102 protein-coding genes and 3 tRNA genes (2 of these 105 running past the window's edge) are annotated in these 112,968 nt (G+C 72.6%); 45 read left to right on the top strand and 60 right to left on the bottom strand.

Going from position 1 to position 112,968, the window contains the following annotated elements:
• Positions 1 to 855, bottom strand: partial view of an STM4015 family protein gene (locus AB0G16_RS10340; RefSeq protein WP_362801744.1) — the 5' portion only. The gene continues 102 nt to the left of window position 1, outside the view; only the first 855 of its 957 coding nucleotides appear in the window; the start codon lies at positions 853 to 855; its stop codon lies beyond the left edge, outside the window.
• 114 nt (positions 856 to 969) lie between these two features.
• Here AB0G16_RS10340 and AB0G16_RS10335 point away from each other — a divergent pair, with 114 nt between their 5' ends.
• Positions 970 to 2,397, top strand: coding sequence for an MFS transporter (locus AB0G16_RS10335; RefSeq protein ID WP_362801741.1), 1,428 nt, complete (start codon positions 970 to 972; stop codon positions 2,395 to 2,397).
• A 16-nt stretch (positions 2,398 to 2,413) separates the two neighbouring features.
• Here AB0G16_RS10335 and AB0G16_RS10330 read toward each other — a convergent pair whose 3' ends face one another.
• Positions 2,414 to 3,643: a cytochrome P450 gene (locus AB0G16_RS10330; protein WP_362801738.1), complete on the bottom strand. Its 1,230-nt coding sequence runs from the start codon at positions 3,641 to 3,643 to the stop codon at positions 2,414 to 2,416.
• Between the two features lie 94 nt (positions 3,644 to 3,737).
• On the opposite strand from AB0G16_RS10330, the gene AB0G16_RS10325 reads away from it, so the two are divergent.
• On the top strand, positions 3,738 to 5,300 hold the full coding sequence (locus AB0G16_RS10325) for an FG-GAP and VCBS repeat-containing protein (RefSeq protein ID WP_362801735.1): 1,563 nt from the start codon (positions 3,738 to 3,740) through the stop codon (positions 5,298 to 5,300).
• A gap of 185 nt (positions 5,301 to 5,485) precedes the next feature.
• Positions 5,486 to 6,706 (top strand): ROK family transcriptional regulator, encoded by a 1,221-nt coding sequence (locus AB0G16_RS10320; protein ID WP_362801732.1) that lies wholly within the window; start codon positions 5,486 to 5,488, stop codon positions 6,704 to 6,706.
• A gap of 15 nt (positions 6,707 to 6,721) precedes the next feature.
• On the opposite strand, the gene AB0G16_RS10315 is transcribed toward AB0G16_RS10320, so the two are convergent.
• The 4 genes from AB0G16_RS10315 to AB0G16_RS10300 all read right to left on the bottom strand — a co-directional run bounded on the left by AB0G16_RS10315 (position 6,722) and on the right by AB0G16_RS10300 (position 10,681).
• Positions 6,722 to 7,324: a hypothetical protein gene (locus AB0G16_RS10315; RefSeq protein ID WP_362801729.1), complete on the bottom strand. Its 603-nt coding sequence runs from the start codon at positions 7,322 to 7,324 to the stop codon at positions 6,722 to 6,724.
• Between the two features lie 42 nt (positions 7,325 to 7,366).
• Positions 7,367 to 9,019 carry an alkaline phosphatase D family protein gene (locus AB0G16_RS10310; protein WP_362801726.1) on the bottom strand — a complete coding sequence of 551 codons (1,653 nt, stop codon included), beginning with the start codon at positions 9,017 to 9,019 and terminating at the stop codon, positions 7,367 to 7,369.
• A gap of 100 nt (positions 9,020 to 9,119) precedes the next feature.
• Complete coding sequence (locus AB0G16_RS10305; protein WP_362801724.1) at positions 9,120 to 9,953, bottom strand: hypothetical protein; 834 nt, start codon at positions 9,951 to 9,953, stop codon at positions 9,120 to 9,122.
• A gap of 212 nt (positions 9,954 to 10,165) precedes the next feature.
• Positions 10,166 to 10,681, bottom strand: a complete 516-nt coding sequence (locus AB0G16_RS10300) for a MarR family transcriptional regulator (protein WP_362801722.1) — start codon at positions 10,679 to 10,681, stop codon at positions 10,166 to 10,168.
• 292 nt (positions 10,682 to 10,973) lie between these two features.
• Here AB0G16_RS10300 and AB0G16_RS10295 point away from each other — a divergent pair, with 292 nt between their 5' ends.
• Together AB0G16_RS10295 and AB0G16_RS10290 are read left to right on the top strand one after the other, a co-directional pair.
• Positions 10,974 to 11,729, top strand: coding sequence for an ABC transporter ATP-binding protein (locus AB0G16_RS10295; RefSeq protein WP_362801720.1), 756 nt, complete (start codon positions 10,974 to 10,976; stop codon positions 11,727 to 11,729).
• Between the two features lie 4 nt (positions 11,730 to 11,733).
• Positions 11,734 to 14,322 carry an FtsX-like permease family protein gene (locus AB0G16_RS10290; protein ID WP_362801717.1) on the top strand — a complete coding sequence of 863 codons (2,589 nt, stop codon included), beginning with the start codon at positions 11,734 to 11,736 and terminating at the stop codon, positions 14,320 to 14,322.
• 33 nt (positions 14,323 to 14,355) lie between these two features.
• Here AB0G16_RS10290 and AB0G16_RS10285 read toward each other — a convergent pair whose 3' ends face one another.
• From AB0G16_RS10285 to AB0G16_RS10250, 8 genes are all read right to left on the bottom strand, one after another.
• Positions 14,356 to 14,817, bottom strand: coding sequence for a DUF1772 domain-containing protein (locus tag AB0G16_RS10285; RefSeq protein ID WP_362801714.1), 462 nt, complete (start codon positions 14,815 to 14,817; stop codon positions 14,356 to 14,358).
• A gap of 51 nt (positions 14,818 to 14,868) precedes the next feature.
• Positions 14,869 to 15,324 carry an SRPBCC family protein gene (locus AB0G16_RS10280; RefSeq protein WP_362801710.1) on the bottom strand — a complete coding sequence of 152 codons (456 nt, stop codon included), beginning with the start codon at positions 15,322 to 15,324 and terminating at the stop codon, positions 14,869 to 14,871.
• Position 15,325: 1 nt separating this feature from the next.
• Positions 15,326 to 15,586: an acyl carrier protein gene (locus tag AB0G16_RS10275; protein ID WP_362801707.1), complete on the bottom strand. Its 261-nt coding sequence runs from the start codon at positions 15,584 to 15,586 to the stop codon at positions 15,326 to 15,328.
• Positions 15,587 to 15,686: 100 nt separating this feature from the next.
• A complete protein-coding gene (locus tag AB0G16_RS10270) occupies positions 15,687 to 16,139 on the bottom strand; it encodes a DUF1772 domain-containing protein (protein WP_362801704.1) in 453 nt (150 codons plus the stop codon).
• On the bottom strand, positions 16,136 to 17,020 hold the full coding sequence (locus AB0G16_RS10265; RefSeq protein WP_362801701.1) for an NAD(P)-dependent oxidoreductase: 885 nt from the start codon (positions 17,018 to 17,020) through the stop codon (positions 16,136 to 16,138). Before AB0G16_RS10265 ends, AB0G16_RS10270 begins: the two co-directional genes overlap by 4 nt.
• Positions 17,021 to 17,022: 2 nt before the next feature.
• Positions 17,023 to 17,403, bottom strand: a complete 381-nt coding sequence (locus AB0G16_RS10260; RefSeq protein WP_362801698.1) for a SchA/CurD-like domain-containing protein — start codon at positions 17,401 to 17,403, stop codon at positions 17,023 to 17,025.
• A gap of 27 nt (positions 17,404 to 17,430) precedes the next feature.
• A complete protein-coding gene (locus AB0G16_RS10255; protein ID WP_362801695.1) occupies positions 17,431 to 18,288 on the bottom strand; it encodes an LLM class flavin-dependent oxidoreductase in 858 nt (285 codons plus the stop codon).
• Positions 18,289 to 18,354: 66 nt separating this feature from the next.
• Positions 18,355 to 19,092 (bottom strand): SDR family NAD(P)-dependent oxidoreductase, encoded by a 738-nt coding sequence (locus AB0G16_RS10250; protein WP_362801692.1) that lies wholly within the window; start codon positions 19,090 to 19,092, stop codon positions 18,355 to 18,357.
• A 200-nt stretch (positions 19,093 to 19,292) separates the two neighbouring features.
• Between AB0G16_RS10250 and AB0G16_RS10245 the strand changes: the two genes are divergently transcribed.
• Positions 19,293 to 20,300 carry a methyltransferase gene (locus AB0G16_RS10245; protein ID WP_362801689.1) on the top strand — a complete coding sequence of 336 codons (1,008 nt, stop codon included), beginning with the start codon at positions 19,293 to 19,295 and terminating at the stop codon, positions 20,298 to 20,300.
• Here the strand turns inward: AB0G16_RS10245 and AB0G16_RS10240 are convergent.
• Entirely contained in the window at positions 20,277 to 20,675 is a 399-nt protein-coding gene (locus AB0G16_RS10240) for a SchA/CurD-like domain-containing protein (RefSeq protein ID WP_362801686.1), read from the bottom strand. The two genes, AB0G16_RS10245 and AB0G16_RS10240, sit on opposite strands and share 24 nt — an antisense overlap.
• A gap of 206 nt (positions 20,676 to 20,881) precedes the next feature.
• Between AB0G16_RS10240 and AB0G16_RS10235 the strand changes: the two genes are divergently transcribed.
• The 3 genes from AB0G16_RS10235 to AB0G16_RS10225 are packed head-to-tail and all read left to right on the top strand — an operon-like array spanning position 20,882 to position 23,361.
• Entirely contained in the window at positions 20,882 to 21,937 is a 1,056-nt protein-coding gene (locus tag AB0G16_RS10235; RefSeq protein ID WP_362801683.1) for a methyltransferase, read from the top strand.
• A gap of 27 nt (positions 21,938 to 21,964) precedes the next feature.
• Positions 21,965 to 23,161, top strand: coding sequence for a cytochrome P450 (locus tag AB0G16_RS10230; RefSeq protein ID WP_362801681.1), 1,197 nt, complete (start codon positions 21,965 to 21,967; stop codon positions 23,159 to 23,161).
• 2 nt (positions 23,162 to 23,163) lie between these two features.
• On the top strand, positions 23,164 to 23,361 hold the full coding sequence (locus tag AB0G16_RS10225; protein WP_362801678.1) for a ferredoxin: 198 nt from the start codon (positions 23,164 to 23,166) through the stop codon (positions 23,359 to 23,361).
• Positions 23,362 to 23,430: 69 nt separating this feature from the next.
• On the opposite strand, the gene AB0G16_RS10220 is transcribed toward AB0G16_RS10225, so the two are convergent.
• The 5 genes from AB0G16_RS10220 to AB0G16_RS10200 form a co-directional block, all read right to left on the bottom strand.
• Positions 23,431 to 24,432 carry an NAD-dependent epimerase/dehydratase family protein gene (locus AB0G16_RS10220; RefSeq protein WP_362801675.1) on the bottom strand — a complete coding sequence of 334 codons (1,002 nt, stop codon included), beginning with the start codon at positions 24,430 to 24,432 and terminating at the stop codon, positions 23,431 to 23,433.
• Between the two features lie 33 nt (positions 24,433 to 24,465).
• Entirely contained in the window at positions 24,466 to 24,714 is a 249-nt protein-coding gene (locus AB0G16_RS10215) for a (4Fe-4S)-binding protein (protein WP_362801672.1), read from the bottom strand.
• Positions 24,711 to 25,898 (bottom strand): cytochrome P450, encoded by a 1,188-nt coding sequence (locus tag AB0G16_RS10210; protein ID WP_362801669.1) that lies wholly within the window; start codon positions 25,896 to 25,898, stop codon positions 24,711 to 24,713. Before AB0G16_RS10210 ends, AB0G16_RS10215 begins: the two co-directional genes overlap by 4 nt.
• A gap of 43 nt (positions 25,899 to 25,941) precedes the next feature.
• The gene (locus tag AB0G16_RS10205; protein ID WP_362801666.1) at positions 25,942 to 26,739 is read right to left on the bottom strand and encodes an SDR family oxidoreductase; all 798 of its coding nucleotides are present in this window, start codon (positions 26,737 to 26,739) and stop codon (positions 25,942 to 25,944) included.
• 84 nt (positions 26,740 to 26,823) lie between these two features.
• On the bottom strand, positions 26,824 to 27,306 hold the full coding sequence (locus tag AB0G16_RS10200; RefSeq protein ID WP_362801664.1) for a hypothetical protein: 483 nt from the start codon (positions 27,304 to 27,306) through the stop codon (positions 26,824 to 26,826).
• Positions 27,307 to 27,523: 217 nt separating this feature from the next.
• Here AB0G16_RS10200 and AB0G16_RS10195 point away from each other — a divergent pair, with 217 nt between their 5' ends.
• A complete protein-coding gene (locus AB0G16_RS10195) occupies positions 27,524 to 28,552 on the top strand; it encodes an LLM class flavin-dependent oxidoreductase (protein ID WP_362801661.1) in 1,029 nt (342 codons plus the stop codon).
• 5 nt (positions 28,553 to 28,557) lie between these two features.
• Positions 28,558 to 30,219, top strand: coding sequence for a DHA2 family efflux MFS transporter permease subunit (locus tag AB0G16_RS10190; protein ID WP_362801658.1), 1,662 nt, complete (start codon positions 28,558 to 28,560; stop codon positions 30,217 to 30,219).
• Here the strand turns inward: AB0G16_RS10190 and AB0G16_RS10185 are convergent.
• On the bottom strand, positions 30,167 to 31,186 hold the full coding sequence (locus AB0G16_RS10185) for a methyltransferase (protein WP_362801655.1): 1,020 nt from the start codon (positions 31,184 to 31,186) through the stop codon (positions 30,167 to 30,169). The two genes, AB0G16_RS10190 and AB0G16_RS10185, sit on opposite strands and share 53 nt — an antisense overlap.
• Before the next feature lie 168 nt (positions 31,187 to 31,354).
• Here AB0G16_RS10185 and AB0G16_RS10180 point away from each other — a divergent pair, with 168 nt between their 5' ends.
• Both AB0G16_RS10180 and AB0G16_RS10175 read left to right on the top strand, forming a co-directional pair.
• Positions 31,355 to 32,485 carry a cytochrome P450 gene (locus tag AB0G16_RS10180; RefSeq protein WP_362801652.1) on the top strand — a complete coding sequence of 377 codons (1,131 nt, stop codon included), beginning with the start codon at positions 31,355 to 31,357 and terminating at the stop codon, positions 32,483 to 32,485.
• Positions 32,486 to 32,499: 14 nt separating this feature from the next.
• Positions 32,500 to 34,500: a carbamoyltransferase C-terminal domain-containing protein gene (locus AB0G16_RS10175; protein WP_362801649.1), complete on the top strand. Its 2,001-nt coding sequence runs from the start codon at positions 32,500 to 32,502 to the stop codon at positions 34,498 to 34,500.
• A gap of 22 nt (positions 34,501 to 34,522) precedes the next feature.
• On the opposite strand, the gene AB0G16_RS10170 is transcribed toward AB0G16_RS10175, so the two are convergent.
• On the bottom strand, positions 34,523 to 35,686 hold the full coding sequence (locus AB0G16_RS10170) for a nucleotide disphospho-sugar-binding domain-containing protein (RefSeq protein WP_362801646.1): 1,164 nt from the start codon (positions 35,684 to 35,686) through the stop codon (positions 34,523 to 34,525).
• A gap of 145 nt (positions 35,687 to 35,831) precedes the next feature.
• Here AB0G16_RS10170 and AB0G16_RS10165 point away from each other — a divergent pair, with 145 nt between their 5' ends.
• The 5 genes from AB0G16_RS10165 to AB0G16_RS10145 all read left to right on the top strand — a co-directional run bounded on the left by AB0G16_RS10165 (position 35,832) and on the right by AB0G16_RS10145 (position 41,055).
• On the top strand, positions 35,832 to 36,515 hold the full coding sequence (locus AB0G16_RS10165) for an SDR family NAD(P)-dependent oxidoreductase (protein ID WP_362801643.1): 684 nt from the start codon (positions 35,832 to 35,834) through the stop codon (positions 36,513 to 36,515).
• 86 nt (positions 36,516 to 36,601) lie between these two features.
• Complete coding sequence (locus AB0G16_RS10160) at positions 36,602 to 36,940, top strand: TcmI family type II polyketide cyclase (RefSeq protein WP_362801640.1); 339 nt, start codon at positions 36,602 to 36,604, stop codon at positions 36,938 to 36,940.
• Positions 36,937 to 37,395, top strand: coding sequence for a cupin domain-containing protein (locus tag AB0G16_RS10155; protein WP_362801637.1), 459 nt, complete (start codon positions 36,937 to 36,939; stop codon positions 37,393 to 37,395). The genes AB0G16_RS10160 and AB0G16_RS10155 overlap by 4 nt, the downstream gene beginning before the upstream one ends.
• Entirely contained in the window at positions 37,392 to 38,648 is a 1,257-nt protein-coding gene (locus tag AB0G16_RS10150; RefSeq protein WP_362801634.1) for a beta-ketoacyl-[acyl-carrier-protein] synthase family protein, read from the top strand. The genes AB0G16_RS10155 and AB0G16_RS10150 overlap by 4 nt, the downstream gene beginning before the upstream one ends.
• A 544-nt stretch (positions 38,649 to 39,192) precedes the next feature.
• Positions 39,193 to 41,055 (top strand): BTAD domain-containing putative transcriptional regulator, encoded by a 1,863-nt coding sequence (locus tag AB0G16_RS10145; protein ID WP_362801631.1) that lies wholly within the window; start codon positions 39,193 to 39,195, stop codon positions 41,053 to 41,055.
• Positions 41,056 to 41,086: 31 nt separating this feature from the next.
• Here the strand turns inward: AB0G16_RS10145 and AB0G16_RS10140 are convergent, their stop codons facing one another.
• Genes AB0G16_RS10140 through AB0G16_RS10105 form a run of 8 tightly spaced genes read right to left on the bottom strand, consistent with a single transcriptional unit; the run spans position 41,087 to position 48,832 of the window.
• Positions 41,087 to 42,517, bottom strand: a complete 1,431-nt coding sequence (locus AB0G16_RS10140; protein ID WP_362801629.1) for a biotin carboxylase N-terminal domain-containing protein — start codon at positions 42,515 to 42,517, stop codon at positions 41,087 to 41,089.
• A complete protein-coding gene (locus tag AB0G16_RS10135) occupies positions 42,514 to 42,996 on the bottom strand; it encodes a biotin/lipoyl-containing protein (protein WP_362801626.1) in 483 nt (160 codons plus the stop codon). The genes AB0G16_RS10140 and AB0G16_RS10135 overlap by 4 nt, the downstream gene beginning before the upstream one ends.
• Entirely contained in the window at positions 42,993 to 44,660 is a 1,668-nt protein-coding gene (locus tag AB0G16_RS10130; protein ID WP_362801623.1) for an acetyl-CoA carboxylase carboxyltransferase subunit alpha/beta, read from the bottom strand. Before AB0G16_RS10130 ends, AB0G16_RS10135 begins: the two co-directional genes overlap by 4 nt.
• Positions 44,661 to 44,699: 39 nt before the next feature.
• Complete coding sequence (locus AB0G16_RS10125) at positions 44,700 to 45,005, bottom strand: antibiotic biosynthesis monooxygenase family protein (protein ID WP_362801620.1); 306 nt, start codon at positions 45,003 to 45,005, stop codon at positions 44,700 to 44,702.
• Complete coding sequence (locus AB0G16_RS10120) at positions 45,002 to 45,367, bottom strand: antibiotic biosynthesis monooxygenase family protein (RefSeq protein WP_362801618.1); 366 nt, start codon at positions 45,365 to 45,367, stop codon at positions 45,002 to 45,004. The genes AB0G16_RS10125 and AB0G16_RS10120 overlap by 4 nt, the downstream gene beginning before the upstream one ends.
• On the bottom strand, positions 45,367 to 46,119 hold the full coding sequence (locus AB0G16_RS10115; protein ID WP_362801615.1) for an SDR family NAD(P)-dependent oxidoreductase: 753 nt from the start codon (positions 46,117 to 46,119) through the stop codon (positions 45,367 to 45,369). Before AB0G16_RS10115 ends, AB0G16_RS10120 begins: the two co-directional genes overlap by 1 nt.
• A 14-nt stretch (positions 46,120 to 46,133) precedes the next feature.
• A complete protein-coding gene (locus AB0G16_RS10110) occupies positions 46,134 to 47,363 on the bottom strand; it encodes a ketosynthase chain-length factor (RefSeq protein ID WP_362801612.1) in 1,230 nt (409 codons plus the stop codon).
• The gene (locus AB0G16_RS10105; protein WP_362801609.1) at positions 47,360 to 48,832 is read right to left on the bottom strand and encodes an oligopeptide:H+ symporter; all 1,473 of its coding nucleotides are present in this window, start codon (positions 48,830 to 48,832) and stop codon (positions 47,360 to 47,362) included. The genes AB0G16_RS10110 and AB0G16_RS10105 overlap by 4 nt, the downstream gene beginning before the upstream one ends.
• A gap of 440 nt (positions 48,833 to 49,272) precedes the next feature.
• Here AB0G16_RS10105 and arfB point away from each other — a divergent pair, with 440 nt between their 5' ends.
• Together arfB and AB0G16_RS10095 are read left to right on the top strand one after the other, a co-directional pair.
• The gene (gene arfB / locus AB0G16_RS10100) at positions 49,273 to 49,695 is read left to right on the top strand and encodes an alternative ribosome rescue aminoacyl-tRNA hydrolase ArfB (RefSeq protein WP_362801607.1); all 423 of its coding nucleotides are present in this window, start codon (positions 49,273 to 49,275) and stop codon (positions 49,693 to 49,695) included.
• A 52-nt stretch (positions 49,696 to 49,747) separates the two neighbouring features.
• Positions 49,748 to 50,194, top strand: a complete 447-nt coding sequence (locus AB0G16_RS10095; RefSeq protein ID WP_362801605.1) for an NUDIX hydrolase — start codon at positions 49,748 to 49,750, stop codon at positions 50,192 to 50,194.
• Positions 50,195 to 50,239: 45 nt separating this feature from the next.
• On the opposite strand, the gene AB0G16_RS10090 is transcribed toward AB0G16_RS10095, so the two are convergent.
• The 4 genes from AB0G16_RS10090 to AB0G16_RS10075 all read right to left on the bottom strand — a co-directional run bounded on the left by AB0G16_RS10090 (position 50,240) and on the right by AB0G16_RS10075 (position 54,036).
• Positions 50,240 to 51,697, bottom strand: coding sequence for a glycosyltransferase family 39 protein (locus AB0G16_RS10090; RefSeq protein ID WP_362801602.1), 1,458 nt, complete (start codon positions 51,695 to 51,697; stop codon positions 50,240 to 50,242).
• A gap of 77 nt (positions 51,698 to 51,774) precedes the next feature.
• Entirely contained in the window at positions 51,775 to 52,557 is a 783-nt protein-coding gene (locus AB0G16_RS10085) for an HAD-IIA family hydrolase (protein ID WP_362801600.1), read from the bottom strand.
• Between the two features lie 123 nt (positions 52,558 to 52,680).
• Complete coding sequence (locus AB0G16_RS10080; RefSeq protein ID WP_362801597.1) at positions 52,681 to 53,112, bottom strand: nuclear transport factor 2 family protein; 432 nt, start codon at positions 53,110 to 53,112, stop codon at positions 52,681 to 52,683.
• 24 nt (positions 53,113 to 53,136) lie between these two features.
• Positions 53,137 to 54,036, bottom strand: a complete 900-nt coding sequence (locus AB0G16_RS10075; protein WP_362801594.1) for a TIGR03619 family F420-dependent LLM class oxidoreductase — start codon at positions 54,034 to 54,036, stop codon at positions 53,137 to 53,139.
• Between the two features lie 56 nt (positions 54,037 to 54,092).
• On the opposite strand from AB0G16_RS10075, the gene AB0G16_RS10070 reads away from it, so the two are divergent.
• Positions 54,093 to 55,043: a phosphotransferase gene (locus tag AB0G16_RS10070; RefSeq protein ID WP_362801591.1), complete on the top strand. Its 951-nt coding sequence runs from the start codon at positions 54,093 to 54,095 to the stop codon at positions 55,041 to 55,043.
• A 46-nt stretch (positions 55,044 to 55,089) separates the two neighbouring features.
• Positions 55,090 to 55,398, top strand: coding sequence for a zf-TFIIB domain-containing protein (locus AB0G16_RS10065; protein WP_362801588.1), 309 nt, complete (start codon positions 55,090 to 55,092; stop codon positions 55,396 to 55,398).
• 218 nt (positions 55,399 to 55,616) lie between these two features.
• Here the strand turns inward: AB0G16_RS10065 and AB0G16_RS10060 are convergent, their stop codons facing one another.
• The 14 genes from AB0G16_RS10060 to AB0G16_RS09995 all read right to left on the bottom strand — a co-directional run bounded on the left by AB0G16_RS10060 (position 55,617) and on the right by AB0G16_RS09995 (position 75,263).
• Entirely contained in the window at positions 55,617 to 56,597 is a 981-nt protein-coding gene (locus tag AB0G16_RS10060) for a hypothetical protein (protein WP_362801585.1), read from the bottom strand.
• 32 nt (positions 56,598 to 56,629) lie between these two features.
• A complete protein-coding gene (locus AB0G16_RS10055) occupies positions 56,630 to 58,105 on the bottom strand; it encodes a phosphatase PAP2 family protein (RefSeq protein WP_362801582.1) in 1,476 nt (491 codons plus the stop codon).
• 189 nt (positions 58,106 to 58,294) lie between these two features.
• Positions 58,295 to 59,083, bottom strand: coding sequence for a UDP-galactose-lipid carrier transferase (locus tag AB0G16_RS10050; protein WP_362801579.1), 789 nt, complete (start codon positions 59,081 to 59,083; stop codon positions 58,295 to 58,297).
• Positions 59,084 to 59,186: 103 nt separating this feature from the next.
• Positions 59,187 to 59,831, bottom strand: a complete 645-nt coding sequence (locus AB0G16_RS10045) for an ATP/GTP-binding protein (protein WP_362801576.1) — start codon at positions 59,829 to 59,831, stop codon at positions 59,187 to 59,189.
• Complete coding sequence (locus AB0G16_RS10040; protein ID WP_362801573.1) at positions 59,812 to 60,198, bottom strand: DUF742 domain-containing protein; 387 nt, start codon at positions 60,196 to 60,198, stop codon at positions 59,812 to 59,814. The genes AB0G16_RS10045 and AB0G16_RS10040 overlap by 20 nt, the downstream gene beginning before the upstream one ends.
• The gene (locus tag AB0G16_RS10035) at positions 60,195 to 60,626 is read right to left on the bottom strand and encodes a roadblock/LC7 domain-containing protein (protein ID WP_362801569.1); all 432 of its coding nucleotides are present in this window, start codon (positions 60,624 to 60,626) and stop codon (positions 60,195 to 60,197) included. The genes AB0G16_RS10040 and AB0G16_RS10035 overlap by 4 nt, the downstream gene beginning before the upstream one ends.
• Before the next feature lie 97 nt (positions 60,627 to 60,723).
• Positions 60,724 to 63,432 (bottom strand): nitrate- and nitrite sensing domain-containing protein, encoded by a 2,709-nt coding sequence (locus AB0G16_RS10030; RefSeq protein WP_362801566.1) that lies wholly within the window; start codon positions 63,430 to 63,432, stop codon positions 60,724 to 60,726.
• 247 nt (positions 63,433 to 63,679) lie between these two features.
• Positions 63,680 to 65,524 (bottom strand): prenyltransferase/squalene oxidase repeat-containing protein, encoded by a 1,845-nt coding sequence (locus tag AB0G16_RS10025; RefSeq protein ID WP_362801563.1) that lies wholly within the window; start codon positions 65,522 to 65,524, stop codon positions 63,680 to 63,682.
• Entirely contained in the window at positions 65,521 to 66,450 is a 930-nt protein-coding gene (locus AB0G16_RS10020; RefSeq protein WP_362801560.1) for a terpene synthase family protein, read from the bottom strand. The genes AB0G16_RS10025 and AB0G16_RS10020 overlap by 4 nt, the downstream gene beginning before the upstream one ends.
• Positions 66,447 to 67,736: a cytochrome P450 gene (locus AB0G16_RS10015; protein WP_362801557.1), complete on the bottom strand. Its 1,290-nt coding sequence runs from the start codon at positions 67,734 to 67,736 to the stop codon at positions 66,447 to 66,449. The genes AB0G16_RS10020 and AB0G16_RS10015 overlap by 4 nt, the downstream gene beginning before the upstream one ends.
• Positions 67,737 to 68,383: 647 nt before the next feature.
• The gene (gene meaB, locus AB0G16_RS10010; RefSeq protein ID WP_362801554.1) at positions 68,384 to 69,400 is read right to left on the bottom strand and encodes a methylmalonyl Co-A mutase-associated GTPase MeaB; all 1,017 of its coding nucleotides are present in this window, start codon (positions 69,398 to 69,400) and stop codon (positions 68,384 to 68,386) included.
• On the bottom strand, positions 69,384 to 71,549 hold the full coding sequence (gene scpA / locus AB0G16_RS10005; RefSeq protein WP_362801551.1) for a methylmalonyl-CoA mutase: 2,166 nt from the start codon (positions 71,547 to 71,549) through the stop codon (positions 69,384 to 69,386). Before scpA ends, meaB begins: the two co-directional genes overlap by 17 nt.
• A complete protein-coding gene (locus tag AB0G16_RS10000; RefSeq protein ID WP_362801548.1) occupies positions 71,546 to 73,405 on the bottom strand; it encodes a methylmalonyl-CoA mutase family protein in 1,860 nt (619 codons plus the stop codon). The genes scpA and AB0G16_RS10000 overlap by 4 nt, the downstream gene beginning before the upstream one ends.
• Positions 73,406 to 73,484: 79 nt before the next feature.
• Positions 73,485 to 75,263: a peptidoglycan-binding protein gene (locus AB0G16_RS09995; RefSeq protein ID WP_362801545.1), complete on the bottom strand. Its 1,779-nt coding sequence runs from the start codon at positions 75,261 to 75,263 to the stop codon at positions 73,485 to 73,487.
• A 562-nt stretch (positions 75,264 to 75,825) separates the two neighbouring features.
• On the opposite strand from AB0G16_RS09995, the gene AB0G16_RS09990 reads away from it, so the two are divergent.
• From AB0G16_RS09990 to AB0G16_RS09960, 7 genes are all read left to right on the top strand, one after another.
• Complete coding sequence (locus tag AB0G16_RS09990; RefSeq protein ID WP_362801542.1) at positions 75,826 to 76,950, top strand: DUF5925 domain-containing protein; 1,125 nt, start codon at positions 75,826 to 75,828, stop codon at positions 76,948 to 76,950.
• A 348-nt stretch (positions 76,951 to 77,298) separates the two neighbouring features.
• Positions 77,299 to 77,685 carry a DUF1622 domain-containing protein gene (locus AB0G16_RS09985; RefSeq protein ID WP_362801539.1) on the top strand — a complete coding sequence of 129 codons (387 nt, stop codon included), beginning with the start codon at positions 77,299 to 77,301 and terminating at the stop codon, positions 77,683 to 77,685.
• Between the two features lie 1,052 nt (positions 77,686 to 78,737).
• Positions 78,738 to 79,121: an Lsr2 family protein gene (locus AB0G16_RS09980; protein ID WP_362801536.1), complete on the top strand. Its 384-nt coding sequence runs from the start codon at positions 78,738 to 78,740 to the stop codon at positions 79,119 to 79,121.
• Between the two features lie 540 nt (positions 79,122 to 79,661).
• Positions 79,662 to 81,029, top strand: coding sequence for a hypothetical protein (locus tag AB0G16_RS09975; RefSeq protein WP_362801533.1), 1,368 nt, complete (start codon positions 79,662 to 79,664; stop codon positions 81,027 to 81,029).
• A 54-nt stretch (positions 81,030 to 81,083) separates the two neighbouring features.
• Entirely contained in the window at positions 81,084 to 82,262 is a 1,179-nt protein-coding gene (locus AB0G16_RS09970; RefSeq protein ID WP_362801530.1) for a DegT/DnrJ/EryC1/StrS family aminotransferase, read from the top strand.
• 335 nt (positions 82,263 to 82,597) lie between these two features.
• The gene (locus tag AB0G16_RS09965; RefSeq protein ID WP_362801528.1) at positions 82,598 to 83,704 is read left to right on the top strand and encodes a GNAT family N-acetyltransferase; all 1,107 of its coding nucleotides are present in this window, start codon (positions 82,598 to 82,600) and stop codon (positions 83,702 to 83,704) included.
• The gene (locus AB0G16_RS09960; protein WP_362801525.1) at positions 83,701 to 84,981 is read left to right on the top strand and encodes a DegT/DnrJ/EryC1/StrS family aminotransferase; all 1,281 of its coding nucleotides are present in this window, start codon (positions 83,701 to 83,703) and stop codon (positions 84,979 to 84,981) included. The genes AB0G16_RS09965 and AB0G16_RS09960 overlap by 4 nt, the downstream gene beginning before the upstream one ends.
• 119 nt (positions 84,982 to 85,100) lie before the next feature.
• Here the strand turns inward: AB0G16_RS09960 and AB0G16_RS09955 are convergent, their stop codons facing one another.
• The 3 genes from AB0G16_RS09955 to AB0G16_RS09945 all read right to left on the bottom strand — a co-directional run bounded on the left by AB0G16_RS09955 (position 85,101) and on the right by AB0G16_RS09945 (position 87,496).
• Positions 85,101 to 85,541, bottom strand: a complete 441-nt coding sequence (locus AB0G16_RS09955) for an ATP-binding protein (RefSeq protein WP_362801522.1) — start codon at positions 85,539 to 85,541, stop codon at positions 85,101 to 85,103.
• Between the two features lie 166 nt (positions 85,542 to 85,707).
• Entirely contained in the window at positions 85,708 to 86,526 is an 819-nt protein-coding gene (locus tag AB0G16_RS09950; RefSeq protein ID WP_362801518.1) for a DUF1206 domain-containing protein, read from the bottom strand.
• Positions 86,527 to 86,563: 37 nt separating this feature from the next.
• The gene (locus AB0G16_RS09945) at positions 86,564 to 87,496 is read right to left on the bottom strand and encodes a Ppx/GppA phosphatase family protein (protein ID WP_362801515.1); all 933 of its coding nucleotides are present in this window, start codon (positions 87,494 to 87,496) and stop codon (positions 86,564 to 86,566) included.
• 353 nt (positions 87,497 to 87,849) lie between these two features.
• Between AB0G16_RS09945 and AB0G16_RS09940 the strand changes: the two genes are divergently transcribed.
• Positions 87,850 to 89,688, top strand: a complete 1,839-nt coding sequence (locus tag AB0G16_RS09940) for a tetratricopeptide repeat protein (RefSeq protein ID WP_362801512.1) — start codon at positions 87,850 to 87,852, stop codon at positions 89,686 to 89,688.
• Between the two features lie 112 nt (positions 89,689 to 89,800).
• On the opposite strand, the gene AB0G16_RS09935 is transcribed toward AB0G16_RS09940, so the two are convergent.
• Both AB0G16_RS09935 and AB0G16_RS09930 read right to left on the bottom strand, forming a co-directional pair.
• Entirely contained in the window at positions 89,801 to 90,802 is a 1,002-nt protein-coding gene (locus AB0G16_RS09935) for a phosphotransferase (RefSeq protein ID WP_362801509.1), read from the bottom strand.
• Between the two features lie 224 nt (positions 90,803 to 91,026).
• On the bottom strand, positions 91,027 to 91,959 hold the full coding sequence (locus AB0G16_RS09930; protein ID WP_362801506.1) for a class I SAM-dependent methyltransferase: 933 nt from the start codon (positions 91,957 to 91,959) through the stop codon (positions 91,027 to 91,029).
• Between the two features lie 509 nt (positions 91,960 to 92,468).
• Here AB0G16_RS09930 and AB0G16_RS09925 point away from each other — a divergent pair.
• Together AB0G16_RS09925 and AB0G16_RS09920 are read left to right on the top strand one after the other, a co-directional pair.
• Positions 92,469 to 92,870 (top strand): heme-binding protein, encoded by a 402-nt coding sequence (locus tag AB0G16_RS09925; RefSeq protein ID WP_362801503.1) that lies wholly within the window; start codon positions 92,469 to 92,471, stop codon positions 92,868 to 92,870.
• Positions 92,871 to 93,011: 141 nt separating this feature from the next.
• Positions 93,012 to 93,158, top strand: a complete 147-nt coding sequence (locus tag AB0G16_RS09920) for a hypothetical protein (protein WP_362801500.1) — start codon at positions 93,012 to 93,014, stop codon at positions 93,156 to 93,158.
• Between the two features lie 30 nt (positions 93,159 to 93,188).
• Here the strand turns inward: AB0G16_RS09920 and rbsK are convergent, their stop codons facing one another.
• The 3 genes from rbsK to AB0G16_RS09905 all read right to left on the bottom strand — a co-directional run bounded on the left by rbsK (position 93,189) and on the right by AB0G16_RS09905 (position 96,211).
• On the bottom strand, positions 93,189 to 94,085 hold the full coding sequence (rbsK, locus tag AB0G16_RS09915; RefSeq protein WP_362801497.1) for a ribokinase: 897 nt from the start codon (positions 94,083 to 94,085) through the stop codon (positions 93,189 to 93,191).
• A 237-nt stretch (positions 94,086 to 94,322) separates the two neighbouring features.
• A complete protein-coding gene (locus AB0G16_RS09910) occupies positions 94,323 to 94,970 on the bottom strand; it encodes a response regulator transcription factor (protein WP_362801494.1) in 648 nt (215 codons plus the stop codon).
• A complete protein-coding gene (locus AB0G16_RS09905) occupies positions 94,961 to 96,211 on the bottom strand; it encodes a sensor domain-containing protein (RefSeq protein WP_362801491.1) in 1,251 nt (416 codons plus the stop codon). Before AB0G16_RS09905 ends, AB0G16_RS09910 begins: the two co-directional genes overlap by 10 nt.
• A gap of 190 nt (positions 96,212 to 96,401) precedes the next feature.
• Between AB0G16_RS09905 and AB0G16_RS09900 the strand changes: the two genes are divergently transcribed.
• The 5 genes from AB0G16_RS09900 to AB0G16_RS09880 all read left to right on the top strand — a co-directional run bounded on the left by AB0G16_RS09900 (position 96,402) and on the right by AB0G16_RS09880 (position 101,801).
• On the top strand, positions 96,402 to 97,778 hold the full coding sequence (locus tag AB0G16_RS09900; RefSeq protein ID WP_362801488.1) for an acyltransferase family protein: 1,377 nt from the start codon (positions 96,402 to 96,404) through the stop codon (positions 97,776 to 97,778).
• Positions 97,779 to 97,810: 32 nt separating this feature from the next.
• A complete protein-coding gene (locus tag AB0G16_RS09895) occupies positions 97,811 to 98,038 on the top strand; it encodes a hypothetical protein (RefSeq protein WP_362801485.1) in 228 nt (75 codons plus the stop codon).
• On the top strand, positions 98,028 to 98,615 hold the full coding sequence (locus AB0G16_RS09890) for a hypothetical protein (protein WP_362801482.1): 588 nt from the start codon (positions 98,028 to 98,030) through the stop codon (positions 98,613 to 98,615). Before AB0G16_RS09895 ends, AB0G16_RS09890 begins: the two co-directional genes overlap by 11 nt.
• A gap of 91 nt (positions 98,616 to 98,706) precedes the next feature.
• Positions 98,707 to 101,199: a DUF3516 domain-containing protein gene (locus AB0G16_RS09885; RefSeq protein ID WP_362801479.1), complete on the top strand. Its 2,493-nt coding sequence runs from the start codon at positions 98,707 to 98,709 to the stop codon at positions 101,197 to 101,199.
• 83 nt (positions 101,200 to 101,282) lie between these two features.
• Complete coding sequence (locus AB0G16_RS09880) at positions 101,283 to 101,801, top strand: DUF2087 domain-containing protein (RefSeq protein ID WP_362801476.1); 519 nt, start codon at positions 101,283 to 101,285, stop codon at positions 101,799 to 101,801.
• Positions 101,802 to 101,926: 125 nt separating this feature from the next.
• Here AB0G16_RS09880 and AB0G16_RS09875 read toward each other — a convergent pair whose 3' ends face one another.
• The 3 genes from AB0G16_RS09875 to dusB all read right to left on the bottom strand — a co-directional run bounded on the left by AB0G16_RS09875 (position 101,927) and on the right by dusB (position 106,230).
• Positions 101,927 to 102,928 (bottom strand): TAXI family TRAP transporter solute-binding subunit, encoded by a 1,002-nt coding sequence (locus tag AB0G16_RS09875; protein WP_362801473.1) that lies wholly within the window; start codon positions 102,926 to 102,928, stop codon positions 101,927 to 101,929.
• Positions 102,925 to 104,847: a TRAP transporter fused permease subunit gene (locus tag AB0G16_RS09870; protein ID WP_362801470.1), complete on the bottom strand. Its 1,923-nt coding sequence runs from the start codon at positions 104,845 to 104,847 to the stop codon at positions 102,925 to 102,927. The genes AB0G16_RS09875 and AB0G16_RS09870 overlap by 4 nt, the downstream gene beginning before the upstream one ends.
• Before the next feature lie 261 nt (positions 104,848 to 105,108).
• A complete protein-coding gene (gene dusB / locus AB0G16_RS09865) occupies positions 105,109 to 106,230 on the bottom strand; it encodes a tRNA dihydrouridine synthase DusB (RefSeq protein ID WP_362801467.1) in 1,122 nt (373 codons plus the stop codon).
• Positions 106,231 to 106,321: 91 nt separating this feature from the next.
• On the opposite strand from dusB, the gene AB0G16_RS09860 reads away from it, so the two are divergent.
• The 4 genes from AB0G16_RS09860 to AB0G16_RS09845 all read left to right on the top strand — a co-directional run bounded on the left by AB0G16_RS09860 (position 106,322) and on the right by AB0G16_RS09845 (position 107,426).
• A complete protein-coding gene (locus tag AB0G16_RS09860) occupies positions 106,322 to 107,044 on the top strand; it encodes an amino acid-binding protein (protein ID WP_362801464.1) in 723 nt (240 codons plus the stop codon).
• 125 nt (positions 107,045 to 107,169) lie between these two features.
• Positions 107,170 to 107,241 (top strand) — tRNA-Gly (locus AB0G16_RS09855).
• A gap of 26 nt (positions 107,242 to 107,267) precedes the next feature.
• Positions 107,268 to 107,338 (top strand) — tRNA-Cys (locus tag AB0G16_RS09850).
• Positions 107,339 to 107,351: 13 nt separating this feature from the next.
• Positions 107,352 to 107,426 (top strand) — tRNA-Val (locus tag AB0G16_RS09845).
• 125 nt (positions 107,427 to 107,551) lie between these two features.
• On the opposite strand, the gene AB0G16_RS09840 is transcribed toward AB0G16_RS09845, so the two are convergent.
• Positions 107,552 to 109,123, bottom strand: coding sequence for an MFS transporter (locus AB0G16_RS09840; RefSeq protein ID WP_362801462.1), 1,572 nt, complete (start codon positions 109,121 to 109,123; stop codon positions 107,552 to 107,554).
• A 260-nt stretch (positions 109,124 to 109,383) separates the two neighbouring features.
• Between AB0G16_RS09840 and AB0G16_RS09835 the strand changes: the two genes are divergently transcribed.
• The 4 genes from AB0G16_RS09835 to manA all read left to right on the top strand — a co-directional run.
• Entirely contained in the window at positions 109,384 to 110,358 is a 975-nt protein-coding gene (locus tag AB0G16_RS09835) for a TetR/AcrR family transcriptional regulator C-terminal domain-containing protein (RefSeq protein ID WP_362801459.1), read from the top strand.
• Between the two features lie 666 nt (positions 110,359 to 111,024).
• Positions 111,025 to 111,996, top strand: coding sequence for a dTDP-glucose 4,6-dehydratase (rfbB, locus tag AB0G16_RS09830; protein WP_362801456.1), 972 nt, complete (start codon positions 111,025 to 111,027; stop codon positions 111,994 to 111,996).
• Positions 111,997 to 112,223: 227 nt separating this feature from the next.
• Positions 112,224 to 112,361 (top strand): hypothetical protein, encoded by a 138-nt coding sequence (locus AB0G16_RS09825; RefSeq protein WP_362801453.1) that lies wholly within the window; start codon positions 112,224 to 112,226, stop codon positions 112,359 to 112,361.
• Positions 112,358 to 112,968: the 5' portion of a mannose-6-phosphate isomerase, class I gene (manA, locus tag AB0G16_RS09820; RefSeq protein ID WP_362801451.1), read on the top strand. It continues 493 nt past the right edge of the window; only the first 611 of its 1,104 coding nucleotides appear in the window; the start codon lies at positions 112,358 to 112,360; the stop codon falls past the right edge of the window. The genes AB0G16_RS09825 and manA overlap by 4 nt, the downstream gene beginning before the upstream one ends.

Below are 112,968 nucleotides of genomic sequence, written 5' to 3'. Positions count from 1 at the left end.
GACCATGGGGTCGGTCATGAAGTGGTGGTGCAGGTCCAGACGCCGCAGGTGGGTGAGCGGCTGGCCGGAGAGCAGCGCCTCGGCGCCCTCGTCGGTGAGCACGCCCATCGACTGGTCGAGCGACTCCAGCCGTGCCACCACCGGGGCCGCGGCGACCGCGGCGGCGACCTCGTCCTGGATCTCGCTGTTCTGCAGGCCCAGGTGCCTGAGCGCGGGCAGCCGCTCCCCGGACAGGATGGCCTCCAGGTCGGTCACGGTGGCGTCGCCGCCGTACTCGCTGGTGCCGAGCCAGAGCTCCAGGTACTCCAGGGCGGGCAGGTCGCTCTCGGCGACCGCCCTGACCACGGCGGCGGGCAGCCCGCCCGCCTCGAAGCGCAGCACCTTGAGGTGCTCGTGCCTGACCGGCCGGAACACCAGGTCGGAGCCGCCGCGGACCTCAAGGCGCTCCAGCAGCGGGAACGCCTCCAGCAGCGGCGTGACGTCGCTCTGCCGGATCCAGGAGATCTCGCACTCCTCCGCCTCCATGGCGCCCAGGAAGAGCGAGCGCAGCGCGGGCAGGCGCGCCGCGTTCTCCGTCAGCAGCCGGACGATCTCGGCGGAGGTCTCCTCGTAGGCCTCGCCCCACCCGCCGATGATGATCGCCTTGACCTCGGTGGTCTCGACGGTCTCGACGAAGCGCGCGAACTGGCCGGCGAGCGTCTCGTCGTCGTCGTAGACGTGGACCGAGAGGCGCCAGGCGGTCTCGCCCGCCACGGGCATGGGGGCACCCGGGGGGCGCAGGCCCTCGATGGGCAGGCCGGCGTACCGCCCCTTGTGAAGACCATCGACCTTGTCGTCGAACTCGCTGTAGTCCATGGCATGCTCCCGTCGGGCTGAACGTGACAGGACCCGTCCTACCAGAGATGGACGACACTTCATGAATCGTGTGCCTGGTCGCGGGGGTCGCGGGCGTCCGCGATGATGAGCTCCATGGACAACGGTCATCTGCGGATCGGCTCCGCGGCGGGGCGCTGGGTGCTGCTCACCACCGTGCTCGGCTCGGGCATCGCCCTGTTGGACGGCACGGTCGTGAACGTGGCCCTGCCCGCGCTCGGCGCCTCCCTGGAGGCGGACATGGCCGGCCTGCAGTGGACGGTCAACGCCTACACCCTCACCCTGGCGGGCCTGATCCTGCTCGGCGGCTCGCTCGGCGACCGCTACGGCAGGCGCAGGGTCTTCCTGATCGGCGTGATCTGGTTCGCCCTGGCGTCGGCCCTGTGCGGCCTGGCGCCGAACGTGGAGACGCTGATCGCCGCCCGCGCCCTCCAGGGTGTCGGCGGGGCGCTGCTCACGCCCGGCTCCCTGGCGATCATCCAGGCGTCCTTCGCGCGTGAGGACCGCCCCAGGGCGATCGGGGCGTGGTCCGGCCTGGGCGGGGTGGCCGCGGCCGTCGGCCCTCTGCTCGGCGGCTGGCTGGTGGAGACGGCCGGCTGGCGCTGGGTGTTCCTGATCAACCTTCCGCTGGCCGTCCTCGTCGTGGTGGTCGCGCTGCGGCACGTGCCCGAGAGCAGGAACCCCGGCGCGGAGGGCCGCTTCGACGTGCTCGGCGCGGCTCTGGCGGCGCTGGCGCTGGCCGGGATCACCTACGGCCTGATCGACCTGGAGGTCGTCCCGGTCGTGGTGGGCGTGCTGCTGGGCGTGGCCTTCGTCTGGCTGGAGATCAGGCGTTCCCCCCGGGCGCTCGTACCGGTCGACGTCTTCGCCTCCCGGGTGTTCACCGCGGTCAACGTCGTCACGTTCGTCATGTACGCGGCCATGGGCGTGGTCTTCTTCCTGCTGGTCGTCCAGTTGCAGGTGTCGTCGGGCTTCTCGCCGCTGGCGGCCGGGTCCGCGATGATCCCGATAACGATCCTGATGCTGCTGCTCTCGTCGCGGGCGGGCGAGCTGGCCAGGCGGGTCGGGCCGCGGCTGCCGATGACGGCCGGCCTGGTGATCTGCGCGGGGGCCCTGCTGCTGATGTCGCGGATCGGCCCCGGCTCGTCGTACGTGGTGGACGCGCTGCTCCCGGCGGCCCTGTTCGGCCTGGGGCTCTCGGCGGCGGTCGCGCCGCTCACCGCGACCGTGCTGGCCACCGCCGCCGAGCGCCACGCCGGGGTGGCCAGCGGCGTCAACAACGCCGTCGCCAGGACCGGCGGGCTGCTCGCGGTGGCCGCGATCCCACCGCTGGTCGGGCTGACCGGTGACGCCTTCACCTCCCCGGAGATCTTCACCGCCGGGTTCCGCACGACGATGGTGATCAGCGCGATCATGCTGGGTCTCGCCGCGCTGATCACCTTTCTCACCATCCGGGAGAACGTGCTGATCCGGCCGGAGCCGAAGATGAACTGCCCCGTGACGACTCCCGAACCCGGCAGGTGACCCGGAGGCGACGCCCTCAGAAGGTGAACGCCTGGCGGCGGACGCTGTTGTCGAAGTTGGACACCAGCAGTTCGGGCTCGCCGACCGACCGGATCTCCGGCAGCCTGGTGAGCAGTTCCCGGAACATGGTCCTGATCTCCTGCCGGGCGAGGTTGGCGCCCAGGCAGAAGTGCGGCCCGGGGCCTCCGAAGCCCACGTGGGGCTTGGTGTCGCGGGTGATGTCGAACCGGTCGGGGTCGGGGAAGACCGTCTCGTCCCGGTTGGCCGAGCCGTAGAAGAGCACGACCTTGTCCCCCGCCTTGAGAGGCAGGCCCCGCAGGTCGTAGTCCTCGGTGACGGTGCGGCGGAACTGCATGATCGGGGAGACGTACCGGACCATCTCCTCGATGGCGCCGCCGATGCGCGCGTCGAAGTCCTCGACCAGCAGCCGCCGCTGCTCGGGGTTGTCGGTCAGCAGCTTGATGCCGTGCGCCATGGTGTTGCGGGCCGTCTCGTTGCCCGCCACCAGCAGGAGCGTGAAGAACGACCCGAGCTCGCGGTCGGTCAGCCGCTCGCCGTCGACGTTGGCGGTGACCAGCGCCGACACCAGGTCGCCGCGCGGCTGCATGGCGCGTTCCCTGCCCAGGTCGATCACCAGGCGCTGCAGGGCGAGCAGCGCGAGCGTGTTCTGCGCGGCCATCCTGACGGTCTGCGCCAGGCTGGGGCGCACGCCGGAGTAGGCGGTGGAGATGTCGACGTGCTTGTGGACCCTGGCCCGCACGTCGTCGGGGACGCCCATCATGTCGCAGATGACATGGATGGGGAGTTTCGCGGCGACCTGTCCGACGAAGTCACCGGGCCCGGCGGCCGTGACGTCGTCGACGATCCGGGCGCACGCGGCGTCGATGTCGCCCTGCAGCCCGGCCAGCATCTTCGGGCTGAACGCGCGCGAGACGATGCGCCGCAGCCGGGCGTGCCTGGGGTCGTCCATGTTGACCATCGACTCGCCGAACACGTGCTTGACCCAGCCGGGCGGCTCGGGGCTGGTCACGCCAGGCTCGCTGGAGAACACCTTGGCGTTGCGGCTGGCCTCCACCACGTCGGCGTGCCGGACCAGCGCGTAGAACCCCTTGCCCGAGCGGAGCAGCGGGACCCGCTTCTCCTCGAAGAACACCGGCCGGTCCCGCTCCCGCAGCCGCGCGAACGCCTCGTGCCGCTCCTTGAGCGGCCGCCGCCAGAACCCCAGGTCGGCCAGGTCGATTTCCATGCGCCAATCCTGGCATGTTCTCTACGCGTACCGGCCATGTGAACGTCACGTCCCGGTGGGCCGGGAGACCGAATCACCAGAAACCATCACGTCCATGAGAGCCGTGCTTCTCGCCCCCGCCCTCCTGGCGTCCCTGGTGCTCCCCTCCCCCGCGCCCGTATCCCCCGCACCCGGCCTCCGCGCGCTCACCTCCCCGGCACCCGCCTCCCTCGCGCCCGGTCTCCCCGCGCTCACGCCGCCGGCACCCGCCGTTCCCGCACCCGCTCTCCCTGCGTCCGTCTCGTCCCCCGGCTCCTCCGCCGGCGTCTCCGCGGGCTCGGGGGCGCCGCGTGCCTGCTCGGGTGTGCCGTCGGACTTCGACGGCGACGGGCGCGCGGACCTCGCGGTGGCCGCGCCGTACACCAGATCGGGCGGGCACGCCCGCGCGGGGGCGGTCACCGTCCTGTACGGCCTGCGCACCGCCCGGGAGCTCACCCAGGACGAGAGCGAGAGCGAGACCGGGGACGCGTTCGGCTCGGCGCTGGCGACCGGCGACTTCGACGGTGACGGCTGCGCCGACCTGGCCGTGGGCGTCTCCGAGGAGGACCGGTCCCGGCCGGGGGCCGACGGCGACGGCGCGGTACGCCTCTTCCACGGCTCCGCCGGCGGCCTGCGCCCCGGGAGGACCGTCGACGCGCGCGACCTGGGCCACAAGGGCGGGTCCGGCCGGTTCGGGGCCGCGCTCGCGGCCGGGGACCTCGACGGCGACGGCGACGACGAGCTGGTGATCGGCGCTCCCGGGCTGGGCGGCGGCGCCGTCGGGGTGTACGGGCTCACGGGCCGCAAGCCCTTCATGGTGACCCAGAGGACCGGCTGGGTGGGGCAGCGCGAGCGCGAGACCGACCAGTTCGGCGCGGTGCTCGCCACCGGGGACTTCGACGGGAACGGCCGCGCCGAGATCGCCGCGGGCGCGCCCGCGGACACGGTGCTGAAGAACGGCCAGGGGTCGGTCACCGTGCTCGACGTCCGGCGCCGCCGGGCCGTCATGCTCACCCAGGACAGCCCGTGGATCAGCGGGCGCGCCGAGGTCTGGGACTTCTTCGGCTCCGCCCTGGCCACCGGCGACTTCGACGCCGACGGCCGCGACGACCTCGCGATCGGCGTGCCGGGCGAGGGGCTCTCGCGGAACCAGCGGGCGATGGACTACGGCGACGGCACCGTGCACGTCGTCCGCGGCTCCCCGGGCGGGTTGCGCACCGCCACCTCCGAGGCGTGGTCGCAGCGTTCCCTCGACGGCGTGCCGCGCTACTTCGACCGCTTCGGAGCGGCCCTGGCCGCCGGTGACCTCAACGGGGACGGCGACGACGAGCTGGCGATCGGCGTACCGGGCGAGAACGCCGTCCAGATCCTGGCGGGCACCCGCTCCGGCGGTCTCACCCGCCACGGCGACCTGCTGGTCACCGGCAAGGGCGGCGACTTCGGCGCGGCCCTGGCCACGGTGGGGGGCCGCGGCCTGGTCGTCGCCTCACCGCGCGGCGGCAGGCTGACGCTGCTGCGCGGCACCGTGCGCAAGGGCCCCCACCCGGGCATCAAGCCCTCGACGGCGCGGACGCTGGCGACCGGGCCTAAGGACGCCCTGTTCGGCTACGCCTTCGCGAGCGCGCCCGCCGGACGCTAGCGGAAACACCCGGAGCACCCGGAACACCCGGAACACCGGGGACGCTCCTCCGCGCACCCGGGAGGCCCCTCCCCGCGCGCCCGGGACGCCCCCCTCCCCCCGGCGCCCGGCGCCTCCCGACTCGGCACCGCTTCGAGCCGGGAACGAGACCCGCCCGCTCGGGGGCGTTATCTAGGATGACGGTCATGATCGGGGCAGCGCAGAGGACCGTCCGTGACCTACGCCGGGGCAACCGGGCGACCGTGCTGCGCGCCCTCTACTTCGACGGGCCCGCCAGCCGCCAGGAGCTCAGCGAGACCATCGGGCTCAGCCCCGCCACCGTCAGCAACGTGACCGGGGACCTGCTCGAGAGCGGGGTCGTCGTCGAGGCGGGCCTGGTCGACTCCGACGGCGGCAGGCCCCGGGTGCTGCTGCGCGTCAACACCACCCACGGCTACACCGTCGGCGTCGACGTCGGTGAGACCCACGTGCGCGCCGAGCTCTTCGACCTGGACATGAACCGCAAGGCCCGCGCCGAGTACGCGCTCCGCCCGGCCCGGCACGACGCCGGCCTGGTCGTCGGCCACGTCCTGGCCGGGATCGACACGCTCCTCGCCGAGAGCGGCGTGCCCGCGGAGCGGGTGCTGGGCGTGGGGGTGGGCGTTCCCGGGATCGTCGAGACCGGGCCCGACGCGGTGATCCACGCCCCGACGCTGGGCTGGGACGGGGTCCCCCTCGGCGGGCTCCTGCGGGCGGGCACGGACCTGCCCCTCTTCGTGGACAACGGCGCCAGGTCGATGGGACAGGCCGAGCTGTGGTTCGGCATGGGGCGCCGGGCCAGGCACGCCGTCGTGGTGCTGATCGGCTCGGGGGTCGGGGCGAGCGTCATCACCGACGGGAGCACCTACCTGGGCGCCGACAGCAGCGCCGGCGAGTGGGGCCACACGAAGATCATGGTGGGCGGGCACCGGTGCCGCTGCGGCGGCCGGGGCTGCCTGGAGGCCTACGTCGGGGCCAGGGGCATCCTGGAGCGGGCCGGGGTGTGGACCGAGACCGTCGACGAGCAGGCGGCGCTGGCCGAGCTGGTCGCCGGCGGCTCCCCGGTCGTCGACGAGACCGTCACCTACCTGGGCGTCGGCCTGGCCAACCTGATCAACCTGTTCAACCCCGAACGGATCATCATCGGCGGCTGGGCCGGTGTGCTGCTCGGCGAGCACCTGCTGCCGAGGATCAGGAAGGTCGCCGCGGACAACTCCCTGGCCCAGCCGTACAGGACGGTCTCCATCGGGCTGGGCCGCCTCGGGGTCGACTCCGTCACGCTGGGCGCCGCCACCCTCGTGGTCGAGGACTTCCTGCGCGCCCCCGCGCCCCAGGCGGCCGGGGGCGCCTCCACGCGCCCCCGGAACCCCGCCGGGGCACGGTCCTGAACACCCTCCCGCGCGTCAGCGGACGCGCGTGTCGGCCTTGATGGTGCGCCGGACCTGCTTGGCGAGCCTGCCCCTGTCGGCCTTGGCGTCGGAGGTGGCGATCGCCCCGAACCTCACCGCGGCGGTGCCCCGGCGCGAACCGGCCCACGCGCGGATCCGCACGGCCGTCGAGTCGCCCCTGTCGAGAGAGGTGATCCAGCAGGACAGGGTGCGGCGCTTGACGGAGCAGCTCACGCTGCGCGGCTTGGAGATCACCTTGATCTTGCGGAAGCGGGTGGAGAAGGCCCCGGTGAGCATCACGTAGTGCTGGCCGCGGGCCTTCCTGTTCTTGATCTTGACGGTGTAGACGAGGGAACCGCCGCGGCGGACGTGCTTGGGGAAGGAGATCACGTACCCGAAGTCGGCCGCCGCCGAGGCGGACGACAGGGCGGACGACACAACGGACGACACGGCGGGCGCTACGACGGGCGCTACGACGGGCGACGGCCCGAGGCGCGCGGTGGCGGGTGCGGCGGGGGCCGCGGTTCCGGCGGCCGCGGCGGGGGCGTGGGCAAGGAGGGTGCCGCCCAGCGCCGCGGCGAGAACCGCGGCACCGAGCCTCGTGGTGGTAGAGCTCATACGCGGCATCATCCACCAAATACCGACGAATTCCTCTGGTCCTCAGGTCAGTGAGGCCTGTCCTGCCGGGACGGTGAGCCGGGCGCCGGTCTTCGCCGGGGCGCCCTTCCTGCTGATGTGCTCCAGGACGCGGAAGTCGGCGTCGAGTTCCTCGGCGGTGACGCGGCAGACGATGTAGCCGCGCCGCTGGTCCAGGTAGGAGATGTGCGGGTTCTCCGCGATCGTCTCGGCGATGCGGCCCTCGTCGCGGTAGCCGTCGCCGTCGCTGGCGATCGAGGAGGCGACCAGTTCCACCGCCACCCGGGGCGAGTCCGGGTCGTCGAAGTCGAGTTTCAGGTCGGCCGCGTGGTGCATGTGCGCGTCGCCGGTCAGCACCACCGGGTTGGCCGCGCCCGACTCCCGGAACCCGGTCAGCAGGCGGGTGCGCTCGGCGGCGTAGCCGTCCCAGGAGTCCATGTTGACCTCGGTACCCGGCCCCACCTTGACGTCGCGCTGGGCCATCAGGATCTGCTGGCCCACCAGGTTCCAGCGGGCCCGCGACGTGGTCAGACCGTCCAGCAGCCAGTCCCGCTGGTCCCTGCCGAGCAGGGTGCGCCCGCTCGCCAGCCGGTCGTCGCAGCCGGACCGCAGGCCGTCCTCGCAGGCCTGGTCGTCGCGGAACTGCCGGGTGTCGAGCAGGTGGAAGCGGGCCAGCGGCCCCCAGTCCACCCTGCGGTGGACGCGCATCGCCGCCCCGCCGGGCACGCTGGTGCGGCGCAGCGGCATGTTCTCGTAGTACGCCTGGAAGGCGTTGGCCCTGCGCCTGGCGAAGGCCGGGGCGCCGGAGCTGGAGACGTCCGCCGCCCAGTTGTTCTCGATCTCGTGGTCGTCGAAGGAGACCAGCCAGGGCGCGACCGCGTGCGCCTCCTGCAGGTCGGCGTCGCTCTTGTACTGCGCGTGCCGCATCCGGTAGTCGGCCAGGGTCACGCACGGGCCCGGGGTGTGCTGCCGGACGCTCCCGCCGAGCGCCGTGTACCCCCGGGGGCCGTACTCGTACATGTAGTCGCCCAGGTGGACGACCAGATCGGGTTCCTGCTCGGCCAGCCTGCGGTACGCGGTGTAGAAACCGTGCTCGTAGTGGGCGCAGGCGGCGACCGCGAAGGTGAGCGAGGCCGACCCGAGCGACGCCGGCGTACCGGCCGGCCCGGTGATCCCGGCGGTCCCGGCCGGCCCGGACGACGCCCGCGACGCCGCCGGGGCGGTGCGGGTGCGTCCCGTCGGCGACAGGCGCCCCTCGGCCCGGAAGCGGTAGAAGTACTCCCTGCCGGGCTCCAGGCCCTCGACCTCGACGTGGACGCTGTGCGCCCGCCTCCAGCGGGCGCTCTCGGTGCCCCTGCGGACCACCCGGGAGAACCGCTCGTCGGTGGCGAGCTGCCACTGCACGTCCACGTCCCGGCTCGGCATCCCCCCTCGGCCGTCCGGGCCCAGCGGGTCGAGGGCGAGCCTGGTCCACAGCACCACGCCGTCCGCCGACGGGTCGCCCGAGGCGACGCCCAGGGTGAACGGGTCGGCGGCCAGGGCCCGGGAGGAGGGCGAGGACGCCGAGGCCAGCGGGGAGGGGCCGGCGGGGGCGAGCCCGGCACCGGTCAGCAACAGGCCGCCCGTACCGGCGGCGGCGATGGAAAGGAACGCTCTGCGTGACGGCTTCTGCTCCACGCCCCCAGTGCAACCGGCCGACCTTTCCCCGTCGTGGCCTGCGGCTCACGGCAGGATGAACAGGGACCGCACAGGCGGGCGCCCCGGCCCGCCGGGCCGTTCAGCCCAGGTACGGCTTGAGGTGCGCGTTCAGGGCGCCGCAGCCCAGGTACTTCTCCACGGTGTGGAAGTCGATCCAGTCCAGGTCGACCAGCGCCTCCTGGTCCACCCCGGTGAAGCAGGCCCGCAGGCCCGGCGGGATCGCCGCGATGTCGTCCTTGTCGGCGATGTTGACCCAGCGCCCGACCGAGCGGGGCCGCTCGCCCCGGCCGGCGACCGGGGCGGGCACCAGGTGCTCGAAGATGACGTTGCGCATGCCCAGCGGGCTGCCCAGGGTGATCAGCAGTTCGACCTCCAGGTCGGGGTTGGCCCAGAGCGTCTCGTAGGTCACCACGCTGCCCAGTGAGTGCGCGATCACCACCTTGGGGCGGTTACGCCTGATCACCTCGGCCACGGCCGCCCGGCACCTCGCGCGCGTCTCGCCCCCGGTGGCCATGTAGGCGGCGACCTCGGGGCAGAAGAGCGTGGCGAAGTCGGCGGCGTCGGCCTCCAGCCGGTCCAGCAGCCAGCCGGTCATCCGGTGCAGGGCGCCGGTCAGCCCCTCCCCCACCGCGTCGAGCTGCCTGGCCCAGGCGACGAAGACCTCCTGGGCACCGGCGTCCATGGTCCGCACGGCGCGTACGGAGTCGTTCTTGCTCTCGCCCAGCAGGTGGGCGTAGTAGGCGATCTCGGTGACGTAGCGCTCCTTGGCGTGCGGCCTGCCGCCGGTCAGGCCCTCGTGCAGGTAGCGGTCCCACTTGTCGCGCATCGCGAGGGCGGCGCCGCCGGCCGAGTTGCCCGCGTCGCGGTAGTAGCGGTACTTGCCGATACCGTGCACGCCGACGATCGTGTCCATACGCCCCCGCCCTCCGCGTCCGGTGCCCGGTTCTCACCGGTGCCGGTGACTTCTCCCCCGGCTACTGTGGCGAAGACGGGTCCGCGCCACAAGACCACGGCGGCACCGGCGAGAACAGCCGGCGAACCGATGATCCGTGGGCCGTGGGTCGTGGGTCCACGGCCCCCCGCCCCGCCCACCGAGACCGCGTCCGCCCCCGGGTTGCCCGGGTCTCACCGCTCACGGCCCCTGGCCGTGGCGCCGGAGACCTCGGGCCGGGACGGGGCGGCGCGTCCGGCCACGCCGCGCAGCAGGTCGACGAGGTGCCGGCGCTCGGGCTCGGTGAGCCAGCCGAAGATGTGCTCCCCCACCTGTTCGGTGGCCCGCCGCGCCATCTCCAGGGTTCGCTCGCCATGAGGCGTCAGCACGATGCAGTACGCGCGCCGGTCCTGCGGCGCCCGCCGGCGGGAGACCACTCCGCCCTCCTCCAGCTCGTCGATGAGCCGGACCATCGCGGATTTGTCGATGCCCGTGCGGTCCATCAGCTCCCGCTGGCTGACGGGGCCGTACATCGGCAGCGCGAGCAGCACGGCGAATCCGCGGACGTTGAGACCCAGCGGGCGCAGCGCCTGGTTCAGCCGCTCCCGGCTCTGGTTGTGCACCTCGGCCAGCAGCATGCCGAGCCCCACCTGATCGGCGGCCGGGCCGCCGTCGCCGGCCAGGAAACGCTCGATCAGATCTTGGAGCATGCGCCCACTCTACTACCACCTGATAAAATCTCAGCGTGAGACTATCTCGGAGTGGACCTATCTGTCACCGATCAGGTGAGTGCGGGCCCGAGTCGCCCCGCCGGCGCGTGCGCAGGGTGGGCGTCGCGACCGGCACGGCGATGACGGCCGTCCCGCCCTCACCGCCGCCGACGCGCGGTACGGCCGCGGGCCCGCGCCTCGGCCGTGACCCCGGTCCGGCGCGCCGCACGCGCCGGGCCACGGCCCGGGAGAACGCGCCACACGCGCTCTCCCCCCTCGCGGGAGGGCGTCGATGATCGGGGCTCCGCCCGGCGAGCGTGTCTCCGACCGGGTCATGACGGCGACGGACGTGGTCAAGACCTACGGTGCGGGCGACGGCGCGGTGAGCGCGTTGCGCGGTGTCTCCGGGGCGTTCGTCCAGGGCGAGTTCACCGCGATCATGGGGCCCTCGGGGTCGGGGAAGTCGACGTTCATGCACTGCCTGGCCGGTCTGGACACCGTGACGTCCGGCAGCATCGTCGTCGGCGAGGTGGACATCACCGGCCTGTCGCGCACCCGGCTCACCGAGTTGCGCCGCGATCGGATGGGCTTCGTCTTCCAGTCGTTCAATCTCCTGCCGATGTTGACCGCGGAGGAGAACATCCGGCTCACGGGGAGGCTGGCGGGCCGCGACCTGGACCAGGGATGGTTCGACACGGTCGTGGACGCGCTGGGGCTGCGCGAGCGGCTGACCCACCGGCCCGCGGAGATGTCCGGCGGCCAGCAGCAGCGGGTGGCCGTGGCCCGCGCGCTCCTGACCAGGCCGGACGTGCTGTTCGCCGACGAGCCCACCGGGAACCTGGACTCCCGTTCCAGCGCCGAGGTGCTGGGCTTCCTGCGTGCGGCCGTCGACGACTACCGGCAGACGGTGGTCATGGTGACGCACGACCCGGTGGCCGCCGCGTACGCCGACCGGGTGCTGTTCCTGGCCGACGGGATGATCGTGGACGAGCTGGCCGAGCCCACCATCGACGCCGTGCATGCCCGCATGCGCAAGATCGAGGGCTGAGGTCATGGCGAACCCCTTGTGGCTCATCGCGCGCCGGACCTTCGCCGAGGGCTGGCTGCGGCTGATCGCCACCCTGCTGGCGGCGCTGGGATCGATCGCGCTCATCGCGGGCTCGCTGCAGTTCGCGCTGCGCGCCCAGGAGGCGGTGGCCGGCAGCGACGCCAGCGAGTACGCCCGCGTGGACGTGCTGGTGCAGGGCGGGACGGTCGATCCGGGCGACCCGTTCGCGCCACCCGACGGCCGGATCCGGCTCGATCAGGTCGCCTCCCGCCCCGGGGTGGCGGCGGCCGCCGGGGACGCCACGACGGCGGTGACGGCCTCCCGGAACGACGGGCAGGCGATCACGGCGGCGGCCGAGGGCCGTACGCTGCTCCGCCCCTGGGTCTCCGATCCGGGGCTGAACCCCTATCGCCTGGAGGCGGGGCGCGCCCCCGCCGCGGACGGCGAGGTGGCGATCGTCCGGCACATGTCGCTCGCCGGGGACCTGAGCGTCGGCGACACCATGACGCTGACGCTGCCCCGTCAGACGCGCCAGGTGCGGATCGCCGGGATCGTCAGTGTTCAGGGCCGCGACGCGGTGGCCGCCGGCGACCTGGTGCTGGCCCCGGCCGAGACCGCGCAGCGCGCCGCGATGCTGCCCGCGGGCAGTTGGCAGGGCGTCTGGCTGAAGGCGGCTCCCGGCGTGTCCGCCGACCGGCTGCGCGGCGAGCTGGCCCGCGACCTGGGTGACGCCGCCACGGTACGCACCGCGGAGTCGGTACGGAACGCGCAGACCACCGCCGCCTCGGGGGAGGGCGCCTCGATCGCCGGTGTCGTCGGCATGCTCGCCTCCGTCGCGATCTTCGTCGGGCTGTTCGTGGTGGCCAACACCTTCGGCACCCTCGTCCGGCAGCGCACCCGCCGTCTCGCGCTGCTGGGCGCGATCGGCGCCACACCGCGGCAGATCGGCCGGCTGATCCGGCTGGAGGCGCTGGTGCTGGGCGCGGTCGCCTCGGTGGGCGGCGTGGCCGCGGGCTTCCCGCTGGCCGAGCTGATCATCTGGCTGTTCGCCCGGGACGGCTTCGACGTGTCCGCCTCCGCTCCCCAGGTCGGCTGGATCGCGCTGACCGTCCCGGTCGTGGCCGGGCTCCTGGTCACCCAGGCCGCCGCGTGGCGGGCGGCGCACCGTGCCGGGAACGTCTCGCCCATCGAGGCGTTGCGCAGCACGGTCACCGAGACCCGGGAACGCCGCTGGCCGCGGCTGCTGTCCGCATCGGCGATCTTCGTCGCCGCGTGCTTCCTGTGCGCGGTGGCGGTGACGGTCCGCGTCAGCGATCCGCCCGGCCCGGATCGTACGTTCGCCATCACGCTGATGGTTCTTTTCGCGTCGATGCTGGCGGTGACCGGGCTGGCCGTGCTCACCCCGTTCTTCGTCGGGCCGTTGGGCGGGCTGGTGGGCCGCGTCGGGACGCTGGTCAGCGGGGAGACCGGGCGGCTGGCGCACGCCACCATCACGCGCAGCCCGCGCCGGGTCTCCTCGGCCGCCTCGTCACTGATGCTCGGTGTCGCGCTGGTCGCCTCCCTGGTGCTGGTCACGATGTCGGTGAACGACCGGTTCCGTGAGGCGGGACGGGAGGTGATGGCGGCCGAGCACGCGATCGCCTCGACCGCCAGGACCGCCGAGGGCGCGCCCGCGCCGCTGGGCCGCGACGTCGCGGCGAGGGCCACGGGTGCGCCGGGGGTGTCCAGGACGACCGCCCTGACACAGACCGAGGTCACGCTGGTGCCGTCCACGCCGGCGAGAGCGGCGGCCGAGCCGTTCCGCTTCCTGGTCAGCGGCGCCGAGCAGACGGGGCTGCGTGACGTCCTGCGGCTGGGCGGGCGGCCACCCGCGCTGCGGGAAGGGGAGATCGCGCTGTCGTCGGCCGTCATGAGGGAACGGGGGCTCCGGCGCGGCGAGGTCATCACCGTGCGCGGCGCGCAGGGCCGCACCACGCTCACCGTCGCGGGCTCGTACCACGACCCGTCCCATCTGTTCGCCGACCAGGCGCTGGTGGACTCGGCCACGATGGACCGGCTCGACGCCAACGCCGCCACCCTGGCGGTGCTCGTGCGGGGCGGCTCGCCGCAGGCCCTGGCGCGCGCCGTGGCCGGGGTGCCCGGGGTGCGGGTCCTCGATCGTGACGCCTACGTGACCGCGGCGTCGCAGTCGCTCACCCGGGCCCTGCGCTCGACGTACAGCTTCGTCGGCATGGCGCTGCTGCTGGCGCTGTTCGGGATGGCGACCACGGTGACGATGAGCGTCGTCGAACGCACCCGTGAGTTCGGGCTGCTGGGCGCCGTGGGCGCGACCACGAGGCAGATCCGCTCGATCGTCCGCTGGGAGGCGGCCACCGTGGTCCTCCTCGGCACGATCCTCGGTCTCGTGATCGGGGTCGGGACGCTGGCGCTCCTGCATGTGACGAGCGGCAGTTCGTTCCTGCGTCCGGACCCGCCGTGGTGGCTGTTCCTGGCGCTCGGGGCGGGTGCCGCGGTGGCAACGCTGGCGACCTCGGCGCTGCCCGCGCGCCGGGCGGCGGGCGTGCCCGTCCTGGAGGCCGCCAAGGCGGAGTGAGTCACCGCGGACGCGGGCACCGGGACCGCGCGCTCACAGGGTCGGGCCGACGAGGCCGCAGTTGACGAGCAGGGCGAGAACGGACAGGGCGGTGCGGACGCGGTTCCAGGTGCCCCAGTGCCGCCGCGGATCCCGTTCGGCGAAGTCCTCGGGGAGGTTGCCCGGGTCCAGCGCCCGCACCCACCGGTTCACCGGCACGTTCTTGGTCAGCGAGATCGTGATCGTGCCCAGGCAGAGCGCGGCCGCCACCAGGTACAGCGCACGAGCCACCGTGCTCCCGGCGAGCAGGCCGAGAGCGAGGTCACCGAGCGTGGTGACGATCAGGCAGATGGGCATGAACGGGTCGAAACGCGTGGAGAAGAACGCGTGTGCGTGCACGTACCGGTCCGGTGGCAGGCTGTCCAGCAGCGGCCAGCCGCCCATCTGGGTGCCCAGCAGCACCCCGGCGGCCAGGCCGTTGGCCAGCAGGACGAGCGAGACGACGATCTCCAGCATGAGCCCCTCCAGTCGGTCGGCCCGCCACCGGGCCACGTTCCGGCACGTCGCCTAGCGGCGTGCCGCGGCGGCCTCCACCTTCTGCTTGATCAGTTGCATCTGGACGGGCGTGTTGCGGTTGAGGCGCGCCTGCATCGTCGCGTCGTCGACCGGCGCCTCCGCCCTCATCTCGAAGTCCTGCACCCAGCGCATGCGCACGCCGTCGTCCTCCTGCAGGTACTCCCAGTAGATCCACATGTACTTGAACGGTCCGGTCTCCACCCGCTGCGAGCGGACGGTCCGGGTGGCCTCGTCCGGGCGCCGCGCCGACACCCAGCTCCACACCTTGCCGTTCTCGTCGGGGTGCAGCGCGAGCCGGAAGAGGATCGTGCCGTCCCGGTCCGAGAGGATCTTGGCCTCGGAGTACTCGCTGAACAGCTCCGTCCATGACTCGATGTCGTTGGTCATGTCCCAGACGAGCCGCATCGGCGCGGCGATGACGATCTCGTTGTCGGTGTGCCCGGCCATGTCACGCCCCCGCCTTCGCCGTCAGCAGCGAGTTGATGTACGCGACCGCCCTGGCCGGCGTCGGCATGTCCGACACCGCGTCATCGCTGATCTGGACGCTGTAGCGGCGTTCCACCTGGTTGCACAGCTCCAGCAGGGCCAGCGAGTCGTACCCGAGGTGGCTGAACTCCGTCTCCGCGATGTCGCCGTCGAGGGCCGCCTCGTCGACGCCTCCCATGCGCCGCAGGATGCCCCGCAGCTCGTCCAGGTCGAAGGTGCTCATTCCAGATCTCCGTTCCGTTGACAACGCCGGAATCCGGCATTTCGGATAATTTCTGGTTCGTCTCTCCGGCTGGAGAGCTTCTCGGTTCGTGCTCGGCCCCTCAGCCGAGCACCACGGCGACGGCGTTCACCGTCACCCCCAGCACGGCGAGCGCGGTGCGCAGCAGATGCCATCGACGCCACAGCGGCCGGGGGTCGCGCCAGTCGGGCGGCACCTCGTCGGGATCGAGGGACTTGACCGCCCGGTTGAGCGGGACGTTGCAGAAGTGCGAGACCACCGAGACCCCGAGCAGCAGGACGGCGGCCGTGGCGAAGAGCAGGGCGGGTCCAGCCCTCGTCAGCACCGCCAGGACGACGTCGACGACCACCGACGAGAGCACGAGGATCGGCATGGTGGGATCCCACCGGCGGCCGACGAGCTGGTGGGTGTAGACGTAGCGGTCGGCCGGCATGGCCAGGAGCGCGGGCAGAACGCTCAGCGAGACCGCGAACAGCACCCCGGCCACGATCCCGCTGCCCACCAGCGCCGCGATGGACAGCAGATCCGTGATCACCTCGCCGGCCCCCCTCCGCGCGGGAGCGGCTCGGCCACGATCGCCGCGTCGTCGTCGCCGCGGCCGCTCGCCAGCACGTCCGCGTACCTGTCGAGGGCGCAACCGACCACCGGCAGCTCGGTCCCGCGCGCCAGCGCCTCCTGGTTCGCCAGGGCGAGATCCTTGTGCATGAGCGCGGCGCGGAAGGCCGCCGGCCGGTACGTCCGCCCGCGCATGAACCCCGCGCGGAAGGACAGCACCGGCGACCGCCAGCCGCTGCCGTCGAAGACGTCCAGCAGCACGCCGCGGTCGAGGCCCATGGTCTCGGCGAACCGCACCGCCTCGGCCAGCCCGAGGATGTGGACGCCCAGCATCAGGTTGAACGCCAGCTTCAACGCGCTCGCGTTGCCCGTCGGGCCGAGGTCGCGGACGTCCTGCCCGATCGCGCGGAGCACCTCGAGCGCGGCGTCCACGGCCTGCTCCTCGCCGGCGGCGAAGACGCGCAACTCACCTTTGGCGGCCATGGCGGGGTTGCCCAGCACACATGCCTCGACCCGCAACACCCCGGCCCCGGCCAGCCGCCCGGCGGCGGCCACGGCGAAGGTGGGCGTGACCGTCGAGGTGTCCACGACGATCACACCGGGCGACAGCCGCCCTTCGAGCTCGCCGAACAGCACCTGCTCCACGGCGGCCTCGTCGGCGAGGCTGAGCAGCACGACCTCGGCACCGGCCACCGCCTCGGCCGCCGAGGCGGCGATCGTGGCGCCGGCCTCGCCCACCGGCACGGCCTTGTCCGGCGTGCGGTTGTACGCGGTGACGTCGGCACCCGCGGCGAGCAGGGCGCGCGCCATACCGGCCCCCATGCCGCCCAGCCCGAGCACGGCGATCGACGTGGGCTGCACGTTCACCCCTCCGCGGGATGGGTCTGTACGGACAGCTGCGAGACGCAACGCATCGCGGCGTCGCGGAAATACCGGTTGAACCCGGCCTCGTCACCGGTGTCCCGCTGCTCCTGCAGGTAGGGGGCGAGCCGCTGCTCGATCAGGTGCACCCCGCGCTGGCCGGCCATGTGGCGGGCGATGGCGGAGAACTCGCCCTCGTAGTGGATGACCCGCACCAGCACGTCGTCCTTGACGAAGACGGCCGTGCCGAGCAGCCGGCCGGCCGCGGCGCCGTCGTCACCGGTGAACACCGGGGTGTCGACCCGCTGGAAGCCGGCGAAGATCTCGGCTATCTCGTCCTCGTGCCCGGGCTTGACCCGGTAGGTGATGGCCGCGTACGGCATGGCATCCTCCTTGGCTCGTCGAAAGACTCAACCGAAGGCCACTTTGGCGATCAGATCGAGCTGGTCGGCATCGGACGTGCAGGGAATCAACATGAGCTCGTCACAACCCGCCGCGGCGTAACCGTCGATCGTCTCGCGCAGCCGGGCGTCGTCGGTGATCAGGCCGTCGGCCAGGAAGCGAGCCTTCTGGCCGGTGTAGGCGTAGTAGTCGAGCAGGTAGCGGGCGCCGGCCTGTCCGCGGTCCGCGCCGGGGGCGACGTAGGCGAGGGCGCCCAGCTTCGGCGCGTCGGTCCGGCCCGCCTCCGTCCAGGCCCGCCGTACCTCGGCGGCCACCTCCGCGTACCGGTGCAGGGGGGTGCTGCCGGAGATCCAGCCGATGCCGCACCTGGCCGCCCTCCTCATGGAAGCGGCCGAATTGCCCCCGACCCACAGCGGGATCCGCCCGCGCCCCGGGCGCGGGCCGACGCCGGGGACCGCGCCCTCCCCCGACCAGACGCGTTCCATCTCCTCCAGCAGTTCGTCGAGCCGGCGCCCGCGCCCGCCGTAGGGCACGCCGGTCGCGGCGAAGTCGTCCTCCCGCCCGCCCGCGGCGACGCCCACCACCAGCCGGCCGCCGGCCAGCCGGTCCACGCTGGCCAGTTGCTTGGCCAGGAGCACCGCGCTCGGCCGGTAGGCGGCCAGCAGGATCGTGGGGGCCAGCGTGATGCGCTCGGTCACGGCCGCGGCGGCCGCCAGCGTCACCACGGTGTCGTAACTGTCGTAGACCAGCCGATCCAGCACGGCCAGCGTGCTGAAGCCGAGCCGGTCGGCCCGCCGGGCGAACTCGGCCAGCTCCCGGCCGTCCGTCCCGGGGACGGTGCTCGGCAGACCGACTCCGATGTCCATGTAGCCTCCAGTCCGCGCCTGCGACGGCCCGCGTCCGCCCGCAACCGCTCCGATGCCGGCGACGGCTCAGATCCCGCCGTCCACGTTCAGCGTCACGCCGCTGATGTACCGGGAGGCGTCCCCGGCCAGGAACAGCACCGCGCCGGCCACGTCGTCGGGCCGGCAGAGCCGTCCCAGCGCCGTGATCCCCACGACGCGCTCCACCACCTGCGGTGGCAGTCCCGCCCCCGGCTCCGTCTCCGTGAGCCCGGGCGCGACGAGGTTGACCCTGATCCCGCGCGGGCCCAGTTCCTTGCACAGCCCGCGCGTGAACCCGATCAGCGCCGCCTTCGAGGCGGAGTAGTGCACGCCGTTGACCCGCCCGCGAAGCGCCGCCGAGGCCCCGATGCTGACCACCGAGGCGCCTTCGGCCAGCAGGCCCAGCATCGCCTGTGTGACCAGGTAGGCGGAGGTCACGTTGTGGTCGAGCAGCCGCCGCCACTCCTGGCCCGAGATCTCCGCGAAAGGCGCGGAGCCGTCCACGCCGACGTTGTTGACCAGGACGTCGAGCCCTCCGAGCGTGGTCCCCACGGTGCCGGCCAGCCGCTCGTCGTCCGCGGGGTCGGTCACGTCCGCCCGCACCACCTGGTTGCGGTCACCGAGCCGCTTCAGCTCCCCGGCGAGGCTGTCGGCGTCCTCTCCCCCGGTGTGATGACATGCCAGGACGTGTGCGCCGGCCCGCGCGAAGGCGAGGACGGTGGCCCGGCCGATGCCCCTGGTCCCACCGGTCACCAGCACGCGCTTGCCGCGTAATCCTTGATCCACCAGACCGTTCCTCTCGCTGCGACGTACGGCTCGGCTCATCGTGCAGGCACCGGCTGGTCCGCCCCTCGAATCCCGGTCGAGAGCCTGCGGCCCCGGTTCACGCCTCCAACCGGCTTCGAGCCTGTCTCCACCCCCCGGTGGAAGCGTCGCCAGCGGCCCGGCACGACCGTCGGCCACGGGTGCGAGAAAGGAAGTCACGAATGACGGGCACCGCTCCGGACGTCACCACCCCCACCGGACTCATCCGGCTGTGCAACGCCTTCTGCGAGTCCAAGGCCTTGCTCACCGCGGTGGAACTCGACCTGTTCACCGAGCTGCACGACAACCCGGCGACCGAGGAGGAGATCCGGGAGCGGCTCGGGCTGCACGGCCGCGGCCTGCGCGACTTCCTGCTCCTGCTGACCGCCCTCGGCCTGCTCGAGCGGCAGGGCGAGGGGTACCGCAACGCCGCCGGCGCCGACCAGTACCTGGTGCGGGAGCGGCCGACCTACATCGGCGGGTTCATGCGCCGGGCCGGCGACAACCTCTACCCGGCGTGGGGCAAGCTGTCCGACGCCCTGCGCACCGGCCTGCCGCAGGCGCGCGGCGACTTCCAGGACGTCCTGGGCGACCCGAAGGTGCTGGGCCGCTTCATCCACATGATGGACGCGCTGACCCAGATCCTGGGGCCGCAGCTCATCGAGGCGTTCGACTTCTCCGGCCACTCGACACTGCTCGACGTGGGCGGCTGCCGGGGCAACCTCTCCGGCCAGATCGTCAAGGCGCACTCCGAGCTGACCGGCAGCGTGTTCGACCTCCCGCAGATGGAGCCGTTCTTCACCGAGCACATGGCCGCCCTCGACCTGACCGGGAGGGTGCGCTTCAGGAGCGGCGACTTCTTCAAGGACCCGCTGCCGCAGGCCGACGTCGTGATCCTGGGGCACGTGCTGCACGACTACGACGCCGGCAGCCGCCGTTTCCTGGTGCAGAAGGCCGGCGCGGCGGTCCGCCCCGGCGGCGCGCTGCTGGTCTACGACCGGATGCTGGACGAGGGCCCGGCCCAGGTGGAGAACCTGGTGATCAGCCTGGACATGCTGCTGGTCACCGAGGGCGGCTCGGAGTACCCGGTCGAGGAGCTTCGGCAGCACGCCGCGCTGGCCGGCTTCACCGCGCTGGAGGAGAAGCGGCTCGGGGACTTCGACACCCTACTGATCTGCCGCAGAGGCTGAGGCGTCCGGGTGCCGGGGGACCGCGAACTGGGTCACGCAGCGCAGCCGGCTGGCGTTGAAGGTCCGCAGGAACCCCTCGACCGTGCCGGTGTCGCGTGGCCTGTTCAGGTAGGGGGCGAGCTTGCGCTCCACCTCCGCCACCCCCGGCTGGACGGCCATGAACCGGATCACCGCGTCGAGGTCGCCCTCGTACTCGATGAACCGCACCAGTGTGCTGTCCCGGATGAACACCGCCGTGGCGAGGATGCGGCCCGCCTGGGCGCCGTCGTCCCCGGGGACCACGTTCCCCGCGGGCCGGCGGAAGTCGCCGAACACCTCGGCGACCTCGTCCTCGTACCCGCTCTTGATGTCATAAGTGATCGCCGTGTACGGCATGGCAACTCCTCGGGATCGCGAACGTCGTCCCAGGATGCGCACCGGGGCTCGAAAAGAGCTCGGGGACCGCTCGGCCGTGAGGCGGCCTTCGCCCCATACCGGTTTGATCCGCCCTTGAGCCGCCGGTGGGAGCCTGCCGGGAACGGCAGGACCCTGACCGGCTCAAGGGCGGCCGAAGCGACCTGTCACCCAAAGGAGGATCCGGGATGACCACCACCTCGACCGACCATGGCCTGGAGCAGGGGCCCGGTGAGGAGCAGCAGGAACTTCTCATGATGCTGGCCGGCAAGTGGGTGGCGGGCACGTTGAACGTGCTCGCCCGCCTCGGTGTCGCCGACCTGCTCGCCGACGGCCCCCGCGGCGTCGACGACCTCGCCGCCGAGACGGACACCCACGCGCCGACGCTGCACCGGTTCCTGCGTGCCGCCGCGTCCGTCGGCGTCTTCGCCGAACGCGAGGACGGGCGCTTCGAGCTCACACCGAAGGCGCAGTACCTGCGCAGCGACGTGCCGGGCTCGCTCAGGTACCTCGCCTACTTCTACGGGGAGACCACCGTCTGGAACTGCTGGGGTTACGCCTTCGACACCGTGCGCACGGGCGAGCCGAACGGCCGCAGGCTGCGGGACGGCAAGAACTTCTTCGAGTACCTGGAGCAGGAGGCCCCGGAGTTCGCCGCGGCGTTCCACAAGGCCATGTCCGAGCTGAACGAGAGCCGCGCGCCGAGGATCGCCGACTCCTTCGACTTCGGGCGGTTCGCCAGGATCGCCGACATCGGCGGCGGCCAGGGCCGGTTCCTGTCGGCGATCCTGCGGCGCTACCCCGCCTCGCGCGGCATCCTGTTCGACATCGAGACCGCCATCGCGTCGGCGCCGCCCGTCCTTGCCGCGCAGGGTGTCGCCGACCGGGTCGAACTGGTCAGCGGCAGCTTCTTCGACGAGGTGCCGGCCGGCGCGAACGCGTACACGCTCAAGGCCGTCATGCACGACTGGGCGGACGCCGAGTGCCGTAAGGTGCTCGGCCGGATCCGGCAGGCGATCGGCGACGACGCCGGCGCCCGCGTGCTGATCGTCGACGGGGTGGTCCCCGAGGGCAACGCCCCCCACTACATCAAGCTGATGGACATCTCGATGGCGGTGACCAACGGGGGCCGGGAACGGACCGTCGCCGACTGGACGGGCCTCGTGGAGGAGTCGGGCTTCGAGGTCGTCGCGATCCACCCGACGGAGCCGCCCCACAGCATCATCGAGGCCCGCCCGGTATGAAGCAGAGCGTGAGTGGAAGGCGACACGATGAGCAGCGAACAGCCCGTCCCGTACCCGTTCCCGCGCCCGTCCGCCCTGGGCGTGCCCGCCGAGGTGCAGGACCTGCGCGACCAGCCGGTGATCCCCGTGGTGCTGCCGAGCGGCGACCGGGCGATGCTGGTGACGCGGTACGAGGACGTACGGTCCGTGCTGACGGACCCGAGGGTCAGCCGCAACCTCAACCGCCCGGACGCGGCCCGCATGACCTCGAACAACAAGATGTTCCAGGACGAGAGGATGGATCCGGACCCGCCGGAGCACACCCGGGTCCGGCGGCTGGTGATGAAGGCGTTCACGGCCACGATGGTGGAGAACCTGCGCCCCAAGGTGCAGGAGATCACCGATGAGCTCGTGACGAAGATGGAGAACGGGCCCTGCCCCGCGGACGTGTCGGAGGCCGTCGCGTTCCCGCTCTCCATCCGGGTCATCTGCGATCTGCTGGGGGTGCCGGCGGAGGATCAGGACCGCTTCCGCGGCTGGACCGACCGGTTCCTGTCCACCGGCAGGTACTCCGGGCCGGAGATCGGTGCGGCGATGGCCGAGATCGGCGCCTACATGGGGCAGCTGATCGAGACCAGACGGGCACACCCCGGTGACGACCTGATCAGCGCGCTGACCCAGGTCCACGAGGACGACGACACCCGCCTGAGCGAGTACGAGCTGCACTGGTGGTGCCGCCTGCTCCTGCTGGTCGGTTACGAGACCACGGCCGGCCAGATCGGCTACGTGGTGGCGAAGGTGCTGGCCCATCCCGACCAGCTCGCCCGGCTGCGCGCGGACCCGTCCCTGGTGCCGTCCGCCGTGGAGGAGGTGCTGCGCTGGAAGCTGCTGAACGGCTCGCTGTCGATGCTGCGCTACGTCACCGAGGACATCGAGCTGAGCGGGGTCACGGTGCCGAAGGGGACCAGCGTCATCCCGGCCGTCGAGTCGGCCAACTGGGACGAGAGCGTGTTCTCCTGCCCGCACGAGTTCGACGTCGCACGGGCCTCCAACCACCACCTGACCTTCAGCCTGGGGCCGCACTTCTGCATCGGCGCCTCGCTGGCCCGCCTGGAGCTTCAGATCGTCCTGGAGACGCTGCTGCGCAGGTTCCCCGGCCTGCGGCTGGCCGTCCCCGCGGACGAGCTGGGACGCAGCGAGGGCACGCTCATCGGCGGGCTGCTCCAGATCCCCGTGGAGTGGTGAGCATGCGCGTGACGGTGGACCGCGACACGTGCTGCGGCAGCGGTCTGTGCGTGGTCGCGGTGCCGCAGGTGTTCGGCCACGACGACGAGACCGTCGTCGTGGTGAACGACCCGGAGCCTCCGGCCGCGCTCGCGGACCTCGTCCGCGAGGCGGCCCGGCGCTGCCCGACAGGGACGATCCGGCTGCTCGACGACGAGTGAGCCGACGCCCGGCACGAGGAGGCCGCCGGCGGCCGATCCGCCGGCGGCCTCCTCGTGCCGGGCCCGTGCTCAGCCGGCCAGGAGTTTCGCCTCCACGTCCGGATCCAGTCCGACCGGCTCCTGGGCCGTGCGGGAGCCCTCCTGGGACCCCTTGGGCACCTCGCCCTCCACCTCGCGCAGCCAGGCCCAGGTGTCGGCCACGGTCTCCTCGACGGGGCGGCAGCGCAGCCCGGCGGCCACCGCCTTGGACACGTCGGTCCGGTGCAGCAACTCGTACATCTCGCCGGGCGGCAGCCACCCCGGCAGGCCGGTCCACGGCCGGACCCCCGCGGCCAGGATCGGCTCCGGGTCGATCCAGCGCAGCTCGGCGCCGGCGCCGGTGATCTCGGCGCAGGCGGTGAGGAAGTCCTCCATCGTGGCGTGATCCGGCGGGCACACCAGGTTGTAGGCGCCGTGCAGCCCCCGCCCGGCGGCGTCCAGGATCCAGGTGGCCAGGTCGCGGACGTCGACGTACTGCAGGGAGGCGGTCCTCGGCCCCGGCGCGAGCTGGGGGCCGCCGCGGGCGGCGCGGCGCAGCCACCACGGCACCCGCCCGGAGTTCTCCCGGGGGCCGAAGATCAGCCCCGGCCGCACGCGCAGCGCCCGGTCGCCGAGCGCCTGCTCCGCGGCCACCTCCCCGCCCGCCTTGGCGCCCCGGTAGTCGGTGGCGCCGTCGTCCGGTGAGCCGATCACCACCGGCCGCTCCTCGGTGAGCGGCGCCGGGACGGGAAAGTCGTAGATCCCGCGGGTGGAGACGTAGGTGTAGTGGCCGATGCGGCCGTCCAGCAGCCGCAGTGTGTCGCGGACCACCCGTGGCGGGCCGCTCCAGGTGTCCACCGCAAGGTCCCACTCGCCCCCCGCGAGGGACGCCATGCCCTCGGGCAGGTTCCGGTCGCCCTTGAGCACGCGCACGCCGGGCGGCGGCGCGTGCCGCCCCCGGTGGAACACCGTCACCTCCCAGCCTCTGGCCACCGCCGCCTCGGTCACGGCGCGGCCGACGAATTCCGTTCCGCCGAGCAGGAGAACGCGCATCTGATCCCTACCTCTCCGGGCGATCGAACCGGTTCATCCGTGGGAGCGGCCGACCCGCACCGCCCCGGACGGGCAGAGGCGCTCCGCGCGGAGCGCCTCGTCCCGCGCCTTCCCCGAGGGCTCCCCCTCCAGCACGACCACCAGGCCGTCCTCGTCCTGGTCGAAGACGCCGGGCGCGGTCAGCGCGCACAGGCCGGCGCCGACGCACACCCGCTGGTCCGCCTCGACACTCGTCTTCGCGCCCCTCTCCGTGCCCCTCTCCGGGGCCTCCCCCGCGCTCACCAGGTGACCGGCAGCGCGTCGATGCCCTGGATCGCGCCCGGCGGGCGGGCGGTCAGCTCCTCCGCGGGCACGGTCATGCGCAGCGTCGGGATCCGCTGCCACAACGCCGTCAGCGCGATCTGCAGCTCCAGCCGCGCGAGGTTCTGGCCCAGGCACTGGTGACGGCCGTAGCCGAAGGCGATGTGACCGCCGGCGTCGCGGCGGACGTCGAACGTGTCGGGGTCCTCGAAGATCTCCGCGTCCCGGTTGGCGAGCGAGCCGGGGACCAGAACGCCCTCCCCCTCCCTGATCACCACTCCGTCCATCTCGATGTCGGCGGTGGCGACCCGGAGGTTCGCGCTGTCGGCGATCGACTGGAAGCGCAGCAGCTCCTCCACGGCGGACTTGATCGCCTCGGGGTCGGCCCGGATCGCGGCGAGCTGGTCGGGGTTCTCCATCAGGGTGACCGCGCCAAGAGAGATCATGGCCGCGGTGGTCTCGTGTCCGGCGATGAGCAGCGACATGGCCGCCAGCGCGAGGTCGTCGTCGGGGATCCGGCCGGTGCCGGCCAGCCGTCCGATGAGGCCGGTGGCGTCCGGTCTCTTCTTGTACTCGGTGACCAGGTACTCGAAGTAGGCCAGCAGCTCGGCGCCCGCCTGACGGCCCTCCGCGGTGTCGAAGGTCCGTACCAGCCGGCGGATGGCGTCCTGGAAGAAGTCGCGATCCTCCCAGGGGGCGCCGAGCAGGCGGCAGATGACCCGGAAGGGCACGGGCAGGGCGAAGTCCCGGTACAGGTCGGCCGGCGGGCCGTGCTCCGTCATGTCGTCGAGGGCCTCGTGCACGATGCGCTCGATGTCGGCCCGCCGCTCGCCCACCTTCTTCAGCGTGAAGTCCGGCAGGAACATCCGCCGCTGGACGTCGTGCTCGGGCGGATCCATCCCGATCAGCGCCTGGCGCTTGCGCTCGGTCAGCAGCTTCACCTGTACCGAGATGACCGGGAAGCCCGGGCGCCTGCGGTCGGAGGACAGCCTCGGGTCCTTCAGCAGCGCCCGGGCCTGGTCGTATCTGGTCACCAGCCAGGCGAGCTGCCCGGCGTGGGTCGTCACCCGGCGTAGCGCCGGGCCCTGCCGCAACTCCGCGTACGCCGGGGGCGGGAGGTGAGGGCAGACGCGGGGCTGGGGGAAGGCGGGTGGTGCTGTCGTCATCGCTTCTCCTGCTCGTGTCCCGAACAACCGGCCGGCGGGCGCATCAGTGCCCCCCGGCCACATGGATCACCTGGCCGCTGACGTTCCCGTTGGCCTCCGACGCCAGGAACAGCACGGTGTTGGCGACGTCCGCGGGTGTCGACACCTTGCCGACGGGGCGGTCCTGGTTGAGCATCCGCTTGATCTGCGTGTCGTCGAGGCCGGCGAAGCTCGCCTGCCGCTCCTGCGGGAAGCGGCGCAGGAAGCCCCTGCTCACCGTGGCCCCGGGAGCCACCACGTTGACGAGGATCCCGTCGCCGGCCAGTTCGGTGGCCAGGGTGCGGCCGAGGCCGTGCAGCGCCATCTTGCTCGACACGAACGCCTCGTCGCCGGTGGCGCCGCGGGTGACGATGTTCGCCGAGATGAGGACGATGCGGCCCCATCCCTGGGGCCGCATGGCCGGCAGGGCGGCCTGCACGGTGTGGAAGGTGCCCTCGACGTCCGCGCGCAGCAGCGGCGACCACTCCTCGGGCGGGATGTCCTCGAAGGGCACGGGGGTCGTGCGGGTCCCCTCCTGCGCGGACGCGCTGAGCACCAGGACGTCGAGCCGTCCCCACTCGTCGATCACCGTGCCCACGGCGGAGCGGACGGCCGCCGGGTCGGTGAGGTCGTACTTCACCACCAGTGCCCGGCCGCCTCGATCGGCGATGGCGCGCGCCAGTTCCTCCGCGCGTCCGGCGTTGTTCCGGAAGGTCAGTGCGACGCGGGCGCCCTCCGCCGCGAACGCCTCGGCCATGGCGGCTCCGATGGATCCGCTGCCACCGGTGACCAGGACGACCTTGTCGACGAGTCCGAGTTCCATACTGGCTCCCTTCAGTGTGAGGCGTCGCGGCCGGGCGTCGATGCCGGCTTGGGTTCGGCCGGAACAGGTGATCCGCGAACAGCGTCAGTAACGGGTCCCGACGGTCGCGCTCTGGACCATCTGGAGCTGGTTGCCCTGCGTGTCGAAGGCGGTACCGGTACCCGACGCCCTCCACGAGGTGGCGGAGTCGAACCTGCCGCTCTGCTGCACGCGCACCTCGCCGATCCAGCTCCCGTCGTCGTCGGCGTACATGAAGTGGCGGAAGGTGAACTCGAAGCCCCTGGAGGTGAGGCGCCACGAGCCGAGGCTGAGATGGCCCGACCCGGTCGTCGACCCGAAGAAGATGCCGTCGGCGACGAAGGCGAACAGGGCCGCCTCCGGCGGCCTGTTCGGGGCCTGGAAGGTCACCTGTACCGCCCAGGTGCCGAGCAGCGGGATGAGCCGGTTGTCCTTCGCACCGCTGTCGGCGGCGGCGGCCGTCGTTCCCGCGAGCAGGCCGAGACCGGCCAGCGGGGCGAGGGCGCCGCCGCGGCTGAGCAGGCTACGGCGATTCAGATCTGTCCTCATGTGAACTCCTTCCGGGCTGTTGCGGGCTCTCCTTTATCCGGCAGGGTGCTCGAGCGGCGGTCCAATCTCGATCGGCCGCCGCCCGGCCGCCGCTCGGCCGTTGCCCGGTCACCGCTCGGCCGCTGCCTGCTCGGTCCTCGAGGCCGACCTGTGAACCTGGGCGCGCGGGCGCAGCCCGCCGCACTGACGGGCACCTCACAGAAGGGACGGCCCTGGCATGAACCTCGGTGTCAATCTCTCCTACCTCGACGCGGTCGAGGTCGCGCGGGAGGCCGAACGGCTCGGGTACGGCGTCGCGGTCGTCCCGGAGGGGTTCCGCGCGGACGGCGCGACCGTTCTCGGCGCCGTGGCCGCCGCGACCACGCGGATCGCCCTGGCCTCCGGCGTCTTCCAGATCCCCGGCCGCACGCCGGCGATGACCGCCCTGACCGCCTCGACGCTCGACCTCGTGTCCGGAGGCCGGTTCCGGCTGGGGCTCGGGGTGTCGAACCCGGACATCTCCGAGGGCTGGCACGGCGTACCGTTCCGGCGGCCGCTCGGCCGTACCCGGGAGTACGTGGAGATCGTGCGCCGCGCGCTCGCCCGCGAGCCGGTCACCCACGACGGCGCGCACTACCGGCTCCCGCCCGAGGGGTGCACGGCGACGCCGTTGCGGCTGTACAGCGAGCCCGTGGCCGAGCGCATCCCGATCTATCTCGCCGCCGTCGCGCCCGGCGGGCTGGAACTGGCCGGTGAGATCGCCGACGGCTGGCTGGGCGCGTTCTCCCCGCCGGACGAGCTGCCGAAGACCGTCGAGTCGCTGCGCGCCGGCAGGCTGCGCGCCGGGCTGCCGCTCGACGGGTTCGAGACGCTCTGCGGAATCCCCATGGCGCTGGGCGCCGACGTCGAGGCGGCCGCCGTGCCGATCCGCGGCTACCTGTCGCACTTCCTCGGCATGGGCGGCCGCAGCCGCAACGTCTACCTCTCCCTCTTCGAGCGGATGGGCTACGGCGGCGAGACCGGCGTCGTGCACGAGCGCATGGTCGCGGGCGACCCGCACGCCGCCGCCGCAGCGGTGCCGGCCGGCCTGGTGGACCGCATCTCGCTCCTCGGCACCCCGGACCGGATCGCCGGCCGGATGCGGGCGTACGCGGAGCAGGGCGTCACCACCCTGGTGATCTCCCCCTTCGGCGGCACGACGGCCGAGCGGATCCAGATCCTGCGGATCGCCGCGACGGCGCTCGACCGAGCCGGCCTCGCGGTCTGACCGCCGTGGACACCTCCGGAACGAGCCGCCGGGGGGCCGCGCTGCGCGGCCTGCGCAGACTGCGCGGCCTGCGCGGCAACCCCTGGGCGGTCATGATGACCACCTGCCTCGGATACTTCATCACGATCCTGAACTCCACCTCGGTCAGCATCGCCGTCCCGGAGATCCAGGCCGGCCTCGGCGCGAGTCTCAGCCAGGTGCTGTGGGTGGTCGGCGGCTACGTGCTGGCCCTCGCCGTGCTGACCGTCACCGCCGGCAGGCTCGGGGACGTCGCGGGCCCGCGGAACGTCTTCCTGGCGGGGATGGTGGTGTTCACCGTCGCCTCGGCGCTGTGCGGGGCCGCCGGGTCGCCGTGGCAGCTCATCGCCGCCCGCCTGCTCCAGGGCGTCGGCGCGGCGTTGATCATTCCGCAGACGCTCACGATGATGACCCTCGTCTTCCCGCCGGAGCGGCGGGGGCGAGCCGCCATGGTGTGGGGTGTGACCGCCGGGCTCGCCGGCGTGGCGGGCCCGACGCTCGGCGGCCTGCTGGTCTCCACCGCCGGCTGGCGCTCGGTCTTCGCCGTGAACCTGCCCGTCGGCGCGCTGATCGTGGTGCTCACCCTGCTGGTGGTGCCGCCCGGGCACGACCGGCGGGCCAGGCGGCTGGACGCGACGGGCGCGGCCCTGGCCGGCGCCGGGCTGGGCGCGATCACCTTCGGCCTGCTGGAGGGCAGGCACTACGGCTGGGGCACCGTCGTGTCGTTCGTGACCGTACCCATGATCATCGGGATGGGGTTCCTGTTCCTGACCGGGTTCGTGGTCCGGCAGCACCGGGCGCGGGAACCGCTGGTGCCGACGAGGTTGTTCGCCGACCGGACGTTCACGCTGATGACCGCCTCCATGGCGATCGTCTCCATGTGCGTGATCACGCTTTCCCTGACCTTGACGCTCTACCTGCAGACGGTGCTCGGCATGCCTGCCGCGCAGGCCGGGCTCACGCTGGCGCCGTGGGCGCTGGGCATGACGTTCGGGTTTCCCGTCACGAGCCGCCTCGTCGACCGGTTCGGCGGCGAGCGGGTGCTGCTGGGCGGGCTCACCGTGTACGCCGCCGCCCTCGTGACCGTCGCGCTGCTCTGCAGGCCGGGTGCGGGCGGGCACCTGCTCGTGGTGCCGCTCGCGGTCGCCGGGCTGTCGCAGTCCGCGGCGTTCGGCCCGATCACCTCGCTGGCGATGCGGGACGTCGGCGCCGGCATGGCCGGGGCCGCCTCCGGGGTGTTCAACACGATCCGCCAGACCGGGACGCTGATCGGGGTCTCCGTGCTGGGCGCGGTGCTGCAGGCCCGGCTGGACGGCGGCATCGGGGAGGCCGCGGGTGAGACGGCCGGGTCGTTGCCCGACCGGTACCGCGGCCCGTTCGCCGAGGCCGTGGCCGGGGCGGCCGCCCGCGGCGAGGGAGCCGCGATCGTGGTGCCGCCCGGCGTGCCCGCCGGGACGGCCGAGCGGATGCGGGTGCTGGCCGAGGCGGCGTACGGGGCCGCGTTCGGCTCGGCGGTCAGGTTCACGTTGCTGGTCTGCGCCGCGAGCGTGGTGCTCGCGGCGCTGGGCTCCTACCTGAACGAGGGGGCCAGGACGGTCAGCCCGGAACCCGTCCCACGGCCAGATACAGATCGGTCCCCGTCGGCGTGATCCCGGCGAACTCCAGGCCGGCTCGCTCGAACAGGGCGGCGTAGTCCTGCTCGGTGCGCTCCCGGCCCCCCATGACCAGCAGCATGTGCAGGTCCATCGCCGGCACGAACTTGCCCTGCGGCGGGTCCTGCAGCAACGGGTCTGCGATGACGATCCGCGCCCCCGGCTTCGCCGAGGCCGCCACGTTGCGCAGGATCTGCTCGCAGTCGTCGTCCTCGTACATGTGCAGCGTCAGCTTGAACACGTACAGGTCGGCGCTGAAGGGCACCTCGCGGAAGTAGTCGCCGGTCACCAGCGCGCAACGGCCGGAGAACCGGCCGGAGCGCAGGTCGTCGTCGGCCACGGCCAGCGTGGCCTCGGTGTCGAACCAGACCCCGGACAGGTGCGGGGCGTGCTCCAGGATCGCGCGCAGCAACGTCCCCTCCCCCGCGCCCATGTCGGCGACGCTGCCGGCCCCCTCCAGGGGCAGCGCGCGCACCAGCCTCGGGTTCATCTGGTCCGACCAGGACGTCATCCCGCGGAACATCCGCGCCTGCGCCTCGGGGTGGTCCTTGAGGTAGCCGAAGAAGTCGGTGCCGAAGACGTCGGGGAACAGGCACTTGCCGGCGCGGACCGCGTCGGCGAGCCTGCCCCACATCACCCAGCCCCAGTCGGACGGGGTGAGCAGGGTGTGGATCAGGCCGCCGGGGGCGTCCCTGCGCATCGTGCGGGACATGTCCGTGTGCCTGTACGCCTCCGGGGTCACCTGCTCGAAGATGCCGTACGCGGTGAGCGCGCGCAGCAGGCGGGCCAGTGCCTTCGGCTCCGCCTCGACCCGCGCGGCGATCTCGGCCACCGGTGTGGGCCCTTCGCCGACCGCGTCGGCCAGGCCCAGTTCCGCCGCCGCCCGCACGATCGCCGCGTCGTGCACCGAGTTGGACAGGCGGCGAACCTTTTCCGCGGGAGACGGTTCCGCTGTGCTGGTCATTTCCGTTTCCTCTCACCACCTGGCGGACGATGTGTCGGCCTCATCGTGTGCTCGGCCGCTCGAACACCGAGCGAAACCAGGACGAGAGTCCAGCGCCGCTTGCGGGTGGCTTGAGCCACCGCGTCCATCGTCGTGGTTGACGACGTACCGGAGAGCAGGAGACCGCCGATGACCCTCAAGTTCCCGTTCGAGTGGCCGCCCGGGGCACGACTGCCGGAGGAACTCGTCACGCTCCGGGATGAGCCGGTGGTGCGGGCCGTCATGCCGAGCGGCGACCCGGTCTGGCTGGTGACGCGCTACGCGGACGTCCGGGCGGTGCTGTCGGACCGGCGCCTGAGCCGCAACAGGGAGCGCCCCGGCGCGCCGCGCATGACCGCGGCGGCGAGAACCAAGGTGTTCCAGAACCCGAAGATCGACCGGGATCCGCCCGAGCACACCCGCATGCGCCGGCTGATGACCAAGGCGTTCACCCCGGCGCGGATCGAGCGGCTGGAGCCCTACGTCAAGGAGGTGGTGACGGAGCTGCTGGACCGGTGGCGCGAGCCTCCGGTGGACCTCGTCGCCGAGTTCGCGCTGCCGCTGACGTTACGCGTCATCTGCCGCCTGCTCGGTGTCCCGGTGGCCGACCAGGAGCGCTTCCGCACCGGGGTGGGCGAGGCGTGGCAGTACATCGGCGAGCTGATCGAGGTCAAGCGGGCTAACCCGGGCGACGACCTGGTCAGCGAGCTGATCGGCGTGCACGACGACCAGGACGGGCGGCTGAGCACGCACGAGCTGCACGTCTGGTGCACCGTGCTGCTGATGGCCGGGCACGAGACGACCGCGGCGCAGATCGGCAGCGGGACGGTGCTCCTGATGCGGCACCCCGACCAGCTCGCCCTGCTGCGCTCGGAACCGGAGCGGATCCCCGACGCGGTGGAGGAGTTGCTCCGCTTCCAGGTGGCCGGCCACTCGCTGTCGATGCTGCGCTACGTCACGGAGGACATCGAGGTCGGCGGCGTCACCATACCGGCCGGCTCCGGCGTGGTGCCGGTGCTGGAGTCCGCCAACCTCGACGAATCGGTCTTCCCCGACCCGCTGCGCCTCGACATCACCAGGGACGCGCGGGACCAGATCGCCTTCAGCTCCGGTCCGCACTACTGCCTGGGCGCGGCGCTGGCCAGGCTCGAGCTGCGAACCGCGTTCGCCGCGCTGATCGAGCGGTTTCCCGCCCTGCGGCTCGCGGTCGACGTCAGCGAGCTCAGGCACCACGACAACCCCTTCGAACTCGGCTTCGCCGAAGTTCCCGTCACGTGGTAACCACCGGAGGAGAAATGCGAGACGGCTACTACCTTTCGAGCTACCTGACACCCCCGGGGCTGCACCGGCTGGCGATGGTGTCCTACCGGCACGACAACAACATCTCGCTGTGGCACAGGCGGGGATCGGAGATCCGGCTCCTCGGTCACTGGGAGTTCGAGCGGTTGAGCGGCCTGAAGCACCACCGGACGCCGTTCCTGACCATGGAGGACCTGCGCTCGTTCGTGAACGGCCTGCTCGCCGGCTTCGGACTGTCGCTCGACGACATGACCGAGGTGTGGGGCACTCCGGGCCTGGCCACCACGAACGACTACCACTTCGTCGAGGAGTACCCGGAGCTCTCCTTCCACAGCATCGCGCACCTCTACAGCGCGATGCTGCTGGACGGCGAGACGTTCTTCGAGGGCGACATCCTGGGGCTCGCCGTGGACGGCGGGCCCGACCGCCTGCTCGACCAGCGGTACAAGCGCTACTGGTTCACCGGCGCGGTCAGCCGCCGCGGCGTCGTCGAGACCTTCCCCGTCGCCTCGCCCGGCCTGCTCTACAGCACCGCCAAGGACCGGTTCAAGATGCGCGAGGGCACGCTGATGGCGCTCGCGACGGCCACCAGGGCGGCCGGGCGGTGCGACCGCGAGAGCATCCTCCGCACGTACGACTTCACCGGCCTGGCGGCTCTGGAGGGGGCGCCGCTGGCGTTCGAGGAGATCGCGGCCCAGGTCCGGGAGACGGCGGGCACCGACCCGGACTTCACCGAGGAGGAGAGCTTCGTCAGTGCCGTCATGAAGGAGATCCAGGCGATCTCTGTGATGGCCATGGAGCGCAACATCGAGACCGCGCTGGAGCGCTACGACCTCGACCCGGCCCAGACGCACCTCGCGCTGGCGGGAGGGTACGCGCTGAACTGCCCGACCAACAGCCACCTCATGGCCAAGTACGGCTTCCGCGGCTTACTCGCCCCGCCGTGCGTGGACGACGGCGGGCAGGCGATCGGCATCGGCCTGGCCGCCTTCCACAAGAAGACCGGCGGCGAGCGGTTCACCTTCCGTTTCCCCGGCGCCTATCTCGGGCGCCAGGACGACGACCTCGACGGCGCCCTGGCGGAGTTCGGCGAGTACGTGGCCGACGTCTCCGACCTCGACCACGACCGGGCGGTGCGGGACATCCTCGCCGAGCCCATCGCCTGGTTCCACGGCCGCTCGGAGATCGGGCCCCGGGCACTGGGCAACCGCAGCCTGCTCGGCGACCCGACGTCGCGGGAGGCCAAGGACGCGCTCAACAGGTTCAAGCTGCGTGAGTGGTGGCGGCCGGTCGCGCCCGTGGTGCTGGAGGACCAGCTCGAGGAGTGGTTCGAGGACAGCAGGCCCTCACCGTACATGCTGGAGACCTTCACGATCCGGGAGAAGCGCCGCGGCCAGATCCAGGCGGTCGCGCACCTCGACTACTCCGCCCGGGTGCAGTCGCTCAACGCCGGCCAGAACCCGGCGCTGCACGCCCTGCTGACCGCCTTCCACCGGTACACCGGCGTGCCGATGCTCTGCAACACCTCGCTGAACGACAAGGGCGAGCCGATCATCGACACCATCCGCGAGACGATCAATTTCTGCCTGCGCAGGAGGATCGGCGTCGCGTACCTCAACGGCCGCAGGGTGGCCTTCCACAACTTCGACTCCTACCCGGCGAAGGGGCCCTACCCGCGCATGCGCCTGCCCTTCACCTCGATCCCGGCGAGCCGGGCCGAGGCCGTGCACGCCGAGCTGAACCCCTACCGCCTGCCCGACCTGTACCTGCACGTGCTGTACCTCGACCTCGCCCTGAGCGGGAAGTTCGACCTGCGTACCGAGGAGGGCGCGGCGGAGGCGTTCAAGGCGGTGAACAGCCGCCTGCGCGCCGATCCCTCGCTGTGGCGGGCCGCCGAGCGCAGCATGCGCCGCGCGGAGCACCGGTTCACCACGTTCGGTCCGGACGCGCTGCTCAACCTGGAACTGGGCGCCGTCCGCCAGATCACCGGCGCGTGAGCGATCCGGTGACCCGGCGGTGTCAGTGACGGACGAGGGAGGGACGTAGCTCGGCCAGCGCGGCGGCCACCTCGGCCGGGGCGGGCCGGCCGAGCATCTCCTCCCGCAGCTCTCCGGCGGCCCGGCGGGGCCCGGGGGCCTCCAGCAGCCTTTCCACCTCCTCCCGCACCGCCGCCGGCGTCAGCTCGGCCAGGCTGAGCACCGACGCCGCGTCACCGGCCGCGACCCGCCCGGTGTGGCCGGCGTGGTCCGGCAACTGCGGCACCAGCAACATGGGCAGGCCGTGGGCGAGCGCGGTGAGGATGCCGCCGGCGCCACCGTGCCCGACGAAGGCGTCGCAGTCGCGCAGCACGTCCCTCAGCGGGGTGTCGACCACGACGCGCACGTTCTCCGGCAGCTCGGCGAGCAGGTCGCGCTGCGCGGCGGAGACGGCGAGGACCACGTCCGTGCCCGTGCCCGCGAGGGCGGCGGCGATCCGGCCGGCGATGAAGCGGGAGGGGTCCACCTTGGCGATGGTGTGGCCCCAGCTCACGCACACGCGAGGGCGGCCGCGCGGGCCGGGCGGTCGCCAGGGAGAGGTCTCCGGGCCGTTGTAGGGGACGTGACGCATCGGCAGCGTCCGCTGGGCACCGGGTAGCTGCACGCTCGCCGGCACCGGGTCCACGGTCACCGCGCCGAAGGGGTCCACCGGCCCGGCGCCGAACCGGTCCGCCAGGGGCGCCAGCGCGTCCGGCAGCACGCCGCGGGCCCGCTGCAGCAGGTCGAAGCCGTAGAGCTGGCGCACGGCCGGGACCCCGGTGACCGCGGCGGCGATCGGGCCGGCCAGGGTCACCTGGTCGTACACCACGAGATCGGCCCGCCAGTCCGTGATCAGGCGGATCAGGCCGGCGGTCATGGACTCCGCGTGCGCCGTCAGCATCCGCAGGACCCGCGGCCCCCTCCCGTCCCGCCTGGGCGCGGGCCCGGCGGCACCGGGCAGGGGCAGCAGGTACTCCCGCACCATGCCGGCCGTGTCGACGTCCGTCCCCACGACCGCCGCCGGGAGGTCGGCTCGCAGGACGTCGCGGGTCAGGGCGGGCTCGCTGGCGAAGAGCACCTCGTGCCCGGCGGCCCGGCAGGCCCGGGCCAGGGGGACCAGCGCGTACAGGTGCGAGGGCCAGGCCCAGGTCGTGAACACCACCCGCATGGGGCATCTCCTCCTTGACGGTTCGCGGGCGCGCCCGCGGCCGTTCGCCGGGGCGCCTTCCCGCATCGACGATGGCACCGCGTCCTGGAGAGCCGCTGGAGCGCGGCACCGTCGCGCGTCGAGCGGGCGCGGTCATGGTGGCGGGGTGAGCGAACCACGTATCGCCCTGATCACCGGGGCCAACCGGGGGCTGGGTCGTGCGACCGCCGCCGAGCTGCACCGCCGGGGTCTCCGTGTCATCGTGACCGCGAGGGACGCGGACGCCGCCGCGGAGGCGGCCGCGCGGATCGGCCCGGACGTCCGCTCCCATCCGCTCGACGTCACCGACGACGAGGGCGTCCGGCGGGCGGCGGCCCGGCTGGGGCCCGTGGACGTGCTCGTGTGCAACGCGGGCGTGCTGCTCGACACCGGCGACGACCCGTTGTCGGTGCCGCTGGAACGAGTGGAGCGCACGCTGGCGGTCAACCTCCTGGGCGGGTGGCGGGTGGCCCAGGCGTTCGTGCCGGCCATGGTCTCCCGGGGCTGGGGACGGGTGGTCTTCGTCTCCAGCGGCACCGGGTCGTTCAGCGTCGGGCTGTGGACGGGGGCGCCTTCCTACTCGGTGTCGAAGACCGCCGTCAACGGGCTGACCACCATGCTGGCCACCTGCACCAGGGGGACCGGCGTCCTGGTCAACGCCGTCAACCCCGGACAGACGAGGACCAGGATGGTGCCCACGGCCGGCCGGACCCCGGAGGAGGCCGCCGTCGGCGTCGCCGACGCGGCCACCCTCCCCGACGACGGGCCGACGGGCGTGTTCCTCCGCGGTGACCAGCAGATCGGCTGGTGACGGTTGGAGCTGACCTCGAGCATCCCTCCACTGCCCGCGACGACCATCGAGGCAGCCTTTCGAACTCATTCGCAGGAGGCGAGAACGTGCACAGGACCCTGATCGTCGCCAAGCTGAGGAGCGCCGGCAACACGCGGCCGATCGCCGAGACGTTCGGCGAGTCGGACGCCTCGGAGCTGCCCCGCATGGTGGGTGTGAACCGGCGGACCCTCTTCCACTTCCACGACCTCTACTTCCATCTCGTCGAGGCGGACGAGGACATCTCCCCCAACCTGTACAAGGCGCGCAGCCACCCGCTCTACGAGGACGTCAACGCGCGGCTGGCCGAACTGGTCGCGCCGTACGACCCGAACTGGAAGGAGCCGAAGGACGCGATGGCCACCCCGTTCTACGTGTGGACCTCTGACGAGGGGAGGGTCCGGTGACCACCGAGACGACCGGCGCGAGCGCGGCCGGGACCGGCAGGCCCGCCGTGATGAAGGCCTCGGACGTGGCGCCCAATCGCCGCCGTGGCGGGGACATCCGGGTCACGCTCAGCCCGAGGACGGTGAGCTGCACCTCCGGGTTCGGCGGCGTGCTGTACCTCGGGAGCGGCGAGTTCGTCGCCGAGCACTACCACCCGTACTCGGAGGAGTTCCTGCACGTGATCGCCGGCGAGCTGGAGATGAGCCTGGACGGGGAGCCGGTCCCGCTCTCACCGGGCGACTCCCTGCTGGTGCCGATCAACGTGCGTCACCGCCTCGTGAACGTCGGGAAGGACACGGCGCACGTGGTCTTCCACCTCTCGCCCCTGGCTCCTCGTCCCGAGCTCGGGCACGTCGACACCGAGCGGCTGCCGGCGCCCCAGGAGCCCGGCCCGCAGGTCGGGGGGCCGAGTTGAGCCGGGAGGCGGTGGTCACCGGTATCGGTGCGGTCGTGCCCGGCGGCATCGGGCGGGAGGCGTTCTGGCGCCTGCTCACCGAGGGGCGCACCGCCACCCGGCGGATCTCGCTGTTCGACCCGACCGGGTTCCGCTCGCAGATCGCGGCCGAGGTGGACTTCGATCCCAGGGCCGCGGGGCTGTCGGCGCAGCAGATCCGGCGCATGGACCGGGCCGCCCAGTTCGCCATGGTCAGCACCAGGGAGGCGGTCGCCGACAGCGGCCTGGACCTGGGGGGCCTCGAGCCGGACCGGATCGGCGTCTCGATCGGCAGCGCCGTGGGCTGCACGATGGGCCTGGAGGAGGAGTACACGGTACTGACCGACGAGGGCCGCCGCTGGCTGGCGGACCACACCTACGGGGTGCCGCACCTGTACGGATACATGGTGCCCAGCACGCTGGCCGTCGAGGTGGCGTGGGAGGCGGGCGCGGAGGGCCCGACGGCGCTGATCTCGACCGGTTGCACGTCGGGGCTCGACGCGGTCGGCCACGGGGCCGTGCTCATCCAGGAGAACGCGGCGGACGTCGTGATCGCGGGGGCGACGGACGCGCCCCTGTCCCCCATCACCTCCGCGTGCTTCGACGCCATCCGGGCCACCTCGCCGAACAACGACGACCCCGAGCACGCCTCGCGGCCGTTCGACGCGACCCGGGACGGCTTCGTGCTCGGCGAAGGCGCCGCCGTGATGGTGCTGGAGGAGGCCGGGGCCGCGCGGCGCCGCGGCGCGCGGGTGTACGCCCGCGTCGCCGGCTTCGCCAGCCGCAGCAACGCCTTCCACATGACCGGTCTCAAGCCCGACGGGCGCGAGATGGCCGAAGCGATCCGGGTGGCGATGAACGAGGCCAGGATCGACCCGGCGGACGTCGACTACGTCAACGCGCATGGCTCGGGCACCCGGCAGAACGACCGGCACGAGACGGCGGCGTTCAAGCGCAGCCTGGGCCGGCGCGCCTACGAGGTCCCGGTGAGCTCGATCAAGTCGATGGTCGGTCACTCACTCGGCGCGATCGGTTCCATCGAGGTCGCGGCGTGCGCGCTGGCACTGGAACGGCAGGTCGTGCCGCCGACGGCCAATCTGCGGCACCGTGATCCGGAATGTGATCTCGACTATGTGCCGATCACGGCCCGCGACCATGAAATGGACGTCGTGCTCAGTGTCGGCAGCGGTTTCGGCGGGTTCCAGAGTGCCATGGTGCTCACCCGTCCCGCATAGCGATTGTCCGCACCGGCTCCGCACCCGGGAACCCGGCACCCCTGATTGGCCGGGAAACGAATCCGTCAATACCGCCGAGGGTAAGACTCGTAAAACCAGGGGTGCCCCTATCCGCTTCGCGGCGGGGCCTTCTCCCGCAGGTGCGGAGTCTTCGCAGGTCACAATGAAAAGTATAGGAGAATCAGGCGAGTTGATCAAATATTGGACCACGGGCCAGGCCGTGGAGCCCTAGGGGAGAGTTCAGGGTTTTCTCCGATGTTCGTTTCCGAAATCGAGTAATACGGTTATCGAGAACCGCCATACCCTGCGGCCCAGTGATCTTCGAGTGATTTTCGAGCTCTCATAACACGCATCTGCTAACTTCCTTAAGAGAGATCGTTCATTGCGTGGCCGAAGGCGACGCCGGGGTGAGTTGCGATGGCGCCATAGGCCACATTCCCGGGCAAGTGAATGCATGGGGAACGACGTCAGGACAGCCTGCGCGGGCGTGACCCAATGGATGCAGGGGGCGGTGCGTGTGGTGGAGATCAATCTTCTCGGACCGATGGAGGTACTCAGTCACGGTTCCATCTTGACGCCGTCGGCCCCCAAGCTGCGCACCGTGCTCAGCTTGCTGGCCGTGCAGACGGGCGTCATCGTCCGAACCGACAAGATCATTGAGGAGCTTTGGGAGGACAACCCGCCGACGAGCGTCACCACGACGCTCCAGACCTACATCTACCAGTTGAGAAAGCTGCTGCGGCTGGGGGCGCCACCGGATACGGACAGAGCCGGCGACACTCCGGCCGACGCCGTATTGCGTACGTCCCCCTACGGGTACGCGCTGTTCCTCGACCCCGGCATGCTCGACACCACGCGCTTCGAGCGGCTGTCCGACCAGGGCAGGCGGGAGCTGGAGGCGGGCGACGTGAACGCCGCCGCCGAGACCCTCTCCCGTGCCCTGCGGCTCTGGCGCGGGCCCGCGCTGGTCGACGTCAGCCACGGGCCGGTGCTGCGGGCGGAGGCCCTGCGGTTCGAGGAGATCAACAGGAACACGCTCGAACGCCGCATCGAGGCGGACCTGTACCTGGGGCGACATCATGGGCTGCTCGGCGAGCTCACGCGATTGGCTGCCGAGCAGCTCACGCATGAAGGGTTCCAGGCCAAACTGATGCTGGCACTGCACCGCGCGGGCCGGCGCTCCGAGGCACTCCAGATCTACCAGCGCACCCGCAGCGTTCTGGCCAGAGAACTGGGCCTCGATCCGTCCGGCGAACTGGAGCAACTGCACCGCGCCGTGCTGGCGGCCGACGAGAGCCTCGCCCTGCCGCGGCCCCGGTCACCGGTCCGGCTGAGCCACACCCGGCCGCCACGTCAGCTCCCCCCTCAGCGAACCGCGCTCGTGGGCCGGCAGTCGCAGGTCCGCGCCGCGCTCGCGGCCATGTCCGCCCGGCAGGTCCACGCACCGCCGGTGGTCGTCATCACCGGTCCGCCCGGCGCGGGCAAGTCCGCGCTGTGCGCCGACGTCGGCCATCGGATCAACACCCCCTACCCCGACGGCCAGCTCTTCGTGCGCCTGCTGGACGCCCAGGGCCGCCCGGCCGACCCCCACAACATCCTCGCCGAGTTCCTGCGCGCCCTGGACGTGCCCGAGGACCGCATCCCGGCCACGCTGAGCGAGCGCTCCCGGCTCTTCCGCACCTGGACCGCGGACCGGCACATCCTGGTGATCCTCGACGACCTGGTCCAGATCGACCAGCTCCTCCCGCTGGTGCCCGCCAGCCCGGACTGCGCCGTCCTGGTCACCGCCCGCAGGCAGCTCTCCGCCCCCGTGGTCACGGCGGCCGTCGAGGTGGGCCCGCTGGACGTCGACGAGGGGCTGCGGCTGCTGACCAACGTGCTCGGCAAGCAGCGCATCGCCCGGGAGGAGGCGGCCGCCCGCGAGCTCGTCCACCTGTGCGACGGCCTCCCCGCCGCGCTGCAGGCGGCCGCCGCGCTGCTCCAGCTCAGGCTGCACTGGCCGCTCAGCAAGCTGGTCAGGGGGAACGGCGCGATGGACGTGCACAACATCCCCAACCATCACGAACTGTTCCTCTATCCCAGCGTGGAGCTGAGCTACCGGCTCGCCCCGCCCAACGTGCAGCGCGCCTTCCGCAAACTCGTCCGGCTGGACGTCTCCGCGTTCACGCCGCGCCTGGCCGCGCGCCTGCTGCAGATCTCCGAGTTCCACACGGAGTCGCTGCTGGACGAGCTCGTGGAGTTCAGGCTCATGGTGGCCAAGCCCGGGGGGGAAGCGGACCTGCTTCAGTACCGCTTCCTGCCCAGCGTACGGGCGGCCGGCCGGCGACTGCTCGCCGGCGCCGGTGACGTCGTCCACGGATCGCCCTACCAGGCGGTCCGCGCCGGAGTCACACCGGTATCGTCCTGATCCGGTGCGTGCTGGTCGGCTTCCGCCGGGTTCACGTCTTACGAGGTGCCGCAGAGACCGTGCCGCGGCCGCCGTGCGGTACCCCGTCAGGAGAGATCCCCTGAGCCAGCAGCGACGTGGTGTGCGTGCCCTCGCGGAAGGCGGGGTCGGCCAGCACTGCCCGGAGCAGCCCTTTGGTCGTGCGGATGCCGCGGCCCTCGATGCGGAACTCCGCCAGCGCCCGTTCCATCCTGGCGATCGCCTGGTCGCGGTCCGGCGCCCAGGCGATCACCTTGGCCAGCAGCGAGTCGTAGTCGGGCGGCACCAGGTAGCCCGAGTAGGCATGGGTGTCCACGCGCAGGAACGGGCCGCCCGGCGGCACGAACTCCGTCAGCTCGCCCGCGCTCGGCGCGAAGTCGCGAGCCGGGTCCTCGGCGTTGATCCGGCATTCGACGGCCACGCCGCGCGGGCGGATCTCCTCCTGGGTGAAGGACAGCGGCCGGCCGGCGGCGACGCAGAGCTGCTCGCGCACGATGTCGATGCCCGTCACCGCTTCCGTCACCGGGTGCTCCACCTGAATGCGCGAGTTCACCTCGATGAACGCGAACTCCTCGCCGACCACCAGGAACTCGAACGTCCCCGCGCCGGTGAGACCCACCGCCTTCGCACCGGCGACCGCCGCCTCGGCGAGCCGGTCGGCGAGCGCCGGCGACACACCGGGGGCGGGCGTCTCCTCGATCAGCTTCTGGTGCCGCCGCTGCACCGAGCAGTCCCGGTTGCCGAGCGCCACGACCGTGCCGTGCTCGTCGGCGAGCACCTGGACCTCGACGTGCTTGGCCCGCTCCATCAACCGTTCGAGGTAGACCCTGCCGTCGCCGAACACCGCCCGGGCGGCCGCGCTGGTGGCGCGGAACGTGGCCGCCAGGTCCTCCGTCCGGGCCACCACCGCCATGCCGCGCCCGCCACCGCCCGCCACCGCCTTGATGATCAGCGGGAAGCCGATCCGCTGCCCGGCGTCGAGCACGTCGGCCGCGGTGCTCACCGGCTCCGGCGTGCCGGGCAGCACCGGAAGGCCGGCGGCCGCCATCATGCTCCTGGCCAGCGCCTTGTCCCCGAGCTTGGCCATGACCTCGGGCCGGGCACCGACGAAGACGAGGCCGTTGCCCGCGCAGATCTCCGCGAAGTCGGGGTCCTCGGACAGGAACCCGTACCCGGGGTGCACGGCCTGCGCGCCGGTGCGCAGCGCGGCCTCGATGATCGCCGGCGGGTAGAGGTAGCTGCGTTTCGCCGGACCGGGACCGATCTGCGTCGCGACGTCCGCGACCCGCACGGCGGCCGAGTCGCGGTCCACCGACGAATGGACCACGACGGTCCGGATGCCCATCTCACGGCAGGTCCGTACGATCCGCAGCGCGATCTCGCCGCGGTTGGCGACCAGCACGGTGTCGAACGGCGGCGACGGCCGATGCGTGTTCCCGGTCATTCGCCGACTTCCTGGTCGATCACGATCAGAGGCTGGTCGTACTCGACACCCTCGGCGTCGTCGACGAGGATCTGCGCCACCCGGCCACCGACGTCCACGACGACCGGGTTCATCAGCTTCATCGCCTCGACGATGGCCACCTGCTGGTCCGGCTCGACGATGTCGCCGACCTCCACGAACGGCTTCGTGCCCGGCTCGGGCTGCCGGTAGAAGGTGCCCACCAGCTCGGCCCGCACCACGTGACCCGTCGTCTCCGGGGTCGTCTCCTCGGCGGGCGGCGGCATCGTGGACGATTCCGCGGGCGGCGGCCATTCGACCTCGATGCTCGCGCCGCCCAGCCGTACGCGTACCCTGCTCGGCGGCCGCGGCGCCGCCTGGACGGCGTCGGACAGTCCTCGGCAGAGGATCGCCACCGCGTCCCGCGCGCCCAGTTCGGCCAGCGCCCCGTCCCACACGCTCGACCGCTGCGCGTCCGTCATATGGTCACCCTCTTCCTGTAGGTGCCGAACCAGCGAAGCCGCCGCCGCCGGGTCTCCCGCAGCGCGGCGCCGTCCTGCTCGCGCAACTCCCTGAGCGCGCACACCACCGCGTCGTGCACCAGCCTGCTCGCCGCGGCCGGGGCCTGGTGGGCACCGCCCGCCGGCTCCGGCACCACCCCGTCCACGATGCCGTTCGAGAGCAGCGTCGACGCGTCGACGCCGAGCGCGGCGGCCGCCGCGGGAGCGGCCTCCCCGTTGCGCCAGAGGATCGCCGCGCAGCCCTCCGGGCTGATCACCGAGAAGATCGCGTTCTCGCACAGCAGCAGGCGGTCGGCCACCGCGAGGGCCAGCGCCCCGCCGCTGCCCCCCTCCCCCGTGATCACGCTGACCACGGGGACGTCGAGGGAGCCCATCACCCGCAGGCAATCGGCGATCGCGTGCGCCTGGCCGTGCCGCTCGGCCTCCAGTCCGGGATGGGCTCCGGGGGTGTCGATGAGCGTGACCACAGGCACCCGTAGCTTCCCGGCCAGCCGCATCAGGCGCACCGCCTTGCGGTAGCCCGCGGGCGACGGCATGCCGAAGTCGCGCCGCACCAGTTCCTGGGTGGTGTGGCCCTTCTGGTGGCCGATCAGCATCACCGGCAGGCCGTCCAGGTCGGCCAGTCCGCCCACCATGGCGGGGCAGTCGGCGCCGGCCCGGTCGCCGCGCAGCTCGACGAACTCCCCGTCCCAGGCGGCGACGTGGTCGAGCGTGGTCGGCCGGCCCGGCTCGCGGGCCAGCCCGACCACCTGCGCCACCGGCCGCTCGGGCAGCAGCTCCGGGTAGCGGATCACCGGATCGGTCACCGCCGGGTTCCAGCCCGGGTCGGGCGGCGCCCCCAGGGTGAGCAGCGACTGCAGGGCCTGCGGCAGTTCCCCGCGTGGCACGACTCCGTCGAGCAAGCCGTGCTCGAGCAGGAACTCGGCGGTCTGGAAGCCCTCCGGCAGCCGCTGCCGGATGGTCTGCTCGATCACCCGCGGCCCCGCGAACCCCATCCTGGCGCCGGGTTCGGCGAGGATCACGTCCGAGAGCGTCGCGTAGGACGCGGCCACCCCGCCGTAGGTGGGGTCGGTCACCAGAGTGACCGTCAGCAGGCCCGCCTCGTCGAGGGCCGTCATCGCGTTGCTCGTCCTGGCCATCTGCAGGAGGGCGAAGACGCCCTCCTGCATGCGCGCGCCGCCCGACGCCGTGACGATCAGCAGCGGCAGCCGGTGCTTCAGCGCCTCCTCGGCCGCGGTCACGATCGCCTCGCCCTCGGCGACGCCCATGCTCCCGCCGAGGAAGCGGAAGTCCATGACGGCCACCACCACGCCGCGGCCGCGCACGGCGCCGCTCACCACCCGGACCGCGCAGTCCATCTCGGTACGCGAGCGGGCCGTGTCCAGCCGGTCGGTGTACGGGAGGAGATCCTCGAAGCCGAGCGGGTCGCGCACCGACAGGGCGGGCTCGACCGGCGTACCGGTGCCCGGGTCGAGCAGCCGCCCCAGCCGCTGCTCCGCGGTCAGTTGCGCGTGGCGGCCGCAGTCGGGGCACACCATGGACAGGCGATCGAAACGCTTGCGGTAGACGAGCATCCCGCAGCCTGCGCAGGACAGCCAGTCCGACAGATCCATCGTGGTCTTCATGATCCCAATCGGAACGGGTTTCACGAGTCGGTCTCCCGGCTAGTACGACGCTGTTATCTGATAGACGGCGAACGGCCGGCGCATCGTGCCGTCCCGGAAGGGACGCAGCGGCGCCGTCTGCCGCTTGTGGTCCGGCCCCTGCTCCCACTGCTCGAAGTCCGCCAGGCTGCGCCAGGTGCTCACCACCACGAAGTCGCCGCGATCGGTGACCGACTGCAGCAACTCGTTGGACAGCAGGCCGGGCACCCCGGCCAGCCGGGTGCTCGCCTCGTGATAGGCCGTCTCGATGCCGGCGACGTCGGTCGTGGCGTGGTAGAGAAGCACCCGCACGCCGTGGTCCGTCATCGCGCCGCCTCCCACGCCTCGTGCGTGGCCGCCTCCGCGGGCACGGAGCCGGTCGCCCCTCGCACGTGCGCGACGATGTGCATCGTGATCATGGACCCGCCCGAGCGGTAGGGGTGGAGCTTCTCGCGGTGCTCCAGGTGCCGTTCGCTGGTCTCGAACTCGCGGAAGCGCGGCTCGTCCAACCAGTCGCTCATGATGTGGTAGATCCCCTTCTCCTCGCCGTCGCGGGCGAGCCACTGGCCGAGGTTGGCCGGATGGGTGGTGACGGAGTCGCCGACCTCCAGCCACACCCGCTCGAACTCGCGCTCCATACCCGGCTTGATCCGCAGGCGGAGCACGACGCGGAACGAGGCCTCGCCCATCAGATCCCCCCGTCCACCGACACGACGGAGCCGGTGACGTACCGGGACAGGTCGCCGGCCAGCCACAACACGGCACCCGCGACCTCCGCCGGGGTGCCCAGACGGCCCAGGCAGGTCTTGCCGGAGTACCGCTCGATCATCTGCGCGCGCTGCTCCTCCGGCATCTTGTCGAACGCCTCGGTGTGGATCACGCCGAGGGCCAGCACGTTGAACCGGATGCCCTGCGGGCCCAGTTCCCTCGCCAGGGTCCGGAACAGGCCGTGAAGTGCGGCCTTGGTGGCGGTGTAGTGGGCCCTCAGAGGGATGCCGACCTCGATCGACTTCGAGCTGACGCCGATGACCGAGGAGCCCTCGGCCAGCAGGGGAAGCGCGTGCTGGATCGTCAGGTGCACGGCGGTGAGGTTGGTGTCGATGACGCGCTGCCACTCGGCGAGGTCGAGCTTCGCGTAGGGGACGTGGCTGATCGCGGCGGCGTTGTTCACCACCAGGTCCAGCCGGCCGTCGAACCGCTCGCCGCACTGCTCGAGCAGGGTGGCGATCTGCGCGGGATCGGTGAGGTCGGCGCGCAGGACCGCGTGGCGGCCACCGATCCGCTTCAGTTCGTGCTCGAGGGAGACGGCGTTCTCGCCCTCCTGCCGGTAACAGGTGATCACATCCACGCCCGCCTCCGCGAGCGCGAGCACGATGCCGCGGCCTATCCCGCGGGTACCTCCGGTGACGAGAGCCCGCTTACCGCTCAGACCTAGATCCATGATGTTCCTTCCCTTCACTTCTTGAGTACGAGCGCGGCGGTGAACCCGCCGTGCCCGTGAGCCAGTACGAGCGCGGTCCGCAGCACCCCGTCGCGGGGCTGGCCGAGGACGAGGTCGATGTCGCATCCCGGCGCGAGCCGGGAGGAGCCGGCGGTGGCCGGGATGATGCCGTCGCGCAGCGCCAGGAGCGACGTCGCCACGTCGAGGGCGGCACCGCCGCCGTAGAGCCGGCCGGTCAGCGTCTTGGGCGCGGTGACCGGGACACCCCGCGGGCCGAACACCGTGGTGATGGCCCGCGCCTCGGCGAGGTCGCCGTCCGGCGTGCCGCAGGCGTCCGCGAACACGACGTCCACCTCGGACGGCGCCGTTCCCGCGTCGGCCAGCGCGCGTTCGATCGTGCGGCGCATGGCCGGCGGCCGGTCGGAGCCCGGTGGCGGGTCGAAGCCCGCCGCGTAGCCGGCGATCGCGCCGTAGACGGTGCCGGCGCCGCGTCGCCTGGCGCTCTCGGCGTTCTCCACGATCAGCATGGCGCCGCCCTCGCCGGGCACGTAGCCGCAGGCCGCCTCGTCGAACGGCAGGTACGCGCGCTCCGGGTCGTCGACGGTGGACAGGCCGCCGCTGGAGAGCTGCGCGACCAGGCCGTAGGGACACAGCGAGGCGTCGGTGCCGCCGGTCACCACGATGCGGGCCCCCCGCCGGATCAGCCGGCGTGCCTGCCCGAGCGCGTCCAGGCCGCCGGCCTGCTCGCAGCACAGCACCCCGCAGGGACCGCGCATGCCGTGCCGGATCGCCACCTGACCGGTGGTGGCCGCGTAGAACCAGGCGATCGACTGGTAGGCGCCCACCCAGGAGGGGCCCTTGCGGTAGAGCCGCTCCATCTCGCGCTGGCCGAACTCGGTGCCGCCCGACGAACTGGCGGTCACCACCGCCATCTCGTACTCGGGCAACTCGGAGGGGACCACGCCGGCGTCGGCCAGCGCCGCCTCGGCCGCCACCAGGCCCATGTGCGTCCAGTGGTCGGTCTGCGGGATCAGCCGGCTGGGGAGTCGCTCCCCCGCGACGAAGCCGGGCACCTGCCCTGCCAGCCGCACCGGGTAGCCGGTCGCGTCGAACCGTGTGATCCTGCCGATCCCCGACTTGCCGGCCAGCGTGGCCTGCCAGTGCGTCTCGGTCCCGATCCCGGTCGGCGCGACGACCCCGATACCGGTCACCACCGGGCTGTCCGCCGTGTCGGCCGTGTTCATCGGCTGCCCTCCGTGACGGTGTCGCCCGCGACCCGCGGGGCGGAAGTGTGAAGACCGGCCGTCAGCCCGTCGGCGAGGGGGCGGCGGCCGAGCGCGAAGGCGAGCCCGCAGACCATCGCCACGCCGCCGAGGCCGAGGTAGTACAACGGCTCGGGGATCGACTCGGCGAGCCGGACCACGCCGCTGCCCAGCCCGCCGCCGAGCCCGGCGAACAGCCACATCAGGCCGAGCGTGCGTCCCATGAAGCCCGACGGGAGCACATCGGCGATCGCCGAGATGATCACCGCGGCGACGATGACCTCGCCGCAGGCGTGGGTGAGGTAGACGACGGCCAGCCAGAGCGGCGACACCTTCTCGCCCGACGAGGCGAGCACCGTCGTCAGCGACATGACCAGGAAGCCCGTGCCGACGAGGACGAGTCCGATGGCGAGCTTCACCGGGACGTGGTTCCGGCCGCCGAGCGCCGGCAACGCGACGGCGATCAGCGGCGCGAGCAGCAGGATGAACAGTGGCGTCGCCGCCTGCAGCCAGCTCGCCGGGATCTCCATGCCGAGCACCTGGCGATCCACGTGGTCCCGGGCGAAGAGGTTCAGCAGCGACGCGGCGTGCGCGACGATCATCCAGAAGAGCGTGGACCCCAGGAAGACGGCGAGGAAGGCGCGCAGCCGACGCCGGTCGTGCGCGCCGAGGGCCGGGTTGCGGTAGATCGCGATGTAGCACACGATCGGCGCGATCACGCTGAGCACGCCCACCAGTCCGATCGCCAGGGACACGCTGAGCAGGCCGGTCAGCCCGAGCGCGAGCAGCGCCGCCACGACCACGGCACCCGCCAGCCCGACCCGCCGCGCGACGGTGACGCGCTCCTCGGCGGTCAGCGACCGCACCGGCCGGTGCCCCACGTCGCCGAACTGCCCGGCGCTCAGCCGGAGCTGGATCGCGGTGGCCAGCATGACCAGCGCGGCCACCAGGAACGCGAGACTCCAGCTGACGCGCTCTCCCAGGTAGCCGACCAGCAGCGGGGCCGCCAGCGCGGAGACCTGCGTCGCGACGTACATGAGCGAGATCCCCGCCTCCCGGCCGCGGCTCCCGTCGAACATCAGGTTGATCATGGCCTGGTGGTTCGGCTTGTAGATGGCGCCGCCGACGGCCACGAGCGGCAGGCCGACCGCGGCGGCCCAGCCCGCGGGCACGGCCAGGCACAGGTAGCCGGTCATGCCGACCACGGCGCCGACGAGCAGCGCCCGCCGGTTGCCCAGCAACCGGTCGCCGATCCAGCCACCGGCGATCGACAGCATGAACATGAAGCCGATCCAGACGCCGAACAACGTCGCGGCGTCGGTGGCCGGCAGGCCCAGGCCGCCCTGCGAGGCGGGGGCGGACGCGTACAGCACCAGGATCGCCTGCAGGCCGTAGAAGCCGAAACGCTCAAGCGCGTCGCTGGTGAACAAGGTCAGGTACCAGCGAGGCATCGCGCGCAACCTGATGGTTGTGTCGGCGCTCCTCATCGCGCCCCGCCGCCCACGGGAACGCCGCCCGCCCGCGCGCCGGCGGGCGCCGATACTCTCAGCTCGTACATGCAGGCCCTTCCTTCAGCTTGACCCGAGCAACACCCCCTTGCCTACGGCAGGCGACTCGAATCTGCCTTGCGTTGCGGGCAGCGAGCCGTTCAGCGGCTGGTACGGAGGCATGCGGCGGGCGGGGCGGGCCGGCGCACGGCCGGGCGCACGACCGGGCGCACGACGCCGGGACCGTCCTGTGCGGGTGACTTCCACGTCGCCCCCGGCGGCGGCCTCCGGCAGGACCGGCCTCCCGCCGATGCCGGAACCCGGGGGCGTAAAATCAGTTGATCCGTGCTTGTCGCCGCTCGGTATCCTGGAAATACACACCCCGTGAGAAGGAAGTCACCGCCATGCCCGGTCCGCTCCAGGTCAGCGGCTCGGTCTCGGTCCCCGAGGCCGAGCTCGGCTGGCGGTTCTCCCGCTCCTCCGGGCCCGGTGGGCAGGGGGTCAACACCACCGACAGCCGGGTCGAGCTCAGCTTCGACCTGGCCGCCACCGAGGCGCTCGGCCCCGTCCTCAAGGCCCGCGCCCTCGAACGTCTCGGCCCGCGCCTGGTGAACGGTGTGATCACCATCGCGGCCTCGGAGTTCCGCTCCCAGCTCCGCAACCGCGAGGCCGCCGAGATGCGGCTGGCCCAGACGCTGCGTGAGGCGATCGCCCCGCCGCCCAAGAAGCGCCGCCCGACCAAACCGAGCAGGGGCGCGGTCGAACGGCGGATCGCCGCCAAGAAGCGGCGCTCCGACCTCAAGCGCCTGCGCGGCGACCAGCACTGACCTCCCGCACCGCCCCGCGGGGCGCGGCACGGCGACGTGACACAATGGCCTCATGCCCGTCGTACCCAGCGTCCGCGCCGTTCTCCTCGACGCCGACGACCGGCTGGTGCTGTTCCGGCGCACGGTCCCCGGCAAGGAGCTCTACTGGTCGATCCCGGGCGGCCACGTCGAGCCCGAGGACACCTCGCTGGAGGACACCCTGCACCGCGAGGTCATGGAGGAACTCGGCGCCGTGGTCTCCGCCGTCACCCCGCTGACCACCCTGGAGTGCGTCCGCGACGAGGGCGTCAAGACCCAGCACGTGTACGGCTGCCGGCTGGTCTCCATGGACCCGGCCCTGCGCTGCGGCCCGGAGTTCGACGACCCCGCGCGCGGCCACTACGAGGTGATACGCCTCCCCCTCGACCCGGCCGCCCTCTCGGCCCTCAACCTGGTCCCCCGGGAGCTCGGCGCCTACCTCGCCGGCACCGTGACCCGCCTGCCCGCCCTGATCTCCTGACCTCCCGCGCCCGGAGGCCCCGGGGGACGGGATCCTCTCCCGGGATCAGCGCCGTTCGCGGACGTAGAGGCTGAACCACGAGTACCCGAAGTCCTCGGTGGACTCCAGGGTGAAGTCGCGGTTGTCCATGAGGGCCAGGTAGCGCCTCTCGTCCCCCACGAGGACCCTGTCCTTGAACTTCCTGCCGCCGCTGACCAGCCAGACGCGCTCGACCCCCTCCAGGGCGGCCGTGAGCTGCGCGGCGGTCCTCGGCTCGCGCCGGCCGGGAGGGAAGGTGAGATCACGCAGGCCCCGGTAGGCGTCCCCGTAGACGGCGACGAACAGACGCCTCTTCTCGGCCATGTAGAGCACGGCGTCACCCGGGCGCTGCCTGGCCAGCAGCGTGGCGGCCATGGTGCGCAGGTCGTCGGGCCGCCCGTCAGGCTCGCGGATCGTCAGGTGCGCCGGGACGGTCAGCGCCGCGACCAGGACCAGCCCGATCCAGCCGGCCGCCCGGGGGCGTACGGCGTTCAGGCCCGCCCCGGCGAGCAGCGCCATGGCGGGGACGGCGAAGAGCACGTACCTCGGGTGGAAGACGGGGTGGACCACGGAGATCGCCATGGACACGAACGGCAGCAGCGCCCAGGGCAGCGCGACCGCCGCCAGCGGCCCGCCGGAGAGCGTCCCGAGGACCACGAGGGCGGCGAGGAGCAGCGCCACCCAGCCGGTGCCCGCCACCTCCTCGCCGAACCAGACGACGTCGGCGAGCGTCGACGGCTTCAGCCACGACAGTTGGGCCTCGCGCTGACCCGCCGCCAGGAGCGCGAGCGGGGCGATCCCGGCCGCGGCCAGGGCCAGCGCCCCGGCGAACCGCGCGACCCCGGGCGACGGCGACGGCGACGGCGACGGCGACGGCGACGGCGACGGCGACGGCGGACGGTATCGGTACACGAGCACCGTCACCGCGTGCGCGACGACCAGGAGCAGCGCGTAGACGTGGAACCAGCCGAGCAGCACCAGGCAGGCCCCGTAGGCCGCGTACCGCCGGCGGCCCGATCGCCGCGTCGCCTCGACCAGCAGCCAGGTGGCCAGGACGGCCACCGCCGTCACGATCGCGTAGCTGCGCGCCTCCTGGGCGTACCGGCTCACGATCGGCAGCACGGCGTAGAGCGATCCGGCCAGGAGGCCCGCCCCGGGGCCGGCGAGCCTCCTCCCCAGGACCACGACGCCGTACGCGGCGGCGGCCGTGGCGACGGCCGAGGGCAGGCGCATGGCCAGCTCACCGGTCGAGACCGCGGCGAACGGCCGGAGCAGGAGGTAGTGGAGCGCGTGCACCCGATCGATGCTCCCGAGCAGGTGCCACAGATCGTCGAGGGGCATCGCGGCGGCCAGGGCGCTGACCGACTCGTCGCGCCAGAACGAGGGCGTGGTGATGCCCCAGAGCCCGATCAGCATCGCCGCCACCGCCGGGATCGCCTCCGGCAGACGGGACCGCTCACGGGACCGGGTCCCGTCCTTTTCCACGAGGACCGTCACATCGCGCTATTTCACACCATGAACGCCACCGGCGCGACCGGCGCGACGGCCCGGCGGGACCCGCCTCAGTCGATCAGCTCGATCAGGTCGGCCACCGAGTCGACCACCCGGGACGGGCGGAACGGGTAGCGATCGACCTGGTCCTTGCTGACGACCCCGCTGAGCACCAGGATCGTGTGCAGCCCCGCCTCCATGCCCGAGACGATGTCGGTGTCCATCCGGTCGCCGATCATCGCGGTGGTCTCGCTGTGGCCGTCGATGGCCCGCAGCGCGCTGCGCATCATCATCGGGTTGGGCTTGCCCACGAAGTAGGGCTCCACCCCGGTCGCCTTGGTGATCATCGCGGCGACCGCGCCGCAGGCGGGCAGCGAGCCCTCGGTGGACGGCCCGACCGGGTCGGGGTTGGTCGCGATGAAGCGGGCACCCCCCTCGATCAACCTGATCGCCCGGGTGATCTGGGTGAAGCTGTAGGTGCGGGTCTCGCCGAGGACCACGTAGTCGGGGGCGATGTCGGTCAGGACGTACCCGATCTCGTGCAGGGCCGTGGTCAGGCCCGCCTCCCCCACCACGTACGCCGAGCCCCCGGGACGCTGTCCGTCCAGGAACCTGGCCGTGGCCAGCGCGGAGGTCCAGATCGACTCCGGCGGCACCTCCAGTCCGGCGGCGCGCAACCGGACGGCCAGGTCGCGCGGGGTGTAGATCGAGTTGTTGGTCAGGACCAGGAACCGCCTGCCGGACTCGCGCAGGCGGCGGATGAACTCGTCTGCGCCCGGCACCGGATGTCCTTCGTGGACGAGGACACCGTCCATGTCCGACAACCAGCACTCGATCGGCCTGCGCTCGTCCACCGTTCTCCCCTGCTCCCTGTCGACGGGTACAGGACCAAGGATGACAGGGCCGGGACGGACACCCGTCGGCAGGCCCGCCCGCGACCTCCCGGGCCCCTCGGAACCCCAGGGAGCACCGGGCGGTCACCGCACGGTCCGCCAGGTCTGCTCCTCGACCAGTTCCCTGCTGCGCCAGCCGTACGTCGTGCGGACCAGCCTGTGGTGGTACCAGCCACCGCCGCGCACGAACCCGGGGGTGTCGGCGGCGACCGTCTCCCTGGTCGGCGCGAGCGTGTCGGTGAAGGAGGCGACGACCTCCGCCTCGTCGCCGTCGAACCTGACGCTCGTCGCCCCGATCAGGTGCTGGCGTCCCGGCCAGGCCGGCAGCACCTCCGCCAGCCACCGCCGCACCTCGTCCCTGCCTCCCCTGATGCCCCCGGCCGAGGTGTAGTCGATCACCGCGTCCGGGGTGAAGACGAGGTCGAGCCGTTCCCAGTCCCCGGTGTCCACCACGTGGGCGTACCGCGCGAGCAGTTCGCCGATCTCCAGCCGGTCCGCGATCTCCTGTTCCCTCATGCCCTTATCGAACCAAACGCTTGCTCAGGGCGCGAGGGCCTCCAGGGCCTCCTCCGCCCGCCGCATCGACGCGGCGGGGTCGGCGGCGGGCGACCCGATCTCCGGATCGAAGTTCAGGTCGTGGAAGACGTCGGTGACACCCCTGGCCCCGAGCGCGGCGACGTCGGCCCGGATCTCCTCGAACGAGCCGGTCAGCGCCTCGCGCCCCGCCGCTCCGGCGGCACGGACACGCGTCACGCCCCGGGTGACGAACCGCAGCGCCTCCGGATCGCGTCCGGCGGCACGGGCCGCCTCCTTTACGATGTAGATTTTTTCGTTGATGCCGCCGAGGTCCTCGCGGCTCGAACTGATCCAGCCCTCCGCCAGCCGGCCCGCGCGCCGCAGCGCCACGTCCGCCGACCCGCCCAGCAGGATCGGCGGGACGAGCGGCGGCTTGGGATCCTGGTGCACCGGTGGCAGGTCGTAGAACTCGCCCCGGTGCTCCACGGTCTCCTCGGTCCACAACCGGCGCAGCAGCGGGACGAACTCCTCACCGCGCCGCCCGCGCCGCTCGAACGACGCCCCCGAGGCGGCGAACTCCTCGGGCAGCCAGCCCAGCCCGAGCCCGGCGTCCAGCCGCCCGCCCGAGACCGCCTGCAGGCTCGCCAGCTGCTTGGCCAGCAGCGCGGGCGAGGCGAACGGGATGTTCAGCACCGCCACCCCGAGCCGGACCCGTTCGGTCAGCCCGGCCAGGTAGGCCAGCGTGACCACCGGGTCGTGCACGCTGCGGTAGACCGGCCCCATCGCGTGGCCGCGCGGGTAGAGCAGGCGCTGGAACGTCCACACCTCGTGGTAGCCGAGCTCCTCGGCCCTGCGCGCCACCCGCGCCATGTTGCCCGGCGTCGCCCAGGAACCCGACACCGGCACCGCGAAACCGATCCTCATGGGGGCACCCTATTCGGCCGGGTGGCGAGACCGCCGATCGGTGGTTCACTTGCCCGATGGAGAGCGAGGACCTGATCGACCGCCTGCGCCGCATCGGCACCCGGTACGGCGGCGTCCCCGGAACGGTGATGCCGACCAGACCGGACGTGATCATCGTGCGGGCCGGTCCCGTCGTCGTCAAGGCGCACGCGCCCGGCGCGGAACGGGAACCGCTGGTGGAGCGGATGCGGGCCGTCACCCACCCCGCGTTGCGCGGCATCGTGCTGCGGCCGGTGACCGAGGAGGTCATGACCGCCGGGGACCGTCTGGTCACCGTCTGGCCGGCCGGGACACCGGTGGACCACGACGCCCCGGACGCGGCGCCCTGGGAGGCGGCGGCCCGGCTGCTGGCCCGGCTGCACGCCGTACCGGCGCGGACGCTCCTCCCGCTGCGGGCCGCGGGCGGTCCCGCGCGGGTGGCCACGACCGTCGCCCGCCTCGGGGAACGCACCGCCGCGGAGCTGGTCGTGCGCCGGGCCTTCACCTGCCTGCCCCCCGAGGGCACCGGCTCCCGCGCTCCGGGCGAGCCCGGCGCTCCCGGCGCTCCCGGCGGCCCCGGCGGTCCGCGCGCCGGCCTGACGCACGGCGACTGGCACATGGGCCAGCTCGTCCGCGCCCCGGACGAGTGGATCCTCATCGACATCGACGACCTGGGCGTCGGCGACCAGGCCTGGGACCTGTCCAGGCCCGCCGCCTGGTTCGCGGCCGGTCTGCTGGAGCCCGAGGTCTGGCACCGCTTCCTGGCGGCCTACCGCGCCGCGGGCGGGACGGCCGTTCCCGCGGACGGCGACCCGTGGGAACGGCTGGAGATCCCCGCGCAGGCGATGACCGTGCAGCTCGCGGCGGCCGCGGTGGCCACCGCGGAGCGGCAGGGACGCGCGCTGGACGAGGTGGAGGAGATCCTCGTCGAGACGTGCCTGAGGATTGTCCGGCACCGAAGCGCCTTCCACGGCGTGCCCACGCAGTAGGTTGTGCTTACGTCGGTAACCACGTCCGAACAAGGAGAACGACCAGATGCAGTGCCCCAAGTGTCGGGGTGCCATGCGCACCTACGAGCGCAACGGCGTTCACATCGACCAGTGTGAGAGCTGTCGCGGAATCTTCCTGGACTACGGCGAGCTCGAGTCACTGACCCGCATGGAGAGCCAGTGGTCGCAGCAGGCCCACGCCGCTCCCCCGCCCCCGCCCCCGCCGCCCGCGCACGGGGCCCCCGCCTACGGAGCCCCCGGTTACGGGGCTCCCGCGTGGGGCGCGCCGCACCACGGCGGCCACTACGGTCACCACCGCCAGCGCAGCTGGGTGGGAATGCTCTTCTCGACCTGATCCGGGTCCGGGGGGCATGACAGCGGACATGACGTGAGAACGCGGACCGCGATCCCGTGACGGGGTCGCGGTCCGCGCGTGTGTCTCCATGTCCCGTGTCCGCGCCGGCCGTTCGCCCGCCGCCGGACGCGGGTCTCGCGTACCGGCCCGCGCGCGGGACACCACGCGCCGACGACACGCGCGCACCGGTGCGAACCGCGCGGGCGGGGCGAGGCGGGTCAGCTGGGGAAGTCCCCCGGATTGATCTTCTTGGGCTTCACGTTCCCCCCGATGACGCTGTGCAGCGTGATCGTCCAGACGGACCAGCGGATGTGGGTCGCGGTCCTGGTGGTGGTGAACCGCACGCTCTTGCCGAACTGCTCGAAGTCGCACTTCCGGGTGAAGGTGCGGGCCTTGGAGTCCCAGTCCTCGCCGAAGGTGTAGTAGATCTTGTAGTTGCCGTCCCGCACGCCCTGGATCTTGAACTTCGCCTTCTTGCGGACGTAGACGCTGACGACCTTCCTGCCGCCGCGCACCATGACGACCACGGCGTCGCGCGGGCTGCCGTTGCGCAACTCGAGGGAACCGCGGCCCGACCGGCTCTCCGAGGCGATGAAGCTGCCGTTGGACAGCCGCCGGTCGCGCTCCTTGGCCGCCTTGACCGAGATGACGCTCGCCGGGTAGCCGCTCAGCGCGTCGGCGGCCCGCTCCACCGCGCTCAGCACCCCCTCGTCGCCCATGTTGGTCAGCACGGCCGGGCCGGTGCACAGTTGCTGGGACGCGGCGTCCTGGCGGGCGCCGCCGAAGGCCGCCGACAGGTTGCGCAGGGCCTCGACGTAGCCGTCGTGCTGGACCTTCACCTCGGCGGGCGGCGACAGCGCGGCCAGCCGGACCACCGCGCCGTCCACCGCGGTGGTGGTCTGCTGGAGCTGCCTGCCGAGCGTCTTCAGCCCGCCCGTCCCGGCGAGCCGCTTCACCGCGTCGCGGATCGGGTCGCGCGCCTCCTCCAACTTCGCCCGGTACTCGTCGGCCGTTAGGGCCACGGCGCCGGGCGAGACGCCGGGATCCGCCGAGGAGGTGGGGTTACCGGCGTCCTCGCCCACGCCCACCACGCCGCCCGCGGTGGGCGGGCCGACCACGGGGTCACCGGGAGCGGAGGTGCAGGCGGTCAGGGCCACCAGGGTGACCACGGCACAGGAGAGAATACGGGGGGCAGTCACCGCACAACTATTGCCGTATCCGTCACGGTGCGTCAAACGGCACCGGATCGCGCGCCCTGGCCGGACCCCTCGCTCCCGCGGATCACCAGAAGCGACCGCGGGCGCTTGGTGAACTCCACCTCCCCGGTGACGGTGAACGTCTCCCCGTCGCGGCTCAGCGGCAGCCGCCCCGACGGCGCCGAGAGGCGCAGCGTGTCGGCCTGCCACTGCTGGTAGTGGTGCGACAGCTTCACCCTTCCGGCCAGCAGGCTGAGGAACACCCGCACCCGGGGCAGCCGGTCGGCGGCGGCGAGCACGCGGATGTCCAGCAGGCCGTCCTCCAGGCGATGTCTCCTGGAGGGGGCGCCACCGCGCGGTTCGTGCAGGCAGTTGCCCACGAACACCGTCCAGACGCGGCGGGGCACGCCGTCCACGATCACGTCGACGGGGCGCGCGCCTCCCGGGCCGAGGAGCTCGGCCATGGCCCAGAGCAGGGCGGGCCACTTGCCGATCCGGCCCTGCCGGTGTTCCCTGCGCTCCACCAGGGCGGGGTAGACGCCCACGCTGGCGTTGTTGACGAACGTCCGGCCCGCCACCTCCCCGACGTCGACGGCGACGAGGTCACCGGTGTGGTAGGCGTCCACGGCCTCCTGCACGGTCTCCACCCCGAGCGCGCGGGTGAAGCGGGCGGGACCGCCGGCGGGGACGACCAGCAGCGGGGTGGCGCCGCCCGCCGTCTCCTGCGCGGCGAGGTCGACCATGGAGTCGTTCCCGGCCACGGCGAGTACCTTGGCCCGCGAGGCGGCCTCCCGCAGGACGGCGCCGAGATCGGCGCCCCGCGCCACCTCGACGACCTCGGCCCGGGGCAGGGCGTCGCGCAGTCGCTGCGCGACGCCCGTGTCGGCGGAGCCGTCGACCACGGCGATCGCCCCCTCGCCCTCGGGGTCGAGCCGCGCCGAGGGCGCGGTGAGCGCGGCGCGGGCCTGCCCGGCCTCGCCGGCGTCGGGCCAGATCCGGCGGGTGATCAGCCCCGCCGCCACCCCGATCCCGGCTCCCACGAGCACGTCCCCGGGGTAGTGCACGCCGGTGTAGACACGCGAGAAGCACACCCCGGCCGCCAGCAGCGCGACCGGCACCGCGACCGCCCGCGGGGCCTCCATCGCCACGGCGGCGGCGAAGGCCGCGGCCGAGGCGGAGTGACCCGAGGGGAACGACGCCGAGACCGGCATCTTGATCAACGTGGCCGGGAGTCCCTCCGCCGACGGCCGGTTGCGGCCGAAGGCCTGCTTGCCGACCAGGTTGACCAGCGGGCTGGCCAGGCTGACCGCGAGCAGTCCCCTGGTCGCGGCACGGCGCAGCGGCCGGCGCCCGCTGACGGCCAGCGCGCCGGCCAGCCCGGCCCACAGCAGCGAGTTGTCGGCCGCGCGGGACAGCGCGGGCACGATCCGATCGAGACCGGGGCCCCTCGTACCCGCCACCATGGCGAACACCCGCCGGTCCAGCCTGCTCAGACGCGAGCTCAACCGCATGCGCCGCACCCCCTGCGTTGAAGATCGATGGCGAGTCGGCAGCCGTCGGCCTCTCCCGGCTACCCGATACCCGATGCGCGTCACGTTTGCACGGTCCCCCGGCCCCGGCCCTCGGCCCCGGCCCTGTTCCCCGGCCCCGTTCCCCGAGCTCGCCCGGGATCCCCGGAAAGGGTGCCCGGGACGCCGCCGTCAGTCGTCCATCACCCCGTCCGCGCCCGCCGTGGCGCTCATCGGCTCGTGCCCCCGAGCGGCGAGCTCGGCCTCGACGGCGTCACAGACGGTCTCCACCACCGTGACGCGGGCCAGGCGCTTGTCGTCGCCGGGCACCACGTGCCACGGCGCCCCCCGGTGGTCGGTGCGGGCGAGCATCTCCTCCACGGCGGCCTCGTACTGCGGGCGCTTCTCGCGGTTGCGCCAGTCCTCGTCGGTGAGCTTCCAGGCCCGCAGCGGGTCGTCGGCCCGGTCCTGGAAGCGGCGCAGCTGCTCCTCCTCGGAGACGTGCATCCAGAACTTGACCATGATCATGCCCTCGGCGGCCAGGGTCCGCTCGAACTCCACGATCTCCTCGTACGCGCGCGACCACTGCCGCTCGGTGGCGAAGCCCTCGACCCGCTCCACCAGCACCCGCCCGTACCAGGAGCGGTCGAGCACGGCCATCCCGCCCCAGCCGGGCAGGACGGGCCAGAAACGCCACAGGAAGTGGTGGCGTTTCTCGTCGTAGGTCGGCGCGGCGAACTGCGCCACGCGGACGTGGCGCGGGTCCAGCGGGCGCACCAGGCGCTTGATGGCGCCTCCCTTGCCGGAGGCGTCCCAGCCCTCGAAGACCACGCACAGCGGCGGGCCGATGCGTTTCTCGCCGACCTGGCCGCCGAGCGTGAGCCGCAGGCGGAGCAGGCGTTCGAGGGCGGTGTCGAGGCGTTCGGACGCCTCCTTCTTGGAGAGCTTCTGCGAAAGGTCGACCTCAGACAGGCGGTTCATACCGACAAGCCTCGCATGTCCCGCCCGGCGGATGGTGCCGGAACCGGCCGGAGCGCCCGCGCTCGGCGGATCCCGGCGGGCTCCGCCGGGGAGGGGCGCGCGCTCAGCGGGTCCCGGTGGGCTCCGCGGGGGAGGTCTCGTCCGGCCGGGGCGGGGCCTTCACGCCCAGCCGCGTGCGCATCGCGTGCTCCACCAGGGTGATGAGCACCTCCTTCCCGGACTCGCGCCGCCGGGCGTCGCACAGCACGATCGGGATGTCCTCGTGCAGCGTCAGACCGAGCCTGACCTCGTCGAGGTCGTAGCGGCGGGCACCGTCGAAGCAGTTGACCGCGACGACGAAGGGGGTCTCGCGGCGCTCGAAGTAGTCCAGCGAGGGGAAGCAGTCGGCCAGCCTGCGGGTGTCGGCGATGACCACCGCGCCCAGGGCGCCCAGGGCCAGCTCGTCCCACAGGAACCAGAACCGCTCCTGGCCCGGCGTGCCGAACAGGTACAGGCGGTAGTCGTCGCCGATGGTGATGCGGCCGAAGTCCATCGCGACCGTGGTGGTCTGCTTGGTCTCCACCCCCGACAGGTCGTCGATGCCGACGCCCCGGTTGCTCAGGGTCTCCTCGGTGCGCAGCGGCTCTATCTCGGAGACCGCGCCGACCAGCGTGGTCTTGCCCGCGCCGAACCCTCCCGCGACCAGGATCTTGATGGCCTTGGGCAGCTTCATCCGCCCGGCGTCACGGCTAGAGCGCACGGAGTCCATCGAGCACCGCCCTGTACAGCCTCTCGTCGTGCATGTCGGTCTCCGAATGCGGTTCTTGCATGGCGATGAATCCCTGGTCGAGCAGGTCACCGAGCAGGACACGGACCGTGCCCGCCGGAAGGTTGGTGCGGGCGGCGATCTCCGCGACCGACTGGGGCTGCAGGCAGAGCGAGACGATGGCCAGGCACTCCGGGTCCAGGCCCGACTCCCTCGGCGACAGCTGCCGGACGGTCACCACCAGCGTGATGAGGTCGATCTTGCCGCGGCTCGGCTCGGTCCTGCCGCGCGTCAGGACGTACGGCCGGACGATCGGCCCGGCGTCGCCGTCCACCCACAGGTTCTCGGGCTGCTCGTCGAAGATGCTCATCGCGCGCCGTCACCCCGGAAGGAGGACTCGGCGGTCCTGGTGGGAGAGGTGAGGTACTGGCCGACCCGGGTGACGAGCATGGCCATCTCGTAGGCGACCAGGCCGACGTCGGCCTCGGTCCCGCAGAGCACCGCCAGGCAGGCGCCCTCTCCCGCCGCGGTGACGATCAGGTACGCCGACCGCATCTCGATGATGGTCTGGCGCATCGGCCCGCCGCCGACCCGGTCGCTGACCCCGCGCCCGAGGCTCTGGATCGCCGAGCCGACGGCGGCCAGGTGCTCGGCGTCGGCCGGGGAGAACCCGGCCGACGCGCCCAGCAGCAGGCCGTCGGTGGAGAAGACGATTCCGTGCCGGGCTTCCTCCACCCGAGCGACCAGGTCGTCCAGCAACCAGGCCAGGTCCGTGAAAGATCCTGTTCCCTGCACCACTCGTTGTCCTCTCCTTCTGCCTGCCGACGTTTCGCGCCGCTCCGCCGGCGACTCGCCGGCGCCTGCTCGGCACGCGTCCTGGGATGGTCGGTTCGAGTCACACGGCGGGCTCCCCCTCGCCGGTGGGGTCCCCGTCGCGGCCGTTGTGCCGGTCGGGGCCGTCCGTGTCCCGGCCGCTGGGCCGGCCGTAGCCGTTCGCGTCCCGGCCGCTGGGCCGGTCGGCGTCGTCCGTGTCCCGGCCGTGCAGCCGGCCGGCGTCGTCGCGGCCGCGGCGGGTGCCCGCCTGGAAGGAGGACATGGCCGCGCGGATCATCTCCGGGGAGCGCTCGTCGGCGTCGGTCTCCCCGACCGGCGTCGCGGCGGCGGCGGCGGGCCCCTCGTCCAGCAGCGGGGCGGCCAGGTGGGTCTGCGGGACGCGCCTCGGCAGGCCTCCGGGGGTGTGGCTGCTGTCGGGCGGGGGCAGCACGGGCGGCAGCGCCGCCCCCGGGTCGCCCGGCGTGCCGGAGGCCGATCCGTCCGGCGTCCCGGCGCCGGCGTCCGCGGCCGGCCGGGCACGCCAGCGGGGCACCGGGGCCGCAGGGGCCGCCGGGGACGCAGGGGGCGTCAGGTAGTCGGGCAGGCGGTCCCACGACCCCGAGCCGGTGGCGGGATCGGCGAACCGGTCCGTGGCGGGGTCTCCCACGAGGTCCCTGGCGTCCCCGGTGCGGCCGGTGCGGCCGGTGTGCCCGGCGGCCGGGTCGGCGGAGTGCCGTCCGTGGGGCAGCCGGCCGGCGAGGCCGGTGGTGAGGTCCGGGTCGGCGGAGCGGCCGGGGGCCGCGGTGATCGCGGGCGCCGCGGGCGCCGCGGGCGCCGTGGGCATGGTGCCGTTCATCTCGCCGGTGCTCGCCGTGCGCGCCTGGGGCACCCCGACGGGGACGCCGTGACCGGTCGCGGGGCCGGGGTCCTGGCTGATCAGTTCCTGCGGGATGAGGACCACGACGGTCGTGCCCCCGTACGGGGAGGCCTTGAACGTCACCCGGACGTCGTGCCGCTCGGCCAGGCGGCTGACGACGTACAGGCCCAGGCGGGCGTTGCCGGACAGTTTGAGCTCGGGGGGGTTGGCGATCCGCTCGTTGGCGGCGGCGATGTCCTCGGAGGTCATGCCCAGGCCCCGGTCCTCGATCTCCAGCGCGTAGCCGTGGGCCACCGGCTGGCCGGTGACCTGGACCGTGGTGTACGGCGGGGAGAAGGAGGCGGCGTTCTCGACGAGCTCGGCGACCAGGTGGATGACGTCGCTCACCGCGCGGCCGTCCAGCGAGACGTCGCCCAGCGGCATCACGTCGATCCTGGTGTAGTCCTCGATCTCGGCGAGCGAGCCGCGGACCACGTCGATCATCGGGACGGCGTCGCGCCAGGCCCGGCCGGGCGCGGCGCCGGAGAGGACCAGGAGGTTCTCGGCGTAGCGCCGCATGCGGGTCGCCAGGTGGTCGAGCCGGAACAGGTCGCGCAGTTCCTGCGGGTCGTTCTCGCGCCGTTCCATGACGTCGAGCACGCTGAGCTGGCGGTGCACGAGCGACTGGGTGCGGCGGGCGAGGTTGCGCAGGATGTCGGCGATGTCGCGGCGGAGCTGGGCCTGCTCCGCGGCGACCTTGACGGCGGTCTGCTGCACCGCGTTGAAGGCCTGGCCGACCTGGCCGATCTGGTCGTCGCCGAACTTCAGGGGTGGCGCCTCCGCGGCCACGTCCACCACCTCCCCGTGGCCGATCCGCTCGACCACCGAGGGCAGCCGCTCGTTGGCGAGCTCCCAGGCGGCGGCCCGCAGCTTCTCCAGCTGCTGGACCAGGGCACGGGCCGTGGTGATGGCCAGGACGACCGAGGCGATGACGGCCAGCAGGCCCAGTCCACCGGCCAGGGCGAGGCGGACGATGACGCCGACGGCGACCGGACCGGACCGCTCGATGATCCTGTCACCGGAGGACAGGATGGCCTCCTGCATCTTGACCAGGACGGGCTGGGTCACGGAGGCCCACTGCTGCGCGTCCACGGGCTCCGGCATGTTCACCGGCGTCCTCGCCTGGATGAGCTGATCCTCCATGGTCCGCATGCGGAGGTACACCGGGTCCTCGGCCAGCTTCAGGTAAGGGGCGCGGTCGGCCTCCGGCAGCTCGTCGACCTTCTCCCGGAACAGGAAGCGCTGCACACCGACGATCTGCGTGAACATGGAGCGCTCGGCGTCCGTGAAGCGGCCCGCCGCCAGGGCACCCGCGGCCATGGCGTCCTCCTGGGAGAGCGTCTCCAGCGCGCGGCTCAGCTCGATGAGCGTGCGGACGTCGGCGGCGATCTCCTTGTCGTCCAGCGTCGCCATGGAATCGTAGATGTGATAGACGGACGAGATGACCTCGGTGAGCGACGCGGCCGCACGGGTCCGGTCGACCCGCGCCGCGTCGATCGCCTTGCGGTCGGCCGCGAGGTCGTCCAGCCTCTCGTACACCTCGGCGATACGCCGGCCGAGCATGGCGCTTCCGAGCGTCCGTACGCTGCCGCTGCCGGTGAGCCGCCGGAACTCCACGTCGGCCGCGTCGGTCCGCTTGCGCTGGGCGTCGAGGGCGTCGCGCATCCGGCGGCCCGCCCTCGGGTCCCCCTGGGTGATCAGGGTGAGGCGCCGCTCGGCCTGGAGCGCGCCGACGAGCTTCTCGCTCGGCTGGGCGACGTTGGTGTCGAGCGTGGCGACGCCCAGCATGTTCATGCCCTCACGTACCGTGACCCACGCGGTGAACGCCCAGAGCGCGGCCAGCGACACCAGCAGCGCCGTCACCTTTGTCCGCAATCGCCCATTGCGCACGCGCATAGCATCCATCCCAGTGAAAGTGAAATAAATTCGCAGTGCGTTTCACAGCGATCGGTACGCGTGAATCACCTGACGCCATGCCGCAGTCGCAACACACACCGGCGGCGCCCAGCGTCACACCCGGTGAACCTTAGCAATGTCGTGAAATACACTCAAGGTGACCTGGAAATCACCTCATAGATGTCCTTTTTTGGTCAAGTCGCTGTTAATGAATGATTACTCCTTGTCACAAGCGGGAGGTGCCGGGACCGCTCCCCGCCGTGGAGAGGGACAGCGGGAGCCCGGAGAGGACCGAGGAAAGCCCCGGCACCGAGGGATCCGGGGAGGACGGGCACGCCGAGAACTCCGTGGACGCGGCCCGGTCCGAGAGGTGGAGGGCTCCCAGGACCGCCGCCCGCACGATGGCGGCCGGCAGGTAGAGATCCTTGTCGTGCCAGAGCGGCGGGGCGTCGACGGGTTCACCCCGGTCGGTGATCGAGGCCAGCAGGGAGCGGTGGCCTCGCTCCAGGGCGGCGGCGCGCGCGTCGTCATGGCCCGCCGCGTGACCTGAGACCGGGCCCGCGGCCAGCAGCAGGGTCTGCAGCGCGTACGCGGTCTCCTCGGCGGTTCCCGCCCAACGGCCCCAGGACCCGTCGGGGCGCTGGGTGGTGACGACCCAGTCCCCCGCGGCCCGCACCGCGGCCTCCGACTCCGGTCCCCCGAAGTCCGCCAGCGCGATCGAGCAGCAGGCCGTCGCGTAGTACGGGGAGGCGTGCCAGCGGTCCAGCCAGCTCCCGTCGGGCTCCTGCCGGTCACGCAGCCAGGCGGAGATCCTGGTCACGGCCGCGGCGTAGCGAGGGTCGGCCGGGCCCGCGCCGCGGCGCAGGTACTCGCCGAAGGCGTCCAGGACGTGCGCGTTGACCGTCGGGGACGCCCCATCCTCCCCCTGCCAGGTGCAGAAATGGGTGCCCGTGTCGTACGCCCACAGCCCGGCGGGTTCGAGCGGGGTCCCCAGCAGGGCCAGCGCGTGGAAGGCGACGGAGGTGGTGTCGGCGTCCGGCGGCAGTCCCGGTCCCGCCGCCGTGCCGCCGGGACCGAGCGCGTCGCTCAGGCTCGCCGTCAGCGAGGCCGGCACCGTCGTGCGGATCCCGGCGCGCAGCAGCCAGCTCAGCACCCACCCGCGCTCGAACACCGTGACCGGGGTGGCGCATGGCACGGGGCCGCCGGCCCCGCCCGCGACCGCCTCCAGGTAGCACAGAACGGAATCGCCCGGATCGGCGGCGCCCCGGTCCCCGAGCCACGCCGCGCTCGCCGCGGGCGAGGCGCCGATCGCGCCGACCGCGCGGCCGTCTCCGGCCAGGGCCGGGGAGAGCGGGGTGGGGCTGACGTCCGCGGCGCCCGCGGCGGCCTTCCCGACCACCTCCAGGGCGTGGGCGAGCTTGTGCGGCACGGCGGCGCCCGAGACGAGCCGGGAACGGATCGCAGCCAGCTTGGCCCCGTCCATGCCCGCAGGCGTCTGCAGGTTCTCGCCCGGCGCCAGATGGGAGTCGATCGCGGAGGCCAGGGCGGGCACGATGAGCTCGATCGCCGGCATGTCCGGCAGGCAGGCCCGCGTCCACTCGCCCAGCCGGCGTCTCAGCGTCCACAGCCCGCGCCCGGCCGCCTCCGCCAGGACGCGGGCGCCGGGCCCGGGGAACGGCTCGGGGAACGGCTCGGGAGCGTGGCCGTCACCCCGGGAACCGCGCCCGGTTCCCTCCGGGTGCGGGTGGCCGCCTCGCCGCAGCTCGGCGAGGAGGGCCTCGGTCGCGCTCAGCGTGGGGACCAGGTCGTAGCCGTCCGGAAGGCCCCAGCCGCCGTCGGGGCGCTGGGAGTCCAGCAGGAAGCGGACGCGATGCGCGTGGCCGGAGAGCCACGGCGCCGAGCTCACCACCCGCCCGGTCTCGTAGACCGAGGCGGAGACCTGCCCCCAGGGCTTGGCCAGGAGCCCGGCCATCAGACCGCGCGCCTCGGCGGCCACGTCGACGCGCGCGAGGAGCCGTTCCCGTCGCGCTCCGGGCACGTGTGTCCCGAAGACGCTCTCGGAGACGCTCACAGGGCCCCCCAGTAGTCGCCGACCCGGTAGAACCCGGCGCAGAAGTCCATCTGCCGCTCCAGGTATCCCGCGATCTCCGGATGCCCGTGGCGCAGGGGCGCGATGAGCCTCCGGCTCGTGGCCGCGAGCGCGGCGATGTGCCGCTCGACCTCGGGACGGCCGGTACCGAGCAGCAGGGCGTTGAGATCGCCCCAGCTCAGGTCGCGTTCGTAGGTGCCCAGGTCGTTGAGCAGGCGGATCACGCGCTGGACCGCCCGGCTCGCCTCACGGATCGGCGCGATGTCCGCCTCGTCGACCGGCCCCGAGGTATGGACCCAGTGGGAGGTGAACGCGAAGGAGAAGCCCAGGTTGTCGGCGTTGCCGAGGTACTCCTCGAACGACGGGCGGCCGCCCTCGACCTTCCAGCGCCACTCCAGCAGCATGGCGTCCAGCATGAGCCTCAACTCCTCGCGCCAGACCGGGCCGAGCACCGGGAAGGCGGGCGAGGTGGCGAGCTCGTCGCGGATGTCGGCCAGCATGCGCGTCAGGTCGTCCCCGGGCACCGGAGGCGCGCCCTCGGCCGTGGCCAGGCTCCGCCGGGTGACGTCCTCGGCCTCGGTCGGCGAGGTGGCGACGTAGTCGACGAGCCAGTCCAGGGCGAACGCCCACAGGCAGACCTTGTTGGCCATTCGCAGCCGCTCGGCGTCGAACCAGGGACCGCTGAACGCCATGGCCAGTGACAGTGTGCTGTAGAGGGCCGCGTCGAAGGGCCTGGCGGAGAACAGGCCGGGGTAGGCGGCGGCCCATCCGCGCATGTCGCGTTGGCACTGCCCGGCCACGGCGCAGGTCATCCCGATGCCGACGGCGTCAGGCAGGCCGTCCGGGCCCGCGGCGGTGCCGGGAACACCGAGGTCGTCGAGGCCGCCGAGCCCGTGGAGAGCGGTCACCGCACACCGCCCGCGACGCGCTCGACCCGGGTGATGTCCAGTTCGATGTTCTGCCTGGGCTGCAGCGAGGCGGCCGCGGCCGCGGTGAAGGGCCCCTTCGACCGGACGCCGATCCGGAAGCGGCCGAGGAGCGCCCCGAGCAGCAGGGGCGCCTCGACGTAGAACAGGTGCTGGCCCAGGCACTGGTGCGGACCGCCGCCGAAGGGGAAGTAGGCGTACTTGTGCCGGCGCGGCTGGCCGCCGGGGGCGAAGCGCTCGGGGTCGAACTCCAGCGGCCGCTCCCAGAACTCCTTCAGCCTGTGCGTGGCGTAAGGGCTGATCAGTACCTGGGAACCCGCCTTGATCCGCACGCCGCCGATCTCGCTGTCCCGCATCGCCATCCGGGGGAAGATCCAGCCCGCCGGATAGAGGCGGAGGAGTTCCTGCAGGACCATGCGGGTGTAGCGCAGGTCGGGGACGTGCTCGGGGGCCACCGGGCCATGGCCGACCACGCGGCCGATCTCCTCGCGCAGCCTGGCCGTGACCTCGGGGTGCGCGTCGAGGAGCGGCCACAGCCAGGTCAGGGTCATGGCGGTGGACTCCGACGCCGCCCCGTAGACGCTGACGAGATCGTCACGGATCTGCCGGTCGCCAGCCGCATCGCCGTCACGCAGTTCACAGAGGGCGGAGATGACGTCGGGACCGCCGGAGGAGTCGGCCCGCGCCTTCCTGATCAGCGGGAACACCACGTCGTCGATCGTCTCGACGGCTTTCATGAAGGCCCGGTCGCCGGGTACCCGGATGGAGTAAGGCATGAACGGCATGACCAGTCGGAAGGCGATCGAACCGGCCGCGGTGGCGTAGGCGGGCGCGAGACGCTCGCCGTCCGCGCGGCTGATCCTGTCCCCGAACAGCGCCCGCACCACGGCGGCGTTCACGATGCCTGTCATCTGCTCGGCGGCGTCGATGGAACGCCCCGCGGCGGCGTACTCGTCGAGCTCGTCCATCCGCTGGTTGATGACCTCCGCCATCGTCCCGGCCAGCGAGGTGACGTAGCGCGCGGTGAAAAGGGGCTGAAGCGCCTTCCTGCTGGACTTCCAGGGCTCTCCGTCCCCGAGGATGCTGGCGCCGAGGACGCGCCGCAAAGGCTGCCAGAACATGCCTTCGCGCTGGTAGTTCGTCCAGTCGGACTTCAGCACCTGCTGGATGTGATCCGGGCGCGTCACCAGGTAGGGGCGGAAGGGACCGAGACTCAGCCGGACGAGCTCACCGTCCACCTGCCCGCTGATGTCCGCCAGGGTGTTCACGGGATCGCGGGCAAAATCCGGAAGAACCCGGTGAATGGGGATGGTCCGGGCACGGCGGAGCGTCGGGGCGCTCGCGTCGATCGACATGGGTGTGTTCTCCCACCTGGCGCCGCGTCGGAACGCAGCGTTACGGCCGTCCGCGGCGGATCGCACGGGCGGTGCGACGCGAGCCGGGAACAACCGGCGCGTCATAGGGTGCCGATGTACGAGAAAAGGCCAGAACCGGTCTGGTCCGGTCAGCCCTCGCGTGCCTTCCCGTGCCTTCTCGTACGATGCATATCTAAAGTTCTTTTATTGCACATCCATTCTGTTAGGGCGGATTATCACATGATCACCCCAGAACGATCAACCCATACACCTAAATAGATGGCCGTAACGGGACGAAACCCACCATTAACACGAACTTCGCCGACCGCACGCTTGACATAGTTGACAGGCACCGTCAAGATGACGGAGCGTATCCGTCCGGCCTACCGCCGCCCCCGTCGTTCCGCCCGCCCGCGAGGACGAGACGTCCGGCCGCCCGAAGAGCCGTCCGGGCCCGCGAACGAGGTCCCGCCACGACGGGAACGGGATTTCCGGCGGCCGTGGCGCGTGAGAACGCGCCCCCGGGGAACGGCCGGTCCGGCGGCTCGGCGCATGGAGGCTCACCCGTGAGCCGCCTGCTCACCGCCTGCGGGGGACTCGGGGTCGAAGGCGTCCAGAACGCGGTCGGCCGCCGCCGACGGGGTCAGCCGGCCCTCGCGGACCTCGTCCTCCACCCCGGCGACGATCGCCGCGACCCCGGGGTGCTCGCGGAGCCGGGCCAGCAGCCGGTCGGTGATCAGCGCCCAGGTCCAGCGGACCTGCTGCAGGCGGCGGCGCTCGGCGAGCTCCCCCGAGGCCTCCAGCGCGTCGCGATGGGCCGTGATCCTCTCCCAGAGCTCGTCCAGCCCGGCGCCGGTCAGCCCGCTGCAGGTGAGCACCGGGGGCGTCCGGTCCGCGCCCAGCAGGCGCAGCGCCCCGGCGAGCTCCCTCGCGGCCCGGCGCGCGTCCAGCTCGTGCGGGCTGCCCTCGGCCCCGTCGGCCTTGTTGATGGCGATCACGTCGGCGAGCTCCAGCACGCCCTTCTTGATGCCCTGGAGCTGGTCGCCGGTCCTGGCCAGGGTGAGCAGCAGGAAGGTGTCCACCATGTCGGCGACGGCCGTCTCGGACTGGCCGACCCCCACGGTCTCCACCAGCACGACGTCGTAGCCGGCCGCCTCCACCACGACCATCGCCTCGCGGGTCGCCCGGGTGACGCCGCCCAGCGTGCCCGAGGTGGGCGAGGGGCGGATGAACGCCGCCGGGTCCGTCGCCAGGCGCGACATGCGGGTCTTGTCCCCCAGGATGCTCCCGCCGGTGCGCGTCGAGGACGGGTCCACGGCCAGCACCGCCACCCGGTGCCCCTGACCCGTCAGCCGGGTGCCCAGGGCGTCGATGAAGGTGGACTTGCCCACCCCCGGCACGCCGGTGACGCCGACCCTGCGCGCCCCGCCGGCGCGCGGGGTCAGCTCGGCCAGCAGGCGCTGGGCCGCCTGCCTGTGGTCGGCCCGGGTGGACTCCACCAGCGTGATCGCGCGCCCGATCCAGGCCCGCGACCCCTCGGTCACCCCCCGGACGTAGTCGTCAAGCGCCCGCGTCATGGCCCAGCCGGGTGAGGAGGTCGGCCAGCAGCCCGCGGGCGGCGTCGGCGATCACGGTGCCGGGCGGGAAGATCGCGCTCGCGCCCGCCGCGCGCAGCGCGTCGAAGTCGCCGGGCGGGATGACGCCGCCGACCACGATCATGACGTCCTCGGCGCCCAGCTCCGCCAGCGCCTCGCGCAGCGCGGGCACCAGCGTGAGGTGCCCGGCGGCCAGCGAGTTCACCCCGACCACGTGGACGTCGGCCTCGACGGCCTGGCGGGCGACCTCCTCGGGCGTCTGGAACAGCGGGCCGACGTCGACGTCGAAGCCGAGGTCGGCGAAGGCGGTGGCGATCACCTTCTGGCCCCGGTCGTGGCCGTCCTGCCCCATCTTGGCCACCAGGATCCGGGGACGGCGCCCCTCCAGGCGCTCGAACTCGGCGCACGCGGCCCGGACCTCGTCCACCCCGGACCCCACCTCCTCGCGGTACACCCCGGTGATCGTACGGATCTGCGCCGCGTGCCGGCCGAAGACCCTCTCCAGCGCGTCGGAGATCTCCCCGACCGTGGCCATGGCGCGGGCCGCCTCGATGGAGAGCGCGAGCAGGTTCCCGTCGCCCTCGGCCCCCTTGCTCAGGGCCGCCAGCGCCTGCTCCACCCGTACGGGGTCGCGCTCGGCGCGCAGGCGGCGCAGCTTCTCCAGCTGCTCGGCGCGGACCGCGCTGTTGTCGACCTTGAGCACCTCGACGGGCTCGTCGGTCTCCGGCCGGTACTTGTTGACGCCGATGACGGGCTGACGGCCGGAGTCGATGCGCGCCTGGGTGCGGGCGGCGGCCTCCTCGATGCGGAGCTTGGGCAGCCCGGCGTCGATCGCCTTCGCCATGCCCCCGGCGGCCTCGACCTCCTCGATGTGCGCCCAGGCCCGCCCGGCGAGCTCGTGGGTGAGCCGCTCGACGTAGTAGGAGCCGCCCCAGGGGTCGATGACCCGGCAGGTGCCCGACTCCTGCTGCAGCAGCAGCTGGGTGTTGCGGGCGATGCGGGCGGAGAAGTCGCCGGGCAGGGCCAGCGCCTCGTCCAGGGCGTTGGTGTGCAGCGACTGGGTGTGGCCCTGGGTGGCGGCCATCGCCTCGACGCAGGTGCGCACCACGTTGTTGTAGACGTCCTGGGCGGTCAGCGACCAGCCGGAGGTCTGGCTGTGCGTCCGCAGCGACAGCGACTTGGGGTTCTTCGCGCCGAAGCCGGAGACGATGCGCGCCCACAGCAGCCGGGCCGCCCGGAGCTTGGCGACCTCCATGAAGAAGTTCATGCCGATGCACCAGAAGAACGACAGCCTCGGCGCGAACCGGTCGACGTCCAGGCCCGTCCCGACGCCGGCGCGCAGGTACTCCATGCCGTCGGCGAGGGTGTAGGCCAGCTCCAGGTCGCAGGTGGCCCCGGCCTCCTGGATGTGGTAGCCGGAGATCGAGATCGAGTTGAACTTCGGCATCCGCTCGCTGGTGTAGGCGAAGATGTCGGAGATGATCCGCATCGACGGCGCCGGCGGGTAGATGTAGGTGTTGCGGACCATGAACTCCTTGAGGATGTCGTTCTGGATGGTCCCGGCGAGCTGCTCGGGCGCCACCCCCTGCTCCTCGGCGGCCACGACGTACAGCGCCAGCACCGGCAGCACCGCGCCGTTCATCGTCATCGACACGCTCATCCTGTCGAGCGGGATGCCGTCGAAGAGCTGGCGCATGTCGTGGATGGAGTCGATGGCCACGCCCGCCATGCCGACGTCGCCGGTCACCCGGGGGTGGTCGGAGTCGTAGCCCCGGTGGGTGGCCAGGTCGAAGGCGACCGACAGGCCCTTCTGCCCGGCGGCCAGGTTGCGCCGGTAGAAGGCGTTGGACTCGCCCGCGGTGGAGAACCCGGCGTACTGCCGCACCGTCCAGGGCTGGTTGACGTACATCGTCGGGTACGGCCCGCGCAGGTAGGGCGCGGCGCCGGGGTAGGTGTGCGGGAAGTCCAGGTCGTCGGTGTCGGCCGCGGTGTAGAGCGGCCGGACGCCGATGCCCTCGGGCGTCTCCCACACCTCCTCGGGCGCCGGGGCGGACGCCGGGGCGGCCGGGGCGGCCGGGACGCCGGTGGCCGGTCGCGGGCCGAGCTCGATCTCGGAGAAGTCGGGAATCACCGGGGCACCCCCAGGTCGTCGAATGTCGTGCGGAGCACGCCGAGCGCGTCGCATCCGGCGTAAAGCCGGGAGTCCACGCCCTCGAACTCCCCCTTGCCCGCGATCCAGATCCGCCTCGCGCCCGCGTCCCTCAGCGCGGCGGCCACCGTCTCGGCGTGCTCGGCGTAGAGCCGGTCACTGGAGCACAGGCAGGCCACCGGGGTGCCCGCGGCGGCGAAGGCGGCGGCGATCTCCGCCGGGTCCGTCGACGCGCCCCCGGGGACGGTGGCGATGCCGCCCGCCCGGAACAGGTTGGCCGCGAACGACGCCCGCGCGGTGTGCGCGGCCACCGGGCCGACGGTCGCGAGGAAGACCCTCGGCCGCTCCGGCCGCGCGTCGGCCAGGTCGCGCAGCGCCTCGAACTCCCGCGCGTAGTGCACGCTCTCCCCCGCGTGGCGCTCACCGGGGCCCCCCGGTCTCGCGGTGGGCCCGGGACCGGGCCTGGGCTTCCTGAGCACGGGCCGCTCGTCGAGGTCGGGGAACTCGCTGACGCCGGTGATCGGGTCGCGGCGGCGGGCGATGGCGGCCGAGCGCCGCTCCCGGGTGGCCGACAGGCGCCCGGCGACGAGGCCCGAGGCGAGGGCCGCGGCCATCCCGCCGGCGCGCTCGATCTCCTGGAACCACCCCCAGGCCGCGTCCGCCAGGTCCTCCGTCAGCCGCTCGACGTAGAAGGAGCCCCCGGCCGGGTCGACCACCCGGGCCACGCCCGCCTCCTCCACCAGCAGCGACTGGGTGTTGCGCGCGATCCGGCGGGAGAAGGCGTCGGGCAGGCCGAGCCGGGTGTCGAAGGGCTGCACGGTGACCGCGTCGGCGCCGCCGGTCCCGGCCGCGAAGCAGGCGAGCGTGGTACGGAGCATGTTCACCCACGGGTCGCGGGCGGTCATCATGGCCGAGCCGGTCACCGCGTGCTGCCGCTGCGGCTCCTCCGGGACGCCGCACACCTCGGCCACGCGCGCCCAGAGCCTGCGGGCGGCGCGGAGCTTGGCGATGGTGAGGAACTGGTCGGCGGTGGCGGCGTAGCGGAACTCCAGCTGGCCGAACGCCTCGCGCGCCTCCAGACCGGCGTCGGTCAGGACACGCAGCGCGGCGACCCCGGCCGCGATGGAGCAGCCCAGCTCCTCGGCGTCGCCGCCTCCCGCGTCGTGGTACGGCGTGGCGTCCACCACGACCGCCCGCAGGCCCGGGTGGTCGGCCACGCAGCGGCGGGCCAGCTCGGCCGCGGTGCGGGCGTCGGCCAGCGCGTCGGCGCCCAGGGTGCCGGTCAGGGTCGCGCCCCCGCCACCCCCGCCCGCCCCGCCGTTTCCGTGCGCCCCGCCGTTTCCGCGCGCGCCGGCGCTCCCGCCCGCGCCGGCGCTCCGGGCGGCCGTCGCGAACAGCGCCTCGGCCGCCTCGCGCGTCCGCCCGCCCGCGTCCAGCGCGACCGAGATCAGATCCAGGTGGACCCCGCGCAGGGCGCCGGGCAGGTCCTCGGGCTCCAGGGCGAGCCAGAGCGAGGTGACGCCGTTCTCCAGGTCGGTGAGGATCGCCCCGGGATCGGGCGTCTCGTGGCGCTGGCGCACCTCCCAGCCGCCCTGGGCGCGAGCACCCCGGATGTAGGGGGCCCGCCCGGGCAGGCCCGGGTCTCCCGGCAGGTCGGAGGCGTCGTAGAGCGGCGCGATCGTCACGCCGTCGTGGGTGGTGAAGGCCAGCGCCTCCTCCGGGGAGCCGGCCTCGACTCCGGACTTGCGCAGCACCCCGAGCGCCAGTTCCCGCCACCGTTCACGGGTGACCGATGGGAACTCGCCGGCCGATCGAGGGTCCTCAGGCGGCACCGTCATGCACCGGATACTAGGCGCAGCCGGACCGGGAGCGCTCGCCGGGTTCGGGCTCGGCGCCGATCCCGTCGCGGGCCACGGATCAGTCGGTCGGCTCCTCCCAGGAGGCGTTCCAGGTCACCCGGTCGACCGCGCCGGTGACCGGCAGGTCCTTCTCCTTCTGGAACCTGCGGCACACGTCCTCGGAGGCCGGGCCGTACAGGCCGTCGACGTCGAGGTCCCAGCCCCGCTCCAGCATCTGCCGCTGCCAGGTGCGGACGTCCTCGCCCCGCATGATCGGCGGCTGGGTGAGCGTACGGCCGGGGAAGGAGGGGTGCGGCTCGGGCGGGCCGCCGGGGCCCGCGCCGGGACGGGGGGCGCCCTTCTTGACCCACGCGTACAGGGGCTCCCCCGGGCAGCTCGTCGAGTAGCCGTCGCGGTGGCCCTTGATCTCCCGGCCCGCGCCGCCCTTGTCCCTGAGGTACTCGATGGCGTCGAGGATGCCGTGCAGGATGCCGTCGTTGGGCTTGGTGAACCCCGAGGAGCCCACCAGGCCGAGGACCGCGTAGTGGTCGCTGTTGAGCCCGGCGCCGTTGGCGGCCGGCACGCGGTTCGGGCCGCGCCCCTCGAAGACCTTCCGATGCGGGCAGACCAGCAGAGTGTTCCCTGTGAAGTAGACAGAGCCGTCCCGACGCGCGAGCCAGCTCTGGTTCTCGGTGCGCGGACACCAAACCTCACCGAGATATTTTTGCCGCCCGATCCTGAATGTGGCGGCTTTACCGGCGGCCGCACTTCGCGGAGCGAAGTTCCGCTGTTGCCGGATGGTGACCAGCCACATATCCGTGTTGCAACTCAGTGTCGGGGGTCTACGCCGAAGCGACGCAGCCCTGCCCGACAGGAGAACCGCGAACATGAACGCTTCCGCTGCGGCCCGTTCCTTCTGCGCCAACCTGTCCTTGCCCGCGTTGTCAGCGAGCAAGGAGGTTTCAATGAAGAGGGCGAGCTGGGCTTTGGTCAGTGCGAGCAGGAAGTCGAATCCAGGAACCCTTCCAGGTGCCATCTCCAACAGATGGCGACCCGCGTCGGACGAGAGGTGAAACTCCACGAGATGCCGGTTGACGACCTCGCGCCAACGTGGCACACCATCGGTGAGGCGCCCGACACGGGGGAATTTATCGGCCGGAGGGCCGAACATTTCACCGAGAGCCGATCTTATACTCGCGACATTCGCAGAATTATTCAGTGACTGATAGATGGCCACGCTGGTGGACTTGCCGTTGCGGGCCGCCTTGACATGCCCCTCGGTCCAGAACCAGGCGAGCACCTCGACGAACGCGTCAGACCACTTCGCCTCGGTCGGCAGGTCGGCGCACGGGGCCGCAATCGGGATCCGGTCCCAGTAACCGATGGTCTCGGAAGTCACCCACAGCCGTTCGTGACCGGTGACGGATCGCTGAGCCTTGCCGGTGGGGAGCCATTTTCCGTCGGAACCCTTTTGCCGTTCGGTACCGGTACGCCGCCGGTAACGCTCGACGGGCCAACGATGATGCGGAGTCGTCAGCGACGAGTGAGAGGCTCCTTCCATCCGCACCATGTCTCGTTCCATCGCCGGGAACACGCACACCTCAAGGACGGGTTGCCATTCGGACATCGCCGTTTCGTGATTCAGGGTGAGTGCCATGTCCCCCACATGGAGATCCCTGTATGATTTCCAGCCTTCTCGGGTAAGAATCTCCGTCTGTTCGTCGACGCAATAGCCGATGTCCATCCATCCGTTTCCATCCATATGATGGTTTTGAATGGACTTCGCCAAGGTCACGCACTTTTTGTGGTCGTCGACTATGGCTGGGTCGACCTGTCCGCCGGTGTAGTGGACCTTCACTCCTCTGGTGGAGGAGATCGGCGAGTATGATCCGCGAGGAGGGCGAGCCCCCCATTCGCGACGGGGCACGATGTCAGCCACAGGTGTCTCCAGAGGGGCAGGCGACGCGAAAGCTCAACGACGGCTCGACAGACACTATCGGTCACCCTCTGCCACATGCAGCGAATTCATCCGAATACCGTCCGCCACCGAACCGTCACGCCAGGTTCCAGAAGTGATCCGGCGCGGGAGTACCTCTTCCAAATACGTCGGTGCCGAAACCACGGATCGACGGCCAGGGAGCGGGGTCGAGGTCCTCGGTCTCTTTCGCCGGAGCGTGGGCCGGCGACGGCGTCGCCTCCGCCACCCCCTTCTCCTCCGGCGGGAAACGAATCGAGGTCACGCTCAAGGAGGGCGGCGACGGAACCGGTCACCCCCCTACGAGCGTCACCCCTACACCTGCCCGGCCTCTCTCACCCTCGCCGCGGCCATGACCCGCCCCGAGCGACACCTCGGGCCCACCCTGCAGGACACGGCCTAAAACCCGTCGACCGGGGGAGGTTCCGCGAGGATCATTACCGCCATGTCCGTACTCAGGGAGGCCCGCTTCACGCCGGAACCAGACCCGGCGCAGGTGCCGATGGGGATCTGGCTCGACGACAACGACTCCGCCGTGGACGTGATCGACGCGCTGGCGCTGTCGCCGTTCGCCACCGGGGCCCAGCCGTGGTCGTGCACCGCGAGCCTGGAGCGGGTCCGCGCCGACGCCCCCCTCGCCCCCGCCTCGGGAACGCTCGTGCGGGCTGCCTCGGACAAGGACGGCCCCGATTCGCGCCTGCTGCGCGGTGAGGGGTGGACGCTGCGCGTGGTCCGCTACCGCAACCGCGCCGCCACGGTCAGCGTGACCGCGGTCGACGAGGAGCTGGCCCGCTCGGTGCTCGACGAGGTCACCAGGGACGCCGAGGAGCCCGCCCCGCAGAGCGACCACGTCGACATGGGCTTCTGGTGGCAGAGCCCGCACGGCGGCCGCCGCGCCGGCAAGCCGATCACCGCCTCCCCCTGGGCGGAGGTCTCCGGCAACTACGCCGCCTCGGTGGGCGGGCCGCTCTCCCGGCTGATGTCCGTCACCCCCTCCGAGGTGCACGGCCGGCTGGTGCTGCTGCACGGCCCGCCGGGGACCGGCAAGACGACGCTGCTGCGCACGCTCGCCTACGAGTGGCGGTCGTGGTGCCAGGTCGACTGCGTGCTGGACCCGGAGACGCTGTTCCAGTCCCCCGGCTACCTCATGGAGGTGGCGGTCGGCATGGACGGCGGCATGGACGGTGAGGACGGGGGAGGCGACCGCTGGCGCCTCCTGGTGCTGGAGGACTGCGACGAGCTGATCCGGTCGGGCGCGAAGGAGGCCGTCGGGCAGGGCCTGTCGCGTCTTCTCAACCTGACCGACGGGCTCCTCGGCCAGGGCCGCGACGTCCTGGTGGCCATCACCACCAACGAGGACCTGGCCCATCTGCACCCCGCCGTCACCCGGCCGGGCCGCTGTCTCTCCCGGATCGAGGTCGGCCGCCTGCCGTACGAGGAGGCGGCCCGCTGGCTCGGCACCACCGAGGGCCTCCCCCGCTCCGGCGCCACCCTCGCCGAGCTCTTCGCGCTCCGCGAGGGCGTGCTCGACCGCACCACCGTCCCGGAGAACACCGGGCTCTATCTCTGAGGCCCCCGGGCTCCCCGGGGCGCCGGGGAGCGTTCAGGCCCGCGGGGCCTCCGCGCCGGCCCTGTCCCGGTGCCGGCCCTGTCCCGGTGCCGGCCGTGTCTCCGTGCCGGCCGTGTCTCCGTGCCGGCCGCGCCGACGGGGGGCACGGCGGCCTCCGTGAGGTTCGTCACCTTCGTGACAGGCGTGATCGGGGTGACGACGGTGACGGTAGAGGCTGCCGTGACGCCTGTCGTCGCGGGGGCCGTTGTGACACAGGTGACGGGTGTTACCGATGTGACGTGTGTGACGTGTGTGACGTCCGCGACGTTCGGGGCGCATGGCGGCGATGACGCCGGGTAACAGCAGCGCATGCTCGATCTTCTACCGGAGGAGACCCTCCGGGAGTTCGTCAACCTGCTGGTCCGCCTCGTCGAGGTCGCCGGGGCCGCCGTCATCTTCGCGGGCGCGGCCATCGCGTTCGTCCGCTTCGTCGTGGTGGCCCTGCGGCGGCACGACCAGGGCTTCATCGCCGTCCGGCTGTTCCTGGGGCGGTTCCTGGCACTTGGCCTGGAGTTCCAGCTCGCGAGCGACGTGCTGCGTACCGCCATCGCGCCGAGCTTCACGCAGATCGGCCAGCTCGCGGCGATCGCCGCCATCCGTACCGCGCTGAACTTCTTCCTCAACCGGGAGATCGAGCGCGAGGGGCGCGCGGTGGAAAGCAGGGGCGATCGGGTCCGGCCGGACGGCGAAGGCTGACCCCTCGGCCCCGCCCGGCACCGCCGCCGCCCGCGCCGAAGGAGCGCCCGCTTTCCCGGCGACAACCCAACAATTCGGGGAAGCCCGGTGGATTGAGCAGCAGGACGGTGGAACGGACCAATAGTCGTCATGGAGCAAACCACGCCCATCCGCCCGCCGCCCTCAATGCGAGACGCCCGGAATCACACCGTCCGGATGGAGAGCCTTGTCTTACCCGAGCGTGGCCGCGCCGCCTCTCAATGTGATCGGTGGCGCCCCCGGGTGGCTCTTCGAAGGCGCCGATCGGGAAGACCGCAAACCCGCGGGGGACAGGAGTCATTCGGGGGCGAGACAACTCATTTGTCCCGGGGAAACCCGCGACGCGTTCGGTTACGGACATCCGGAGCGTGCGAATTACCACGGAACGACCGGTGGCGATCCCGCCCCGCCTTCACGTGTCCCGGACCGCGTCCGTCTCACCCCCCGCCCGCCCGCCGTCGCGCGTCCGGACCGGCACCGGAACGGCACGGGGCGTCCCCGGGGCCGGCGCCGCGGAGTACCTCCTGAGCAGCGCAAAGGACCGGGGGCGCGCCGTGGCGATCGGGCCGGGCGTGACGCGCCGGCACGAGGGCGCCGCGGAACATCCGGAAGCGCCCGCGGAAGGGCGGACGGCGGAGCGAGGGACGGCGATCGTGAGTCGCGCGCATCTTTTTTTAGGGCGGTGAGGGCGAAAACCACCCGTAGGTCACGAAACTTCAAAGACCTCCGCGCCGCCGTCCGAAAAACCGGCTCGCGGGCGAGCCCCGGCCCCGGCATACGACCACCGGCGGACCCCCGGGCGCCGCGTCCGTTTTTAATCCCCTCCCGCAGGGAAGCATTTCACAATGACGTGGAGACCCGGAGTTCGACCTCCGGTAATTATCGCCGGAGGGTGGATCTCCGGCGGACAGGGGTTTCCCGCGCACGACGGTGAAAGGAGGGACTAGAGTTTTGCGCGCGGGGAAGAGACGCGGGAACCATCGGTCGGCCGGGTTCGCAGCCGCACTCTGACGCCAAGATTAAGGAGTGACACAATGGCACGTCAGCAAGTCGTCACGTTCACCGATGACATCACCGGGAAGCGGGCGGACGAGACCGTCTCGTTCGGCCTGGACGGCACCAGCTACGAGATCGACCTGAGCTCGAAGAACGCCACGAAGCTGCGCGAGGCCCTCAAGCCCTTCCAGTCCGTCGCCCGCAAGGCGAGCACCTCCTCGGGGCGCAAGGGCAGGACGAAGGGGGCCGGAGGCAACCGTGAGCGGAGCGCCGAGATCCGGGCATGGGCCAAGTCCCACGGGATAGAGGTCAGCGAGCGTGGACGCATCGGGGGGAAGGTGGCCGAGGCGTTCGCCGCCGGCGACCCCAGCCTGGCAAAGCCCGCGGCCAAGAAGACCCCGGAGGCGGCGCTCAGCGACTAGGACCGGGCTCCCGGACCCTTCAGGGGTGACGGCGTCGTAGCCGGCCGGGAGTGCGCGAGACGACGGCGGGAACGTGCCGCTCCCGGACCGGAGGAGACACGCGCCTCCGGCACAGGGGACACCGTCGGGCCGCCGGGCCGCGTCCCCCGCCCCGGCCGATGACCTCCGGCGCCTCCGTGCGCCCGCGTCACTCCCGCCCGCCGGGTGACCGGCCGTCCCTCCCCTTTCCCGGCGTCCGTCGCCGGTGCCGGTGTGCGCCGGCTCACTTTGTGTTTCTCCATTCCCCAGAAAACAGGGCACTCCATATCACAATCCGATCCGCCTGTGGGCTTCCACGCGTATGCCGGACGCGGGGCGCCTGAAACTGGGGCATCATGGCTCACGTGCCGACTCTCATGTTCCCCTCCGTGACCGGCCGGTCTCGTGACGGGAGGCGGACGCCCGTGACGCCGCCCGCCGGGCTCCCGCGCGGGGCCGCCGTCCCGTCCTCGTACAGCGGGCGGCAAGGCCGGCGCAAGGGTTCCGGCCGATGATGACGACGTGACGCGCGACGGAGGCGACCAGACGATGGGCCGGACAGTGGCCACCGACCGCAGGCCCGGCCTGATGGACCGCCTGCGCAAGGATCTGCGGAACCCGCTGTTCCTGCAGGGCTACGCGCTGATGATCAACACGGGGATCACCGCCGTCCTGGGACTGGGCTACTGGTTCCTCGCCACGCACCTGTACACCGCCACCGCGTTCGGCGAGGGCCAGGCCGTGATCAGCGCCATGAGGCTGTTCGCCTCCCTGACCGGCCTGGCCTTCGCCGGCGCCCTGGCCAGGTTCATCCCGGTGGCCGGCCGCCGCACCGCCGAGTTCGTGCTCCGGGGGTACGCGATCGCCGGCGCCACCGGACTGGTCGCGGCGCTGGGGTTCCTGCTGACGCTGCCGATGTGGGGGGCGGTCTACAGCCACCTCGGCGGGTTCGGCCCGGGGCTGTTCTTCCTCGCCTCGGTGCTCGTCTGGACCGTCTTCACCCTGCAGGACGTGACGCTGGCCGGGCTGCGCAAGGCCGTCTGGGTGCCGGTCAACAGCCTGGCGTTCGGGCTGGTGAAGATGGGCATGCTCGCCGCGCTGGCGGTCGCGCTGCCCGAGGGCGGTCTGTTCGGCGGCATCTTCGTCTCCTGGATCATCCCGACCGCCATCGCGCTGGTGCCGATCAGCTGGTTCATCTTCGGTGTCGTCATCCCCCGGCACGTCAAGGACACCGAGGTGAGCGCGGCCAACCCGCCGCGCCTGCGCGAGGTGGGGCGCTTCCTGGCCGGGGACTTCCCCGGCGCGTTCTCCATCCTGCTGATCCTCTACCTGGTCCCGGTGATCGTCGCGGGCTGGCTCGACGACGCGCCGACCTTCGGTTACTTCTCGATCGCCCACACGCTGGGCTCCATGATCGGGTTGCTGGCGGCGAACATGGCGGTCTCGCTGACCGTCGAGGGCTCCTTCAACGCCGCGCAACTGGCGGACAGCGTGCGCAACGCCCTCCGCCGTACCTTCCTGATCGTCGGGCCGGTCATCGTGGTGGTCGTGGTCGGCGCGCCGCTGATCCTGAGCGTGTTCGGCCCGGGGTTCGCCGAGGCGGGCACGCCGCTGCTGCGGCTGATGGCGATCGCGGTGCTCCCCCAGACGGTGATCGAGATCTGCCTGAGCATGCTGCGCGCGCAGAGCCGGGCGCGCAGGCTGGCCGTCATCCAGATCGGGATGGCCGTTCTGGTGCTCACGTCGATCGCGGTGCTGTTCCCTCACTTCGGCATCGCCGCGGTGGGCTACGCGATGCTCGGCAGCCAGCTCCTGGTCGCCCTGCTGATCTTCCCGAACATCCGCAGAGTGATCAGTTACAGCAAGATGTCGCAGGTGAGCGCCGACTAGCGTCACCCCACCACCGCTTGTGGTCATGGGGTCGTACGTGATAGACGGTCTCCGGTGACTCCTGAGCACATTGTGGCGAAGCGGACAGATCGCCTCTGCCTTTCGCTTCCCTCCAACCGCCTGGGCCTGTATCTGGCCCTGCGGCATTGGTGCCGTCCCGGCCAGCGGCTGCTGATGTCCCCCCTTTCGGCCGACGAGATCCTCTTCCTCGTGCTCGCCGCCGGGCTCCGCCCGGTCATCGCCCCCCTCTCGGTGGAGGACGGCAACATCGACGCCGGGGCCGTCGACCTCGACACCGTGGACGCCGTCCTGACCACCAACCTGTACGGCCTGCCGGACCGGGTGTCCGCGTTCGCGGGCAAGATCCTGATCGAGGACGTCGCGCACGCGATCGAGACGTCCGTGCACGGCAGGCCGCTGGGCACCTTCGGGGTGGCGGGCGTGTTCAGCCTGTCCAAGCACGCCGGGGCGGGCTCCGGCGGGGTGCTCGCGGTGGAGCACCCCGAGGACCTGCGCGCCCTGGAGCGCGAGCGTGACCGGCTGCTGCAGCCGGGCGTCTTCCGCAAGGAGATCCACAGCGTGCTGACCTCGGCGAGCCGGCACGCCGCGCTGCGACTGAACATGGTCCGCCCGGCGCTGCGGGCGATGCGCGCGCTCGGAATGGAGGAGGAGCGCGAGGGCTACCGGATCGCCCCGCGCCCGGTGGAGCTGCTCCAGGCCCTGGAGTACGCGCCGCAGTTGCCCGCGTTCGACTCCTGGGTCCAGGCCGACCTGCACGACTACCGGACCAGGCGCGGCCACCTGGCCCGCTGGTACCAGTCACGGCGGCTGCGGACGCTGCCGAGGCAGCGGTCCCGGCGGATCGCGGGGGTCTCGATGCTGGCCGCGCTGCCCTCCGTGGCGCCCGCGGTCCGCCGCCACCTGGACCAGCCGCTCTTCCGGGTGCCGTTGCTGGTGTGCCGCCGGGACGAGGCCATCGCCGAGCTGGAGCGGCACGGCGTCGCCACCGGTTATCTCTACGACCCGCCCTACGACGGCTACCTGCCGGAGTTCACCGACCCCTCGCCGGCGCCGGAGGTGGCGCGGTGGTGGGGCCGGCACGTGCTGCCGATCGACCCGCTGTACGCCCGGCGCGCGATGTCCGTCGTCGAGCGGCTCACCCCGGCGGTCCCGCCGGTGTGGTCCGGGAGCCCCTCCGCGCCGTCCGCCCCGGTGGTTTCGGACATCGCCTGAGGGGCTTTCGGCGTCGGGCGGCGGCCGGGGCCGGTATCGCTATAGATTTGCCGCATCGGACGGCGGTCCGGGGTTGCGCCGGCAGGGTCGGCGCAACCCCGGGCCGGTCGCGTCGAACGGCGGTTCGGGGGAGGCGCCATCGGGGCCGGGGGGTCAGGGAGGGCTCACGTCCGAGGGGTCGCCCCGTCCGGGTGGGCGACGAGGTCCACGGGACCGTTCCGAGACCCCCAGCGCCTGACCTCAGGCCTCGAGAAAGGACCTCCCCTCGTGAACGGTAGGTTGGCGTCCACCGCCGGTGCGGCCGGCGAGCACCTTCGCGGGGGCGGGGGCCACGTATGAGGGTCAGCGTCGTCCGGCCCGGGGAGCTGGGACCGGCCGAGGTCAAGACCTGGCGGGAGATGCAACGTTCCAGCGCCCACCTGGCCAACCCCTTCCTGAGCCCCGACTTCACGATCGCGATGGGGGAGGTCTCGGCCGAGGCGCGGGTGGCGGTGATCACCGAGTCGGACGGGCCCGTCGGGTTCTTCCCGTTCGAGCGGCACGGCGGCGGGGTGGGCGCCGCCCTGGGCGGGTGGGTCTCGCTCTGCCAGGGACTCGTTCACCGGCCCGGCGCCGAGTTCGACGCCGACGCGCTGCTGCGGGCGTGCGGTCTGGGCGTGTGGGAGTTCGGTTGCCTGGTCGAGGGGCAGCGGTGGTTCCGGCGGTTCGAGACGCTCAGGCAGCGGGCGGTGGTCCTGGACCTCGCCGACGGCTACCCCGCCTTCCTCGCCGACCTGCGCGGGCGCTCCCCGAAGTTCGTCAAGAGCACCCTGTACAAGGAGCGGAAGCTCGGCCGCGACGTGGGTGAGGTCACCTCGGAGTTCTCGGTGCGCGACCCCGGCGAGCTGCGGCTGCTGCGGGAGTGGAAGTCGGCCCAGTACCGGCGGATGGGCCGTCCCGACCGCTTCGCCAGGTCGTGGGTGGTGGAGCTGGTCGAGCGCCTGCACGCCGTCGACACCCCGGACTTCGTCGGGCCGCTGTCGATGCTGTACGCGGACGGCAGGCCCGTGGCGGGTCATTTCGGGCTGCGGACCGACAGCGTGATGATCGGCTGGTTCCCGGCCTACGACCCCGAGTACGCCCGCTACTCCCCCGGCCTGATCCAGCACCTGCGCATGGCCGAGGCCGCCGCCGGGGTCGGGGTGCGCTCGCTGGACCTCGGCATCAGCAACGGCTCGGAGTACAAGGACGCGCTGTGCAGCAGGACGGTCCCGGTCTCCGAGGGCACGGTGCGCCGCAGGTCGGCCACGGCGGTGGCGCACTGGCTGCGCACCGAACCGGTCCGCCGCACGCGGCGCCTCATCCTGGACACCCCGGCGCTGTACGGCGTCGCCGACCGGGCCATGAAGCGGTACGGGCGGCTGCGCGACGGCGGGGGACGAACGAGCGGAGGGACCGAATGAGCGGGCGAGACGCCGTCTCCACCGGCCCCGGCGGCCTTGGGAGCGGCCCCGGTGGCCTTGGGAGCGGCCCCGGTGGCCCCGGCGGTGGGCTTGGCGGCCCCGGCGGCGCCGAGGACGGCCGCCGGGCGCTCGAGGCGGCCATGCGCGACCGGATCGGCCAGGAGTGCCTGCACGTGCCGTCCGCGAGGTTCGGCCTGCTGCTGGCGCTGCGGCACTGGTTCGGTCGCGGCGACCGGGTGCTGATCTCCCCGACGAACTGCGAGACCGTGCTGTTCACGGCGCTGGCCGCCGGGCTGGAGCCGGTGATGGCTCCGGTCTCCTGGCGCGACGGCAACATCGACGTCCCCGCCGTGGACTGGACCGGCCTGGCCGGTGTGATCACCACGCACCTGTACGGTCAGCCCGACCGGGTGGCCGAGCTACGGGCCGAGTGCGACCGGCGCGGCGTGATCCTGCTGGACGACGCCGCGCACGCCATGCAGACGACCGTGGACGGCCGTCCGGCGGGCACGTTCGGCGAGGCCGGGGTGTTCAGCCTGGCCAAGCACGGCCGTTCGATGTCCGGGGGGTTCCTCACCGCGCGGGATCCGGCCGCGCTGGCCGAGCTGGCGCGTGCCCGGGAGGAGCTGCTGCTCCCCGGTGGGGCGCGCGCGCAGCTCTCGGGCACGCTGCGGCCGGCGCTGCGCGAGACGATCTACCGCACCGGGCTGGTCCGGCCGATGTGGCACGCCCTCAAGGCGGCCGGTCTCGTCCGGTGGACCGGCCACCGCTGCCCGCCGCGCGAGGAGGAGCTGCGGGCGGTCGTCGCCGCCGATCCGGTCGATCCGCACGCCATGGGGTACTGGCTCCGCATCGACCTGGACGACTGGAGGATGCGCCAGGGGGCTCTGCTGCGCGGCTACCAGCGGTCCCGCTTCCGGGTGGTCGACCGCGAGCGGGAGCGGCGGGTGGCCGGCGTGGAGCTGCTGCGCGCCACCCCGTGGGCGGCCCAGGGCGTCCGCGAGGCGGCGCCTCAGCCGCTGCTGCGGGTGCCGCTGCTGGTGGAGGACCGCGACGGGCTCGTCACCCGGCTGGAGAGCCGCGGCGTGGTGCCCGGTTTCATCTACGACCCGCCGCTGGACGACTACCTGGACCTGGTCCCGGAGGGGCCGACACCGGAGGTGGCCCGGTGGTGGACGGGCCACGTGCTGCCCGTCGACCCGCTGCGCGCGCGCCGGATGGCCCGGCTGCTGACCGAGCTCGGCGCCCGCCCGGCCGTGCCGCCCTTCGCGCCTTAGGCTCCGTTTCCTGGTGTGCCGCCCTTCGCGTCTTAGGCTCCGTTTCGCGGTGTGCCGGCCCGGCGGGTCCCGGCTCCCCGGGCGCCGTGCGCGGAGCCGGCCTCACCGGCTCCCCCGGCTCACCTGGCGCCGGCCAGACTGGCGGCGCGCACCTCGGCCGGCTCCAGGGCCAGCTCGAACCAGACCCGGTTGGACCCGACCTCCCTGACCAGGCCCCAGCGGCGGGCCAGTGCCTCCAGCAGGGGCAGGCCACGGCCCCCGGTCGCCTCGGCCGAGGCGCGGCACGCGCAGGGGGCCTCCGAGGAGCCCTCGTCCTGGACCGAGACCCGCACGCCCGTCGCCGAGCAGGTCACCGTGACGGTGAACGTCCCGTCACCGGCGGAACGGGAGTGGATCACCGCGTTGGTGGCGATCTCACTGGTCAGCAGGACGCAGTCGTCGTGGAGGGGATGGTCGCGCCCCAGGGCCGCCGAGACCAGGCGGCGGGCCCTGGCCACCTGGTCGGGCAGGCCCGCGAGGCGGAGAACCCATTCGTCGCCGTCGTACTCCGGTACGTTCATGACGCCCCCTCCGATGTCGTTCTCGCTTCTGGGAAGACGCGGAGGTCGGGGCGGGAGATGTCTCGGAAAAGTAGGAATGCGATCACTTACCGGACAGGCAGGTGGGGCTTGCCGAACCGGCACCCACCTGCGTGTCCGCACCTGCCGTACCGCGAGGCTCCATCCGTCACATACGGTGCCAGCGGGCCTCGAAGAAACAGTAGACCGCGAAGAGCAGCAGGCCGATCGCGACGAGCCCGAGCAGCCAGGGGCCGGCCGGGGTCTCGGCCAGCGAGCGCAGCGTCGCGTCGATGCCCTTGGCCTTGTCCGGGTCGTAGGTGATCGCGGCCTGGACGACGAAGACGCCGGCGACCGCGGCGATCACACCGCGGGCGATGTAGCCGGCCATGCCGAGCTTCTCGGCGAGGTCGCGCGCCCTGGCCGGCATCTGGCCGGTGCGCAGGTCCTCGAGGAACTTCTTCTTCCATCCCTTGTGGATCCAGTAGGCGCCCAGCGCGATCAGGCCCAGCCCGACCAGCCCCACCAGGAACTGCCCGGCGGGCAGGTCCATCACCATGGCGGTGATGTCCTTGGACTTGCCGTCCATCGAGGCGCCCGGGTCGTTGCGCAGCACCATGCCGAGGAGGGCGAACACGAGGAACGCGTAGACGACCGTGCGCGCCGCCGACTCCACGCGGTCCTTGGTCCTGCCACGGCCGATGACCGCCTCGGAGAGCTGCCAGAGGGTCAGGGCGATGAAGCCGACGACCATGAGCCAGAGCATCACCTTGCCGAACGGCTGCTCGGCCACCATCTCGATGGCGCCGGTCTTGTCGGCCTCCTTGCCGCCGCTTCCCCCGCCGAAGGCGATCTGCAGGGCAAGGAAACCGATCAGCCCGTAGAGGACACCCCGGCAGGCCATTCCGACCCGTGCCAGCCTGTCCAACGTCTGACTGTTGGCCGCCTTGCGCGCGGCCCCTTCCACCTGAGCCTGTGGGCTGTTCATAACTCTGCGCTCTAACCCGCTCAGCGCCTGGTAAACCTCAATTCTCGGGCATCGCGTCGAGCCTGCGCAAGATCACTCCCTCGCGCAGCGCCCACGGGCACACCTCGAGCTGCTCCACCCCGAACAGGTCCATCGCCGCGTCTGCGACGATCGCCCCGGCCGGCAGCTGCGGCGCCCTCGCCTCGGAGACCCCGGGCAACCCCGCCCGCTCGCGCGTGGTCATCCTGGCCAGCCGGTCGGCCCACCCGACCAGGTCGGCGTGCCTGAGCACCCGGCGCACGCGCTCCCCCTCGCTGGAGGGCGCGGCCCCGGCGATCCTGGCGAGCTGCCTGAACGTCTTGGACGTCGCCACGGCGTGGTCGGCCGAGCCGTACCGGCACACCTCGCCCACGGTCCGGGCGATCTCGGTCCGTACGTGCCGGCGAAGCGCCCGCAGTTCCCCGGCGGGCGGCGGGTCGGCGGTGAGGTTGTCGCGGGTGAGGCGCCCGGCTCCCAGCGGGAGCGAGACCGCCGCGTCGGGCTGCTCGTCGAGGCCCGTGGCGATCTCCAGGGACCCGCCGCCGATGTCGAGCACCAGCAGCCGCCCGGACGACCAGCCGAACCAGCGGCGCACCGCCAGGAACGTCAGCCTCGCCTCGTCCTGGCCGGAGAGCACCTCGATGTCGACGCCCGTGCCGGCCTTGATCCCGGCGATGACCTCCTCACCGTTGACCGACTCCCTGACCGCGGAGGTGGCGAAGGCCATGAGGTCCTCCACGCCCTTGTCCTCGGCGATCCGGAGCGCCTCCTCGACGAACTCCCGCAGCCGCGTGGCACCCCGCACGGACAGGCGGTCGCCGTCCTCCATGTGCTCGGAGAGGCGCAGGTCCACCTTGTGGGAGTACGCGGGCAGCGGCCGGGCCCCCCGGTGCGCGTCCATCACCAGCAGATGAACCGTGTTGGAACCTATGTCGAGAACGCCCAGTCGCATGGGATGAAGTTACTACTCCCCGCCCGCTCCTCCGCCCGGGGTCCGCGCCGCCGCTCCCGCGGTCACCGGGGTGGCCTGATCCGGCCACTAAAGAAAAAGATCTTGTCAATGTCCGTCATCGCTGCGAATACTTGCCATTTGTCGCTAATAACGGGAGGCACCCATGAAGCGTGTCATCATCCATAAACCCGGCACCGTGGCGCTCAGTGGCAGCGCGAGCCCCAAACACGTCGGCTGAGAACGGATCGCAGAACCGGCGTCCTGCCAGGGGCGCCGGCCCCCCCGAACGCGACATTCCCCAGATACCATCAAAGAGCACCCGGACCGATGACGAACCGATGTGAGGGAGCCCGGTGAGCCGGGAACCGCAGCCTTCGGGGAACCCGCCCCCCGCCGCCCCGCCGCTCCCCACGATCGACGCCGGCCGGCACCTGCGGGGGCCCTACACCGCCGCGAGCGCGCTCGTCCAGGCCCTGCTGCCCACCGCCCGGCCGGACCTCGTCGCCCGCTACGACATCGAGCTGCGCGCCGTCGCCCCCGACCTGCGCGACCTGATCCCCGCCCGGCGGCGCTCGGTGGCCGCGGGCCTGCCCGACGCGGAGCGCATCCTGGTGCACGCGCCGCGGCGCACACTGCGGCTGGCCAACGGGCTGGCCGAGTTCGTCCGCGAGCACCTGGCCGGGACCGGGCCGCGGACGCTCGTCGTGGAGAACCTCGCCCTGGCCGACCCCACCGACCTCGAACTCCTGGCGGTGCTGCGCCGCCGCGTGCCCGGCGAGCTGCTGACCGTGGTCACCCGCGAGGAGGGCCCGCCGCCGGAGACGCTCGACCCGGCCGGGCACGACGCCCGCGCCGACGAGCTGGAGCGGCAGGGGACGGTCGGCGCGCGGCTCGGGGCGATCCCCTACCACCGTGAACGCGGCGGCGACCCGGCCAGGGCGCTGGACGCCCTGGCGTTCGCGGTCCGGTGGTGCCTGGACGCCGGCTGCCATGACGCCGTGGTGGACCTCGGCCGGCGCGCCCTGCGCCTCGCCGACCCCGAGGGCGCCCAGCCGACCTGGTGGCGGCTGTTGCACAGCACCGCGACCGCGCTGGCCGCGCTGGACCGCGAGGACGAGGCCGAGGCCTTGTTCGACCTGGCCAGGCGAGAGAGCGTCTCCCCGGCCGTGCACGCCTCGGCCGCCTACGCCACCGGGATGCTGAAGGTACGCCACCACGAGGTGGCGCGGCGCGACACGGACGCCGCGCTGGCCCTGGTGAACCAGGCGATCGCCATCTCCTCGCTGCTGCCCGATCCCCGCGAGCGGGCGTTCAAGCTGGGATTCGACCTCAACGGCCGGGCGCTGGTGGAGACGCGGCGCGGCCGCCCCGCCAAGGCCATGGAGCTGGTGCGGGAGGCCGTCGACCTGGCCGAGCGCGACCTGCGGCCCGGCGAGCACCCGATCCACCGGCTGGTGCTGCTGGCCAACCGCGCGCAGCTCGCCGTGATGCTGGGCCGCCCCGAGGAGGCGCTGGCGGACCTGGACGCGGTGATCGCGGCCGACCCCGGCTACCCCGACTACTACATCGACCGGGGCAACCTGCTGCACCGGCTGGGCCGGATGGACGCGGCGGTCGCCGACTACGAGACGGCGATGCGGGCCGGTCCGCCCTTCCCGGAGCCCTACTACAACCGGGCCGAGATCCGGTTCTCCGCGGGCGACCACCGAGGCGCGCTGGAGGACCTGGACCACGCGCTGGAGCTGGACCCGGCGTTCGTGGACGGGCTGGCCAACCGGGCGGGGCTGCTGGCCGGGCTCGGCGAGTACGGCAGGGCCCGCGCGGACGCGGAGGCCGGGCTGGCCATCGCCCCCGGCAACCCGTACCTGCTGTGCGCGCTGGGGCAGGTGGAGACCGCAGAGGGGCGTCACGGCGCGGCGCGCGCGACCTTCGACCGGGCGCTGGAGCTCGCCCCCGGCCTCGCCGCCGCCTGGGCCAACCGGGGGCTGCTCGCGTTCGAGACCGGTGACCCTCAGGGAGCGGTCGCCGACTTCACCCGGGCCCTGGAGTCCGGGCCCGATCCGGCGCTGCTCTTCAACCGGGCGATGGCGCTGCGTGCCTCCGGGCGCGACGAGGAGGCCGTCGCCGACCTGGGGCGCGCCCTGGAGCTGGCCCCCGACGACGAGGACGTCAGACGCGAGCTGAAGGCCTGACCCCGGCGTCGGCGCCGGGCTCGGACCGGCGGGCCCGGGATGCCGGCCGGACGCGCCGGAGAGGCGAGGGATGCCGGCCGGGGTGGCGGGAAGGCCGGAGAGGCCGGGGAGGTCAGCCGGGTGTGCCGGAGAGGTAGCGCTCGGCCAGGTCGCAGGTGCCCTCGGTGTAGCCGGGGCCGAGCTCGGCGGCGATCTCCGCGCCGGTGTGGGTGCCGATCCAGGCGACCAGCAGCAGCCTGCGGAACATCACGAACGTCCAGATCTCGGCCGCGTCCTCGGCGGGCAGGTCCAGCACGGTCCGGTAGCCCCGCACCCAGGCGTCGAGCAGCTCGGGGACCTCGGGACGGTGCTCGACGAAGCTGACCGCCGCCGCCAGGTCGTAGAGGTACCAGCCGAAGCCGCAGTCGTCGAAGTCGATGACGGCCGGCGGCCCCTCGCCGGTCACGAGCAGGTTGGCCGAGCGCAGGTCGGCGTGGATCAGGCCGTAGCGCTCCGGTCCCCGGCCGAAGCGGTGAAGCCGCGCCGACAGCTCCTTGTCCAGCCGTTCCAGCAGGACCCGCGCCTCGGCGTCCACCCCCTGGCCGTCCTGCCAGCGGCCCCAGCGCGACCCGGCGCCGAGGGCGGCCTCGTGGTCCCAGTGGAAGCGGGTGAAGCCCTCGGGCCGGGACCAGCCGCGCGCGTGCCGGTGCATGCGCGCGGTGAGCGCGCCGAGCCGTTCGAAAGCGGGCAGCGGACGCTCCCCCGAGGGCTCGGCGCCGGGCAGGAACTCGAACATCACGCAGTCGCGCGGCTCGGCACCCGCGACGGTCGTCACCCGGGAACCGTCACGGGCCGGGATCACCCGGGGCGTGCGGACACCGGCCTGCTCGCGCAGCGCCTCCAGCCACGCCAGCTCGGACAGGATCTCCGCCGTGGAGTGGTAGCCCAGGCGGTGCACCCGCAGGACGGACCGCCGCCCGGTCGCCGGATCGTCCACCCGGTAGGTGGCGTTCTCCGACACGTTGACCAGGGTGACCTCGGCACCGGGCAGGCCGTACGCCCGCGTCGCCGCGCGCGCCGCGTCGTGGACGCGGTCCAGCACGCCGCCCCCGGCCGACAGGTCGTGGGCGCGCATGGACGTCTCCTCGGGGGTCTGGCCGGACCGGACCCGGCCTGGCATGACCTGGCACGACCTGGTCCGGGCTGGTCCGGGCTGGCCGGATCGGGTCCGGCCGGGGGCAGCCCGGTCGAGGCGGGCCGCACCGGGCCGGGACCGGCCGGAACCGGCCGCGTCCGGAACGGGTCCGGAACGGGTCCGGAACGGGTCCGGGACAGGTTCGAGCCGAACCCGGAACGGGTTCAGGCCGGGCGTCGGATCCTATCCGAGCCCTCCTCGCGCCGCTCGCCCGGCTCCACGACCTCCACGGCCTCCCCGACCTCCACGGCCTTCACGGGCTCTCCGTTCTTCCCGACCTCCCCGACCTCCCCGATCTTCCCGGCCTCCGCGGTCTCCCCCGTCTCCACGACCGAGCCGGGCAGCGTGAGGCGGATCTTCGACTGCCGGTGGGGAAGCCGTTCCCAGTCCTCCATGAAGGTCGCCCGCAGCCCGCACCGCGCGGCCAGGTCGATCAGGGTCTCGGTGCGGTAGTAGAAGTCCTCGCCCAGCACCTGGTGCTCCTCCCCCTCGGTCCTGTCGAAGGTGAAGTCGAACCAGCCCCCCGGTTTCATGATCCGGCCGACGTTGCGGAAGCACTCCTCGATCACGTGGATCGGGGAGTGCGAGAAGACGCTGTGGGCGTGGACGACGTCGAAGGCCCCGTCGGGCAGCGCGGCGAAGCGCAGGTCCCTGACCGGCATCAGGTGCGGGAACCTGTCCCGCAACCGGTAACGGGCGAGCGTCTCCTGGGCGGCGATCAGGATGTCCGGGGAGATGTCGATGCCGTGGTAGTTCCCGGGTTCGAGATAGCCGATGAGCAGCCGCCCGGCCCGCAGGTTGCCGCACCCGATCTCCAGCAGGCGGTGCTCGGGCCTGAGCCCGTGCCGGAGCAGGTAGTCGAACTGCATCTTCCCGAGCGCGGCCCAGCGGCGGTGGGACGCGCTGCCCACGGCGGCGTACGGGTCGCGCGCCGTGTCGGACCTCATGACGGCCCGGTAGTAGGAGACGTGGTCGCGGTTCCTCAGGCGCAGCCACGTGTTCCTGGCCAGCCGCCGCAGGTGGCCGGGGACCCGCCCGGGATGACCGAGGGCGTATCTGAGCTGGTGGACGACGCTGGAGCGGTTGCGATCGTGCATGTCCCTCCCCCATCGGGACGGTGACCGGCGACACCCGCCGATCGGGCGATCATATCCGTGGGAGATCGCCGGGTCACTCACGGTGATCACGTCGGTATGTCGCCTCACCGGCACATCTTCCTTCCCGGGCGCCCGGTCGTCCGGCGTCCCCGGCCCGCTCCCGCGGGGCCGCCGCCCCCCGCCGCCCCCCGCCGCCCTCCGGCACGCGGCCCCGCGCGGGGCCGCGCGGGGCCGCGGTGACGTGCCCTCACGTGCGCGGCCCCGGCGCGCGCCCCCGGACGCGCCCTCTGGCGCGGCACCCGTGGGCGGCCGGTGAACGGCCCGCGAGGAGCCCGCCGGACGACCCCCTCCCCTCTCCCCCGGACGCCCGCCCGCAAGCCCGGCGCCCGTCCCGGTCCTCCGGGAGGGCCGGACGGGCGTCGGATCGTTATGACGTTTCACATCACCCGACCGGCGGCGTGCCGTACCCGGCCGTCCACGCCGGGGTCTTCGAGACGGTGAGGAGCCCGGTGAACCTGGAACTCGCGTTGCGCATGTGCGAGGCCGCGGTGAGGCAGGCGGCGCGGGAGGGGGCGCTCATCTCGGTGGCGGTGGTCGACGCCGGCGGGCACCTGGTCGCGTTCCAGCGGATGGACGGCGCGCGGATCGCCGGTCCGGCCCTGGCGGCCGCCAAGGCGTACACGGCGGTGGCCCATCACATGCCGACCGCCGACCTGGCGCCGCTGGCGGTGCCGGGCGGCGAGCTGTACGGCCTGGCGGGCGACCGCTACGTCTGCTCCGGCGGCGGCGTGCCGCTGACCGGCCTCGGGGGCGAGGGCCAGGTGCGGGGCGCGATCGGCGTCAGCGGGGGGAACGTCCGGCAGGACGTGGCCTGCGCCGAGGCCGCAGCCGCACTCCACGAGGGGAGATAACACGGTATGTCCACTAATGTCTATAACCTCTTCGCCAGGTTTCCCATAAAAGAGGACAGCCGGGTTACCTCCGGTGATCGCGGGGCAGTGGACGCCCGTCCCGGACGATGATCGTCCGATGCCGACCCTTTGGAGATTCTCGTGGACGTTCTCGTGCTGCTCGCCCTGGTCTGCTTCCTGGCCTCCGCGATCTGGTCGGCCATCAGCAGGTCGTGGCCGATCGCGCTGCTCGCCGCCGGCGCGTTCCTGCTCACGCTCTCGGAGACCTCGCTCCTCGGCGGGAACTGACGACCCCCGCCCCCGCACCCGCGCTCCGGCTCAGGCGTCCCTCCCGGAGAGGACGCGGTCGATCTCGGCGCGGGTGGGCATGGAGGTGCTGGCGCCCGCGCGCTGCACGGACAGGCCCGCCGCGGCGGTGGCGAAGCGGACGGCCCGGTCAGGGGGCTGCCGCTCGACACTGGCCGCGGCGAGGGCGCCCACGAAGGTGTCGCCCGCGGCCGTGGTGTCCACGGCGGGCACCCGGGGCGCCTCCACGTGCACCACGGGGCCGTCTCCCGAGGCGGTGAGCGCGCCGCGCGACCCGAGGGTGACGATGACCCAGCCGACCGTGCCCCGCAGATCCTCCAGGGCCCGCTCGTGGTCGGCCCGGCCGGTGATGGCCGCGGCCTCGTGCTCGTTGGCCACCAGGACGTCCACGGCCTCCAGCAGCTCGGCCGGGAGCGGCTGGACCGGCGCGGGGGTCAGGATCACGGTGGTCCCGGCCGCGCGGGCGGCGCGGGCCGCGGCCGTGACCGCCTCGATGGGGAGCTCCAGCTGCAGCAGGAGCACGTCGGAGCGGGAGATGACCTCGATCTCGGCCGGCGAGGGGGAGGTCACGGTGCCATTGGCGCCCGGGACCACGATGATCGAGTTGCCGCCCCCGCCGTCCACCACGATCTGGGCGATGCCGGAGGGGCCGGGGGCCGTGCGCAGGTCCCTCACGTCGACCCCCGCCTCGGCGAGCGTACGCCGCATCTCGGCCCCGAAGTCGTCGTCGCCCACGGCGCCGAGGAAGGCCACCGGGGCGCCCGCCCGCGCCGCGGCGATGGCCTGGTTGGCGCCCTTGCCGCCGGGGACGGTGACGAAGGACCTGCCGGTCACGGTCTCGCCGAGCGCGGGGGCGACGTCGACGTAGGCCACCAGGTCCATGTTGGCGCTGCCGAAGACCGAGATCATTGTTCCTCCACGCTCAGGGCCGCTTGCGCGGTCTCTCGTCCGGTCCGGTCGCGCCGGGGACCGGTGACGCCGCCCGCGTGACCGGCCTCCGGGACCGGCCGCGCACGACCCGCCCCCGCCGGGGCACCCGGTGCCGCGTGCGGTTGCGGGTGCCGTGCCGCCGGCGGTGCCGTGACGCCCGGCGTCCGTACCGACGGCCGAGCCTACAGGGAGCCCTCCCGGCGGCCTCGGGCGAGGTCAGGAGCGCAGGTAGGCCAGGACGGCGAGGACCCGGCGGTGCTGGTCGCCGTCCTCGGCGTACAGGCCGAGTTTGGCGAAGATGCTGCGGATGTGCTTCTCCACGGCGCCGTCGCTGACCACGAGCTGGCGGCCGATGGCCGGGTTGGACCTGCCCTCGGCCATCAGGCCGAGCACCTCGCGCTCCCGCGGGGTGAGCTGGGCGAGGGGATCGTCACGCCTGCGCCGCACCATGAGCTGGGCCACCACCTGGGGATCGAAGACCGTGCCGCCGGCCGCCACCGTGCGCAGGCCCCCCATGAAGTCGTCCACGTCCACGACGCGGTCCTTGAGCAGGTAGCCCACCGCTCCCCTGGCGTCGGCCAGCAGGTCGTCGGCGTAGGAGACCTCCACGTACTGGGAGAGGATCAGCACCGGGGTGCCCGGCACCCTGCGGCGCGCCTCCACCGCCGCCCGGAGCCCCTCGTCGGTGAAGCCGGGCGGCATCCGCACGTCCACCACCGAGACGTCGGGCCTGTGCTCGGCGACGGCGGCGACCAGGGCGTCCCCGTCCCCCACGGCGGCGACCACCTGACAGCCGAACTCCTCCAGCAGCCTGATCAGCCCCTCCCTGATCAGCACCGCGTCATCGGCCACGACTACCCGCACGGAACCTCCGCCACTATGACCGTCGGCCCGCCGACGGGTGAATCGACCGTCAGCTCGCCGTCCACCGCCCTCAGGCGGTCGCCGAGACCCGACAGGCCGTGTCCCTTGGCGACGTGCGCGCCGCCGACCCCATCATCCCCGATCGTGAGCATCAGGAAGTCCCCGGTCCTGGTCAGCGTCACGGTGCAGACCGTGGCGCGGCTGTGCTTGGCCACGTTGGTGAGGGACTCGGCGACGACGAAGTAGACGGTGTTCTCCACGGCGGCGGGGAAGCGCTGCTCGATCTGCAGGTCCAGCTCGACCGGGACGGTGCAGCGGCCGGCGAGCGCGGCGAGCGCCGGGGCCAGGCCGCGGTCGCTGAGGATGGGCGGGGCGATCCCGCGCGAGAGGGCGCGCAGCTCGTCCAGGGTCTCGCGGGTGGAGGTGATGGCCTGGCCGAGCATCCGGCCGACGGCCTCGGGGTCGCGCTTGAGCTGGCGCTGGGCCCGTGACAGGTCCATGGCCAGGGAGACCAGGCGCTGCTGGGGGCCGTCGTGGATGTCGCGCTCCAGCCGCCGCAGCGCGTTGGCCTCGGCCGAGACCGCGGCGGCCCGGCCCTCCGCCAGGTCGTCGATGCGCTCGTGCAGCTCGGCCACCCCGGTCAGCATGGCCCTGCCGAGCCCGGCCTGCACCAGCGCGGCGCCGCGCACGATCATCGGAAGGGTGATCGCGAACAGCATCCCGATGACGGTGTTGACGAACACCTCGGCCCACAGGCCGTTGCCCAGGCCGAGAAGCCTGGCGAGCCCGCCGTCGTTGCCGGGGATGGCGTAGACGATCCACCCGTAGAGCGGGTAGGTCAGGCCGACGATCGTCCCGGCCCACCAGGTCACCGTCAGCACGAAGGTGACGATGGAGATCGGGAAGGCCACGATGCCGTGGAGCAGGTCGAGCCAGGACTGGCCGTTGGTGAACGGGTTGACCATCCTGCGGAACCAGCCGGCGGCCGCCGGGGACGGCCGGTACCTCGGCCGGGCGACCGGGCGGCCGAGCACCTCGGGCAGCCAGCGCCGCTCGACGTCGGCGAAGCCGCGGGCGACCAGCAGGGTCCCCGCGAGGACGGGCAGGCCCACGAAGACGACGGACGTCGCCGCGCCCGCGACGAAACCCGCCACCATCAGGACGAACCAGATGATCGACAGGGGGAAGCCCACGACCAGGTACCGGGTGTCGGTGCCGATGCGGCGCAGCAGGGGTCTCATGGGGTCAACGCTATGGGGGCGGGCCGCGCCGATCGAGCCGGTGGACCCTTCCGGCGGGGTGGGGCCAGCCCTACCGGCGCCGGTGGTGTGATCCGTCCCGAAGACTGCTGCACGCGTCAGTGCGTCCCGGGGGCCCGGCGAGGAGGCTTTTCCCATCGCCTCACCCGTCCCCGTGGAGAATCGAGACCCCGTGACCGCCGTGATCCCCCGCCCGGCACCCCGCCCGCCCGCCCGGCCGGCGACCGCGTCGGCCACCGCGTCGGCCACCGCGACGGCGGTCGCTCCGCCGGTCGTGCCGGCGCCCCGCCCGGCGCGGGCGCCGTCCGGCCGCGACCCCTTCGTCGACGTGCTCCGGGTGTTCGGCATGGCCCTGGTGGTGCTCCAGCACTGGAGCATGCCGGTGCTGTCCTTCGCCGAGGACCGGATCGTCACCGGGAACGCGCTGGCCTGGGGGAACGCGTGGGCGATCACCTGGATCAGCCAGGTGATGCCGCTGGTCTTCTTCGCGGGCGGCGCGGCCGGGGCGATCAGCCGCCGCCGCGCGGCGCGGCGCGGCGACGCGCCCGCCGCGTGGCTGGCGGCGCGCGTGCGCAGGCTGGCCTGGCCGGTGCTGCCGCTGGCGGCGGTCTGGGTCCCCCTGCCGCACCTGCTCGCGGCGCTCGGCATCCCCGAGCAGCCGGTCGCGACCGCCTCGCGGCTGGCCGGGCAGCTCCTGTGGTTCCTGGTGATCTATCTCGTGGCGGTGGCGGCGACCACGCCGATGCTCCGGCTGAACGCGGTGCACGGCTGGCGGGTTCCGGCCGTGCTGGCGGCGGCGGCCGTGGCGGTGGACGTCCTGCGCTTCGCCGGGGGCCTGGAGGTGGCCGGCCTGCCCAACACGGTGCTGGTCTGGCTCGCGGTGTACCAGCTCGGGTTCCTGTACGCCGACGGCAGGCTGACCCGCCCCTGGGCGATGGCGCTGGGCGGGTACGGCGCGGCGGCGGCGCTGGTGACCTTCGGCCCCTACCCGGCCAGCATGATCGGGATGCCGGGGGCGGTCTCCAACATGGCCCCGCCCACGGTCGCGCTGCTCGCGGTGGGGATCGGCCAGATCGGGCTGGCGCTGGCCATGCGCCGGTGGATCGTCTCCCTGGCGCGCTGGCCCGGGGTGGCACGGGCGCTGGGCTGGGCCTCGGGCCGGATGATGACCCTCTACCTGTGGCACATGAGCGCGCTGTTCGTCATCGTCTCGGTGGTCGTGGTGGGGCTGGGGATCTCGACGCCCGAGCCGGGCGGCTCGGCCTGGCTGTCGGGCTGGCCGCACTGGCTGCTCCTGCTCGCCCTGGCCATGTGGCCACTGCTGCGGGGATTCACCCGGTTCGAGACTCCCCCGGCGTGCGGGCCGTACACCGGCGGGCCGGTCAGGGCCGCGACGGCCACCGTCCTGGTGGGGCTGGGGCTTCTCACGTTCACCGTGGCCGGTTTCGTGCCGGGGACCGTGCCCCTGATCGGGACGGGTGCGCTCGTGGCGGGGCTGGCACTGACCGGCCCGCTCACGCGCGCCGTCCGATCGTCAACGAATGGTTGACGAAATCGACTTCGTCAACCTATGGTTGACGCATGACCCCACCCGTCCAGCGCACGTGGACCCTCGGCTACACGTTGCTGATGATCCCGCCGTTCATCGGCCTGCCGATCGTCCTGTTCGATCTCCCACGCTGGGTGGAGATCGTCGCCCTCGTCGCGATCCTCGCCCTCGTCCACACCGGCGTCCGGCTCCTCTACCGGCGGCGGGGCGGGTGGCAGCCCTCGAAGACGCTCCCGGAGCGGGCCGCCGATGACCACTGACCGGGCCGGTTCCGAGGCGGTCCACGAGGCCCTCACCCGGATCCTGATGGAGAACACGGCCGTCGAGGACCCGTACGGCACCGAGGACTTCCTGCGGCTGGTCGCCGGCGCCGCCACGCTGCAGGAGGAGGCGACCACGCTGCTGCGCACGACCGTCACCTCGGCCCGCGCCGCCGGCGTCACCTGGCAGAGCATCGGCGCCACGCTCGGGATGACGAAACAGGCGGCGCAGAAGCGGTTCGCGCCGCCCCTCGCCCCCAGCGGCACCGGCCTGGACCCGCACGAGCGCATCCTCGGCCCGACCACCACCTTCGACGAGATGCACGAGCTCGCCCTGGCCGGCCGGTACGGATGGCACAGCGTGGAGTTCGGCGCCACCTACCACCGCGTCGTCCGGTCCGGCACGCAGTGGGAGCACACGCGGGTGACGATGTCGCCGGGCGAGGTCCGGCGGCTGCGCGCCGAGGGCTGGGAGGTCGTCGGCTCGAGCTTCCCCTACACCTACCTGAAGCGCGACACCGGCGTCCCCGCGCTCCAGGAGCCGTCCCTCCACGACCCCGTAAAAAAACGGTCATGACAACGCGATGTCATGCGTTTTCCGGTGGGGGCGGTGTGATCCAACGCCCCCACCGGTCCGACCATCGCGAGTTCTTCGGCAGTATTGGACCGTGAGCCTTGTAGACCGCCTGCCAGAAGAGATCGACGCCGACCCCGACACCATCTTCGACGCGTTCGTCGAGTGGAACTCCGAGCGGGGGCTGACCCTCTACCCCGCGCAGGAGGAGGCTCTGATCGAGGTGGTCTCGGGCAACAACCTGATCCTGGCCACCCCGACCGGCTCGGGCAAGAGCCTGGTCGCCGCCGGAGCGCACTTCACCGCGCTGACCAGGGACGTGCGCACCTTCTACACCGCGCCGATCAAGGCGCTGGTGTCGGAGAAGTTCTTCGACCTGTGCGCGGTGTTCGGCACCGAGAACGTCGGGATGATGACCGGCGACGCCAGCGTGAACCCCGGCGCGCCGATCATCTGCTGCACCGCGGAGATCCTCGCCAACGTCGCGCTCCGCGACGGCGCCCAGGCCGACATCGGCCAGGTCGTGATGGACGAGTTCCACTTCTACTCCGAGCCCGACCGGGGCTGGGCCTGGCAGGTGCCGCTCCTGGAGCTGCCGAACGTCCAGTTCATCCTGATGTCGGCGACCCTGGGGGACGTCACCAGGTTCGAGGAGGACCTCACCCGGCGCACCGGCAGGCCCACCGCGACGGTCAAGAACGCCGAGCGCCCGGTCCCGCTGGTCTACTCCTACCGGATGACCCCGCTGCACGAGACGCTGGAGGAGATGCTCACCACCAACCAGTACCCGGTCTACGTCGTCCACTTCACCCAGGCCTCGGCCATGGAGCGGGCGCAGGCGCTGATGAGCATCAACATGTCGAGCAAGGCCGAGAAGGAGGCGATCGCCTCCATGATCGGTCACTTCCGGTTCACCACGAAGTTCGGCCAGGCCCTCTCCCGCCTGGTGCGGCACGGCATCGGCGTGCACCACGCCGGGATGCTCCCCAAGTACCGCCGCCTGGTCGAGCGCCTGGCCCAGGCCGGCCTGCTGAAGGTCATCTGCGGCACCGACACGCTCGGCGTCGGCGTGAACGTCCCGATCAGGACCGTGCTGTTCACCGCCCTGTCGAAGTACGACGGCAACAAGGTGCGCCGGCTGCGCGCCCGCGAGTTCCACCAGATCGCCGGGCGGGCCGGCCGGGCCGGGTTCGACACCATCGGCTACGTCGTCTGCCAGGCGCCCGACCACGTGGTCGAGAACGAGAAGGCCCTGGCCAAGATCGGCGACGATCCCAAGAGACGGCGCGGGTTCGCCCGCAAGAAGCCGCCGGAGGGCTTCGTCGGCTGGAGCGAGGAGACCTTCGAGAAGCTGCAGACCGCCGAGCCGGAGCCGCTGAACTCCCGCTTCAAGGTCAGCAACGCCATGCTGCTCGCGGTGATCAACCGTCCCGGCGACTGCTACGCGGCCATGCGCCACCTGCTGACCGACAACCACGAGGACCGCAAGTGGCAGCGGCGGCACATCAGCCAGGCCATCGCGATCTACCGGTCGCTGCTGGCCGGGGGCGTGGTGGAGACGCTCTCCGAGCCCGACGACCAGGGCCGGCTGGCCCGCCTCACCGTCGACCTGCAGGAGGACTTCGCGCTGAACCAGGCACTGTCCACCTTCGCGCTGGCGACCCTGGAACTGCTCGACATGGAGTCGCCGAACTACGCCCTGGACATGGTCTCGATCATCGAGTCCATCCTCGACGACCCCCGCCAGATCCTGTCCGCGCAGCTCAACAAGGCGCGCGGCGAGGCGGTGGCGCAGATGAAGTCCGACGGCGTCGAGTACGAGGAGCGGATGGAGCTCCTGGCCGACGTCACCTACCCGATGCCCCTGGCCGACCTGCTGCTGGGCGCCTACGAGACCTACCGGCGCGGCCACCCCTGGGTGGGCGACTACACGGTCAGCCCCAAGAGCGTCGTGCGCGACATGTACGAGCGGGCGATGACCTTCGCCGACTACGTGCAGTTCTACGAGCTGACCCGCTCCGAGGGCACCGTCCTGCGCTACCTCGCCGACGCCTACCGCACCCTGTCGCGGACCATCCCCGAGCACCTCAAGACCGAGGACCTCGTCGACCTCATCGAGTGGCTCGGCGAGCTGGTCCGCCAGGTCGACTCCAGCCTGCTGGACGAGTGGGAGCAGCTGCAGAACCCGACCGGGGAGGTGGAGGCGCCCACCCTGGAGGAGACCACCAAGCCGGTCACCGCCAACACCCGCGCGTTCCGGGTGCTGGTGCGCAACGCGATGTTCCGCCTGATCGAGCTGGCCGCCGTCGAGGACGAGCAGGAGCTGGAGCGGCTGGCCCCGGACGTCGACTGGGGCGCCGCGCTCGACGCCTACTACGACGACCACGAGGAGATCGGCACCGGACCGGACGCGCGCGGTCCCGGCCTGCTCCGCATCGAGGAGGAGAAGGAGTTCTGGCGGGTCCGCCAGGTCGTCGCCGACCCGGCGGGCGACGGCGACTGGGGCATCGACGCCCAGGTCGACCTGGCCGCCTCCGACGAGGAGGGCCGGGCGGTGGTCCACGTCGTCGGCCTGAACCGCCTCTGAGAGCGGCACCGAGACCGGCACCGGGAGCGGCGAGGGGTCGCCTCCGGGATCACCTTCGTGCCGTGAGCCGGGAGAATGGCGGGATGAGCGACGAAGCGATCAGGCAGGTGCTGGGCCTGCTGTACCAGGAGGACACGCTGCGGGTGCTGGCGGCTCTGGCGCTGGGGGGTGAGCCCGAGAAGGAGTCCGGCCTGGAGCGGGAGGCGGTCAGGCGCGCCCTGGACCGCTTGGAGCGCGGTGGCCTGGCCGTACGGGGGGAGGGCGGCCGGTGGGAGGTGCGGCGCGAGCGGTTCCGCGAGCTGCTGCACGCCACGGCCAGGCCCGCGGCCCCGGTCTCCCCGCAGGAGAAGGTGCTGCAGTCCTTCCTCGTCGAGGGGCGGCTGCGGGCGATCCCCAGCAAGCGCGACAAGCAGCTCGTCGTGCTCGACTACGTGGTCCAGGTCTTCGAGCCGGGGACGCGCTACTCCGAGAAGGACGTCAACGTCGCGCTGCGCGCCTTCCACGACGACTACGCGGCGCTGCGGCGCTACCTGGTCGACGAGGGCATGCTCAGCAGGGAGAACAACGTCTACTGGCGCAGCGGCGGCTCCGTCGAGGCCTGACGGCGGACGGCGCCGGGACACCCGGGCACCCGGACGCCGGCCGGTCGGGTCCGGGACGCGGGCCGGGCGGGCGCCCGGTCGCCGGTCGATCGGTCCGGACGGCCCGGGCGGCCCGGCCGCGCGGGTCAGCCGTAGTACCCCTTCGCGCCGTCGTGCAGCGGCACCGGGCCGGTCCTCGGGGCGTTGTCGCGGGTGATGTCCCCGGCCGCCGGGTGCACCTTCTCCAGGTCGGCCTTGCGATCGAAGATCAGTTTCGTCAGGCTCCCGGCCAGGGCCGGGTCCATCGTCTCGTTCACCACGAGCAGGTTGGGCACCGCGATGGTGGACACGTCGGCCGGGGTGCCGTAGACGTCCTTGGCGATCGTGCCCTCGGCGTACACCTCGCCGTGCTCGGCGCGCATCGCGGGCAGCACCGCGTCCAGCGGCACGAAGGCGACCTTCCCCTTGAGCGAGGTGAACAGGTCGGTGATGCCGGGCGTGGGCAGGCCGCCCGACCAGACGAGGGCGTCGAGGTCGCCGTCCTTGAGGGCCTGCACGCTCTCGGGCAGGCCGAGCGCCTGGCGGTCGACGTCCTTGTCCGGGTCGAGCCCGGCCGCCTTCAGCAGGCGCAGCGCGATCACCTCGGTGCCGGAGTTGGGCGAGCCGGTGGAGACCCGCTTTCCCCTGAGGCCGGCGATCGACGTCACGCCGGAGGCGGTGGCGGCGACCACCTGGGTGGAGTTGTCGTAGAGGCGGGCCAGGGCGCGGATCGGCTGGGGCGCGGTGAAGGCCCCCTTGCCCGCGACCGCGTCGGCGGCGGTGTCGGCCAGGGTGAAGGCGATGTCGGAGTCACCCCTGACGACGCGCTGAACGTTCTCCACCGAGGCGCCGGTCGCCTCGGCGGTGGCCTGGTGGCCGGGCAGGTGCCTGCCGATCTGGTCGGCCAGTCCCCCGCCCAGGACGTAGTAGACGCCGGTGGTGTTGCCGGTGGCGATCGACAGCCGCCTGCCCGCGGCGGCGGTGCCGTCGCCGCTCCGGGCGGCCTGCTCGGCCTGCTGGGCCGACCGGTCGCCGCCGCAGCCGCTGAGGAGCCCGCCGAGCATCAGCGTCCCCGCCGCCAGCAGGGCGGCCACTCGTCTGACGGTCATCGCCTCACCTCTCGTTTTCTCGTCAGCAGATGCAGGAGAACGGCCAGGGCCAGCAGCCCCGCCCCGGCCAGCGCGGGCAGCGGCGACAGGAACAGCAGCGACACGGCCGCCACCGCGCACAGCACCCGTTCGGCGGGCCCGGCCGGGCCGAGCAGCCGCCCGCCGGTGGCGGCGGCCAGCGCGGCCACCGCCAGCGCCGAGACCGCGGTGGCCGCGACGATCTCGCCGAACGTGCCCTGGGCCAGCAGGGCGGCCCCTCCGGGGGCCAGCACGAAGGCGAACGGCACCAGGAACGCGGGCAGCGTGTACTTCCAGGTGGCGATCATGGTCCGGTAGGCGTCGCCCCCGGTGACCGCCGAGGCCGCGAAGGCCGACAGCGCCGTGGGCGGGCTGACCTCCGACAGCACGGCGTAGTAGAAGATGAACATGTACGCCTCGGGCCGGCCGACGCCCAGGTCCGTCAGCGCGGGCCCGATGATGACGGCCGCGATGACGAACGACGCGGTCACCGGCACGGCCAGGCCGAGCACGAGCACCGCGACCGCGCACAGCAGCGCGGTGACGGCGAGGTTGCCGCCCGAGACGCCGACGATCAGCGAGCTCGCCTTGAGGCCCAGCCCGGTGAGGGTGACGACGGCGACGATCAGGCCGGCCGCCGCGCAGGTCACCGCGACCGGCAGCACACCGGTCACCCCGGCGGCCAGGGCCCGCGCCGCCCTGCGGGGGGTCAGGGCGTGCTCGCGGTCGAGGAAGGAGAGCGCGAGGGCCAGCAGGGTGGCGTACACCACGGCGCGGAACGGCGACTGGCCCAGCGCCATCAGGACGACGATCACGAACAGCGAGCTGAAGTGGTAGCCGAAGCGCCGCACCAGCGGCCAGAGGCGCGGCGCGTCCACCTCGACCGCCCGCGTCCCGTACCGGCGGGCGTCGATCTCGATGGCCAGGAAGATCCCCAGGTAGTACAGGATCGTCGGGACGGTGGCGTACAGCAGCACGGTGAGGTAGCTCACCTGAAGGTACTCGGCGATGATGAACGCCGCCGCGCCCAGCGTGGGCGGCGACAGGATCGCCCCGATGCCGGCCGCCGCGAGGACTCCCCCGCCCTGCTCGGGCGGGTAGCCCGCCCGGCGCAGGATCGGCCAGGCGACGCTGCCCACGCTCACCGTCGTCGCCACGCCCGAGCCGCTGACCGTGCCGAGCAGGAACCCGGCCAGGGTGACGGTGCGGCCGGGCGCCGAGCGCGAGCGGCGGAAGGCGGCCAGGGAGACGTCCACGAAGAACCGTCCCGCCCCGGAGTGGTCGAGCACCGCGCCGTAGACGGTGAACAGGACGATGTAGGTGGCCGCCACGTCCAGCGGGACGCCGTACACGCCGTCGGTGCCCATCACGAAGGAGACGACGATCCGGTCCAGGTCGTAGCCCCGGTGCCCGACGACCCAGTCGAAGGGCAGGTAACCGCCGTAGTAGGCGTACGCGGCGAAGGCGACGCAGACGGCGGGCAGGATCCACCCGACGGCGCGCCGGCAGCCCTCCAGCACCAGCAGCACGATGACGGCCCCGGCCACCACGTCGAGCGTGGTCGGCTCGAAGGCGCGCCGGATGAAGTCGTCGAAGACCACCAGCGGGTAGAGGCAGGCGGCCAGGGAGAGCGCGGCCAGCGCCCAGTCGACGGCACCGGGCCGGTCGGTGCCGCGCCGTCCCGGCTTGTGGCAGACGAAGGTGAGCGGCAGCACGACCGCGAGGAAGACCATCCGGTACGGCAGCACGGCACCGGCGCGGAAGGCGCGGTAGAGGACGTAGAGCGACAGGCCGAGGGCGACCAGCGTGACGGCCCGCGCCACCGGGCCGGAAAGGCGCCGGGCGGGTCGTTCCGCGTCGAACTCCGCGATCAACTCGTCCGCTGAAGTGGTGCTCGCCAACCGCCGTCCCCACGTGTGAGCCGCGACCTCTGACCGCAGATTACAGAGATCGTTGACCCGCGTCCGTCAGAGCGCGGTCACATTCGCGTCACACCTGCGGCGCGGGACGTTCCCCACCGGCACGGCACGGCGGAGGGCGCGGCAGGACCGGCGGACGGCACGGCCGGGGGCACGCGAGCCTGGGCGGCGCGCCGGGCCGGGGGACGCCGGGCCGGGGGACGCCGGGCCGGGGAGCGCGCCGGGCCGGGGCTGGCCGGGGTGTCAGCCGCCCGAGGTGTCGTTCTCGGCGTCGGCGGAGGGGACGGCGAGGTCGTAGGGGTCGTCCAGCCAACCGGCCGGGAGCTGGACGCGGTCGCGGGGGTTGGTCTTGCCGCGCGGCAGGTCGGCGCCTTCGGGCCACGGCTGGTCCGCCTCCAGCTCGGCCAGGCCCTCGCGCAGACCGGCCAGGGTCTCGGAGGTGGCCAGCCGGCGCCGCAGGTCGGAGCCCACGGTGAAGCCCTTGAGGTACCAGCCGACGTGCTTGCGGAAGTCGGCCACGGCGTGCGGCTCGCTCTCGAAGCACTCGGCCAGCAGGGTGGCGTGCCGGTCCATGGTCGCGGCGACCTCGCCCAGCCGGGGGCGGAGGGTCCTCTCGCCCCCCTCGCACATGGCCGCCAGGTCCGCGAACAGCCAGGGACGGCCCAGGCAGCCCCGGCCCACGACGACGCCGTCGCAGCCGGTCTCGTCCATCATGCGGCGCGCGTCGGCGGCGCTCCAGATGTCGCCGTTGCCGAGCACCGGGATCTCCGGCACGCTCTCCTTCAGGCGCGCGATCGCCTCCCAGTCGGCCTTCCCGCCGTAGTGCTGGATCGCGGTCCGGCCGTGCAGCGCGATCGCCGAGACACCCTCCTGCACCGCGATCCGCCCGGCGTCGAGGTAGGTCAGGTGGTCGTCGTCGATGCCCTTGCGCATCTTCACGGTCACCGGCAGCGTCCCGGCGTTGCGCACGGCCTCGCGCAGGATCGCCCGGAACAGGTTCCGCTTGTACGGCAGGGCCGAGCCGCCGCCCTTGCGGGTGACCTTGGGCACCGGGCAGCCGAAGTTGAGGTCGACGTGGTCGGCCAGGTCCTCCTCGGCGATCATCCGCACGGCCCTGCCCACGGTCACCGGGTCGACCCCGTAGAGCTGGAGGCTGCGGGGGCTCTCGTCCGGCTCGAACCTGATCATCTTGAAGGTCTTGGCGTTGCGTTCGACCAGCGCCCGCGTCGTGATCATCTCGCAGACGAAGAGGCCGCCGCCCTGCTCGCGGCAGAGCCCCCGGAACGCCGTGTTGGTGATCCCGGCCATGGGCGCCAGAACGACCGGCGGCCACACCTCCAGCGATCCCAGCTTCAACGTCTCCACCCGGCTTTTCTACCGCACCGCGACGAGCAGGACGAATCCTCGCTGGATATGGTGTCCCTGGTTCAGTCAGACGTGGCATGGGAGGCCCCGGATGCTCCTGCGACTGCGGATCGCGCTGCCCGACCAGCCGGGCTCCCTGGGGAAGGTCACCCGCGTCCTCGGTGTCGCGGGCGCGGACATCACCCAGGTCGTCGTCCTGGACCGCGGCGAGGGCCGGGCACTGGACGACATCACCGTCTACTGGCCCGACTCCGCCTCCCGGCAGGCCCTGGTCGACGGGCTGGGGAGCGTGCCGGGGGTGACGATCGAGGGCATCTGGGGCACCCGCGAGGCGCCGGGCACCTACCCCGAGCTGGAGATCCTCAAGTACATCACCACGGCGGGCGACCGCGCCCTGGCCACCCTGCTGGACTCCATGCCGGTGCTGTTCAGCGCCGACTGGGCCGCGGCGGGCACCGAGCGCGTCCCCCGCGCGATCGCGCACTCGAGCTGGCGCGCCCCCGAACAGGTGCCCTTCCCCGACGACACCCCGGCCCGCCCGACGGCCCTGACCCTCGACGGGGGGCTGCACGTGATCGCCGCGCCGCTGCCGCCGCTGGCGCTGACCTTCCTGCTGGCCCGTGCCGACGGCCCGGCCTTCCACCGCATCGAGGTGCACCGCCTCACCCGCATCCTGGAGATCTTCCTCACCCTGCCCGCGGTCGAGCGGGTCGTGGCCCGCCAACTGCGCCGCCCTCCGGAGACGGGGCCGGCGCCGGGACCGGGACCGGGTCGGGAGACGCGGCCGGAGACGGGGCCGGGGCCGGTGGGGTGAGACGGTCGAGCCGTCCGTTCGGCCGGTCCTCCGGGACGGCCGGTTGAACGGACGGTTACGCAACCGTCGGGAAAACCCGCTAGAGTTCTCTCGTCGCCACCGGGTGTGAAACCCGGAGGAAACACGCGGAAGTGGCTCAGTGGTAGAGCATCACCTTGCCAAGGTGAGGGTCGCGGGTTCGAATCCCGTCTTCCGCTCGGAAAGGGGCTCCGGCCCCCCACTCGGTGGAGTGGCCGAGAGGCGAGGCAACGGCCTGCAAAGCCGTCTACACGGGTTCAAATCCCGTCTCCACCTCTGGTTTCGACGAGGACGATTAGCTCAGCGGGAGAGCGCTTCCCTGACACGGAAGAGGTCACAGGTTCAATCCCTGTATCGTCCACCACCCCTCCATGGCGCCCGTGACACCCACGGGCCGACCAGGTCGAACGGCCGCCGGCACCCCGTTTCGGGAGGCTCGGCGGCCTTTCCGCTTTCCGGCCGGGCGAGGGGGCGCGCGGCCGGGCGGGCTCAGCCGGTGCGGCCCTCGGCCGTCGCGGCGTCCACCGGTACGGACCGGAGAAGGATCGCGGCCAGGACCGCCGTCAGCGCCATGACGACCGCCCCCAGGACGGCGGCCGTCTGCAGGCCGCCGGTGAAGGCCGACCGCGCGACGTCGAGCAGCACCGCCGCGGCCTCCCGGTCCGGCAGTCGCTCGGCCACCCCCACCGCGCCGCCCAGGGTCTCGCGCGCGGCCAGCGCGTCCTCGGCGGACAGTCCGGCGGAGCCGCCCGCGGCGACGAATTCGCGGGTGTAGACGGCCAGCCCCATGCTGCCCAGGACGGCGACGCCGAGCGCGCCGCCCAGCTCGGTGGCGGCCTCCATCACCGCGGAGGCCGAGCCGGCCCGCTCCGGCGGGGCCAGCGCGACGATCACGTCGGAGGCCACCGCCTGCACGGCCCCGATCCCGGCCCCCAGCAGGACCAGGCCGACGACGAGGAGCCACCGCCCGGACGAGACGTCGATCCGGCTCATCACCGCGAACCCGCAGGCGGCGAGCATCATGCCGGTGCCCATGACGTGTCCGGGCCGCACCCGCTGGGCGATCACGGCGGCCAGCATCGACCCGGCGAGGGCGCTCCCGGCGGCCGGCAGGGTGAGCAGGCCCGCGACGAGCGGGCGCAGGCCGAGCACCGTCTGCAGGTACTGCGCGACGAAGTAGAACAGCCCGACCAGGGCGAAGACCGCGAGCGTGCTCGTGATCAGGGACATGGTGAAGGCGCGGCCGGAGAACAGCCGCGGGTCCAGCATCGGGTGGGCCAGCCTCCGCTGCCGGCGCAGGAACACGACGCCGGCGAGCACGCCCGAGGCGACGGCGAGCAGCGCTCGGGGGCCGAAGTCGTCGGCGGCGAACTGCTTGACGCCGTAGACCACCGGCAGCACGGCCGCCAGCGAGAGCACGGCCCCGGCGAGGTCGAACGGCCCCGGGCGGGGGTCGCGGTACTCGGGCAGCAGGAGCGGCCCCAGGATCAGCAGCAGGATCATGACCGGCACATTGATCATGAATACCGAGCCCCACCAGAAGCGCTCCAGCAGCCAGCCGCCGACGATCGGCCCCAGCACGCTCCCCCCGGCGAAGCCGGCGGCCCAGACGCCGACGGCCATCCTGCGCTGCCGCGGATCGCGGAACATGGTGCGGATCAGCGCGAGGGTGGGCGGCATCAGGGTCGCCGCCGCCGCGCCCTGCAGGGCGCGGGCCGCGATGAGCAGGTCGGCGCTGGGGGCGTAGGCGGCGACGACCGAGGTGACGCCGAACGCGGCCGCGCCGATCAGCAGCAGTTTCCGGCGGCCGATCCTGTCGCCCAGCGCGCCCATGGTGATCAGCAGGCCCGCCAGCAGGAAGGCGTAGATGTCGACGATCCACAGCAGCCGGGGACCGCTCGGCGCGAGGTCCGCGCTCAGGAAGGGCAGCGCGAAGTACAGCACGGTCACGGTCACGGAGATGAGCAGGACGGGCAGGACGAGGACCGCGAGCCCGAGCCACTCCTTCCGCCCGGCTCCGGCTCCGGCTCCGGCTCCGGCTCCGGCTACGTCCCGTGCCATGGTCGCGCCTCCGTGGGTACCGTGTACGTGCAAATCGTGCATACATCGTACGCACGATTTTTGAAGATCGGCAACAGTGAGTCCTCGGCCCCGTTTTCGCCCACTGGACTTTGCGATCGGGGGGAAATACGGCATTCTCATCTCGTCGCCGGAGTCGGCCTCCATGAATCGTCACACTGTCGCCACACATTACGTCACGGAGGAGCCGTGTTAAGGTTTCGTCACACATCAGGGACGCGCCGGAGCCGGACGGAGACCACATGCTGACGTGCGCGCAGTGCGGAAAGCCGTTGCAGGTTCCCGCCCGGGGCAGGCGCCCGCGGTACTGCTCCCGCTCCTGTCAGGCGCGGGCGTACCGGGCCCGTACGGCGGAGCGGGCCGGGGTGTCCGTCCCGCGGGCCGCCTCTCCCGCCGCACGGGGCAAGGCCGGGCCGGCGGACGGGCACGCCGCGTCACCTCGCACCCGGCAGGAGACGGCCGGCCACCACGGACCACCGGCCGGGGACCACCACGAGCCACCGGCCGGCCTGAGCACCGACCGGATCGTGCGCGCCGCGATCCGGATCGCCGACGACGAGGGGCTGGACGCGCTGTCGATGCGGCGCGTGGCGACCGAGCTGGGCGCGGGCACGATGTCGCTGTACCGCTACGTGCCGGGCAAGGACGCGCTCGTGGAGCTGATGGTCGACGCCGTGTTCGGCGAGAGCCCCTGCCCCCCCTCCCCGCCGGGCGGCTGGCGCGCCCGGCTGGAGGTCGCGGCCAGGCGGGAGTGGGCGATGTACTCCCGGCACCCGTGGACGCTGCGCGTCATCGCCACGCCCCGGCCGCCGATCGGGCCGAACGTGATGGCCGACGTGGAGTGGGCCATGCGCGCCGTGGACGGGCACGGCCTGGACCCGACGACGATGCACTGGGTCGCCATGACGGTCAGCGCCCAGGTCCAGGGAGCGGCGCTGCTGCTGGTGAACGAGATCGAGACCGAACGGCGCACCGGCGTCACCACCGGGCAGTGGCGTGCCTCGAAGACGCCGGTGCTCCTGGAGATCCTGGGCTCCGGGCGGTTCCCCATGCTGTCCAGGCTCCACGCGGAGCGGGGCGACGCGATCGACATCGACGAGTGGTTCGAGTTCAGCCTGCGCCATCTTCTCGACGGTCTCGCCGTCCTGATCGACGGGGCGGACGGGGCGGGCGGGGCGGACGGCGGCCGGTACGCGGCACCGGAGCGGGACCGGTAGGAGACACCGGGGCGGGCACGCGGCGCGTCCCGGAGGACGTCTCCCCGCGCCGTGGCTCCCCGCGCCGTGGCCGCCGCGGAAACGATTCCCCTCACGAAAAGGCACGTACCCGCCAATCCGGCCGGCGGGACCGACCGGGCGGGAACGTGAGCGGTCAGGGCCGGTCCGGCGGGAATGCGACCGGCCGGGGCCGGGAATGCGACCGGTCGGGGCCCAGCGGGAATGCGACCGGCCAGAACCGGCCGGGAATGCGACCGGCCGGAGCCGGCCGGACGGGAATGGGCCGGTGAGAACCGGCCGGGAGGAATGCGAGCGGCGCGGAAGGACGCGACGGAATCCGGCCGGCGGAGGCGGGCCCAAGGGGATCCGGCGTCACGGAAAGGCTCGCGCGGTCCATGGGGGCCGCCGTTCCCCCTCGCATCCCCCCACCCCTGTTTCCGGCGGGCCACGCGTTTTTCCAGGGCAGGGGTTCTCACACCGGATCCCGCGTCCTACAGTCGGAGGCGCGGGACGGGAATCACCCGACGACGAAACGCGGTGGGAAAAAGGGCGGAACACATGCCGTGATTCGGACGGCCACGCATTTCCGGAGGAGTACCTTCCCCGCGACGCCCACGACTCCGGAACCAGATCCCCCGTCAGCGATCACAGCGAGGTACATCTCCGTTGAGAATTCTCGTCACCGGGGGCGCCGGATTCATCGGCTCCCACTACGCGCGTACCCTTCTCGGGACGAACGGCCCGGAAATAATCACCGTTCTGGACAAACTTACATATGCCGGAAATTTGGTCAATCTTGCCCCAATTTGGGACGATGATCGTTTCTTTTTCGTCCAGGGTGACATCTGCGACCCCGGGCTCGTCGGTCACCTCGTCGCCGGGCACGACCAGGTGGTGCACTTCGCCGCCGAGTCCCATGTGGACCGCTCGATCCTCGGTGCCGCCGAGTTCGTACGGACCAATGTGGTGGGCACCCAGACGCTGCTGGACGCGGCGCTGCGGGAGGGGGTCGCGTTCCTGCACGTCTCCACCGACGAGGTCTACGGGTCGATCGCCGAGGGGTCCTGGCCGGAGACCGATCCGCTCCGCCCCAACTCCCCCTACGCCGCCTCCAAGGCGGCCTCCGACCTGCTGGCGCTCTCCTACCACCGCACCCACGGCCTGGACGTGCGGGTGACCCGCTGCTCCAACAACTACGGGCCCCACCACTTCCCGGAGAAGGTCATCCCGCTGTTCATCACCAACCTGCTCGACGGGCTGAAGATCCCGCTGTACGGCGACGGCCTCAACGTGCGCGACTGGCTGCACGTCGACGACCACGTCAGGGGCATCGAGCTGGTCCGCGCGGCGGGCCGTCCCGGCGAGGTCTACAACATCGGCGGCGGCACCGAGCTGAGCAACAGGGAACTCACCGACCTGCTGCTGGCGGCACTGGGCGCGGACGAGAGCAGCGTCGCCTACGTGGAGGACCGCAAGGGCCACGACCGGCGCTACTCGGTCGACTGGAGCAAGATCGAGAAGGAGCTCGGCTACCGCCCCGCGAAGGACTTCGCCACCGGCCTGGCCGAGACCGTGGCCTGGTACCGCGACAACCGCGTCTGGTGGGAACCGCTCAAGGCGGGCTCACCGACCGGCTGACCCCGCCGCACCCCCGTCCCCGTCCCCGTCCCCGTCCCCGTCCCCGTCACTGTCCCTGTCCCTGTCACTGCCCCTGTTCCCGTCCTCCTGCCCGGCCCCGGGCGCTCGCCTCCTCCCGTCCACCGGCCTCGGTGGTCGCCGGGGAGGCGGGCTGAGGAGGCGCGTAACATCGGCGTTCTGCGCTACTCATTCGGATCCCCTCACGGACCCAGGGACACAAGACGATCATGAGCGACTCCTTCCTTCCCGCCGCCCGCGTGGCGACCGGCCCGGCGAGGCCTCCGGGCGCCCACACCGGGCCCCGGTCCACCCGGCCGGAGACCCGCGCCGGCGCCATCGCGCCCGCCCCGGCGGAGGCGTCGTGACCGGCCTCCTGCGCAACCCCGTGAAGAACTACGACTGGGGCTCGCACACGGCGATCGCCACGCTGACCGGGCGGCCGTCCCCCGCCGAACGCCCCGAGGCGGAGATGTGGTTCGGCACCCACCCGTCGGGGTCCTCGTCGGTGCTGCGGGACGGGACCTGGCGTTCGCTGGCCGACACGGTCGCCGCCGACCCGGTGGGTGAGCTGGGCGCGGAGACCGTCGAACGGTTCGGCTCCCGGCTGCCGTACCTGCTGAAGCTGATCGCGGTGGACCTGCCGCTCTCGCTCCAGGTGCACCCCTCGCGCGAGCAGGCCGAGGAGGGGTTCGCCCGGGGCACCTACGTCGACCCGTTCCCCAAGCCCGAGCTGATCTGCGCGCTGACCCCGTTCACCGCCCTGGCCGGGTTCCGGCCGGCCGGGGAGGCCGCCGAGCTCATCGGCGGGCTGGGCCTGCCGGCGCTGGAGCCCTTCGTCGCGCCGCTGGCGGCCGGGGACGTCTCCGCCGCGCTGCGCGCGCTGGTGCAGTGGCCCAAGGAGGGCAGGGCCGAGCTGCTGGACGCGATCGCGCGGGCCGCCGCGGCCGACGGCGGCCCCGACCACGAGCTGGT

Source organism: Streptosporangium sp. NPDC023615 (genome assembly GCF_040640155.1).
Classification (GTDB): Bacteria; Actinomycetota; Actinomycetes; order Streptosporangiales; family Streptosporangiaceae; genus Streptosporangium.
The sequence above is the reverse complement of the archived record's forward strand: the minus strand, read 5'-3'. Positions and strand labels throughout refer to the sequence as shown.

Coding starts and splice junctions, on each gene's coding strand:
- AB0G16_RS09955 (WP_362801522.1), bottom strand. CDS start 85,541: ATGAACGTACCGGAGTACGACGGCGACGAATGGGTTCTCCGCCTCGCG.
- AB0G16_RS10320 (WP_362801732.1), top strand. CDS start 5,486: ATGATCGGGGCAGCGCAGAGGACCGTCCGTGACCTACGCCGGGGCAAC.
- AB0G16_RS10065 (WP_362801588.1), top strand. CDS start 55,090: ATGCAGTGCCCCAAGTGTCGGGGTGCCATGCGCACCTACGAGCGCAAC.
- AB0G16_RS09905 (WP_362801491.1), bottom strand. CDS start 96,211: ATGAGACCCCTGCTGCGCCGCATCGGCACCGACACCCGGTACCTGGTC.
- AB0G16_RS09880 (WP_362801476.1), top strand. CDS start 101,283: ATGAGCGACGAAGCGATCAGGCAGGTGCTGGGCCTGCTGTACCAGGAG.
- AB0G16_RS09825 (WP_362801453.1), top strand. CDS start 112,224: ATGAGCGACTCCTTCCTTCCCGCCGCCCGCGTGGCGACCGGCCCGGCG.
- AB0G16_RS10145 (WP_362801631.1), top strand. CDS start 39,193: ATGGAGGTACTCAGTCACGGTTCCATCTTGACGCCGTCGGCCCCCAAG.
- AB0G16_RS10300 (WP_362801722.1), bottom strand. CDS start 10,681: ATGCTCCAAGATCTGATCGAGCGTTTCCTGGCCGGCGACGGCGGCCCG.
- AB0G16_RS10040 (WP_362801573.1), bottom strand. CDS start 60,198: ATGAGCATCTTCGACGAGCAGCCCGAGAACCTGTGGGTGGACGGCGAC.
- AB0G16_RS10335 (WP_362801741.1), top strand. CDS start 970: ATGGACAACGGTCATCTGCGGATCGGCTCCGCGGCGGGGCGCTGGGTG.
- AB0G16_RS10095 (WP_362801605.1), top strand. CDS start 49,748: ATGCCCGTCGTACCCAGCGTCCGCGCCGTTCTCCTCGACGCCGACGAC.
- AB0G16_RS10180 (WP_362801652.1), top strand. CDS start 31,355: ATGACCCTCAAGTTCCCGTTCGAGTGGCCGCCCGGGGCACGACTGCCG.
- AB0G16_RS10075 (WP_362801594.1), bottom strand. CDS start 54,036: ATGAGGATCGGTTTCGCGGTGCCGGTGTCGGGTTCCTGGGCGACGCCG.
- AB0G16_RS10135 (WP_362801626.1), bottom strand. CDS start 42,996: ATGACGGACGCGCAGCGGTCGAGCGTGTGGGACGGGGCGCTGGCCGAA.
- AB0G16_RS10080 (WP_362801597.1), bottom strand. CDS start 53,112: ATGAGGGAACAGGAGATCGCGGACCGGCTGGAGATCGGCGAACTGCTC.
- AB0G16_RS10240 (WP_362801686.1), bottom strand. CDS start 20,675: ATGCCGTACACGGCGATCACTTATGACATCAAGAGCGGGTACGAGGAC.
- AB0G16_RS10185 (WP_362801655.1), bottom strand. CDS start 31,186: ATGACCAGCACAGCGGAACCGTCTCCCGCGGAAAAGGTTCGCCGCCTG.
- AB0G16_RS10245 (WP_362801689.1), top strand. CDS start 19,293: ATGACGGGCACCGCTCCGGACGTCACCACCCCCACCGGACTCATCCGG.
- AB0G16_RS09990 (WP_362801542.1), top strand. CDS start 75,826: ATGTCCGTACTCAGGGAGGCCCGCTTCACGCCGGAACCAGACCCGGCG.
- AB0G16_RS09835 (WP_362801459.1), top strand. CDS start 109,384: ATGCTGACGTGCGCGCAGTGCGGAAAGCCGTTGCAGGTTCCCGCCCGG.
- AB0G16_RS10275 (WP_362801707.1), bottom strand. CDS start 15,586: ATGAGCACCTTCGACCTGGACGAGCTGCGGGGCATCCTGCGGCGCATG.
- AB0G16_RS09860 (WP_362801464.1), top strand. CDS start 106,322: ATGCTCCTGCGACTGCGGATCGCGCTGCCCGACCAGCCGGGCTCCCTG.
- AB0G16_RS10105 (WP_362801609.1), bottom strand. CDS start 48,832: ATGCCTCGCTGGTACCTGACCTTGTTCACCAGCGACGCGCTTGAGCGT.
- AB0G16_RS10200 (WP_362801664.1), bottom strand. CDS start 27,306: ATGAGGACAGATCTGAATCGCCGTAGCCTGCTCAGCCGCGGCGGCGCC.
- AB0G16_RS10330 (WP_362801738.1), bottom strand. CDS start 3,643: ATGGAAATCGACCTGGCCGACCTGGGGTTCTGGCGGCGGCCGCTCAAG.
- AB0G16_RS10210 (WP_362801669.1), bottom strand. CDS start 25,898: ATGACGACAGCACCACCCGCCTTCCCCCAGCCCCGCGTCTGCCCTCAC.
- AB0G16_RS10280 (WP_362801710.1), bottom strand. CDS start 15,324: ATGGCCGGGCACACCGACAACGAGATCGTCATCGCCGCGCCGATGCGG.
- AB0G16_RS09985 (WP_362801539.1), top strand. CDS start 77,299: ATGCTCGATCTTCTACCGGAGGAGACCCTCCGGGAGTTCGTCAACCTG.
- AB0G16_RS10140 (WP_362801629.1), bottom strand. CDS start 42,517: ATGACCGGGAACACGCATCGGCCGTCGCCGCCGTTCGACACCGTGCTG.
- arfB (WP_362801607.1), top strand. CDS start 49,273: ATGCCCGGTCCGCTCCAGGTCAGCGGCTCGGTCTCGGTCCCCGAGGCC.
- AB0G16_RS10305 (WP_362801724.1), bottom strand. CDS start 9,953: ATGGACACGATCGTCGGCGTGCACGGTATCGGCAAGTACCGCTACTAC.
- AB0G16_RS10110 (WP_362801612.1), bottom strand. CDS start 47,363: ATGAACACGGCCGACACGGCGGACAGCCCGGTGGTGACCGGTATCGGG.
- AB0G16_RS10230 (WP_362801681.1), top strand. CDS start 21,965: ATGAGCAGCGAACAGCCCGTCCCGTACCCGTTCCCGCGCCCGTCCGCC.
- AB0G16_RS10130 (WP_362801623.1), bottom strand. CDS start 44,660: ATGAAGACCACGATGGATCTGTCGGACTGGCTGTCCTGCGCAGGCTGC.
- AB0G16_RS10115 (WP_362801615.1), bottom strand. CDS start 46,119: ATGGATCTAGGTCTGAGCGGTAAGCGGGCTCTCGTCACCGGAGGTACC.
- AB0G16_RS10175 (WP_362801649.1), top strand. CDS start 32,500: ATGCGAGACGGCTACTACCTTTCGAGCTACCTGACACCCCCGGGGCTG.
- AB0G16_RS10045 (WP_362801576.1), bottom strand. CDS start 59,831: ATGGACTCCGTGCGCTCTAGCCGTGACGCCGGGCGGATGAAGCTGCCC.
- AB0G16_RS10170 (WP_362801646.1), bottom strand. CDS start 35,686: ATGCGGGTGGTGTTCACGACCTGGGCCTGGCCCTCGCACCTGTACGCG.
- AB0G16_RS09875 (WP_362801473.1), bottom strand. CDS start 102,928: ATGACCGTCAGACGAGTGGCCGCCCTGCTGGCGGCGGGGACGCTGATG.
- AB0G16_RS10050 (WP_362801579.1), bottom strand. CDS start 59,083: ATGAACCGCCTGTCTGAGGTCGACCTTTCGCAGAAGCTCTCCAAGAAG.
- AB0G16_RS09890 (WP_362801482.1), top strand. CDS start 98,028: ATGACCACTGACCGGGCCGGTTCCGAGGCGGTCCACGAGGCCCTCACC.
- AB0G16_RS10290 (WP_362801717.1), top strand. CDS start 11,734: ATGGCGAACCCCTTGTGGCTCATCGCGCGCCGGACCTTCGCCGAGGGC.
- rbsK (WP_362801497.1), bottom strand. CDS start 94,085: ATGATCTCGGTCTTCGGCAGCGCCAACATGGACCTGGTGGCCTACGTC.
- AB0G16_RS10220 (WP_362801675.1), bottom strand. CDS start 24,432: ATGCGCGTTCTCCTGCTCGGCGGAACGGAATTCGTCGGCCGCGCCGTG.
- AB0G16_RS10070 (WP_362801591.1), top strand. CDS start 54,093: ATGGAGAGCGAGGACCTGATCGACCGCCTGCGCCGCATCGGCACCCGG.
- AB0G16_RS09950 (WP_362801518.1), bottom strand. CDS start 86,526: ATGAACAGCCCACAGGCTCAGGTGGAAGGGGCCGCGCGCAAGGCGGCC.
- AB0G16_RS10120 (WP_362801618.1), bottom strand. CDS start 45,367: ATGGGCGAGGCCTCGTTCCGCGTCGTGCTCCGCCTGCGGATCAAGCCG.
- AB0G16_RS09945 (WP_362801515.1), bottom strand. CDS start 87,496: ATGCGACTGGGCGTTCTCGACATAGGTTCCAACACGGTTCATCTGCTG.
- AB0G16_RS10235 (WP_362801683.1), top strand. CDS start 20,882: ATGACCACCACCTCGACCGACCATGGCCTGGAGCAGGGGCCCGGTGAG.
- AB0G16_RS10325 (WP_362801735.1), top strand. CDS start 3,738: ATGAGAGCCGTGCTTCTCGCCCCCGCCCTCCTGGCGTCCCTGGTGCTC.
- AB0G16_RS10195 (WP_362801661.1), top strand. CDS start 27,524: ATGAACCTCGGTGTCAATCTCTCCTACCTCGACGCGGTCGAGGTCGCG.
- AB0G16_RS09840 (WP_362801462.1), bottom strand. CDS start 109,123: ATGGCACGGGACGTAGCCGGAGCCGGAGCCGGAGCCGGAGCCGGAGCC.
- AB0G16_RS10295 (WP_362801720.1), top strand. CDS start 10,974: ATGATCGGGGCTCCGCCCGGCGAGCGTGTCTCCGACCGGGTCATGACG.
- AB0G16_RS10205 (WP_362801666.1), bottom strand. CDS start 26,739: ATGGAACTCGGACTCGTCGACAAGGTCGTCCTGGTCACCGGTGGCAGC.
- AB0G16_RS09895 (WP_362801485.1), top strand. CDS start 97,811: ATGACCCCACCCGTCCAGCGCACGTGGACCCTCGGCTACACGTTGCTG.
- AB0G16_RS10285 (WP_362801714.1), bottom strand. CDS start 14,817: ATGCTGGAGATCGTCGTCTCGCTCGTCCTGCTGGCCAACGGCCTGGCC.
- AB0G16_RS09965 (WP_362801528.1), top strand. CDS start 82,598: ATGAGGGTCAGCGTCGTCCGGCCCGGGGAGCTGGGACCGGCCGAGGTC.
- AB0G16_RS09935 (WP_362801509.1), bottom strand. CDS start 90,802: ATGCGCGCCCACGACCTGTCGGCCGGGGGCGGCGTGCTGGACCGCGTC.
- AB0G16_RS10225 (WP_362801678.1), top strand. CDS start 23,164: ATGCGCGTGACGGTGGACCGCGACACGTGCTGCGGCAGCGGTCTGTGC.
- AB0G16_RS10315 (WP_362801729.1), bottom strand. CDS start 7,324: ATGAGCTCTACCACCACGAGGCTCGGTGCCGCGGTTCTCGCCGCGGCG.
- AB0G16_RS10255 (WP_362801695.1), bottom strand. CDS start 18,288: ATGGACATCGGAGTCGGTCTGCCGAGCACCGTCCCCGGGACGGACGGC.
- AB0G16_RS10260 (WP_362801698.1), bottom strand. CDS start 17,403: ATGCCGTACGCGGCCATCACCTACCGGGTCAAGCCCGGGCACGAGGAC.
- AB0G16_RS10055 (WP_362801582.1), bottom strand. CDS start 58,105: ATGCGGTTGAGCTCGCGTCTGAGCAGGCTGGACCGGCGGGTGTTCGCC.
- AB0G16_RS09930 (WP_362801506.1), bottom strand. CDS start 91,959: ATGCACGATCGCAACCGCTCCAGCGTCGTCCACCAGCTCAGATACGCC.
- meaB (WP_362801554.1), bottom strand. CDS start 69,400: ATGACGCGGGCGCTTGACGACTACGTCCGGGGGGTGACCGAGGGGTCG.
- AB0G16_RS10000 (WP_362801548.1), bottom strand. CDS start 73,405: ATGACGGTGCCGCCTGAGGACCCTCGATCGGCCGGCGAGTTCCCATCG.
- AB0G16_RS09980 (WP_362801536.1), top strand. CDS start 78,738: ATGGCACGTCAGCAAGTCGTCACGTTCACCGATGACATCACCGGGAAG.
- AB0G16_RS09960 (WP_362801525.1), top strand. CDS start 83,701: ATGAGCGGGCGAGACGCCGTCTCCACCGGCCCCGGCGGCCTTGGGAGC.
- AB0G16_RS10125 (WP_362801620.1), bottom strand. CDS start 45,005: ATGACGGACCACGGCGTGCGGGTGCTTCTCTACCACGCCACGACCGAC.